Source organism: Aequorivita marisscotiae, from assembly GCF_029814825.1.
Lineage (GTDB): Bacteria > Bacteroidota > Bacteroidia > Flavobacteriales > Flavobacteriaceae > Aequorivita > Aequorivita marisscotiae.
Genome location: NZ_CP122379.1, coordinates 2,422,204 through 2,537,546 on the forward strand (window position 1 = coordinate 2,422,204; position 115,343 = coordinate 2,537,546).

Below are 115,343 nucleotides of genomic sequence, written 5' to 3' on the forward strand. Positions count from 1 at the left end.
ATTAAGTTTTAGAAATAGAATTGCTTTACATTATATGATAGCTACTGCCGTTATTATGGTCGTGGCGTTTATTGCTGTTTATTTTGTAGTGAAGGAAACGGTCTATCAAAATCTCGATGACGATTTGTCTTTTGAAGCTGAAAAGCATACAGGTGAAATTATAATTGTAGGAGATAGCATAAAGGTAAGAAACAAAAGAGAGTGGGAGGAGAGAGAACATCGGGATGTTCAGGTAAATCCAGTCTTTATTCAGATCCTGAATAAGAATGGCAAATTTATGGACAAATCGCCAAACCTTAAGGAAGATGTCCTAACCTTCAACCCACAACAAAACTACGGTGGCCATTTTAATGAAACATTGAACAGTATAGCCATTCGGCAAGTTCAGGTGCCTATTGAGGAAAACGGTAAAATTAAAGGTTTTATACTGGCCGCAATGTCATTGGAATCATCCAAGATGGTATTGCTTAGCCTGCGAAATGTTTTGATTATTTCCTATTTATTTCTTTTGGTGGGATTGTATTTTATGTCTAGATACCTGGCAGGACGGGGCATCATACCTGTAAAGATTATAACCGAAACCACAAAAAGGATTACAAAGAATAATTTGAATGAAAGGGTGGTTTTGCCCCAAAATAAAGACGAACTCTACGAATTGTCCTCCGGAATCAACCAGTTATTACAGCGTATTGAAAGCGCCATTGAGCGCGAGCGGCAATTTACTTCAGACGCTTCCCATGAACTGCGAACCCCTTTGGCCACATTAAAGGGCACACTTGAGGTATTGATCCGAAAACCAAGAGAGCGGTCGGAATATGAGGATAAAATTAAATTCAGTCTTACGGAAATAGACCGAATGACTGACACCTTGGAACAACTTTTACTGCTGGCAAGATTGGATACGAGCTCAAAAACAGTGGACCAATCCTTAGTTCCCTTACCCATGATAATTGACGAAATTCTTTCGAGACATAAAAGGCATATCTCACAAAATAAACTCAAAATAGACTCTCACAATGATCTTGCCTTAGAAATTTTGGTCCCCCAATATTACACCAACCTGATATTGGACAACATTATCGGCAATGCCGTAAAGTATTCCAGGGAGGCTTCCACCATACATATCAGTGTTTTTCTCCAGGATTCAAAAGTTGTTTGTAAGGTTCAAGATGAAGGGATAGGTATTAAAAAAGAGGATTTGAACAACTTGTTTAACCACTTTTTCAGGTCTGATGCCCTAAATCATAAGAGCATCTCTGGAACTGGCTTGGGACTTTCCATAGCCAAAAAGGCTGCTGATGCGATAAATGCAGAAATTCACGTGGAAAGTGAATTTGGTCTGGGAACTACTTTCACGATTAAATTTTAAGCGAATCTTAAGAATTTCCTTAGTACGACTTTATAATACGCTATTACTTTTATATAAGAATTAGCAACACTACACTTGAAAAGGAAAATAGATTCCCCCTGTTGACCATTAGATGTTATGGTTGGTTTTTAATGGTTGATTGGCAAAGGCTCTGAACAATGTTCGGGGCTTTTGTTTTTATGGATTATGGATGCAAATACATTCTTAAGCGAATCTTAAGAAACCTCTTAGATGGCTCTTAGATGCGCCAAATACATTTGTGATATAATTTTTAATAAACCAGCATAAAATGTTAGAACGTATAATCCAATACAGCATCCACCACAAATTAATTGTGCTTCTATTTACAGCGGGTATCGTAGGTTTTGGCCTTTATTCATTAGCCAATATACCAATAGGCGCAGTTCCCGACGTTACCAATAATCAGGTACAGGTGATAACAACCTCCAGAAACTTAGCTACGGAAGACGTAGAAAAGTTTTTGACCTATCCCGTGGAATTGGAAATGGCGAATTTGCCTGGAGTAAAAGAAATCCGTTCGGTATCAAAGTTTGGCCTATCCGTAGTTACCGTTGTTTTCAATGATAATATGGGTACATACTTACCCCGTCAGCTTATCGCGGAGAAAATTAAAAGTGCTGAAGAAAAAATACCGGCAGGCTTTGGCTCACCTTTTATGGGTCCAGTTTCCACAGGTTTGGGTGAAATATATCAATATATAATCGACGTTGATCCAAAATACAAGGAACGGTATTCATTATCCGATGTGCGCACAATTCAGGATTGGGTGGTAAAACGGCAACTTTCTGGCATTCCGGGTGTGGTAGAAGTAAATACTTGGGGAGGTTATCTAAAGACCTATGAAGTGACCATTAATCCTGAACGGCTCCGTGCTATGGACGTTTCCATGTTTGATGTGTTCAATGCATTGGAAAAAAACAATAGCGTTGCTGGCGGCGGTTATATTGAGAAAGCGAATGAGAGTTACTTTATCAGGGGCGAGGGTCTTGTGGGTTCCTTACAGGACATTGAAGATATTGTAGTAACAAATAAAGGAGACGTGCCGGTCTATGTTGGAGACATTGCTTAAGTAGGTTTTGGTCACGCCAACCGTTTTGGTGCGATCACGGGAAATGGTGAAGGAGAAAAAGTATTGGGCCAGGTAATGATGCTCAAAGATGCCAATTCCAATGCTGTTATCGAAGCGATAAAAGAACGCGTGGCCGAAATACAATCCTCATTGCCCCCAGGCATTTCCATTAATCCCTTTCTAGAGCGAAGTGAACTTATCGCGAAAACCACTTTTACAATTGCCGAAAACCTGATACTGGGGAGTTTAATTGTGATATTCGTTGTGGTGGTACTCTTGGGTAACCTGCGTTCTGGCTTGGTCGTTGCCTCCGTCATTCCATTATCGTTGCTATTTGCACTTTCCCTGATGTACCTCTTCGGCGTAGATGCCAACTTGATGAGCTTAGGGGCGATAGACTTCGGGATTATCATCGATGGTGCCGTAATTATTGTTGAATTTATTGCTTTTAAAATAACAAGTCAACGAGCTAAGATATTGGCACTTCCCAAAAACGAAAGACAAGGATTAATAGATAGCATTACTTTTCAAGGTGCTACTAAAATGATGAACTCCGCCGTTTTCGGGCAAATAATCATAATCATCGTATTTATACCAATTTTATCCTTGGTCAATGTAGAAGGTAAAATGTTCCGGCCTATGGCATTGGTATTCACTTTTGCCCTTATTGGCGCTATGGTGCTGTGTTTTACCTATATCCCGGTAATGGCTTCTCTGTTCATCAAACCTACCAATACCGAAAAAAGGACTATCTCATCCAGACTGATCAATTTTTTGGAAAGGAAATACCAACCTACCATCTCCTGGGCGTTGCGTAAAAAGAAATTGGTTCTGGGCATTGCAGTAGGACTATTGGTGTTTACCGGATTTCTATTTACGAGAATGGGAGGGGAATTCGTGCCAACCTTAGATGAAGGAGATTTTGTAATTCAACCTGTATTGAAAACCGGAACTTCATTGAGCAAAACTATCGAAGCAACAACCCGAATGGAAAAAATACTGAAAAAGTTTCCAGAAGTAGAGCAAGTTGTAAGTCGGATCGGTGCTGCCGAAGTACCTACGGATCCAATGTCCATGGAAGAAAGTGATGTTATAATCAAACTAAAACCAAAAGGCGAATGGGTATCTGCCAAGACTAAAAATGAACTGGCAGATAAATTTAAAGAGGCCTTATCGGAGATAGCAGGTGTTGATTTTGAATTTACCCAGCCTATAGAAATGCGATTTAACGAGCTGATTACGGGTGTACGTGCCGATTTGGCCATTAAGGTTTTTGGAGAGGATCTGGACATACTCTACAAAAAAGCTTTGGAAATTGAAAAGGCGATCCAAAACGTGGAAGGAGCTGCCGATATTATTGTAGAGAAAACTGCGGGACTGCCCCAGATGTCCGTGAAGTACGACCGCAGAAAAATTGCAAAATACGGATTGAACATTGAAGACTTGAACAAGGTCGTCACAATGGGTTTTGCAGGAATGACCGCAGGAACAGTTTTCGAAGGTGAAAAGCAATTTGATCTAGTGCTTCGTTATGACCAAGACCAAAGAAAGGATATCGAAAATTTAGAGATGGCTTCGATTGCTCTTCCCAATGGAATGCAGCTGCCATTAAGTGAATTCGCCAAAATAGGTTACACCAAGGGACCGGCAAAAATTTCGCGCGATGATACCAAGCGGCGTATAGTTGTAGGGGTGAACGTCCGTAACCGTGATCTGGAATCGGTAGTAAAAGATGTTCAAGCCATTATTGAAAGAGATATAAAGTTGCCAACTGGCTATTCGATAAGCTATGGAGGGCAATTTGAGAATCTTCGTACGGCAACGGCAAGATTAAAAATCGCCGTACCTATTGCGCTGGTTCTGATTTTCGTCTTACTCTACTTTGCATTCAATTCCGTAAAAGAAGCCTTGATGATTTATAGCGCCATTCCTTTATCTGCCATTGGAGGCGTGATGTTACTGTATATACGGGATCTGCCCTTTAGTATTTCGGCAGGTGTTGGCTTTATTGCTCTTTTTGGAATTGCCGTGCTAAACGGTATTGTATTGATCGAAGAATTTAAGGAACTCAAAGCACACGGGATAACCAATATTAACAAGCGAATTTTAATGGGTACAAAGAATAGGTTACGTCCTGTATTGTTAACAGCATCGGCAGCAGCTTTAGGCTTTTTGCCGATGGCAATTTCAACTTCGGCCGGTGCAGAGGTGCAAAGGCCGTTGGCAACAGTTGTTGTAGGAGGATTGATAACTGCTACTGCACTAACTCTAGTGGTATTGCCAATTTTATATGCAATGTTCGACAGAAAGGGACATCATCCTAAAGTTAAGAAAAAAGTAAATTTTAAAGCTCTTGGAGTTATTGCCTTTTTGTTCTTGCCTGTTTTTGCCATTGCCCAACAAAACCCTATTAATGCCCAACAAGCAGCACTAATAGCCATTGAAAACAATAACGGACTTAAGGCTTCTGCCAAAAGGATAGACCAATCCAAACAGTTGGTAGGAAGTGCCTTCAATTTGGACAAAACTCAGGTATATTATAATTATGACGAAAACAACATTGCCGAAAACGGTCGTCCATTGGATGTTTTCGGGGTGACTCAATCCATACAGTTCCCAACTATTTATGGGGCACAACGAAAGGTAGAAAAACAAAAAGTTGAGTTGTCCACCCAACATTATCTGTTAAATGAAAGAATCTTGACCAAAGAGGTTTATAAAGCCTATTACAATGTGGTTTACTATAATAGTCTTGTGCAACAATACACTTTTTTGGACAGTCTTTATGGGCAATTCTCCAGAGCTGCCAATAAGCGATATGATGTGGGGGAAACCAATTTATTGGAAAAACTAACTGCAGAGACCAAACAAAAAGAAATATCCATTTTGCTTTCACAAACAAAAGAGGACGTAGGAAAGGCATTTACGATGCTACATCAATGGATGCAGACGGATTCGTTGGTTACCATAGAGGAGAACCGTTTGCCCAGACTGGAATTGCAACCACCTAATTTTAGTGAGCATCCCGGGATTCTTTACTATGATTCAGCTCAAAAATTGAGCAAAGCCTCCCTCTCTTTGGAAAGACAAAGATTGCTTCCCGACTTGCATATATCAGTCTTCCAGGGCACTAACAATGGATTGGATGCAAAGCGATATAATGGATTTCAAGCGGGCGTATCGATTCCCTTATGGTTTGGGGCGAACAAAGCGAAAATCAATGCCGCAAAAACAGAAACTATGATAATGATTGATGAATCTGAAAATTACAAGATTCAACTGGAATCAAGGTATCAAGGCCTGTTGTCCGATTTAAACAAATTTCAGGAAGGCGTTGATTATTATGAAACCACAGGTGGCAAACTTGCAAAAGAACTAACTACGAGTGCATCAAAATCATTTCAAAACGGAGAGATAGATTTCCTGCAGTATGTACAGCTATTGGAAAGTGCAAAAAACATTCAAATAAACTATTTACAAAACCTGAACGCGTATAACGCAACGGTTTTAGAATTAAACTATTTAATCAATTAACGATGAAAAATACAGTCAACAATTTCACCAATTTGAAAATCTTAACAAGCATTCTTCTATTGCTAATGTTAACGCTGGCTTCCTGTAATTCAAAAGGAAAAACAGAAGCGGCCAATACAGAAACCACCATAGAGAATACAGACCAAGAAGTAATTACCATAACCGAAAACCAGTTCAGATCCGGCAATATGGAATTGGGCAAAATATCGATGCAGAAGTTTAACACTGTTGTGAAAGCCAACGGCATGTTCGCAGTGCCGCCACAGAACCAAGCAGATGTTAGTGCCTACTTTGCCGGTTACGTAAAGGAAATCAATCTATTGCCGGGGAATGCGGTAAAACAAGGACAGGTATTGTTCACAATTGAAAATCCGGAATATGTCCAGGTACAACAGGATTTCCTGGAAGCCCAAGGACGTTTGAGCTATTTGAAATCGGATTATGAACGCCAGAAAGAGCTGATGACCGATAATGTGACTTCAAAAAAGGTTTTTTTAAAGGCGGAATCGGATTATACCGTGACTATGGCACAATACCAATCCCTTAAAAAGAGGTTGAGCCTTATGAACATTAATCCGAATACCCTAACTGGCGAAAACATTAGGTCGGTAATCAGTGTGACTTCGCCATTATCAGGTTATGCAACTTCGGTAAATGCAAGTAAAGGAATGTACCTAAACCCTTCGGATATTGCCGTAACTGTTACCAATACAGACGACCTCCATATAGAATTGAAGATTTTTGAAAAGGACCTTCCTATTGTAAAAGTAGGTCAGCAAATCAATGTGAGATTGCAAAACGACACGGACAAAGTATATAAGGGTGTAGTCCATTTGGTCAACAAGACAATAAACGCACAGGATAGGACCGTAAATATTCACGGGGATTTGGCGAATGAAGAAGAAGTAAAACTTTTTGCTCCCGGAATGTACATTGAAGCAGAAATCCTGACCACAACTGCAGAACATCCTGCATTGCCATCAGAAGCGGTCGCAAACATTGACAATGACTTTTTCGTGCTTGTGAAAGAAGATAGCACAAATTTCAAAAGGGTATTGGTGAAAATAGGAGCCACGAACAATGGGTTTACCCAAATACTCAATGCAGCTGATTTTGAACCAAATATGGAGTTTTTGACCAAAGGAGCATTTAATTTAATAACAGAGTAAGTCGTGGTCGAAAGAAAAGACCGAAAATCCGATTGTTTTGCCCCGCCCCTAAAGGGTGCCCTCGATTAAAAACAACATTGTTACTATTGACAATCGCAAATCTGAATTAACCTAAAGCCTTTAACATTTTAAATAAAAGAATTATGAACGATGTACATTTTCATTTAGTAGTAACCCATCTTCCCATTGTGGGCGTATTGATTGGGTTTTTGGTTTTACTCACAGGGTATATCACAAAGAGCCCCCAGGTAAAGGCAACGGCACTGGGTATTTTCATTTTTAGTGCCCTAGCGGCTATTGCTGCTTTTTATACAGGGGAAGCTGCGGAGGATATCGTAGAGAATCTACCGGGAGTGAGTGAAACCCTTATCCATACGCACGAAGAACAGGCAGAACTTTTTTATACAATGATGCTGGTTTTAGGGGGTGTTTCCCTAGTGACCATGTTTATTCACTACAAAAAATTCGCTTTTGCTAAATACGGTTTTATCGCAGTACTGTTCCTGTCTATAAGCAGTGTTGTTATGTCCAAATTTGTGGGTACCAGTGGTGGCGAAATTACCCATGTTGAAATCAGAAACGATCCCAACAATTTAATTGAACTTGATTCCCATCACGACCATGATGACGATTAAAAACATTACGGGCAATTGTTCAAACATACTTCATAGCGATAAATGCGTGAGTCTTCCTTTTCACAACTTTGCGCATACGCAAGAGGTAATCGACAATGTCTTTTTGATTTCCAATACCATAGGAATGAAGCCCGAAGATGCAGATCTTATAGCTATTGCGGCCTGCTTTCACGATACCGGCTTCTCGGAAAATTATGAAGGCCACGAGGAAGTGAGCAAAAGACTTGCTGCGCAGTATATGGAAAAAGCAAATTTTACCAAAACAGAAATTGAGAGAGTTCTCTCTTGCATAGAGGCTACAAAAATGCCTCAGAACCCCCATGACATTTATGGGGAGATACTTTGTGATGCCGATTTGTTCCACTTGGGAACACCCAATTTTTTTTATAGGAATATGCTCTTGCGAAAGGAATGGGAACTTTTCCGTGGCATTGCTATGACGGATGACACATGGCTGCTGCACAATATTGCGTTTTTGGAGGAGCACCGATTCAAGACTACTTATGGGAAAGAGGTTTTGGAAAAAGGAAAGCAGGAAAATTTAAAGAAACTAAAACAATTGATACGATGAAAATAACATTTCCAAAACGGTTTACATTGTTAAAAGGCTTTGTCTTGTTATTTCTGATTCTTTCTTTTGTAGCGAGAGTGAGTTTTTTAATTTGGAATTTTTCCGAAGTGGATAAGGGGTTTTTTAAGTTGGGAAATACATTCGTGATTGGTTTTTTATTCGACATTGCCACCCTTTCATTTTTTACCATCCCTTATCTTATCTATCTCCTTCTGATTCCCAAAAAGTTCTACGGCTCCATTTTGGATAGGATAGTGACCTATTTTGGATTTTCCTTGGTTACACTTATAGTTTTCTTTTCCTTTTTCGGGGAGTTCACCTTTTGGGATGAATTCCACAGACGATTCAACTTTATAGCGGTTGATTATTTGATCTATACCTATGAAGTTGTAAAGAACATTAACGAAAGTTATCCCTTGCCACTTCTTATTTCTGGGATGGTATTAATGGTTTTGGGGAGTATCTTTATAGTCTCGAAATTAGGATATTTCAAAAGCACTTTTACTAGCCAAACTTCCTTTTTGTCAAAACTTTACGCAGCCTTGCCCTGGTTCATAATTGCGTTGATAACCGGATTGTTTATAACAAACAGTAAGGCGGACTTTTCAGAAAACAGGTATAATAATGAATTGGCAAAGGCGGGGATTTATTCTTTTTTTGCAGCCTTCAGAAATAACGAATTGCCCTATAGAGATTTTTATAAAACCATCCCTGAGGAGGAGGCTTTTGCTTATTTAAAGTCGGTTTATACCAATGCCGGCGATAGTTTGATCAATCCCCAAGCAAATTCAATTTATAGAAAAATTGTAAACCGCGATAGTATTGATAAACAGATTCGCCCTAATGTAATATTTATTTGTGTTGAAAGCCTAAGTGGCGATTTTCTAAAAACCTTCGGAAACGAAAAGAACATTACTCCCACATTAGATTCTCTCGCAAATAACAGCCTCTTTTTTGAGAATTTATATGCTACGGGAACCCGAACAGTGAGAGGAATGGAGGCCATTACACTTTCCATACCGCCAACTCCGGGAAGAAGCATCGTAAAACGGAAGGATAATCAAGGCTTATTTACCATTGGAGAAGTGTTTAAGGAAAAGGGATATAGTCGCAATTTCTTTTACGGTGGCGATGGTTATTTCGACAATATGAACACTTATTTTGGGGGCAACGGGTTTAATATTATTGATAGAGGACGTGGATTTCTATTGGATGCCAGTATTAACACAACAAGAACCAATATTGATGATGATGAGGTAACATTTGAAAACGCTTGGGGAGTTTGTGATATGGATCTTTACAACAAAGTATTAAAAGAGGCGGATAAAGCGTACGACAGCAAGAAACCGTTTTTTGATTTTGTAATGACCACCTCCAACCACAAGCCTTATACTTATCCCGAAGGCAAGATAGATATCCCATCAGGGACGGGTAGGGATGGAGCCGTAAAATATACAGATTATGCGATTAATGAATTTCTAAAACAGGCGAAAGAAAAACCTTGGTATAAAAACACCGTTTTCGTTATTATGAGTGACCATTGTGCCAGTAGTGCTGGACGTTGGGAGCTGGATATTAAGAATTATCACATTCCTGCATTTATTATAAACTTACCAAATAAATCCCCCTTAAAATTGAACCAGCTTGCATCACAAATCGATTTATTCCCGACCCTCTTCGCACAATTTGGGTGGGATTATAATTCCAATCTCTTCGGCCAGAATATTTTGAAAATGGACCCTGCCGAGCAACGGACGTTTATAGGTAACTACAGGAAGTTGGGACTTTTAAAAGACAATACGGTTATGATCCTGGATGAACTTGGAAAGGCCAATTTCTATTCTTGGAATCCTGTGGACAACGCTCTTTCTCCCGAACCTTTAAACGAAGAGTTTATGAAAAAAACGATTTCTTATTATGAAGTAGCGGATGACCTATATGAAAGTGGAGGTTTAAAACTCAAAAACAAATAGGTTGATCCATATCCATTTCATAATAAATCCAATTTCTGGATCGGGAAAGAACGAACTTTCTGAAGCCTTTTTGGGGAATTATTTTTCTCAGGAGAAATATTCAATCACCACTAAAATTTCAGAATATAAAAGGCATGCCATCACCCTTACAGCAGAATCCATAAGAGAAGAGGCCCAAATTATCGTGGCCTGTGGCGGGGATGGCACCATCAATGAGGTTGCCTCTGCTCTGGTGAATACGGGTATTCCCTTAGGTATTATTCCGATGGGCTCCGGCAATGGATTGGCCTCCAATCTGAAAATTCCGAAACAGTTGGAAAAGGCGATAGGGGTAATTCTAAGAAATAAATATGTTTCTATTGACGTGGGCCGTGTCAATGATTCCTATTTTTTCAGCAACACCGGTTTTGGCTTTGATGCCAGTGTTATCAAGAATTACGAAGAATCCCAACGCCGCTCGCTTTTAACTTATGTTACAGCTTCCCTAAAATCCTTTAAGGAATACCACAGACAGGACGAAATTGTAATTGAAATCAACGGTACCACTCAGATGGTAAATCCGTTTCTTATTTTCGTGTCAAACTCCAATGTGATGGGATACGGAATGAGCCTAACTCCCAAAGCATCTCTTCAAGACGGACTTTTTGACGTTGTGATTGTCCCCAAACTTCCCAAATTGAAAATGTTGGTTTTCGGTTTGCTAATGCTTCTCAAAAGACCCGATTTCCAAAAAGAAGTGAGCTGTTTCCAGGCTAAGGAAATAAAACTTTTCAAAAAGAGTAGGGGTTATTTCCAATCACAAATTGATGGGGAACTTGTGGAAATTCCCAGTTCGTCTGTTGATATCGATATTTTGCAATCTTCACTAATAGTCCTAGCTTAATTTTTTTCGGAAAGGGTAACACTTTAAATTTTCTTAAGAATTAGGTCCTAGTTATATGCAACAATATTAAAACTCTGCCTCAGACTTCGCTCGGAAACCGGATGAAATTAAAATTTGGTTTACAGTGGTCAGTGTTCAGGCCTGAGTGTTTTCTCTTCAGGCACCTACGCTCAGTATGTATTAATGAGTACAATAAACTGCTTGAAATAGTTATAAGCCTTCCAGAAATAATTTTAAATCTTTTAACTCGAATAATTCTTCATCTTGGGGGATTTGGGATTTGATGATAAAGTCTTCTATGTAGTGTTTAAAGCGTTCTTCTCCAAGGGTGTCGTTGAGTATAATCCCCACAATTTCGCGAAGTAAATCAGAATCGTACTTGTTGATTGGAAAATCGAGAATGATTCCCAAGATAAATTGATCGGTGTCGGGGTCAATGAGCAGGGCCAAGAATTTTATATTGGAGGGTTTGAGACAAATTCCATTTAAGCAATATTCCTTTTCGAAGTAGTCTGGATCTTGGTCTGCCAGAGAGGTTATGTAGGCAGTGATGATCCAGTCTTTATTTTTTGGGGCTGATTCCATTAGGTGAAGAATGAGGGCTCCGACTTCGGGATCTCCACAGGTGGAAAAGGCTAGGGTGGGTAGGTCTTGATTTTCGGGAGGAATTATAAATCTATAGCCTATTTTAGGGCTGTAGTATTCGAGATGCTTAGAGAACCAATAGAGTAGTTCTTCTCTTCCTTTGTCTGAAAGGGAGTGGATGTTTCGGAGTGTTTTTTCGTTGGCGGTGAACCAGTGCCAGAAGGGGGTGGTGTTCATTAGTTTATTTTTTGGGGTTTGATGTTGATGAGTTTAGTGGTTAGGAGGTTAAAAGTTTATGAGGTTATGAGTTGAGGCCTTCGATACTTTTTCTCTTGCTCTACTGGCAAGAGAAAACACTCAGGCACCTTAAATTGGACCTTCGATACGTCCCGCAGAAAAATCGGGACACTCAGGTACCTGGAATTGGTTTGGAAACGGTAAAACTTTTTTAGTTTCATTTTCGTTTGTCTTTGGTGGTTTTGTCGAAGCCTATTACGTTTACCATTTCGCGGAGACGGCTGCGTACTCGGTTGCCGTAGCGGTCTTCGATTTCTTCGGCGTTGAGGTTTGTGGTTATGTGAGTTACCCCTCGGCTCCGCTCGGGGACCGGGTTTTTTAGAAATAATTCGTGACGTGAGAGGAGGATTTCTCCCATTACATTACAGTCTTTGCCAAAGTGCTTTCCTTCGGGTTCTACGCCTAGGTCGTCAAAACAGTAGAAATTACTATTACCGTATTGTTCGATTATTGAATAGCCTAGATTATTAAAGCCGAAAACAATATTGCGAGTAGGAATGATCTCATAGGGACGATGATGGGGAACGAGGTGGCGTAATAATTTCATCAGAGTGGTCTTGCCGCAGCCTATGGGACCACTGAGCATTATTCCTTTGGTTGGATCGATATTGAATTTTGCACAACTGATTTCATCTTTTATAAAATAGCTGCAGAGCTGATAAAGAATTTCTTGGTCTTCTTCGTGAATCTTGAATTTTTTCCCGAACAACAATTTTCCTTTGGCATCCAGATAGCGTAGCATCTTTGGGAAATCGTATAGGATTGTGTCTCCTTTCATTGTTCCCAAATGAAATTCTACTCCACCTTCAATGAGGATGTGGGGGGTGGAGGGGTGGAATGTGGTTTCAAGTTTCATGTTGTCTGTTGTCTGTTGTCTGTTGTCTGTTGTGGGTTTAAAGGGGTTCGACTGCCCTTCGACAAGCTCAGGACAAGCTACTCAAGGTGACGAAGAATTTATATTATAAGGGTTCACAATAGTTTTTTGATTTGGTGGTTTTTAGGTTGTCTTTTTTTTGGGACTGGGGGAGTGGGGTTTGTTTTAACTGGAGTTCTTCAACTTTTAGCATCCAACTTTTGGCGGAGGCGTACCAATCCATCATTTTTATTTTTCCGCCAATACGCCATCCTATGGCGCTGTAATGGGCATAGAATTTTTGGGCCTCGATTTTTGGCCAATCATTTTCAGAAAAAAATGAAATTACTATTTCTTCGTTTTGTGGGAGTTCCCGTTTAAATAGGTTTTGATTTTGTTTGTTATTGTTTATATATGGTACTAAGGGTTGTCCTTGATTTGGGACGGGCGAGTTCAAGGGTTGTTTAGAGGTTGTCCCGAAAATGAACAAGCTAACCCTACTGCCTATAAAGGAATTGTGGGAAGGAATGTATCGAATATATTTCCAGCTATCCAATTGTTTTAAACAACGGTGGTATGTTGATTTTGAGCCGATTTTTGACAGCTTCATAATTTCATCGCGGATTATGATAAAGTCTTCTGGAAAGCGGTTGATGTTCCAAATGTTGAATAAGGCCATATAAAGGCTTATGTGGGTTGGGTTAAGACGGGAATCTTTGGCGATAGTCATAAAGAAAGCGTTTAAGTGTGCGATGTAGTTGACATTGGACATTGGTTTGTATTATAATAATATTCGCATACTGATTGAGAGCGATTTAATAGCTTGAAACTTTATTTTCTTCCATTACCCGTTCAATTTCTTTAAGTTCATATAGAATAATTCCTCCAATTTTTGAGTAGGGTAGTGTACCATTTATTCGGAGGTTCTGCAAAGTTCCTGGACTGATGGAGAGCATTTCCATTACCTCAGCAGATTTGAGATATACTTTTGTTTCTGAAGGAGCAGATAGTTGCTCTACTAATTTTTTAATTTCATTGAAGAGTTCGAGTTTAAATTCCATTAAATCTTCCGTTGTAATAATAGTGGCTGGCATAAGAATTAGATTTTAGATGAGAAAAAATCCCCGCTCAAAGGCGGGGATTTTAAAAAGCTACCAAAGGTTATGGCTTTTTTTGATTGGTAACTTTTTCCACGATTTGACCTTCGTGGGACAAAGATTTGAAGATTGAGGGAATAAAATTCACAAGGTGTGCCCAAGGTGGGTGTTTTTTAGAAGTGAGAAGTGAGAAGTGAGAGGTTGTAGTGTGATTCTTATTTATTGATCGGCATCGGCCATTTTTTTCTCTAGATTTTTTTTCATTCGGTCCAGGAATTTGGTTTGGTTGATTTTGCGGGAGCGAATTTCTATGTAGGTGCGGTAGTATTCACCAAGGTCAATATTTAAAACTTGCTGAAATAGGTCTGCCAAGTCTTTTATATCTGTACTGCCGTTGTTGATACTTCCCGTTTCGTGGAGTGCGTAAATTAATTCAATTAAATCTGATTTTGTTCCTGTCCAGTTCATATTTGTTGTTATGGAAGGAGCTTCTACGATAATAGGATTATTTAGATTTTTCAACTCATTATTGAGTCTTTCGATAAGCAACTTATGTGCGAAAATTTTTGCTGCAATAAAATCGTGGGAGGTCGAAAAACCTTCGTCGATACAATAGGATAAAGCATCTGGATGAAACTTTATTATGCCGTTGTAACGAAAAAAATATTCTATATCCCTATCCGTTCTTTTGCGTTCTAGATACTGGTAGAACGCCTTATGTTCCATAAAATAGCTTTGATATAGCATTATGTGGTTTTCTATATGTTTTTTAATCTTTTTATTACTGTTTTGGGGCCGGTTTGTTTGAAAGGTAGCCAGCATGAGATAATATATTAAGTATCCCAGGGGTTTTGGTTTTATGGTCTTAAAGAATAGGCATTCCTCTGCAGGAGATAAAAAACCTTCAGTTGTGATTTTGACACGTAGCTTTCTCAATGTTTTTTTACTGTGAAAGATTCCCAATTCGATTTCCTCAAAGACATTTTTGGATTCGGAATTTATTTTTTGAATTTTCCGTTCCAAATTTGCTACAATTCGGTTACAGTATTTCATGGTAGGTTAGCGGTTGAAGTATTTTTAGTTTTAGATAGATTGGGGAGTTCTATCAAAACTAAGATAGCGGGACAAAAAGAATAAATGCGAAGGTTTTTCCATACAAAAAGTAAGGGGAAACCCTACTTTTCTTTTTATAAAAGTGGATATTATTATTGAACTGGAAAATGACAGTTTTGATAACCATCTTCACAATATCCGACGATTCAAAACTTGGCGATTATATGACGGAATTTTGTTTAAATTCTTCGGATTATAAAATGGTGGGCAAATCAATGGATTTGTGTTTTTCTTTGGCGTCTTTAATGACTTATGATCCAAATATTATACTGCTGGATTTGGATATTTTAGACATTGACTTTCAAGAAGAAAATATTCTGAACAATAGGTTTTTTAAGAGTGCTTGTCTTGTAGGTCTGACTTCTGATTATAAAAGGGCATTTTATGCTCTAAAAAAGGGGTTTACTGATGTTAGAATGAAGCCTTACTCAAGGGAAGCATTATTTGAAGCTTTATCAATCTGCAGAAATCAAATTAGCAAGGAAGACAGGATTCTGACAGTTTCCTCACCGAAGGAGGCGTACTATATTCGTGTATCGGACATTCTTTATTTCAAAGCAGATAACAACAATGTTGATATCCATTTAAAAGATGGGAGGATACTACCTGTTTTTAATTCCCTTAAGCATTTTGAAAATAGACTTTCGGCTCCCTTTGTGCGAATTCAAAAGAGCTATATAATAAATGCATCCCAGATCTTTAGGATTAACCGTTGTAAGCATTTTATAATGCTAAAAAAGAGAAAGGAGCGGATTCCTTTTTCGGAGAAATATTTAAATAATATGGAAGTTTTGGAACGCTTAATAGGAACTCGTTCATTTTAAGTTTTACCATGGAAATTGGAGGTTATACCATGGGGAGGTATGGTTTCACAAGAAACAGGTTAAAACTTACTTATTTAATTAAGTTATCAATTTATTTTCGATGTAAGGAAGTTGCTCTCCTAGCTGGTATTCCCCGACCGGTTTTCCTTGTGCACAAGTGAATATAGATTATCAAAGCGGTGATCTGAACTATCTATTATTTCACTTAAATAATTTTATCATGAAAATTTTATCACTTTTATGTCTGATACTATTATTATCAGGATTATTTGTCTCGTGCACACCTACTGCATTAACTGAAACCAACGAAGTACGAACAGTTGTAAACACAGGAGATGATGACAGTGTAAGGCCCGATAACGATAAGGACTAAAGTATGACTTACAAAGTAGAGCCTTTTCTTAAATGGAAAGGCTTTACTAAATTTGTGTTACCCCAAATATGAATTGTTTTGAAAGCGTATCCTTCTTTTCTTATTCGCGGCATAGCAGTAGTTACTTTAAGCACATTCATTTTAAATTGTAATGAAAGATCTTCTGGAGTTGTGCCAGCTACGACAAAAATAGATTCACTTCTTGTTAAGGCAAAGGATCCAAGATTAATACCTGAAGAAAGATTGAAAAATCTAAGAACTGCCTATCACCAAAATACTTTGGCTAAAGATGATAGTGTTCGAATGGTTTATTATAGCAAAATTTCATATTTGGCTGCTTCCCAAAGTGATACTGCGCTTTTTTTAGATTCCGGTAAAAAGGGACTATTATTGGCCAAAAAGCGGAATGATACCCTCGTCTTAGGAAATGTTCATTGGAATTATGGAATTTATTATTTGGAGAGAAATAAACTTGACAGCAGCTATTTTCATTACCGGAAGGCATACAGGTTTTTTCAAGAAAGCAATGATTATTATGCTGGAAAAATGCTATATAATATGGCTTTTATCAGTGGGCGATTGAAAGAGTACACTGCAAGCGAAAATTTATTATACCTAGCCATTGCTCTTTTTGAAAAAGACAAGAAGTACACTCAATTATATTTATGCTATAACCATTTGGGGGTAGTCCATAAAAATTTAGGGGAATATGATGAGGCACTTCGGAATTATGATACTGCTCTAAATTATTGGCAAAAAACAACACGCAGACCAATTTACTATTTTGACACCCAAAATAATATTGGGATGGTATATCAGAAAACAGGAAATCAAAAAGAAGCCATAGAGGCATTTGATCGCGTTGTTTCCAATAAAGAGATAGGAAGCTTGGACCCTGCATTATATGCCAGGATTTTGGATAATAGGGCTATGAGCTTACTATTATTAGGGGAATTTGGAACCTTGCCTAGTCCGTTTTACAAAGCATTACAGTTACGCGATAGTATTGGAAATAAAGAAGGTCTTGTGATGAGCTACGTCCATCTTTCACAATATTACTTGGTAGTAGGAGATACAGTAAATGCTAGAGCTAATGCTGAAACTGCTTTTGATTTGGCAAATAAAATTGATTTAAAGCGGGACGCTTTGAATGCTCTTTTACTTTTAGCGAAAACGAATACTGAGGAGCGTAACTTTTATTTGAAAAAACATATATCGTTAACTAAAGAATTGAATCAAGATGAAAGGAAGGTTCGAAATAAATTTGCCAGGATACACTATGAAACCGATAGCTATATCCATCGAGCCGAAAGACTGGAACGAACACGATTGTGGATAGTTATTGGCAGTATTTTTTTGATAACAATTTTGATTTTGATTGTAGTGCTTCTTAGGCAACGATCTAAAAATAAGGCATTGGAGTTTGAGGTTAAGCAGCAACAAGCGGATGAACAGATTTATTTACTGACATTAAAGGAAATAGCAAGTATTGAGAAGGGGAAGCTTGAGGAAAGACGCAGAATTTCGGAAGAGCTACACGATGGGATTCTAGCAAGAATTTTAGGGATTAGATTGAATTGGGAGCGTTTAAAGCTAGAAGGGGATAGGGAGGTTTTAGAAGCGCATTGGAAGTTGCTTAATCATTTAGATTTGGTGGAAAGAGAAATTAGAAGAATTAGCCACGACTTACAAAATGAGATTATGCTGAGTGATACACGATTTATTCGATGGATGGAACAGTTGATTAAAGAGAGGGCCGATAGTGGCGGTTTTGAATATGAATATTATGCAGATCCTAGCGTAGATTGGGAGGGTTTTGATGATTATTTTAAAACCAATATTTATAGAATTTTGGAGGAGGCGTTACAAAATTGCATAAAACATTCGGAAGCCAAACTAGTTTGTGTTTCCCTTAGAAAAGAAGGTGATTTTGTTGTATTGAAAATAAGTGATACTGGAAAAGGTTTCACGAGTTCCATACGCACAAATGGGATTGGTTTGCGCAATATGAAATCCCGGACAAAAAAGTTAAAAGGGATATTTAATATTTCCAGTGAAGTAGGAAAGGGGACGGATATCACCGTAACAATTCCAAATAATGATAAATTATGAACCCAAAAAATTTAAATACTATAATTATAGATGACCATCCATTGCTTATTGAAGCTTATAGAAATTCTTTAATGGATATTGAGGCAGCTAATGATGCATTGAACTTTACTATTTCGGAAGCAAATAGTTGCGATTCGGCGTTGGAACTTCTTGACAGGATACAGTCTACAGGACAGCATATCGATTTGGTATTTTTGGACATAAAAATTCCAGAGTCGAAAGATGGGACTCATTTATCTGGAGAAGATATTGGTTTAGAGATTAGAGCGCGTTTTCCAAATTCAAAGATAATTATAGCCACTACGTTTAACAATAATTACAGAATACACACCATTTTTAAAAGCATTAATCCAGATGGTTTTTTAATCAAGGGGGATATTAGTACGGGCATTTTATTACCAGCAATTCTAGATGTTTTGAGTGATCCTCCTTTCTACAGTAAAAGTGTACTGAAATCCTTGCGGAAATCTGTAAGTCATGATTTTTTACTTGATAAATGGGATAGGATGTTATTGTATGAACTTTCGCAAGGCATAAAAATGAAAGAGCTACCTGAAATCTTACCCTTTTCTATTGCGGCCATCGAAAAAAGGAAACGGCATATAAAATTACTTTTCGATATAGAAGAAGCTGATGATCGACAACTTTTATTAAAGGCCCGGGAGCTTGGGTTTATTTGAATTGTTCTATCGCAAATTTTTAAGGTTTAATTATATTTAGAATTGTGAATGTAGGACCTTTAGACATAAGATATAAGACTTCAAAAATTATTTAAGACTCCTTACTTTTTCGTTATCTCAATTTTACTTTTGGCGGAAATTCCTTACAAACTGAAAGGTTAAACCCTCTATATAGTAAGGCAGAAACAACCTATGTTCGTTCTCTAGTTGGTTAATTTTGTGAATGTTAAGTAAAGCATAGACTTAAATTCAAAAAATGACCTTTGTAAAATCCATATTGATATTTCTGAAAAAGCACTTCGTAGGTGGAGTATCTTATTTATTTGTCTTGTTGTTTGTTTATGCTGCAGTAAGTAAAGCTTTGGATTTTGAGACTTTTACGGTGCAATTGGCGCAGTCGCCGCTCCTCAGTGCTTACGCTGCCATTGTAGCTTGGGCAGTTCCAGGTCTGGAAATACTTATTGCTGTTTTACTAAACATTCCAAAATATAGAATCCCAGCCCTTTATGCCTCCTTTACCTTAATGATTATGTTTACGGCCTATATCTATATCATTCTTAATTTCTCCGAATTTATTCCCTGCTCCTGTGGCGGGGTACTCGAAAAACTTAGCTGGACACAACACCTTATTTTTAATATTGTTTTTATAATCCTGGCGGGAGTGGCGATCTTTTTTACTGCGCAAAGGAATATCAAAAAGACCTTGCTTTTGCATGCCACCCTTGCCATTTTTGGTGTTGCTGCCGTCACGCTGTTGTTTGCGTTTTCGGAGAAGAAGATGCATCGGAACAATGCGTTTCAGCGGAGGTATCCGCATCATCCCGCCAATGAAATCCATAAATTGGACTTGGAATTCAACTCCTATTATTTTGGAGGGTTTAATCAGGACAGCCTATATCTGGGAAATGCTTCCGCTCCAATGCATTTATTGGCCCTTGATCGAGACCGGCTTGATACAATACATCGGGTCCTTACAATTTCAAATCCCAATCTTGCCTTTCGCTATCTGCAAACCCATGTAGATTCTAGTACCGTCTATAGTATGGATGGCACTGTTCCTGTAATTTTTCAAGGAGACCTAGCAAATTTAAATGGTATGCAGCAACCTTTTAAAATCCCACAATTTATAAATGCTGTACCCATTAAGGGAAAAGCCTTTGTTTTCCGGGCCTTTGATGCCCAAACAGGGGGAAATATTATTGGTCAGTTTAGTTTGGATGCCGAAACAAAAATCGAATACTATCCAAATATCCTGCAGGCCAAGGGAGATGTCTTCTTTGATACAGATGGTATATTGCTATACAACAAGCTACTTCAAAAGGCACTTTATGTGTATTTCTACAGAAATGAATATGATGTAGCCAACCGCGATTTTTCGTTGGATTACCGAGGCCGAACCATAGACACCATATCAGTGGCACAACTGGATGTAAGAACAATTGAAACAAAGAATGAAAAGAAGCTAGGGAAAAATCCTATTAGAGTAAATCTTCAAGCGGCCACGCACGGAAAATATCTTTTTATACAGAGTGATCGGTTAGGTAAATATGAATCTGAAAAGATGCTAAAGGGTGCTTCTATTATAGATGTTTATAATCTGCAATCAAAAACTTATGACTTCAGTTTTTATCTATACCATCCTGGATTAGAAAAGCTCAAGGAGTTTAGGGTTGATGGTTTAACCCTCTATGCGCTGGTGGATCATTACCTCATTGAATACCATTTGGATAACACGTTATTTAAAATGGATTCAAAAATTTAAAAAATACTACGTAGTGACAGGGATGAGACTGAAAACCTGTAGAAGAGAGTAGGTCGATAATTAATTTAAATTTATATATAATGAAACAGATGAGAAAAAAATGGTTATTGCCAATTTTGGCTTTTGCCATAGCTATTGGTGGCGCTTTTGCGACCAATATCGAATCGACGGAAAGTGCAGTGCCAATCGGCTATGCTACTTTACAGAAACCTTGTGATACGCAAGTATCTTGTTCGACCATTCCAAATCCAGTATGTCGGGCACCAGGAGGACAGCAAGCGTGGGGTAAGAATAACCCTACTGATGGACATTGTCCAAACTTACTTTTTATGCCCTAATGAAATGGGTAGAAAAGGCCGGCGTATCGCCGGCCTTTTTTAATGCGTTTCCGTAATCCAAGCGGGAGGAGGTAAATCCTTTAAATAGAAATCGAACCATTGATTTATTTTTTCCGTTAAATCCAGCGCATTTTTTTGGTTAGCCATTACATGTCCTTCATTCCTATATAACAACATAATATGTTCTTTATTCAGTTTTCGCAGGGCGAGAAAAAATGCTACTGTCTGTTCCCAATTTGCATTGGTGTCCTGCTCCCCGGTCCAACTTAAAAAAGGAGTTTTAATGTTTTCCGTAAAATTAATGGGAGAATTTGATTCATAGGCATTGGGTTCATCAAAATAACCTTTGCCAAACCGGATGCTAAACTTTTCAAAGCGCCAAGATTGTGGCACGTCCCACAACCATGCCATTGAGAAATAAAAACTTCGCAAATCGCTAAATCCTGCTCCGGCCACAGCTGTAGCAAACATATCTGTTTGGGTTATCAGGAACATGGTTTCATAACCACCCCACGAATGCCCATAGGCGCCCATTTTTTTTGAATCTATAAATGGGAGCTCCAACACTTTATCGACCCCCGCCGTAATACATTCAACCATAGACATTCCCGGATTACCGATTTCATACACAATATCGGGACTGAAAACAAAATAATCCTGAGAGGTATAATTTGCAATATTAAACCCATACTCGACCTCATTGGATGGGAATATGAAATTGTTTAATTTATGGGACCATTCCTCATAATAATGAACAATCATAGGGTACTTTTTTTTAGGGTCAAAATTGGAAGGATAATACAAAACACCCTTTAAACTATCCTTTTCGGTTTGAAAGGAAACTAATTCTGATTTTCCCCAATTATATTCAAAGCGCTGTGAATTGGACTGAAATAAAATAGAGGGCTCCTTCGAACTCAAGTTTTTATAAATCAACCGTGGCGGCAAGTCATACCGTTCCTCAGTATAAACAACGGTCGTACCATTGTCGGCAAGCCGCAAGTTGGAGAAAAGGCTATTTCCAAAAATTATTTCCCTTAATCCCTCATTGCTATTAAAGGTAAAATACCCAGTTCGCTCATCACCCAGATTTCTGGCGTTGAAAACGACCCCTTCCTTTAGATCGAAAGTTGGGGCATGGGAACGCAAGCCTTCAATGTTTCGATACGGACTTGCCAAGAGGGTGTAAAATCTATATACGGTTTTCTCTTTTCTTCCATTAGTTATCCTTTCCGCCTTTTGATTATATAGATCTATTGCCCAAACGTCAAATTCATCATACAGGAATACTTGTGTTCCATCAAGGGACCAACCGGGCAAACCGTAGGAAGGAGCGGGGAAGGTTCGTGCATTTTTATTAGTGAAATCTATAAAAATATCTTTTGTTAGGTTGGTATGCTGTTGCGTTTTAGCATTGTAGCACCACCAATTACCTTCCTTGAAATACACCATAAAATCGCCATAAGGGGAAACGTGGAACTCCAAATCATGGGGCTTTCCCATTACCCTTTTTTCCTTTTTTGATTCCAAATTATAGATTAAAATATCGGAAGCAATTGCTTGATCATTTGCTGGAATAAAGGCATTTTTATTGGTAGTGGCATAGGCGAATTTTGCATCTTTTCCTAAAATTGTTTTGCTATGCAGGCTATCGCCCAAAAACTGCCAAAATCCAGAATTGGGATTCCAAGAAACCAATACATCCGGATTTTCAAGATTTTTTTTAATTTTCTTATAAGCAGGATATAAAAATTCATCCTTGGTATTCCAGATTTCCACTGTTGCCGGATCATTGTCTTTAGCTGTTTCGGCAGACGTGGTTTTGCCTTGGGAGCCATAAAAGAATACTGTCTTTAAGTCTGGCGAAATATATAGGGTTTCCGAAGTAATTTCAGAAATTTTTAGACCTACTTTTTTGGGGTCAAACTTTTTGATAATTGTCGGGTTATTTAAATCCGCTATCCAATGGAGGATGGTATTATCTGAAAACCTTTCATAAAATGCAAGTCCATTCCCCGTAGTTGCCCAAGTAATATTATCATAGTCATTTTTACTGCGGGCGAGAAGGATGTCCCTTTTGTGAGCTAAGTTCCTCACAATTAGTTGGCTTTCTTCTTTGTCTTTTACCACGTATGCAAGACGACTTCCGCTTTTATTAAATATAAAATCGGTAACATTTTCCATTGGTAGGGAAGCGCCTTTATCCAGTTGCTTTAGAAATAATGTTTTTCCTTTAGCGGCTTCCGTGTCTTCCAAATAGGCAAGATATTTGGAATCGTCCGTAATTTTATAGGTGGATACATTAGGGGTATAGCTATGGTTTTCAGCCTTAAGGTCAATGGAGTTTAGCCTCTTTTTGGAATCAATTGCAAAGAACCATTTTGAATCATTTGAAAATCGGTGGTAAACGCCATTGGGGATTTCAAATTTCTTTCTTGTCTGTGTATTCAAAAGGAAAAGTGTATCGGCTTGTTTTGGGTAATAAAGTGAATAGGAAGTCCATTTTCCATCGGCCGCTATTTGCTGGGGCACCATGGTGTGCCATCTAGGGTCATTAATGGGCGACTGTCCAGATTTACTATCCACCTGCCCCCAGAAGGAGCAGGCCGATAGGAAAAAAATGAAAAAAATTACTTTTCTGCTAATCCAAAGTAATCTATTGGGGAGAAGGAGTTTCATATCAATAGCCATCATTTTGGGGCTGTAGGTTAGGATTTACCAATAATTCCTTTTCGGGCAATGGCAATACTCTATCTGTTGAATTCCACCCAGGTTTTACGCCATTTAGGATTTCATCCAATAATCCCCACCTTTTTAAATCGAAAAAGCGATGGCCAAATTCCGTAAAGAATTCCACTTGCCGTTCCTGCCTAATGGCATTCAAAAGCTCAGCTTCGGAAAATGCGGAAGTAGCTACCAATCCCGCCCGGTTCCTTATTTTATTAATGTCAGCCTGTGCTCCGGCAAGATCGCCCAGCATTGTTCTTGCTTCCGCCCGAATTAAATATTGTTCCGCCATCCTAAAGACTATGGAATATTCCTGTGAGGTGCCGGCACCCAATCCAATTTTATACTTATAGGGAAAAAACCAGGTAGTGGTACCATCGCTTATTTCGCCCACCCAATGTACTCTTCGGAGGTCTTCGGCCTCAAATGCATCCACCACACGATTGCTTAATGCCCTTTCCGAAGGCGGTGCCGATAGGATTATAAAGGTGTTTGCCTCAAGGGTATTGCCATCCTCTTCATTGGGGCTAAACTGCCATAGTGTGGAACTACTGGTGTTCAGAAATACGTTTTCAATATTCTCTTCCCAGCCGTTATTATCAATTACCACACTTGAATATTGATTGGCGAGTTCCCAATTGTTGGTATAGAGGTGCACCCTTGCCAAGAGTGCGAGGGCGGTATATTTATTGGGCCTTAGATGTTGGGCAGTGACATCCATCTCGGGAAGCAGTTCCTGTGCCGCCATCAGATCCTCGACAATTGCTGAATAGACTTCCTGCTCCGGCATTCTGGAGACAATTTTATTTTCCAGGTAATTGGTAGTGGTTATGTAGGGAATATCCCCATATAGGTTCACCAGATAAAAGTGTATCAAAGCTCTCACGAAAAAGGATTCTCCCGTGAATTGGTTTTGTTCCTCAACTGTAAAAAAGCGGGAATCCCTTACCCCTTCCACAATTGCGTTGGCTTGGTATATTTGGTTATACGCCCCGTTCCATAATTCGGCAATGGAAGGTTCCGCTGCCGTTAAGGAATTCTTATTGAAAGGTTCCTCCGCCAGCCGTATAGGACTGTAGTAGTCAAGTTCATCGGCATAGTTCCCCATAAGCGTCGATATTCCTTGTGGGGTGCCCGTGAGCAGCCCGGAATCCCTTAAATTTGCATAGATGGCTACCATGGCTGCCTCAACGGTCTTGGCATCGGTATATACATTCTCACCACTCAGCAAATGGCTAGGTGTTTCCACTTCAATGCTGTCGCAACCGAGCAGCAAAATCAATATGCAGGCGGCCAGGGGTAGGGCGGTGTTTCTAATTTTTGTTTCTATTTTTTTCATAATGCGTTGTTTTAAAAATTAAAGTCAATACCAGCGGTTATAAGTTTAAGAGGGGGCAGGTTATTGAACACCTGCGTTTCCGGATCCGGACCCTTGTATTTGGTGAAGGTGAGTAGGTTCTGTGCCCTAAGATGCACCCTACAGCCTATATTGCGGTTTTGGGGAGCGGGAATGGTGTAGGAAAGTGATATGTTTTTTAAGCGAATAAAGGAGGCATCACTTACGCTGGCGGTACTTGCGGCATTATTTACATAGGCCAAGGTGGCCTCTTGGTTAATGCCCGTAGTAAAAAGTTGAATGGACGCATCATCCCCGGGTTGTTGCCAATTGTCCAAAACTTCCACGGGTTGGTTTGTCATTGATCCGGGCAGTGTTCCACCGGCAAAAAAATTCCTGCCCTGTTGTTTTACGAACTGGAACAGAAAATCCAATGAAAAGTTGGCGTATTGTAGCGAGTTGCCAAAACCTCCAAAATAATTTGGAGCCATATTGGCGATTGTTTTGGCGTCGTTGGGTTTGGTAATGCTGCCATCGCCATCCACATCCTCAAAAGTATACATGCCGGTCTGTGGGTCAACCCCTGTGGCGTTATAGAGCAACAGTATGTCCAGCGGTTCTCCAATAACATATTGATTGGCATAGGTAGAACCCTCAAGGTTTGGAAAGGCAATAAGTTCATTTCGGGGCAACGAAAGGTTTATAAACGTCTTCCATGAAAAACTGTCGTTCTGAAAATTGGTGGTGGTAAGTTCAAACTCCCAGCCGGTATTTTCAACCGTAGCGGGAAGGTTTGCCAGTATGGAGGTAAATCCAGTTGTGCCAGGTAATGGAATGCCTACCAATTGGTTGGAGGAGCGATTTCTATAATAGGAGGCGCTCATATTGAGCTTATCGTTAAATAACCCCAGTTCGAGTGCAGCTTCCAGTTTTTTATTTGTTTCCCATCCATAATCTGGATTGAACAATTGGGTAGGGGATAAGCCCTGCATCCCTTGATAGGAAAGCCCTCCAAAAGTATAGGTGTCCAGAAAACCATAATTTCCTATTTGGTCGTTTCCGGTGGTACCATAACTGCCGCGGAGTTTTCCGAAGCTTAAAAAGGCGATATTATTTTTTATAAGTGGCTCTTCGCTGAAGACCCAAGCCGCTCCTACGGCTCCAAAATTGGAGTATTGCTTGCCAGGACCAAAGCGGCTTGAACCATCCCGCCTTCCCGTTAGGTTCAGAATGTATTTATGGTCCCAATTGAAATTTAGCCTGCCAAAAAGGGCGCGGTATTTATAAATTTCTTCAGTATCGTTTAGGATGGAAATGTTGGAGGCTGCCGCAACGTTATATATTAAATTGTTACTGGCAAAGCCGCTCGCAAATTGCACCGCTTTGGTAGCCAGTTCGTGTTGTACCGTACCCCCGGCGAGCACGTCCACCCGTCCCTTGCCAATTTTAAAGTTGTATGCCAATTGGGGCTCCACAATATAGGAACGTCTGTTACCATTGTTCAGAAATATGGAGGAATAGCTGCTGTCCAGCCCAAAGTCGGGGTTATAGATGGTATGCGGGGACGTCTTATCCTCTTCCAGTTCATTCTTTGTATAGCCAAGATTGGCTTTTAATTCCAAGCCTTTAAAGGGACGATAGGCAATAACGGCATTTCCAATTAGGGTAGTGGTTTTGGATTGGTAATCCCCATTCAATTGCGCCAAAGGATTGGTAAACGTTCCTTCTTCCCAATTCAGGTCGCCATTTTCAAGAAACAATGAAGGCGCGTTTGGAGCAAGGGAATAGGCATCATACACCAAGTTGGTTGGGGGCAGTTTATTTTTATCAGTGACGAAGTTTGCGCTCAATTGCATGCTGAATTTGTCATTCTTGGCAGTATGGTTGAGGTTAACCAAGGCACCCCCTTTTTGGTATTTGAAATCACCGGGGAAAACGGTGGTTTGTTCCTCATAATTTCCACGGACCAGAAATTGGGTCTCCTCACTGCCTCCCTGAACGGAGGTACTGGCAGTGGTATAATAGGCCGTTTCCCCCAGTAGTTCCTCCTGCCAATCGGTATATCGATTTTGATCCCAAGTACCGTTTATATCATAAGCATATACCGGATATTCGGTGATGCCATCGTTGGCAAAGGCTTGCCGACGCATATTTAAATATTGTTCTGTATTGAGCAATTGCATCCGCCGTGTGATGCTCCCGACACCGGTAGTGGTACTGACCTGAAATCTTGTGGTGCCGGCTTTTCCTTTTTTGGTGGTAATCAAGACTACGCCATTTGCACCCCGGGACCCATAAATGGCAGTGGCATCGGCATCCTTAAGCACTGCTATACTTTCAATGTCGTCTGGATTGATACCGTTCAAGGGATTTTGTACCCCGCCCAGCACGGTTGAAATATTTATATTTCCGAGCGACAAGGATGAATACGGCACCCCATCCACAATATAAAGCGGTTCGCTGCCATCTGCACGGATGCTGTTGCGGCCACGGATGCGGACGGAAAACCCCCCGCCCGGCACGCCTGTGTTCTGCACAATATTCACCCCCGCCATCCTCCCCTGCATCGCGGCAAGGGGATTGGAGACTGGTTGGTTCTCGATTTCGGCAGCGGTAACGCGAACAATACTACTAGTCTTCTCCCTATCGGTAACCTTGTAATATCCCGCATTAATAACCACCGCATCCAAAGCCTGGGCATCCACCTCCATAACAACATTTAAAATAGGGGCAGTGCCAACCGCGACTTCCTGTGTTTTATAGCCCACATACGTAAATACCAGTGTATCGTTTGCGGAGGTGCTAACGGAATACCGCCCCTCCAGATCGCTGATGCTCCCCCGGGCGCTGTTCTTTACTAGGACGTTAACCCCAATAAGAGGGTCCGCGCCATCGGTAATAATGCCACTAATTGTTTTTTGTGGCTGGTTCTGTGAAAAAGTAGGGGAGTTGTAGGTTAGGAAAAGGGCAAAAGATAGTGCATAGGCATAGCTTCGCCGGTAGTAATTTTTCATACTTTTGTAATGTTAAATTAGACAACTGATTTAATGTTGGCCTATCACACGTTGCGCAACAGGGTGTGAGGGCCTTTTTTTGTTCGTGAGTCGTGAAGCGTGAAGCGTGAGACGGAATACATCCCCCTAGCCCCCTTCAAAGGGGGGACTGGTTTATCGCTTCAATTCACGATCCTTATTTTTCATAAGCGATTTTTTTGGTTACAAATTAATTGCGAAGCTTCTGGGTGGAAGAAACAGTTGCCTTGAAAGAAAGTTGAGAAGAAAAAACCGACCAAGCCCCATACAAAAGGGCGCGGAACTCAACTTAAAAGGTCTAAGGTACTGGTATACCGTCACACAAATAAGAGAGTACGCACGCCCGGGTCGTGAGCACCTTGCTTATTCTCTCGTGTGAAATAAAAATTACCAGTTTTTAGACCGAGATTCAAAGCGAATGCTTCTAATATTTTGCTCTTAGAAGAGTCGCAAATTTAATTTTTCTGAGGCTAATATAAAAAAGAATTAATTGTAATCCAAGTGGCTATTTCGGAGTGATGGTGCCACCTGTTTCGGTCAAACCGTGCCACTTTAAAAGATACTGCAATTATATAAAAATTAAATGTTATTCGTTCTTTAAAGCTCCTTTTCTTAACGATTCGCCTTTGAGGTCGATCCTATGGGATGAGTTTACTATCCTGTCCAGTATGGCATCGGCAATTGTGCCTTCCCCAATAATATCATACCAGGCCGATACTGGGATCTGGGATAGGATTATGGTGGAGGATCTGTTGTAGCGATCATCGATTATGTCCATAAGTGACTCTCTTGCGTGGTTATCAAAACCTTGTAGGCCAAAGTCATCCAAGATAAGCAGATCAGCCTTTAGGAGCTTTGCCAGTTCTTTTAGATAAGTTCCATCTGCCTTGCTGAGCTTTAATCTCTTTAACAAGCGAGCTGTGTTGGCGTAGATGGTACGATATTCCATCATACACGCTTGATGTCCCAAGGCCTGTGCCAGATAACTTTTTCCGACCCCCGAGGCACCGGTCATTATGATGTTCTCTTTTCGCTTTATAAAATCAAGACAGCCCAAGCGAAGAAACATATTCTTGTCAAGGTTGCGCTGTTGGCCGTAGTCCACTTCCGCCAGATCGGCCTGTCCACGGAAGGTTGCCTGCTTGAGGAGCCTTTGGATCTTTCGATTTTTATAGTCTTCCCATTGGTGGTCGGCCAACAGGGCCAAGTATTCATCGGCCGTAAGATCCGTTATGCGGTTCTCCTTGATATGCTGGTAGTGCAGGTCCGCCATGGCGCTCAGCCGCATTTGTTTCAATTTTTCAACAGTTTGATTTTTGTTCATTATTATAGGGTTTATTGATTAAATATTTATTGATAGGACGAAGCTCCCCTGATGTTCCCGTGCACGGGGATATGGGATTTATCTTCCTCTAGATTTTGGTAGAACAGGGAGGACTGGTCCAAGTTGTTTTTCAGTATATTCTTGATGCGCTGGTATGCGACGGCATCTGCCTGTATGGCCCTTTTACATGCGTTGTCCAATCGTTGGGAGCCATAGGCCTTGTGCAACTGGATAAGCCCCATGGCACGTTTGTAGCCGATCTCGGGATAATCCCCGGAGACGATGATCTTTTCTATACAGGCCGCTACGTTCTTCCCGTGGAGGGAGGCTTTCTTTTTAAAAAATTCGGGGCTCCAGTCCGCATAATATTTATGGGTACTGCTCAAGTGATCGCGATTGGTGCTGTAGCTTCCCTTTCTGGGATTGCGCCGGTGCAGGGCTATCCGTTGATGGTTATAATACACTTCCACAGTTGTGGATGTATAATGGATCTGGGTATGCTTGCCGATGTAACGGTAGGGCACACTATAATAGCTCTTGTCCGGTGAGAAGTACACATATCCCATCTTCTGCACCTTGGCGCGACGATAGTCCTTGAGCTGATAGGCACTTGTGGGGAGCGGTTTTAAGTGGCTCTTTTCTATGGACTGGAAGAGCTCCAGGCGGCTGGCCTGTTTCCTTTTGAACATTAAATTATTGTAGGCAACCAACAACTTGCGGATCTCCTTGTTGAGCTCCTCCAGGGAGAAGAAGGTCATATTGCGCAAGGGATAATAGATACGCTGGTAGGCAAGATGGACCGCATTCTCCACTAGGGCCTTGTCCTGTGGGGAATAGCCACGGGTGGGGTTTATAACACAGTTGTAATGTCTGGCAAAATCCTTAAAACTGCGGTTGATGTCCGCCTCATAACGACTGGCGCGGGTTACGGCCGACTTTAGATTATCGGATACAATGGCCTTGGGAACTCCGCCATAATACTCCAAGGCATGACCGCAGCAGGTAATAAAATCCGCTCTCTTTTGGCTATGGCAGGCTTCCACATAGGTATACTGGCTGTTGGGAAGGATGGCCACGAAAACTTCCACCGCGATGATCTCCCCGGTGGACCGATCCACAATATGCAGTTTCTTGCCCGCATAATCGATATACATCTCATTGCCCGGATCGTGCTCCAGTTTCATAGATCCCTTCACCTTTGCGTATTTACGGTTGTAATGCTCCATGAACTGGGTATAGCTATAGGGTTCCTTGGCGTGCTGCACATATTCTTGATAATGGAACAGAAAGGTAAATCCGGGATGGTTCCGCGCTTTATTGATTCCGTCAAAGTACAGCATGAGCTCTTCGTAACGGGGATTGGCTATCGTGGTAGTGGAAGGAAAGAGTGCTTCCAGGGCAGCATTGTCAGAGGCCAACAGTTCCTTAAGGGAACGGTTGCTGGCCTTGAACAGCCGCATATAATTGTTTACCGTATTGCGCGATATTCCCAGGGTAGCGCCTATTTTACGGTTGCTGAACCCGTCGAGGTGCAGGGAAATGATTTGTTTTAAGTCCATTGGATCAAGTGTATTGGCCATATCGCATAATTTTAGGCGACAAGGTAATTATTACTTGATCTTTCAAAGTGGCACAAATCGAACCGTTATAGGCTTTTAGGGCGCAGGCGAACTGGCACAGTTTGAACCGAAATGCCTGGCACTATGAAACCGAAATCACTGGCACAAATCGAACCGAATTATCCACCAATGAACTAATGGCCGAAATCCATAACAACAAAAAAAGAATGCCCATCATATTGAAAAAAGAAAATAGAAATGATTGGTTAAAGGGAGAGGCATTGGAAAAATTTCAGTTTCCCTATGAATTGGATTTAAAGGCACTTGCTGTATAATAATTAAAGAATATTTCATTTCTCCCCAGTAAATTAAACCCAAACACATTTAATGTGTTTGGGTTTTCTCTTTTTAAAAAAAATAAAAATCCTGAAATTATTAAGATTGGAAATATTCCAATAATATGGAAATAATCCATAGTTTTGTATTGATGAAAAAATCAATACTACATCTCGATTTGGATACATTTTTTGTTTCCGTAGAGCGTTTGCTAAATAGCGAGTTGCTCAAAAAACCAGTATTGGTAGGAGGTACGGGGAGTCGGGGAGTGGTCGCTGCCTGTAGCTATGAAACGCGGAAGTACGGTGTCCGTTCGGGAATGTCTATGAAGATTGCAAAACAGCTTTGTCCCCAAGCAATTGTAATTCGAGGCAACGCAGGCACCTATATGAAATACTCAAATCTAATCACAGATGTTATCCGTGATTCCGTCCCACTTTTTGAAAAAACCAGTGTGGATGAATTTTATGTAGACCTAACAGGCATGGATCGCTTTTTTGGTAATTACAAGTTTGCAACGGAACTTAGAAAACGTATTATTAAAGAATCGGGATTACCCATCTCATTCGGTCTTTCCCAAAATAAAATAGTTAGCAAAGTAGCAACAGGTGAAGCAAAACCCAATAACCAACTTAAAATTGATTATGGGTTTGAAAAGGCTTTTTTGGCACCACTACCAATTCGAAAAATACCTATGATCGGTAAGGCATCTGCCCAAACCTTAATTCATTTGGGAATTGACCGGGTAAAACTAATCCAGGAAATGCCAGTGCAAATGCTAACTTCAGTAATGGGCAAAAACGGACAGACTATTTGGAACCGTGCCAATGGCATTGACAATACGCCCGTAATACCCTATTGTGAACGCAAATCCATTTCCAACGAACGCACTTTTAATATGGATACCATAGATGTGCAAAAACTCCGTGACACCCTTACCGCTATGGCAGATACACTTTGTTATCAACTTAGACTGGGCAATAAAATGACAGGCTGTGTTTCCGTTAAAATTAGATATTCCGATTTTCAAACATATAACAAGCAGCTCCGTATTCCCTATACAAGTGCAGACCATATTTTGGTTCCTGCCGTTATGGAACTTTTCAATAAACTTTATGAACGAAGAATATTGGTAAGGTTAATAGGGGTAAAGTTTTCCCATTTGGTTGGAGGGCATTACCAAATTAATCTTTTTGATGACAATGAAAAAACATTAAACCTTTATAAGTCCTTAGATCATATCCGAAATCGTTTCGGCGCGGCTAGTGTTATGAAGGCATCAACGCTTGATGTGCGCTCCGTTATTTCTGGACGTAACCCCTTTGATGGCGAACCACCCATTTTATTGGCCCATAGAAATCAATAATGTATAGCAATTGCCACACATATTACTCGTTACGGTACGGGGTGCTCTCAGTACCCCAATTGTTGAGCTTGGCTAAGCAAAATTCAGTGCAACTATTGGCGATTACAGATATAAATAGTACTTCGGCCTGTTTGGAATTTTGTAGGGAAGCACCTAAAGAGCATATTACACCTGTAGTGGGGGCCGATATTCGTAACGGCAACAACAGATGCTATGTTTGTTTGGCTAAAAACAACAAGGGGTTTTTGGAAATCAACCAATTCTTGACCAAATACATACATGCTAAAAAGGAATTCCCTGAAATCCCGCCCTCTTTTTCTGATGTTTTTATCATTATCCCATTTGAAAAAGTACTTGAATATGAGCTGGAAACCTTTGCTCCAGATTGGTACATCGGAATTTCGGTAGCAGACCTAAACAAACTAAAGTTCTCCCACTTAAAAGAATATACTGATAAATTGGTGCTGCTTCAACCAGTAACCTTCAGCAATCAGACCCATATAAACATGCATCGTTTGTTGCGCTGTATAGACCTCAATATTGTTTTGAGCAAATTGCCCGAATCGGAACAAGGCAGTAGAAAAGATAAAATGTATTCCATTACGGAACTTGAAACTGTATTTCAGGATTTTGAACACATACTATCAAACACCCAAGGGCTTTTAAATTCCTGTACCATTGATTTTAAATTTGATGATACCCGCGAGAATCAAAATCAAACAACCTATCTAAAAAATACCCAAGAGGATTATGATTATTTGGTTTCCTTGGTAAATCAAAAAATAACGTCCCGTTATAAAACTGTTACTTCCAAAATAACGGAACGTATTGAAAAGGAGCTTAATGCCATTCGGCAAATGGATTTTGTGTCTTACTTTCTAATCAATTACGACATTGTTCAGTATGCCAGAAAAAATGATTACCCTTATATCGGGCGGGGTAGTGGGGCGAATAGTGTTGTAGCATATATTTTGGGAATTACCAATGTTGACCCCATTGAATTGGATCTTTATTTCGAACGGTTTATAAATTTTTACAGATCTTCTCCCCCCGATTTTGATATTGATTTTTCTTGGAAGGACAGGGACGATGTTACCCGTTATATATTTGAGCGTTTCCCAAATACGGCACTAATGGGTACCTATGTAACCTTTCAATTTCGTGCTGTTGTTCGTGAACTTGCCAAGGTATTCGGACTTCCCAAAGCCGAAATAGACGATTTTATAAAAGGCAATCGGGAGAATAAAAAAAACGACCATTATTTCAAATTGGTAACAAAATATGGAAAACTAATCCATGGGTTTCCGAATTACCTCAGTGTCCATTCCGGAGGTATCGTAATTACAAAAAACCCGGTTCAAAGTTATTGCGCCACCTTTATGCCCCCCAAAGGTTTTCAAACCTTGCAAATTGATATGCACATTGCGGAAGCTGTAGGTATTTTTAAATTTGATATTCTTGCCCAACGCGGACTTTCAAAGATCAAGGATGCCATTGCACTGATAAGGGAGAACCAGCCCGATGCCGAAATTAAGGATATAGATAATACCCTTCCGTTTAAGGATGATCCAGCAATAAATGAACTGCTGAAAGTAGGGGACTGTATGGGAGTGTTCTATGTGGAATCTCCTGCCATGCGTACCCTTATGACCCGCCTTCAAACACAGGATTATTTGGGCTTGGTGGCTGCCAGTTCCATTATACGTCCTGGCGTCACCAATGGAGGCATGAAAAATGCCTATATAGAACGCCATCGTTTTCCAGAAAAGCGGACAGAGGCGCATCCCGTACTTTTGGAAATAATGCCAGATACCTATGGGGTGATGGTCTATCAGGAAGATGTTCTTAAAGTAGCCCATTACTTTGCAGGCTTGAGTTTGGCGGAAGCAGATGTTTTGCGAAGGGGTATGAGCGGCAAGGGCAGGAGCAAGGAACAATTTGATTCGCTTGAAAAAAAATTCTATGAAAACTGTAAAGAAAAAGGCTACACCCCAAAAGTGATAGAAGAAGTATGGGATCAAATTAAAGCCTTTGCGGGTTATGCTTTTGCTAAGGGGCATTCTGCATCCTATGCGGTAGAAAGCTACCAAAGCCTTTACCTTAAAAAATACTTCCCTTTGGAGTTTATGACTGCTGTACTAAACAATGGTGGTGGCTTTTACAATCTAGATACCTATATCAATGAAATCTTTAGGTGTGGAGGCATTGTAGAAAATCCTTGTATAAACAATAGTGACCACGCAAATTGTATAAAGGGCAAAACTGTCTATTTGGGTTTGGGTATGATAAAGGATTTAGATTATCGGAGCATACAGAAAATACTAAATGAAAGGCAATTGTTTGGCCTATACAAAAGCTTCAATGACTTTTTGGATAGGTGTAAAATCGGGCTGGAACAGCTTTTATTATTAATTCGCTTAAATGCTTTTAGAACATTGGAACCTAATAAACATAGGCTCATGTGGTTTGCACATCTCAACTCCCAAACAATCAAAAACCTGAACAACCAGCCACAATTATTTAAAGCCAAACGAGTCAATTATAGTTTGCCACAATTAAAAAGCGAACAGATCATTGATGCCTATGACAATCTGGAGCTCTTGGGGTTTACACTACACAATGATTTCAATTTCATTAAACCAGGCAAATATCCCACCACCAAGTCAAGCGATTTAAAGAATTTTGAAGGTAGGGAAATTACAATTCTTGGAAAACTGGTCACATCCAAAACTACAAAAACCTCAAAAAGTGATTATATGGCTTTCTCCACATTTCTAGATACGGAAGGAAGTTGTTTTGATTCAGTTCAATTTCCCAAAGTAATGGCTAAATATCCCATTACAGGTATTGGAATCTACTGGATAAAAGGAATGGTAACCGAAGACCTGGGCTATTTTGCAATAACCACCGAAATGCTTTTAAAAGTCCCAAGGCTCCCAGACTCACGATTTACTGAGGAACAGAAAACGCATAAATCACTCATCTAAATGCTGTTTATTTCGATGGTGGATGGTTGTCTCCACCTACGCTATACACCTACGCTATACACCTACGCTAAAGCTTCGGTGCACATAGAGCTTAAACCTACGCCAAGGCTTCGGTTTACAAAGTCGGTGGACGAGTGTTGTGGGTTTTATGTTGTGCACTTCGACTGCGCTCAGTGTGACAGTTGTGCACTTTGACTTTCTTTCGGTACTTCGGCAGGCTCAGTACATTGCTTCGCTCAGGTCAGGCTGCTTAGTGTGACAGTTGTGGGTTGTCTGTTCTCAGTTTTGGGGTGGTTGGATGGTTGGATTGGTAAATTGTGGAAGCGTTTAATCGTTTAATTGTTGGACTCTAGCATACAGCTTACGGCCTATAGCAAAAATCATTTTTGGTATTCTCCATGGTTTTAATGAACAATGAGCAATTAGCATGAACAATTATCAATGAACAATTGGAAATTGGATTGTTAGATTTTAGCTTAAGGTGTATTGCGTATTTAGTTGTAAAGATTATTCTATTTAGTATTCTCTCAAATTAAAAATACTATCTTTTATATTATCTGTAAAAACTCTTTTTCAATAGCTTTACTAACTCTTTTTGGTATATCCAAATTTGTGGTAATATCTTTCCAATCAACTATTATAGCTTGAACCTCATTGATAATGCCTTTGGGGTTTTTTATGGCATGTGTTTCAACAATGGTCATTATATCTGCTAAGGCAATGTTGTTTCGTTTATTGTTTATAGACAATGCTCTGGCAATATTTGTGTAATTGAGATTGATGTTTAAAGGATATGTTAGGTCATAAGCCGGAGCCAAATTCCAGGAATCTGTATTTTTATTATATATAAAACTGTGGTTTTTTAAGTGATCGTCAATATTCGCAAATACGATATTGAACACCATTCTTTTAAACAGTTCTTGAATGTCCTTATAGGGCACTTGAAGATCCAACGCCAGTTTGAAGATGTTTTCGTAACTAGCATTTTCAGGTTTTTTAAAATCCCATCCCGTTAGGCCGGAAGCCGTTAAAACGTGTTGTTTCTCTCCATATTGTCTATCATAACGCAGGGTTGCGAAATGCTTGTTTTCTATCAATTTTGAAGGCATCATTTGGATTCCAGCCTTTTGTGCCATCAAATAGTAGGCGTATTCTATTTTTTCTTTATTGTACTCTTTTTCGTCTTCCCCATTGAGACAGAGTTTTACCAAATAATGATTGTAATCATTGCTATATTCCATATCGCCAGGAATAATAGCTCCAGTTTTTTTATTTTCTGAAATTAGGATTTTAGGTCTGGCTCCTCCGGCAGAGGTACCGATTTTAAAAATATTCAACAGGGCAAGATCACTCAATTCTTTTCCTGCAGTTTCATTTTTTAAATCCAACACTTTATTTAATATTTGAACTATTTCGGTTATATCTATGGTTGTTGATTTTGGTATTTCAGCCACCGGGCGATATTCTAAAGCTCCCATTCCTCTATTAGAAACATAGGTTAATTGTTCCAAGGGAGTGATTTTTTGAAACTCCTTATTCTTAGCTTCAAACCATTCCTTGAAAATAATATTACCAAACATATCAGGTAGGGAATCTGCAATCATAGGAGGGAGGCCTCGAAACGTTTCGCCTTCAAAATTTGTGAACAGCTGAACCGGTTTTATACGTTTGAAGATATATGGAAAAATATTTGTGTATTGATTGGACTCCAAGAAGTCTGGATTGTACTGAAAATAGGAAGTCCGTTTGTCTACATCATAGCCCATTTTGCCTATTTCCAGCCCGAACAAAATGACTTCTATGAGATTATTTTTAGCCATTCTTAATATAATGAGTTTATATCATTAGTGTTTTCCAAGTCTTTTAATGCTTGATATAATTTTTCTAACAAATTGAAATGATTGGCAATTTTAAGCACTGTATCTAGGGTTGCATTTTTACCATTTTCAAATTTCTGAATGGTATAGCGCGAGAGGCCTAGTTCTTGTGCAAGGTCTTCCTGGGATATTTTGTATCTCTGTCTTTGCTGTTTACAAAGCTCACCGAGCTGTACTTTTACTTCCCGAATTGTAACTGCGTCAATCATTATATGGTTTATTATAATACACAAATATAATAAAAAACTAATAAATGTTTATTATAATAAACACTTTACTTTATTGTTAATATATTAAGGTTTGGCAAAAAATGAAATATTTGCCAAATATTAATAGCATTGGGGTGCAAAAGTTGGCAGATACTATTTTATAAACAATTTTAACTTATCCTGTTTTATTTTTAGATAATTCTTGTTTTTGTAGTACACTCCTGAGATTACCTATATCGTCGCTAATTCTCTTTTCAAGAACCCTAGCATAAACCTGTGTAGTGGATAACTTAGAGTGGCCTAAAAGTTTTGAGACGGTTTCGATAGGCACGCCATTGCTTAGTGTAACCGTGGTGGCAAAGGTATGCCGGGCACAATGAAAAGAAAGGCTTTTGTTTATTTTTAATTGTACCATAATCTCTTTTAAATAGGAATTAAGTTTTTGATTTGAAAATACTGGTAAGAGTCTATCTTGTAATTTCATTTCATTTTTATACTTTTTAATAATCTGTCCCGCTATACTTAGGATAGGAATTTTCACTGTTTGGTCGGTTTTTTGGCGAGAGGTGTAGATCCAATCATTTCCGTCAATACCTTTCACGATATTGGCTTTCTTTAGGTTTTTTACATCTATGTAAGATAGGCCAGTGTAACAAGCAAAGATGAATATATCCCTGGTTTTGTTTAAATGATTTTTTTGTGAATGGAATTTTAAAATTTTCTCTATTTCAGGCTGAGTTAAGAAATGGCGCTCCGTTTTGATTAATTTTAGGGAGAATTTTGCGAATGGGTCGCGCTCAATCCATTCTAATCTTAACGCTAGATTAAGGAGTTTTTTTAGTCTTTCCAGATGCTTCATTACACCGTTATTGGTCAAGGGTCTTGATTGTAATTGAGCTACATTTTTTCTAAGGAAATTTTCAAAATCAATGATAAAGGCATAGTTGAGGTGTTCCAGATAAATGTCTTCGGTTTTACGTTCGATCTGGAGGAATCTCTTTATGTATGTTTCGGTAGTGAAATAGTTTTTTAAAGTCCCATGTTTTAATACGGATTTCATATTTAAGTTATGATACGCGCTCAACTGGAGTAAGGTTTTATTAATATCATCTTCGCCTAGATAACGAGCTTTAACCGATAGGGGTGTGATTAGTTTTTTTTCTTTTAGAAGCTCACGATAGGCTTCATTGATATCAACATAAACTTGGTCTAAGTACTTATTGATTTGGAAAGCTTCAATACTTGAGCCTTTTAATCTTGATTTTGTTTCATCCCACAGGGTAGTGGTAAATTTTCGTTTTAGGCTGAAGAGGGTTCTTTTGCCATTTGTAGTTATTCGAACGTACAAAGGTGATTTTCCTTTGGATTCTTTTTCGAATCTTGGTAAGAACATTACCGAAAAGGTAACCGAATTTCTCATGATATTTCCGTTTTCAAGTTGAACAAATGTTTGAAAACGAAGGTCAAATCAGGGCTTCCGCATTTTTAGGTTTTAAAAAAAGGGTAACCGATTAGGTATCATTTATAATGATTTTATATCAAAATTAAGCATTTTCTCTTATGGCCTAAAAAAGATAAAACCCTGTAAATCATAGGATTTACAGGGTTTTGGTGTCAATTGGTTTTGACTTGGTCGGGATGACAAGATTTGAACTTGCGACCCCACGCCCCCCAGACGTGTACGCTACCAGGCTGCGCTACATCCCGATTAAAATTGTGAAATCCATTTATTCAAAAGTAGTGAATGGAAATTTGAACGGCAAAAATAATCAAATTATAGGTTTGGGCAAGAGCAATTTTAAAGAATGCTCCAATATTTTTAGCAGATATATTTTTTTGATGTTACTATAGTAATCACACCGCAACCATACGTTTAGCATTATGGAACAATGAATTTAAAGAAATTAATTTGCCAATTATAAAACTTCATAACTTTTAGAATGACATTCCTTTTAAAGTTGTTATTTTTGCAATTCGAAAAACTATTGAAGATTATATCATGAGTGAAACTATTGAAAGAATAAAATGCCTTATCATTGGCTCAGGTCCAGCAGGATACACCGCCGCAATTTATGCTGCTAGGGCAGATTTAAAACCTGTTGTGTACACGGGAATGGAACCTGGTGGACAATTAACAACTACTACCGAAGTTGATAATTTTCCTGGATATCCCAACGGAATTGATGGTCCAACCATGATGATAGAGCTGCAACAACAAGCCGAACGTTTTGGAACGCAAGTTCGTATAGGTATGGTAACAAACGTTGAATTTAGTGAAGTAGTGGGTGGTATTCATAAAGTTACCGTAGATAATACCACAAAATTGGAAGCCGAGACCATCATTATTTCAACTGGCGCCACTGCTAAATATTTAGGTATTCCCAGTGAGCAAAAATTACGGGGGGGCGGGGTTTCTGCCTGTGCAGTTTGTGACGGTTTTTTCTATAAGGGACAAGATGTGGCAATTGTTGGAGCAGGGGATACTGCTGCTGAAGAAGCTACCTATCTTTCAAATATTTGTAATAAAGTTACCATGCTTGTTCGCAAAGATTATATGCGCGCTTCAAAAGCGATGCAACATCGCGTAAACAATACACCTAATTTAGAGGTTCTTTACAATACTGAAGTTGATGAGGTTCTAGGCGATATGGTGGTTGAAGGCCTTAGAATGGTGAACAATCAAACTGGAGAAAAAAAGGAAATAGCCATAACCGGCCTATTTATTGCCATTGGCCATAAACCCAATACCGAAATTTTTAAAGGACAATTGGAAATGGACGATACTGGTTATATTATTACCAAGGGTAAATCTACCAAAACAAATAAGCCTGGCGTGTTCGCCAGCGGTGATGTTCAGGATAAAGAATATCGCCAAGCGGTAACCGCTGCAGGTACAGGATGTATGGCAGCCCTAGATGCTGAACGCTATCTAGCTACAATAGAGTCTGAAGTTACTGCCTAACAAGTTTTAAACAATAAAATAGCCGCTTTAATAGCGGCTATTTTGTTTTATATGCGTCTTAGATTACAATTTTGTAAAGGTTAATAATTCTATTTCGCCGTCGCCACCACTTATATCGGAAAGCTCTACTTTTATATTACTTACCGAAATAATATCCCAATCGTCGTTAATTTCATCAAATGGGGTGGTTTGGCCAAATTGAAGTACTAACTCCTCACTACTGCTGGAAGAATTATCATACACCCAAGTTCCATTTTCGGTAAAAAGATCGTTTTTTGCAACTACTGTTCCATCTTCATTAAATGTGAATTTAAAGCTTTCGAAGGCCATTGTGTTGTCTTCTTCACCGTCAATTAATTTGCTTATCATCCATTCCCCTTGAGGTAATGTTGTTTTAATTTCTTCAAATTCAGTTGAAATTGCATTCCCCGAATCATCATCAGAACTGCAGGATGCAAAAACCACTAATGCTAATAATACTACTAATTTTTTCATAATAATTTTTTATTTTTTTTGTCTGCCTTAAAGTTGAAATATTAAAAAAGAAAACCTCTTAAAATTTTTGTAAATAACATAAGGCCTAACAGAGTTTTAGCAAACTGTTAAGCCTTTTTAGCATTTCGGGAAGTATTTTCAATACATAGAAGTGTCGATAGCTTTACATTTTATTCACACTCCCCGAGCTGCTTTTATTTGAATTTACAGATATTGGATTGCCAAAATAATTTATTTCGCCACCGCTGCTTGCACTGGTTTCCAATTTTTCTTGCACATTAACTGTTACTTCCGCACCACTTGAAGCTTCGGCAATACAGTTTACTACCAACAGTTTTTTTGCATTCAGTTCGCTTCCGCTCGATGCGTCTGCATTTAAGGATGTAGCTTTTCCCGAAACTTCTAAGTCTGAACCACTACTGGTTTTAATCATTAAGTTCTGGGTAAAAACCTCAGCATTTAACGAGGCCCCGCTACTGCTCCTAAGGGTTAAATTCTGACTTTTTACAACGGAATTCGCCTTTACTTCGGCGCCGCTACTAGCTTCAATATTGTTTAGTTCTGTATAGGTTACATGTATTTTCTTCGACTTTGAACGGCCAATATTCTCAGAAGTTTTAACGTGTAGTTTTCCATCATTAATTTCGGTTTCAATTAGTGGTAATAGATTTTCGTCTGCTTCTACCACAATTTTGTTTTCACTCCCTTGGGTAAGGTAAACTTCTAAACCGGCGCTTCCGCGAACTTCGGTAAAATCTGCCGTTACCTGGCGCTCTTCGGTAACTACCGTTCCGTTGCCATTTTCTCCAATAGTAAAATTACAGGCGCTCAGTAAAAGTGCTGCGCCCATTGCCGTTATAAAACTGATAGTTTTCATAAATTTTGGTTTTTGGTTATTTATTTCTTTTTAAATTTCCGAAGGGTCAAAATTCAAATGTTTATTTTTAAAAATCTGCATTTACTTCATCTTCCCATGTATTTTCCTTAATGGTTACGATGCTATCTGTAACTATGGAATCGGTACTAATTTCAACAGAGTCTATTTTTTCTGTCGCTTCTCTTAATTGTTCACAATCCAAACATTCCACTTTGTTTTTTAAAATTCTAAAGTAATGCGCCTGATTGTCCCAATTGCTCAATTCTTTAAAATTTGAATTGTAATTGTAATACGAAGTGGTGTTTTCTTCAGAATAAATTACAGTTCCAACAGGTACATATACCGTTATTTTTATTTGCTGATCGCGATATTTATTTGAAGTATCTGTAACAAAAAACCCGTCGAGCATTAAATTATTATTCTCGTAGGAATAGTTATGTTGTATTGCTTCAGCACGTTTTTTAGCATCTAAATTGGTATTGCCCTCGGCAACCTTTTCAATAACAATCTTGCCGATGGAATCTTTGGTAGATTTTACTGAAAGTGAAATATCTGTTGAGTAAATAACTCGTTTGTCTTGAGTGGTGTATTTTAACTCCAAACCGCTTTCTCGGTGTACGTTATAGCTAAATTGCTTATCTGCCCGCATATTTATGTGCAAGGTATCTCCGGTGCGAATAGAAAGAGACTGCTCTTGAATAAAATTACCGTCATAGGCTTGTTCTGTAGCCTGCTTTACACCCAAAACAGCTAATCCAATAACCGATAATGCCCAAACCACGATGAGCAATATTTTTACGGTGGAACTCATTGATTTTAAATTGCTGATTAAAAGTTTTAATCCTAAAATGAACAATACAAAAAATGGAATGCCAATTGCAAACAATGAAAGCAGCGCTATTAACCACATTGGTACGTTAGTTGTATCTACCAAGGCGATGTATTCCGTCAATTCTGAGTTTCCCCAAAAATCAATTGAGCCAAAGGTGAAAAAACCAACCACCAAGCCAATAATTGTAAAGAGAGAAACGATAATTATTAACACGCCAATAAACTTTACGAATATTTTAAAGAGCGTCATTATTACGTTTCCCAAACCGTCAAAAAAACCCGAAGCACCGGTTTTTATACTATTGCCATATTTGTCGTAATCTACATTTTTTACACGGTCTGCAACATTATCAAATCCTTCTTTGAATTTTCTTTCTATGTTTGAAATATTAACAGGTTGCCCCGTCATTTTTAGTTTCTCTGAAGTTGTAAGTGCTGGGGGCACCAGTATCCAGAGCAGTATATACACTACGATTGGAGAGCCCATTCCGGCAACAACTAAGAGCACCCACAAGAGTCTAATCCAAATTGCGTCTACACCTATGTAGTGTCCGATTCCCGATGAAACTCCGGAGATATATTTATTGTCCAAATCGCGGAAGAGTTGTTTGTGCGATGCGTTGGCCCGCGATTTTGCATGGGTCTGCGATGCAGGAGGAATGTCTTCAAAAATTTCATTGTCTACTTCGTAATCTTCGGGTTGGCCCATTACTGCAATTATTTCATCGAGCATTTTCAGTGAAACAACTTGCGTTGGACTTTCAATTTTTTCGGAAAACAACTCGCCTATACGGGCTTCAATGTCCTGCATTATTTCTTCGCTTCCGTCAGCGCCTTTAAGCGATTTTCGGATTGCGTCTAAATAGCGGGAAAGTTTTCCAAAGGCATCTTCATCTATATGAAAGAAAGTGCCTGCCAAATTTATGTTTACTGTCTTGTTCATTTTGTATTTTTTTCGCTGGTTACAATGGTTACGGCCTGTTGCAATTCGTTCCAGGTGTCGTTTAATTCGGTTAAAAATAATTTGCCTTTTTCAGTGAGGTCATAATACTTGCGTGGTGGTCCGCCGGTAGATTCTTCCCAACGGTAAGATAGCAAGCCCGCGTTTTTCAGCCTTGTGAGCAGCGGGTAGATCGTGCCTTCCACTACAAGCATTTTTGCGTCTTTTAGGGTTTCAAGAATGTCTGAAGTGTAAGCCTCGCCGTCCTTTAAAACGGAAAGAATACAGAACTCCAAAACCCCTTTTCGCATTTGCGCTTTTGTGTTTTCGATTTTCATTTGTTTCTAATTAATTTTTGTGACTTAAGTTCGTTATTGATGATAAATGAATAAGGAAGTACGCTCGCGGTTGTTTCGCATTGTTGATGAGTCATTGCGCTTACAGTTTCCTGTTCCGTGGGCATGCTAGCACCTATAAATTGTAAAATGGCAGCCAATAAGTAACTAATTAATGTGCTCATTTTTAAATTGTGTTTTTATGGTTGGTTTTAATAAAAGGTATGCAAAGTGGGTATTGATACAACTGTCCGCGCGATGCGAAAATAGATGCAGTAATTACCGCGTAAAGCTCAAATACAAACAGAGCAAAAAACAGCAAAATGGCAATTCCGAACAGCAGAAGATAACCGCTTATGTTTTTAATATTGTTAATTGTAAACTCACCTCCATTGCGATCTATATTTTCAATAAGCATAATAATGTCAGTTGCGAATATGATAACGAACGGCAAACATATTAATGCTATAAGTAAGGTATATACCATTGTGCTGAGCTGAAAGTTGATAGCCTGTTTGCCGTGTTCATCAACAAATACTTTGTCCTTGTTAAAAGTCCAAATAAGTAAAGGAGCGATATAATTCGCAAAAGGGAAAAAGTATTTTAAAAAGGTTGACAAGTGAATAAATGCACCTGTATTTTTCTGATTTTCTGTTATTGTAGTTTCCATTGCTTAATATATTCTTATGCAAATATATGTCTAAAAGACAGTAGTATGTTACGCATAGTACTATAATTAACATAAATTTAACAAATAGGAAGATAGCTATTAATTGAATATCTTCGTAGCATACTACGTATCTATGAAACTGAGTCCAAGGAAAATCAATACATTTCTACTGTTTAAATTGCCGTCTGCATACCTTACCGGCGTGCGGGTAAAAACTATTTCGGAAACGGAATGCATAAGCACCGTAAAACACCGATGGATTAATCAAAATCCGTTTAATTCTATGTTTTGGGCGGTACAGGGAATGGCTGCCGAACTGAGTACTGGAGCTCTGGTAATGGCTAAAATTAAAGAAAGCAACACAAGTATTTCTATGCTTGTTGCGAACAATAACGCAAGCTTTTTGAAAAAAGCTCGTGGAAGAATAGAATTTAAATGTTCGGATGGAATGTTGTTAGATAAAGCAATTAAAAAAACAATCGCTACCGGAGAAGGACAAACTATTTGGATGGAGTCTGAAGGGGTAGATTCATCCGGTGATGTAGTTTCTAGATTTAAATTTGAATGGACTTTAAAAAAGCGATAATTTTAAAGCTATTATACATAAGGGGTTACGGCAAAATATCCTTAATTAACAAACTTTTAACACCTCCGATAGGCTGTTAAAACGTGTTTAATTCGCTAATATTGGTTATATTTAAATCGTATTAAACTAAAAATCTTCGCCTATTGTAAAAAGCTACTTCACCTTTAACTAATTAAATCTTAAATAGCTATGGCAAGAGCAATGTTTGATTACACCAAAGCTGTACTTGCAAAAGTAAGTTTTGATGTTAATCTATTCTGCAAAGAATTAAAAAAAGCATTAACCAGATTGCTTCCCTATGAAATAGAAGAACTTAAACTCTGGGTAGATTCTCTTATTAAACAGAATCCACAATTAAATCAATGTCTAATATTATTAAACACATAAAGAAAGCCCTCTGAGAAATCAGAGGGTTTTTTTAGTTAAGATGTTATTACAATTCCTAATTATTTACTTTTTGTAGGGCTTATTATCTTTACATCCTGAAATGCAATTGCACCTCGAATAATACCTGATATGGAATCGTAAAGCGCATTTATTATCTGCATTTTTAATTCGCTTTTACTGTAAATCAAGCTTACTTCACGTGCGGGGGAGGGGTCTTTAAAATACTTAAGATTTTTTCTATATGCGGCATCAACGTCCAACGTGTGTAAATACGGAAGTAGTGTCATTCCCAAGCCTTCATTGGCCAACTTTACCAAAGTTTCAAAACTTCCGCTTTCCAGTTGAAATTTTTCGTTAGTAATATTTTTGGACGCCTTACATAGGTTTATTATTCCATCGCGAAAGCAGTGACCATCTTCCAATAACAAAATATCGTCAATATCTAAATCGTCCATTTCCAATTTGTCTTTGGCTGCCAAACGATGCGTTTCTGGAATGTAACCTACAAATGGCTCGTAATACAAAGGTCTTTCTTTAATTTTTTCCTGTTCAAGCGGAGTTGCCGCAATGGCGGCATCTAGATAACCTTCGTTAATTTTTACAATTATTTCGTCTGTATTTAATTCTTCAATTTTCAGTTGTACTTTGGGGTAACGATCTGCAAAATTTTTTAAAAACATGGGCAGTAGTGTAGGCATTACTGTGGGTATTATACCTAATTTAAAAGTACCACCGATAAATCCTTTTTCTTGATCTACCACGTCCTGCATCCGTTCAGACTCATTGACTATATTACGTGCTTGCTCCACAATTTTTTCACCAACACTTGTAAGTTCAATGGGCTTTTTACTCCGATCGAATATTAGTATTTCCAATTCCTCTTCCAGCTTTTGAATTTGCATGCTTAGCGTGGGCTGCGTCACAAAGGTTTTTTCGGCTGCCTTCGTAAAATTTTGATGCTCGGCAACAGCCAAAACATATTTAAGTTGGGTAATCGTCATTGTAAATTATATTTATGCAAAAATAGTCAAATAATCAATATAATCTATAGGGTGATTTAAAGTAACCCCCTCGCTTTTATTTCTAAATACTTATTGATAGTATTAACCGTAAGATCTTCCGGTGCCGTTAAAATTGTTTGAATACCACGCTTTTGCAGTTCGCGGACCATAACTTTTTTGTCAAATTCAAACTGTTGGGCGATTGTTTGGTCTACAATTTCTGAAATGTTTTTGGCTTCTGAATTACTTAAACTTTTTAACTCGGTGTTTTCAAAAAACACAACTACCAAAACATGCTTTTGTGCAATGGCTAACAAATAGGGTAGTTGTCTTTGAAGTGCTGATATATGCTCAAAATTTGTATAAAGCATCAGCAAACTTCTATGTGTAATTCTTCGCTTTACCAATGCTTGCAAAACGCCATAATCTGCATCTAAATACTTTGTGTCTATATTGTATAATGCTTCCAGAATACTGTTTAAGTAAGTTTTTTTTGCCTGTGCTGGCAAAAAGTGGCCTGCTGTATTCGAAAAACTTGCCAGTCCAACTTTGTCGTTTTTCTTTAATGCGATGTTCGAAAAAGCAAGGGAACTGTTTAATGCGTAATCTAATAATTTTAGTCCGTTAAAAGGCATTTTCATAACACGGCTCGTGTCTATAATTGAATAAATTGGCTGCATTTTTTCGTCCTGATATTGGTTTACCATCAGTTGTGCACGTTTTCCTGTTGCTTTCCAATTAACGGTACGTACGTCGTCTCCTGCTACATATTCCTTAATTTGCTCAAATTCCATGGTATGTCCAATCCGCCTAATTTTCTTTAAACCAATGTGCGAAAGTCGATTATCGATAGCCAGAAAGTCGAATTTTTTCATTTGAATAAACGAAGGATACACTTTTACCATTTGTTCTTTATTAAACGTATATCGTTTCCGCACCAAACCAATTGAGGAGGACACAAAGCAATTTAAATTTCCGAAGGTGTATTCACCGCGTTCAACGGGACGAACGTAGTATTGAAATGTATTTTTGCTTTTGCCGTTGATGGAAATAATTTTGAAAAAATCTCTTTTTTGGAATTGTACGGGCAATTCGTCAACAATTCCCACGGTTATTTTAAATGGATACTGATTAGTTAAAAGTACAGATACAACATTGGTGTCGCTATTTGAAAATTTCTCGGGTAAAATACGTTGGCCTTCCAATTTACTTTTGGTGAAAACCATTATAATTTCCAATAAAATAAAAATTAAAAAAAATAGAACTAAAATCCATACAACGCCAAATAACCACTGCCACCAATACGAAAATAGAAACAGCACAGCTAGCGCAGCCATTGTATAAAAAAAGCGCGGCGTTAAATAAACCGATTTTAGAAATGCGACCACTTACCTTGGTATTTCAATAGATTGGCTAATAATATCTATCACCGTTTCGGGCGTCATTCCTTCCATTTCTCGCTCGGGAGATAGAATTAATCTATGCCGAAGTACAGGCGCTAACGTCTTTTTTACATCATCTGGTGTTACAAAATCGCGACCATTAATAGCTGCGTATGCCTTTGATGCATTCATAATAGCAAGTGAAGCTCGCGGTGATCCTCCCAAAAATAGGTGCGGATGATTTCTGGTTTTATCTACCAGTTGGGCGATGTATGTAAATATTTTTTCTTCAATTATAACTTCTTGTACCTGGGCACGGAAAGTTCGTAATGTTTCGGGTGTTAAAACTCCTTCAATTGAATTTTCGGCGTTTATTTGTTTCCGCTCGTGATGGGTTTTTAAAATAGTTATTTCATCTTCCAAAGTAGGGTAGCCCACTTTTATTTTAAATAGAAATCGGTCTAATTGCGCTTCCGGTAAAGCGTACGTACCTTCCTGTTCTACGGGGTTTTGAGTTGCCAATACAATAAACGGGTATGCCATTGTGTGTTGCGTGCCGTCCATAGTTATTTGTCGTTCTTCCATAACCTCAAACAACGCGGCTTGTGTTTTGGCGGGCGCTCTGTTTATTTCATCAATTAGAATAACGTTCGAAAATATCGGACCTTTTTTAAATTCAAATTCCGAAGTTTTCATATTTAAAATTGAAGTTCCCAATACATCACTTGGCATTAAATCTGGCGTAAATTGAATTCGGCTAAAATCTGTTTTCAGTGTTTTTGCGAATAATTTGGCGGTAATAGTTTTAGCAATGCCCGGGACTCCTTCAATTAGTACATGGCCATTTGCCAACAAGCTTACAATTAATAGTTCAATAAAGTCTTCCTGCCCGATAATAATTTTGGAAAGTTGTGCTTTAATATTGGCTACGGCATCCTTAAGCCCGTCTAAGGGAATGCGATTATTAAAATGTAAATCGTTATTGTCTTTTTCAGGGTTTTCCATCGGTTTTCTTTTTAAATTCCTTAATTTCTTGGTAGAGCTTTAGCAATTCCTCTTGGGTAGTAAAACGTTTATTTTGTAAATGTTCAATAAAAGTAAACAGGTTTAATGTTTCCTGTTGGGTATTGCCACTTCGTTCGGCAACAGCTTTATAAAAGCGGTCGTTAAGCGTTTCTGTAGGTACGCGTAAACGGGTCCGGATATATTCCAAAAATAGGGCTATTTGCTTTTCTGCAACTAATTTATATTCTTTCTTATCTAAATACATGCCTGCAATAGTACGAGTATATTGGTACGTTTTATTTGCTAACGGCTGCACAATTGGAATGCTTCGTTGTTTTCTTTTTCCTTCAAAAATCACAAATAACAACACGCCAAGTAACGCAAAATAATACGCCCATTTAAAATATTTGTTATTTAATAAAACCCCCAGCGGCGAAATATCAACACGTTTACCCGTTTTATAATAATTATCCCAATTAATTTTATTGGTACTATTTAAATATGAAAAAACCTGAGCGGTATGGACTGCATTTTCTTCTGAAAGAATAAAGAAATTTGAAAAAATTTCGGGTTGTAAATGAAGAAAAATTTCACCTTTACCAATGGGAGCTTTTATGAAATTAACACGCGGCTCCTGCATTTTAACCGAATCGATAAAACTTGCGGAAACTCCCAAAACCGTTTGTGAAAGGGTATCTATTTCAGAAAAATAGTTAATAGCAAAATCTTTTTTAAGATGAAATGGTTTTTGTGTAGCGAACTTTTTGTTAACCAATTTTACCAATGGCTGGGTAGCTATTTTCTGGATATTTACCGCGGTTTCAGTTTTTAAATGAAGGGTGTCCAATAAATTTTCACCCAAATAATTTGCCGAAATAAACGCTGTGTTTCCAATTTTTACCCACGCAAGTAGCGAATCGAGTTCAACCTGGTCAAAAGTTAGCCTGTTATTTATAAAAAGGTAAGTGCCTTTTAAATTATGCTCCTGAAAAACCTCAAATGGCGGAGCGTTTTTTTCAACAAAATTTTTGCCGTAGGTTTCTTGCAATAAATCGTGTAAAACATAGGTGCCAAGCGGAATTTTATCTTCTTTACTATAACTTGGAAACCAATTTACAGGATGTTTTTTTGTAGCTTCCATATACACCAGCCCTGCCAGTACGAACAGAAAAGCCAAAAGAAATATTTTTTGAAGTTTAGTCAATGCTTTCTGGTATTTGGTTTTCTAATGAAACAAAGGTTTTTTGAGCTTTCAGGTAATTTTCTTCGGTTACTGCAAAATTTCCGTACCAAATATAATCGTATAGGAGGGTGGCTTTTTTAAATCCAAAGTTTATTTCTTCCGAAGTTATTTCGGCAAAATACTCGCTATTGGTTTTATCGAATTCATAATTTATAAGCTCGGCTTCGGTGAGTTTCTTCAAAATTAGGAGATAATAATAGCGCACGGCCAACCTGTAATTTTTATCTGCTAATGCTTTTTCAATAAGTTGTTTTATGTTTTTACTCTTTATTATTTTTTCTTCTTCTGAAAGAAAAACATCTGGTTTTTCTTTAGATTTAAAAAAGGAAGCGCCGGGATTTAGTTTATAAAACAACCAAATAACAAAAACTACGATGGCAAAAATAATTAGATAGGGGAGCATATGTACTAAAAACGAAACAAAACCGCCAGCTTCAAAATCGCCAACCAACCACTTCCAAAATTTTAACCATAATTGCCAAATCCAGCTTTTAAACTGCGTCCACCAGTTTTCCGAGGCTATTTGTTCAGTATAGTCAAACGTGCTTTCGCTTTTGTACTTTTCAATAATTTCACTACTAAAAATTGGCGGTTTTAAGTTTTCAGTAGTGTCGTAATGTATTTCCTTCTCAATTTTCTGGGAAACACTGTCCTGCACAATTGGCGCAGCTTGACTAAAAATAGCAAACAGCAAACAGAGAAAGATGAATACCGGTTTATACATATTTATTGATTGTTCGCCCCGAGTGAATCAATAGCTTCTATTGTGCCGGTAAAGTTCTTTTTTTCATTTAAATTGAAATAAATAAATGCCGAGCAAATTACAATTATTGTGTAAAGCAAATATTGAAAAACCATACCAACGGTGGAAAGTGAAAGATAGACCCAATCAAACATTACTGATGGATCGGCAGAAATTTCTTGGCTACCGGTAAAGGCTTTTATAAAAAAATAAATGTATTGCGGCACCTGAAAAATTATGTTTATAAAATAATATAGAAGTCCTGTAACAAACAGTGTGGCAAACGTGGCCCACCATTCGCCCTTTACCAAATCAAAACAGTAGCTAATGGTGTCTATTACCGATCGGTTTTCAAAAACTACAACGGCATACGCGATTGACAGGACGATGCCTAGATATATTCCCGGAATTACACAGAACATTGCGCCCACAAAAATAATGATGGCCACTAGGAAGCTGGTTCCGATTAAACTCCAAAAATCGTCTTTTACGCCTTGTATAACTTCCGCTTTATTCACTATCCCGCCGTTTTTTATATACGATTTTATAAAGTGAAGCACCACTCCGTTAAGCAAGGCATAATATACCAGACCGGCCACGATTACTACCAATAATGACAAGATTACGTTTGTTGAAAAATTATCAATGGCGTCCACAGTTTCAATTATTCCGAATCCGCCTACAAAAGATTGTAGATAGAAAATAAAACCGATAAGCAAGATAAGTAGTGCAGGGCCTGCAATTTTGAGAATTAATTCAAAAAGCAATTTCCAATTTAAACGAATAAATTTGAAAATATCTGTTAGAATGCTTCCCAGCTCGCGTTGTTTTTTAAAATTTATTGAATTGTTCATGTTCATTATTCGGCCTTAATATGTTGTAAAGTATATTTTTTCAAATTTTTTTAAATGAAGGGGTCGTGGTCTTTTTTAAATCTTTTTGCAGTTTTAAAGGGTATATTATGTAGTAATAAATAATTAAAAATAAGGAACTACCAATTATAAAAATGGCCAACCAATCTGGCATTTCGGTATGGCGGGTTACAAAACCTTCCAAAAATCCGGCAATTATAAAAAATGGCACGGTGCTCAATAATATTTTAAGTCCGTCCTTCGCCCCGCGAACAAATGATTGTATGCGCGTATATGTACCGGGAAACAGAATGCTATTGCCCAAAACCAGTCCTGCACAGGCTGCAATTATTATTACTGAAATTTCAATAGTACCGTGGATCCAGATGGTTCTTGCCGACTCCCAAAGCAATCCTTTTTCAAAAAAGAAATATTGAAATGAGCCAAGCATAATGGCGTTGCGCATAATAATGTAAATAGTTCCAAGGCTTAAAAACATCCCGAAAACGAAGGCATATAGCGCTACTTTAATATTATTGATTGTAATACCGAGAAACATATTTAAGGCGCCCATTTGCTTATAGACGGCCATGGGGTCGCCTTTATCAATATTTGCCAAGGTCATATTAACATAACCATCGCCTAAAATTAGCCGTACAAAGTTTCCGTCTGTCGCAGCCGAATAGGCGCCAATAACTGTAAAAAGAACAAAAACAATACTCGCAATAAGTAGCTGTTTGTGGTATTGCGAAAAGAAAAGCGGAAATTCCCGTGTATAAAAAGTAATAAAACGAGTTCGAGACTCGCGTTTGGTTTTATATATTTTTTGATGCGCTAAAATGGAAAGCCCATTTAGGTATTTTAACGTATTGCTATTTGGGTAGAAAGTCTGGGCATAACTAAGGTGATCAGTAACTTCTATGTAAAGTGAACTCAAATCATCCGGGTTCATTTGAACATTATTCCTCAGAACATTTTCAAACTTTAACCATTTATCCTTATTTTGCTTCGCAAAAGCAGCTTCGCGCATATTGTGCAGTACTTTTGTTCAAAGAAACATATTTAATGGATAATTTTCAAATAGAAACTGCCCAAAATGTAAACATTCTTCAAAATGTTGCGGGCGTTGGAGATCGTATTTTGGCGTATTTACTGGACAGTTTAATCATGGGTTTTTATGTTTTTGTAATTATCTTACTTTTTTCCAGTGTACACTTAACCGATGATTATTTTATGGTCGTTGGGCTCACAATCGGGCTTCCGTTATTTTTGTATCATTTATTATGGGAAATGCTCTGGAACGGGCAAAGTCCCGGAAAAGCTGTAATGAATTTACGCGTGGTAAAAACCGATGGTTCCAAACCGGCCTTTTCTAATTATTTATTGCGATGGTTATTGCGAGTTATTGATATAACCGCTACCAGCGGTGGGCTTGCTCTTGTTACAATTCTTTTAAATGGAAAGGGACAACGCTTGGGCGATATGGCTGCGCTTACAACGGTTATTACAGAAAAACCGATAGTTAATTTTTCACAAACTATTGTAACCGATATTCCAGAAAATTATCAGCCAACCTATCCCCAAGTCACTGTGTTTAGCGATGCTGAAATGCAAAAAATAAAAAATATTTTTATGGAAGCTCGGCAACACGGAAACCACCACGTAATTTTAAAATTGGCAGATAAAGTATCTAGCGTAATGACAGTGAAATTAGAAGATACGCCCTTAAAATTTCTAGATACGGTAATAAAAGATTATAACCATTTTACACAAAACATGTGAAGCTAATATTACTAATAGATATTTTAGGAACTATTGCGTTCGCCATTTCAGGAGTGCTTACTGCAATTAATAAACGATTGGATCCTTTTGGCATACTGATAATCGCTTTTGTGGCGGCAATAGGTGGCGGGACCTTGCGCGATATTTTAATAGGCGCAAATGTGGCGTGGATGCGTGATTTAACGTATGTGTACGTTATTTTTGGTTCTACAATTTTTACGGTCGTTTTCAGAAAAAGATTGGAGTACATTCGTCGGTCATTATTATTATTTGACACGATTGGGATAACATTCTATACCATTGTTGGTGTAGAGAAGGGGATTGCTGCGGGTTTTGAACCAATTATTTGTATTGCTTTGGGAACAATAACCGCTTGCTTTGGGGGTGTAATTCGTGATATACTTTGTAATGAAATCCCGATCATCTTTAGAAAGGAAATTTATGCAACGGCTTGTATTTTAGGTGCATCGGCGTATTTTTTACTTTTGAACACTACTATACCGCTCGATTTTATCGTTATAATATCTGGCTCTGTAATCTTTATAGTTCGTCTGCTGGCTGTTTATTTTAATCTTTCCTTACCAACTATTTACAGGAAGGATGAGTTGGAATAAAGTCGATAGATTTAGAAGTCATTATAATAATTGTACATCAAAGTTTATTGACTGAAATTCATACTACTACTACTAATCCAAATTTATAGATATTGGATTGTGATACTATAAAACTAACAAACCTATATATCAGCGTGCCCGAAGGTTTTAAATATTTATAAAACGTCTTCGGGCTGGATGTTCGACCCCGTTGGGGTCGTATTTTCCTGTTGTTGATTTTGTTATAAATATGAAATCCCTTCGGGATTTGGACAAAATGGGTTATTTTTAAATAGATAAATTTAAAACGATGAGCGTCGGCACATTTTCTCAAATTTATATTCAAGTTGTTTTTGCGGTTAAAGGTAGGAATAGCCTCATTCTGCCAGCTTGGGAGGACGAACTTTATAAATACATTACGGGCACGGTTCAAAACAAAAACCAAAAAATGCTGGCGATAAATGGAGTTCACGATCATATACATTTTTTAATTGGAATGAAACCCTCCTGTTGCTTGTCAGATTTGGTTCGAGAGGTAAAAAAATCTTCAAATAAATTTATAAATGAAAAAAAGTTTATGAACTATAAATTTGAATGGCAGGTAGGATTTGGTGCTTTCTCATATAGTCATTCTGTATTAGATAATGTAATTGGTTATATTCAAAATCAAAAGGAACACCACAAAAAGCAATCGTTTAAAGAAGAATATACTTTGTTTTTGAAAAAGTTTAATGTTGAATTCAAAGAAGATTATCTTTTTGAATGGATTGAATAACTAACCCGAAGGGTTTAAATATTTATAAAACTTCTTCGGGATGGATGTTCGACCCCATTGGGGTCGTATTTTCCTGTTGTTGATTTTACTATAAATATGAAATCCTTTCGGGATTATTCCAAAACCTTTGCACTAATATAAATATTGTTCAACGGCCAATCACCATCGTCAGCTTTTACTTTTGAAATTTCCTCCACCACGTCCATTCCTTTGATTACCTTGCCGAAGATTGTATATTTTCCGTTTAAATGTGTAGTCGAGGATTTTGGACCGAGGAAGATAAAAAACTCATAAGGAGCCGTTCTATGGTCAGGGTTTTCACGATATTCTTTAGCGCCGGAAACCGTACCGTATTCGTGCACACGCCCGGGGATTATTTCTGCAGGAAGCAGATATTCCTTGCCAAGTTCTGCGCGCTTTTTTTGTGTAGATGAGAGATCGCTATTTCCTGCCTGTATTATAAAGTTTGGAACGACCCTATGGAAAAATGTTTCGTTAAAATACTGCTGCTTCACTAAATATATAAAGTTGGCGCGGTGCAACGGCGTGTCTTTAAAGAGTTCAATTTCTATGTCGCCAAAACGGGTAGAAATTAAAACTTTGGTTTCCGGATTGTTTTTTCCGTATTCGGTTAAAAATGAAACTACATTTTCATTGGTGATTTTCGGAAATTCTGATACTTCATCTTTTTCAGCTTCTGCTTTTGGCTCGATTTCGTTTTCTATTTCAGTTTCGTTTTCTATTTCGTCGTTTATTTCGGAAGCCTTTTTCTTATCTTCACAGCTTCCAAAGAACAATACAATTCCGAAACAATAAATAAATAATTTTCTCATAAATGGATTTTCGCGATTTTGAAAAACGGATTGTAAAAGTAACAAAATTGGAACTTCCGGGCGAATTGGTTCAATTTAAAATGGCGCCCATGGAGCGTTTGCAAGAAATGAAACGAGTTGCGAAAAATAGTGATTCCGCAAAGCGCGCCGGGGTAATGTCGCTTTTTTATCCTTCCGAAAATTTAGAAACAAGGCTCATTTTAATTCTTCGTAAAACATACAAAGGTGTACATTCTGCGCAGGTTGGATTTCCAGGGGGAAAGTTAGAAAAGGAGGATAAAAGTATTCAGGATGCCGCTTTGCGCGAAACGGAAGAGGAGGTAGGAGTGTCTAGAAACACTATTGCCGTATTAAAACAACTTACCGAAATTTACATTCCGCCCAGCAACTATTTTGTTCAGCCATTTTTAGGGATAACCACCGAGCAACCAAGGTTTGTGCCCCAAGAAGAAGAGGTTGAAGCATTAATTGAAGTAAGCTTACAAGATTTTATGGACGATTTTAATGTAACCACCCAAACCATATCTACTTCATATGCAGTAAATCTTGAAGTTCCCGCTTTTAAATTAAACGGATATGTAGTTTGGGGGGCTACAGCAATGATGCTCAACGAAGTGCGCGAATTGCTTAAAAAAGTTCTGTAATAGCTTATTTTAGTATATTTGTGGACGAATAAATTTGAAATTTTAAGTTTGAGAGGAACAATTAAAAACGGTATCTTTAATAATTTCAAACAAATTTCTACCTACCGAAAACTGACCATTGAATATTGAAAACTGACCACTAAAGAATGAGTCTCTTTAAGAAAAACACATTTGGGCATTCCCTATTTTTAAAACTCTGGTTAATACGGATTGCTGGTTTATTAACCCACAGAAGGTTTAAAGGGTTTAACGACTTGCAAATACACGGAAGTGAAATTATAAAAACGCTTCCCGAAAAAAATGTGCTTTTTGTAAGTAATCACCAAACTTATTTTGCAGATGTAGCCGCCATGCTTCACGTTTTTAACGCTAGCTTAAGTGGGCGGGAAGACAGTATAAAAAATGTTGGTTATTTGTGGAAACCAAAATTAAACATCTATTTTGTTGCGGCCAAAGAAACTATGAAAGCTGGGCTCTTACCTAAAATTTTGGCTTATGCTGGTTCTATAAGTATAGAGCGTACTTGGCGCGAAAAAGGAAAAGAAGTAAACAAGCAGGTGAAAATGAGTGATGTGAGCAACATTACAAAGGCTTTAAATGATGGATGGGTTATCACTTTCCCGCAAGGAACTACGAAACCTTGGAAACCCATTAGACGCGGAACAGCACATATTATTAAAAAGAATAAACCATTGGTTGTTCCCATTGTAATTGATGGTTTTAGAAGGTCGTTTGATAAAAAGGGGCTACGCATAAAAAAGCGCGGCATCTTGCAGACTATGGAAATAAAACCTCCATTAGAGATTGATTATGAAAACGATTCTATGGAAAAAATCGTTGAGCAATTAGAATATGCTATTGAGCAACATCCGTCTTTTTTAAAAGTAATTCCTTCTTCTGTTTTAAAAAGCGAAGAAGAACTCAATAAAGAACGACAGTGGCGTTATTAATAATCCGTTTAGTTTTATAATGTCGTTTGAGCAAAATCTTGATTAATCATTGTACTGCAATAAGTTAGGGTTTTTTTACAGTTCTATTTTCTCTAATTCCTTATAATTTTTATGAAGTCTTCGTAGTAAGATACCATAAACTATTCGGTAAAATAATAGCACCAATACAACCATTACGATTCCGAAGAGTATTTGGATAGCAAAAAACATACTCATAAATTTTTCCTGTGAAATTTGAGCTACGCCAAAATCCTCCCCCATATACCTAAAAACTAAATCTTGGTTTAAATAATAATAAAAGTTTATACCTATTATTAAAACTATGCTGGCGGTTACATTGTAAACCACAAAATATTTTACAGTTTTCCGAACTCGCAAAATATTCTGCATTAAATCTTTTACTGAATCTGTAGTTGAAATTTTGCGATAGTTTCTATAAAAGAGAAAAATGAATACCACAAAAACAGAATAATTAATAATATTAACGATAATTAAAACATCGTGTAGCCCAATATCGTCTGTAAATTTTGAACTCGATTCGGGTACCAATAGCGCTAAACAGGTCCAAAATATTATTTCGGCAATACTGATATAAAATATCCATTTAACAATTGAGGAAGACTTCTTCAGCAGCATACTGTAGATGTCTTTATAGGTTAGCTTCGGTAACTCTTGCTCCGTGCTCTGCCATTGTTTTTTTAGTAATTCTAATTGATCCATAGTGGGTTACGGATTTAAAATAGTTCGTAATTTTTCCTTTATTCTGTTCATTTTTACACGTGCATTTACTTCGGTTATACCTAAAGTTTCAGAAATTTCTCTATAATTTTTGTCTTCCAAATAAAGAAAAACCAAGGCTTTGTCAATGTCATTTAAATTTTTAACTGCGCGGTACATTAATTTAAGTTGTTGTTCTGTAGTATCGTCGTAGGGTATAGCAGAAATTTTAAAACTAACTCCTTCAAAATCCTGTGTTTTAATTGTGCGTTTCGATTTTCGGTATAGGGTAATCGCGGTATTCAGTGCCACACGGTACATCCAAGTACTAAACTTAGCATCGCCTCTAAATTTGGGGTATGCGCGCCATAATTGTATGGTTATTTCTTGAAACAGGTCGTTATGTGCGTCCTGATCATTTGTGTATAACCTACAGATTTTATGTACAATGTTTTGGTTCTCCTCCAATTGGGTTACAAAACTATGTTCAAGTTCTTTGTTCAATGGTTTTTTTGTTGCTATTTAATTAGTGCTTATTTACAGAAGTTTGTTACAAAAATCCTAAAAAATACCCTAACTTCACTCAGGATGAGTAACTTTATAGAAATTTAAATAGCATGAATATTCCCGAAACTAACCTACCGCGAATAGTAGTGATAGGGGGCGGATTTGCTGGCATTTCTTTTATAAAAAAGCTTCGCAAGGCAAAGGTTCAAATTGTACTTTTTGACCGACATAATTACCACACTTTCCAACCTTTACTTTATCAGGTCTCTACTGCGGGGCTCGAGCCCGATTCAATAGCCTATCCGCTTCGTAAGATTTTTAGAAATAACTTCGATTTTCACTTTCGAATGGCGGAAGTTGAAAATATTAATTCAGAAACCAATATCATTTCTACTTCTATTGGTAGCCTGCATTTTGATTATTTAGTAATTGCAACAGGAACGCGTACAAATTTCTTTGGCAATGAAAATATTGCCCAAAACAGTATGCCAATGAAAACAGTGCCACAAGCGCTTAATATTCGAAGTTTAATGCTTCAAAATATAGAGAAAGCAGATATCACCGCCGATGAAAGAGAAAGAAAACGGCTTTTAAATTTTGTTATTGCTGGGGCTGGTCCAACTGGCGTAGAATTAGCTGGAGCTTTGGCCGAATTTAGAAAAGGAATTCTAGAACATGATTATCCCGAACTGGATGAGGACGAAATGTTCGTGCACCTTATTGAAGGTCAAGACAGAGTACTACCCCCCATGAGCGAAGAGGTTTCTGCAAAGGCGCACAAATTTCTCGAAAAACTCGGCGTGCAAATTCATCTAAAAACTTTTATAAGCGATTATGACGGCCAAACCGTTACAACTAAAGATGGCAACAAGCTCGAAACGGCTACATTTATCTGGGCAGCTGGTGTTACTGGAGCACCCGTTCAGGGTATAAAAGGCGAAGCATTTGTAGAAAGAGCCAATCGTTATCGCGTAGACGAATTCAACAAAATAATGGGATATAAAAATATCTTCGCTTTGGGAGATATAGCTCTAATGGAAACCGAGGAATATCCAAAAGGCCATCCGCAGGTTGCGCAGCCCGCGATACAGCAGGGAAAACATTTAGGTAAAAACTTTAATAAAATGCTCAAAGACAATAAAATGGAACCCTTTAAATATTTTGATAAAGGAACCATGGCTACCGTTGGTAGAAATAAAGCGGTGGTAGATATTGGAAAATTGCATTTTGGCGGAGCGATTGCCTGGTTTTTATGGATGTTTGTACACCTTTGGTTTTTAGTGGGATTTAGAAATAGAGTGGTAACATTTTTTAATTGGACTTACAGTTACATAAATTACGATCGAGCAGCACGATTAATAATCAGACCTTTTAAACAAAACAATACATAACTTCAATTTGAAAAAAGTATAGATAACCACTATTTACAGGGTAAAAAAAATTTATTGCATCTTTACCGAAATTGGCCCGCCGTGAGAAACCCAACCGCCGCCAATTTCATCAATGTTTACATCCAGCTTATCGGAAGTTTCGATTTTGGTTAAATTAACTTTTAGCGATTCATAGGCGTCTATTTTTTTTAAGTTTACATTTAATCCGTCACTGGTGTTTATGTCAACCAGCCGAACGTCCATTACATTGCTTGCCGGTAGCGCCACTGTTTTTTCCTTTGAATTGGCATAAGCCGACGGAAAAACATTAAAATCTTTTGCAACATTTATAGTTAAACAAATGGCAATAATGGTTAAAACTGTTTTGGTGTAATTGTCTGTTTTCATATTGTGAGAATTTAAAAATTACTTAAGTGAAATTTAGAAACGAGCACAAAAGTTAGTTATTTTTTTAAGTAGGTAACCAATTCAATTTCTTCGCTTTTGCCCCGTAGTTTTTCTTTTCCCAGCTCTTTTTTCACCACGCCTTTGGGTAGTTTGTAGGCAATATCTGCAAACTGTTTTGAAGCTAATATTTCAACATCCAGTTCGTTACACATTGTCTGAATGCGCGATGTAGTGTTTAAAACATCGCCCGAAAAAGCAATGTCGCGTTTTATCTGTCCTATTTCTCCAACCATTACGGTTCCGTAATGTAGGCCAACCTTAAACTCAGGAATTATGCCGTATCGTTTTAAGTATTTAGGTGTTTTATAGGCAATTATCTTTTTCATACTATAGAAGCATTGCACGGCATTTCCGTGTTTAAGACCCCATTTCATTTTCCAAGACACAACTACTTCGTCCCCGACATATTGATAAACTTCACCTCGGGTTTGTACAATTGCGGGCGCTATATGTCTAAAAAAATCCTTCAAAAAATTAAAATATTTTTCTTCGCCCAAACTTTCGGCAATACCCGTGGCATTTTTAATATCTGCAAACATAAAAATTCGGCGTTCGTGCTTGGGTCTAAAATACTTTCCCAAGAGATAATCAGGAAAAACCCCTGGGCCATATTTATCGTTGACCATTAAAACAATTAAGGTTACCAAAACGATAAAAAGCCAAATAACGTAATTTTTTATAAACAACCAGGAACCGAAGAAAAAGAGTGTTTCCTGAAGTACTTGAAACGTATAAAAAGGAACGCCTAAATCGCTGCTTTTAATGTATAATGCGCCAAGAGAGCCCACAAGAAAGGCGGTTATTGTATACGCAATTATTAAATAGAGTAGGGCTTTCCAAAAAACCAAACGCCGAAGCCAGCGTTCCATCAGGTTTACCGTTACTATGCCCCCAATGAGACCTGCGGAAACAGCAACTATTAAATTGGCCATTACTGCCGAATATAAATCGTAGCTAGAACTTAGTACACCGTTACTTTTTAGCGTGATGAATTCATAAAAAAACATCACATTCGAGATTAGGACCCAAGTTAGTAAAATCCAAAAAGCGCGGCGGGTATAAAACCAAAGCTGACGCTTTGTGTACCTTGCAAAATGCGGTTTAATAGCCATTAACAGTTTTTGTATTTATCGTGAAGCCCAACCCCTTTTTTAATCATGGGAATACTTTTTTGTAATCTACTTTGTTGCGTTGCTTCACGTTTTGCCTCAGCTATATATTGCGAATACTCACGTTGTTTGCCGGGCGTAAGTTTTTGAAAATTTGCTTTCAAGGTAGCATCATTTTCAAAAGCGTTTTTTAGAATTTCAGGAATTACAACACTTTTTCCACGCACTGGCTTTACTTCCTTGCCAGCTTTTGAATTGGCAATGGCTTCTTCTACATATTCCAAAACAATTTTGGAATCTATCGTGTCGTCCGGTTCAATGCGCCATTGCCGAAGGGCTTTGGTTACGCCTTCTTGCGCATTAATTAATTTATGGTGTGGATCTTTCAAAAACACCCCTTGATGAAACCACAGTGCTATGTGGTTTTTAAATTCGGCCATACCAACTATCAATTTGCCGTTAAGCGTATATGTTGGTTTGCCCCACTTTAGCTTTTCTTTAAGTTCCGTTTTTAACATAATTTCACGAAGCTGTTGCAGTTTTTCTTTCCATTGGGATTGCTTTTTAAAGAAGGCATCAACTTTTTCTAAATTGGTCATTTGGTGTTTATTTTTTCCGAAGATACAATTTACTGCTTTCTTTTATTAATAGTGAAATCTTAAAATTTAGTACAGTTGGGCATTAAAATTTTACAGTTCGGTTTCTTTTTTGCTGAAAATTTAAGCCGAAACTCAATCTTTGACCTGAAAATATAAATCAACCTATTTTATGAAAATTTCAATTATCACTTTTATATTTCTTGCTTTTCCCAGTATATTTTTTGGACAAAGTCTTATTTCGGGAACCGTTTTAGATTCAAAAGGAACGCCAATTTTTGGTGCGAACGTTTATTTGGAAGGTGCGTACGATGGCAACACTACTGACGAGCATGGTAAATTTATCTTTGAAACTTTCGAAACGGGCGTACAAACCTTGGCTGTTTCATATATATCATTTGAAGCTTCAAAAACAATAAGCGACGTTTCAAAAATGCAGGATCTTAAAATAATACTCCGCGAGGACGTTAATTCTTTAGAAACCGTAACTATTTCGGCAGGCTCCTTTTCGGCGGGGGATAACAGCAAAATTTCGGTTTTAAAACCTTTAGACATTGTAACTACGGCAAATGCCTTGGGCGATTTTGTAGGAGCATTGCAAACGCTGCCCGGAACTACGACCGTTGCAGAAGATGGCCGACTCTTTGTTCGTGGGGGCGATGCAGACGAAACTCAAATTTTTATTGACGAAATTCGCGTTTTTACACCCTATTCGCCAACCACAAACAACGTTCCTACACGCGGTCGCTACAGTCCTTTTTTGTTTGATGGTATCTCCTTTTCTACCGGTGGGTATTCTGCTGAATACGGGCAGGCACTTTCCTCGGTTTTACTTTTAAATACCATTGACGAACCTGCGCAAGAAAAAACAGATATTTCTATTATGACTGTGGGTGGTGGATTGGGCCATACCGAAAAGTGGAAGAATAGTTCGTTAAGCCTGAATGCCACATATATAAATATGGCGCCTTATATGGCAGTCTTTCCCGATAGAAATGATTGGACCAAACCTTTTAAAACCACTGCAGGTGAAGCCGTTTTTCGGCAGCGAATAGGCGATGGGCTTTTAAAAGTATACGGCGCTTTTGATGCTTCCAATTTTGAACTTACACAAGAAGATATCAATAACCCAATGGGCACACGATTTAAACTGAACAATAAAAACTTTTATACGAATGCCAGTTATTCTAAAATGTTAAACAATAATTGGACAATTTTTGGCGGAGGAAGTTATACCCTCGGAAATACTAAACTTGGCATTGATGAAACTGCCATTAAAGATGTTGAAAACTCAGCCCACATAAAATTGAAATTAAAAAAACGCTTCAACAACCGCTTTATCTTGAATTTTGGTGCCGAACAACTTACGACCGATTTTAACGAAAACTATAAGGTGACAGATTTTGATACAAAAGTAGGTTTTAACAATACTATTTGGGCGGCTTTTACCGAAGCCGATATTATTTTTTCGCGAAAGCTTGCATTAAAACTGGGACTTCGAGGGGAATATAGCAATTTGTTCAAAGAATATACCGTATCGCCACGTGCATCTTTTGCCTTTAAAACCGGTAAAAACAGCCAGCTTTCCTTGGCCTACGGCGATTTCTTTCAGCAACCTGAGAGCGAGGTGTTAAAATTCGATCATTCACTAAAAGCGCAGCATACCCAGCACTATATTTTGAATTATCAATACGCCGCAAAAAACAGAATCTTCCGAGCAGAAATTTATAGGAAACAATACGATAAGCTTGTAACCTACAATGACGAATTTCCTGATAACAATAGCACTTTTAAAAGTGATGGGAATGGGTATGCGCAAGGGCTGGACTTATTTTGGCGCGATAATGAAAGTTTAAACAATATAGATTATTGGGTGAGCTATTCATATTTAGATACCCAGCGTAAATATAAAAATTACCCCGTTAAAGCTACGCCCAACTTCGCAAATACCCATAACCTTTCGGTCGTGGCAAAATACTGGATTGACAATTGGAAAAGTCAAATAGGTTTTAGTTATCAATACGGTAGTGGTCGGTCATACACAGATTTAAACACATCTGGTTTTCTTCAAAATAAGACTAAGAGTTATAACAGTCTAAGTTTAAACTGGGCGTATTTAATATCGCAGCAACAAATACTTTACGTGTCGGTAAACAATGTTTTGGCCACTAAGAATGTAAATGGCTACCAATATGCAAATACCCCGGATGCCAACGGAACTTTTGCAAGGAGGGAATTACTGCCAGCGGCAGACCAATTCTTTTTTGTTGGTTTTTTCTGGACCATTAGTGATGACGGAAAAGACAATCAGTTAGATAATTTATAATTGGTACAATTCAGCCGTGAAATATGACAGTTCGGTTTTTCAATTTTTGAAAACTAACAATTCTAAAGGAAATTTGAACTCAATAGTAACAATTAAAACCAAAGTCATGTTAGGAATTCTTTTAAAAAAACGAAATAGAGGAAAGACTTTAAAAGTCTTGCTTTTAACAAGTGTTCTTCTTTTAATAGGAGGGATAATTATGCTTCTATTTTAAAACTAAACTAAAAGTCAACAAATTAAATCTAGAAATTATGCAAAATGTAGTTACTTATTTACTTATCTTTTTTACGACCTTGATTGTGCAAGGACAAACAGATGTTGCAGTTAATCAAGCTGTTTCACCAACCAAATACCAGCAAGGTATGCGAAAAGCTTTTCAGCTTTGGCAGGAAAACAATTCGTGGGAAGCGGCCAACGTGTTTGAACGCATTGCAGTGGCAGAGCCCGACAACTGGTTGCCGCCTTATTATGTGGCGCAAATAAATGTAATAAACAGCTTTACTGAAAAAGATGGAACCAAACTAAAAGCTCAATTAGATAAGGCACAAAATTTTATAAATGATGCTACCGCAATTTCTAAAGACAATCCGGATTTACTGGTTTTACAAGCGCAGTTATACACAGCTTGGATTGTTTTTGACGGACAAAAATACGGCATGAAATATTCGGCAAAAGCTTCCGAATTATACGGTAAAGCATTAGCACTGGCGCCCGATAACCCGCGTATTATATTGGCAAAGGCCGAATGGGATATGGGCGGCGCAAGGTATTTTGGCCAATCGTTAGAACCATATTGTAAAGACATTCAACGGGCGATAGATCTTTTTGCTACCTTTAAACCTGCGGGCGAATTCTACCCTTCGTACGGGGCCGAACGGGCTAAGCAAGTTAAAGCTGAAAGTTGTAACTAACACTGTATACTACAAATACACGAATACTTTTACCACCTATTCGTGTATTTGCAGTTAATAAAAGAAAAATTATAATGCGAATTTTAAAAGACCTGGGTAAAGCATTTTCCGTTGGATCGTTAGTATTTATTATACTTGGCGTAATTCAATACATAAATGGCTACGAGTTTACGAGCACTGCAGAATTAATAAAATTATTTCTTTACAATCAATTGTACGCTGTGGTGTTATATCTGGCGAATGCGCGCTATTTTGGATTTTTACTGAAAAAGTTTCCAGGTGAAGTATTTAAAGCAAAGAATCTTTTAAAGGGAATTTTCGGTGGAATTATTGTTACCCTATTGGGCATCTTTTTTATTCGCATATTAACGGAAGTAATTCTGGAGGGACGCAACTTTTCAGCATTTATTGCTGCAGAAAAAATGCAGTACTATTATATATCATTTATTATTTCGGTAGTAGTTACGGCGTTGTTTTACACCTTTTATTATTACAGAAACAAACAACAAACCATTGTTACCCAACAAAAGATTATCGCTGGAACGGCTTCGGCCAAATTTGATGCGCTTAAAAATCAATTAGATCCACATTTTCTTTTTAACAGTTTAAATGTACTAACCAGTTTAATTGAAGAAAATCCGGAGGCTGCAACGCGGTTTACTACTTCGCTATCAAAGGTGTATCGTTATGTTTTGGAGCAAAAAAGTAAGGAACTGGTAACCCTGGAGGAAGAATTGAATTTTGCTAAACTTTATATGTCGCTTTTAGCTGTTCGGTTTGAAGACAGCATTGTTTTTTCTGTGCCCGAACGGTTAGATAATCCACAGGCTAAAGTAGTGCCGTTGTCGCTTCAGCTTTTGTTGGAAAACGCGGTAAAGCACAATCAGGTTATGCCTTCAAAAAAACTATTTATTACCATTACCGAAGAAAACGGTAGTTTAATTGTAGCTAATAACAGCCAGCCGAAACAGGTTTTAAAAGAAAGCACTGGCGTTGGTTTGCGAAACATTCGCGATAGATATTCGCTCTTAACCGAGCGTCCGGTTACAATAAATACAGACCATAAGGAATTTCGTATTTCAATCCCTATTTTGGGAGAAAACATTAAAATTATGAACTCATCAGATACTTTTATTTCAGAAAAAAAATACAGGCTTGCCAAAAAGCAGGTTGAAAAATTGAAAGGTTTTTATTTGCACTTAACAATTTACCTACTCTTCGTTCCAGTTTTTATATACTTAAATTATATATCGAGAGCTGGATTTCCGTGGGCGTTGTTCCCTATTTGTGGTTGGGGGTTCGGAATCTTGGGCCATGCATCCGAAACCTTTAATTACAATCCATTTTTCGGAAGAAATTGGGAAGAACGAAAGATTCGCGAATTAATGGATAAAGATGAATAAATTACAATTCGTCCTGCAAATCTGACGGTTGGGTGGCTATCTTTTTTTTCACCTTTTAATCTTACGTATTTTTACATTGTATTTTAAAAACACTAATTATGGATTTCGAAAATAACGACAACAAATATTACAGAGCAAAAAAGCGGGTGGCGGAAATAAAAAAGTTTTACACCAGCCTTATGTTTTATATTGTTTTTATCTGCGCCTTGGCAGGTTTAAATTATTACGTAAACGAACTGCGCAATCCTTGGTTTTTGTGGGCAGCATTTGGATGGGGAATCGGTATTTTCTTTCAAGCTGTAAAAGCATTTAAATGGACTCCCTTTATAGGTAAAAATTGGGAAGAGCGAAAGCTAAAACAATTTTTGGAGGAAGAAGAAAACAGCAACAAAAACAATTGGACGTAAAATGAAAAAACCTGTTGATTTAAAAATTAAAAATGCTCGAAATAGAGTAGAAGCACTTAAAGTTTTTTACAACCACATAATTTTATATTGCATTGTAAATATAGTTTTGTTTTTAGTTCGCGGAGAAGTTTTACAGTTTTTTCAAGACCAGAATGGCAACAAAAATTTTATAGATTGGGTAGACTGGAATATTTTAGTCGTACCTATTTTTTGGGGAATTGGCTTACTGTTTCACGCCGCAAAAGTATATCGATACAAATTAAAGTTTATAAAAAACTGGGAAGAAAAACAATTGAAAAAATACTTAAAGGAAGAATAAATTAAACCACAGCGATGGAAACTCAAAAAAGTCTTGCCTATTTAAGAGCAAAGAAAAAGGTAGAAACATTAAAAGAATTTTACAGCCATTTGTTGGTGTATATTTTAATTAATACCGGAATTATTCTTGTTTCGGCAAATGTTTTTAATGCACATGAAATAGATTTTAAAGATTGGAGCAACTATATAACGGCGATTTTTTGGGGCATTGGTTTGCTATTTCACGCGGTGTACGTTTGGTACATTCTCAAGTTTAATAACAATTTCTTAAAACGCTGGGAAGAAAAAAAAATGAAACAATTTCTGGATGATGATCTTTAGAAATTGAGTTTGAACACTGGATTGAAATTTAAATATACAAACCAAAACGAGAAACCAATTAAATGAACGTACTCATTATTGAAGACGAAAAACCTTCCGCACGTTACTTGCAACGCATGTTAATGAAGCAGGAAGTACATATTAGCCAAATGCTCCACAGCGTTGAGGAAGCTATAGATTGGTTTTTGAATAACAAGCACCCGGATCTTATTTTTTTGGATATACAATTAAGCGATGGACTTTCCTTCGAAATTTTTGATGCAGTTGAAGTAAATAGTGCCATTATTTTTACCACTGCCTTTGACGAATATGCGCTTCAGGCCTTTAAGTTAAACAGCATAGATTATTTATTGAAACCTATTGATGAAGAGGAATTGCAAACTGCCGTTGAAAAGTACAAAACTTTTAAACCCAGTGCCAAAAACGTGCAACTTAACTTTGAGGATATTAAAAAATTGCTTGTAAATCCTGTAGAACGCGAATACAAAAAGCGATTTACCACTAAAATAGGGCAACACATTAAAATGATTTCGGTAGATGAAATTGAGTGTTTTTATTCTGAAAACAAAGGAACTTACGCTCATACCGTAGATGGCCGCGATTATTTATTAGAAACTACTTTAGAACAGTTAGAAGAGGAACTTTCTCCTGAAACGTTCTTCCGAATTAGCAGAAAATTTTATGTAAACATCAATTCAATTAAGGATATAATTTCATACACAAACTCGCGCTTGCAATTGAAATTGAACAGTTATAAAGAGCAAGAAGTTGTGGTGGCGCGCGAACGGGTAAAAAATTTTAAACTTTGGTTAGAATAGATTAATCTTCAGCTTTAAATCTGTCTATTCTATTTTCTTGAAAGGACGAAGGTAAAAGCTTTGGAATAAACTTTACCAAAAGTGGCAAAAGCACTGTTCCGCCCGGAAGCAAAAAAATTGTTAGTGAAGGAATTGTTTTGCACACATCGAGCAATTGTTCCCGCACCTTCGATTTTTCTTCCGTAGATAAATCGCGGATAGTAGATTGTCCCAATAGCACAACTAATTCGCCACTTTCCTCCAGTTCGCGTGTTAATCTATCTTTATTTCGAATAATTAACAATTTTACGGTAGCCGCAGATTGTTTGTAAAATTGTTTCACCGGGTGCGAATATTCAAAAAGTAATATTTTTTCGGTATAGGTGTGCGAAAATGAATTTAACGCCACTAGGCTTTTTTGTAGTTCTGTCTCCGAAAAATTGAGCGTCACTAATAATTGCTGCAAAAATTGGTGTTCTACTTCGTCCATTTTTAAATCTTCCCAAACGGTGAGGGAGCACAGATCTAATAAATAATTTTTTTCTAGGGAATCTTCGCTGCTTTTTAAATAGTTTAAACTATCTAAAAATGTGGCTACCCCACCATCTGTTGTATCGATAATATATTCTGATGAAGTTTCAAAAAGTTCAATTAGCAGCTTGTCGTATTTTGTTTTACTACTCTTCGATTTTAACGTATAAAAACAGCCAGTTAACACTGCGGTTTCCAGTTGCTTATAATAATTTTTTGTTGAAATTGGGTCTATAAGCCACTGCTTATATGCCAAAACATCTAAGTACAGCAACGAAAATGTTAAAAGTGATACCGTATTCTTTTTCAGCAAAGTATTGGCTTCCTGCAATCTAGCCGAAAGAATATGTTCTAACGTGATTGATGCACTTTGTGTAAGTGAAAATTTCTTAAAAAAACCAGCTTTTCTTTTTTCGAGGTGTTCGTAAAAAGATAATATGCTATTTATGGCCTCTTTATTAGTTGCAGTTTTATTTTTTTCGTAAAATTGATAATATAACGCGTGAAAAAGATTTATTTTGGTGAGTTCCTCCTTGGTAAGTTTTAACTTACCTAGCGATTTCTTTGGCAATGCGGAAACCGATACGCCATATATAAAACCTGTTTGCTTTAAGGCAATATAAAATGAAGCATCGTTTTGATAAGGCGCCAATAAATCATTCTTATCAAAAAGATTTAGAAATTTTAAGATCCAATCGGGTGCAGACGGGTTCATCGTTTTAAATATTCACTATTTTAGAGCGGTCAAAGCTAGTGTTTTTAGCATTAACAAAAGATTAACGCAACTTAAGAAACCATGAACTTACATTTAAACGTAAGTATAAGCGAACAAGTAAAAATAAATAATATAAACCAACAAAAAAGATGAAAAAATCAAAACTTTTAGCAGTAATCGGTGGATTGGGCGTAGCCGCACTATCGATATTTTTAATATCCGCAGATCATATTGATGCGCCTGCAGTGGCGGGTACCACCGCAGATATTACCGACTTTTATGCCTTTGAAGGGGAGAGTTCAAATAACTTTGTTTTTGTAGCAAACGTTCAAGGACTACTACCTCCTGGCCAACCTACCGATCAAGCTGAATTTGACGAAACGGTACTTTTAGAATTTAATATAGACGTGGATAACGACTTAAAGGAAGACTTGGTGATACAAGCCATTAAGCGAGGCGATTCTATGTATTTCTTTGGGCCCTCTGCACCAGCAATGCAAGGTTTAGAAAGCACCATTGCAACTTCAACTCGAAGAAGTGTAAAAATTTCTACAAAAGACGATGTGCAAATTACGGAAGAGAACGGGATGAAGTTTTTTGCTGGACCTCGTGAAGATCCTTTTTTCTTCGACTTTAATAAATACAACGAAGTGTTAGCAGGTACAGCTAGCAGTTTTGACGATCCAGGTACAGATACTTTTGCTGGTACTAATGTGTTAAGCGTGGTTGTGGAATTTCCAAAATCTATGCTACCTGCGGGAACTACTGGTGTTAATCCTTTTGCGCCATCTACACCTATGTATAATGTGTGGGTTGAAGCCAAAAGAAAACAATAAAAATTGCTAACCATAAAAAATATAAAAAAATGAAAACTTATAAATATATAACTCTATTTGCCTTATTTACCGCTTCACTATTGTTTGTACAATGTTCTGATGACGACGATAATGTTATAATGCAAGAAACGTGTAATGACGGAGTTTTAAACGGCGATGAAACAGAAATTGATTGCGGGGGAACTACTTGCGAACCCTGTGGCGTGGTGCTAGATTTTAGCGGAACCTACAAACAGGAAGATCAAATGGGGCGTCCGGGTATAAACACCGTTTTTGGAACCGAAGGTTTTAAAGATGCATTTAATGTAACGGTGCCTTCAGAAATGCAGGTGGCATTCCAAAATAAATTTGAAGCTAGACTATTGGCATTAAATCCTGGATACACAAGCAATGCACTTGGTTTAAATGCTGAAGTATTTACAACTGTATTATCTAATGATGTACTTTGGTTAGCGCAATCCGGAATAACCACTTACTTTAACGGAACCGAAGTTTTAACGGGTAGAGCTTTGAGTGATGATGTAATAGATATATCCTTATTGCTCATATTTGGGGGCGCAGACGGAACCGAAAATCCTGGTTTAACCAGCGATGGCGTGCCAACAAACGATGTAGCTTTCGCTACTAGCTTTCCATATTTGGCCGGTCCTTTTTAATAAAAATAACCTACTATCACAAAAGAGAGCCGTTTAGGTTCTCTTTTTTGGTTTAGCGTAAATATTAACTAGCCTAAAACACTGTATTTTATTATGAAAAAAATAATCACATTATTCGTTGCGATCTTATTTTTTGCTTGTCAGGACAAACCAAAGAAAATTACTAACAGTAAAGATTACAATGCATATTTAATCACCAGTAATACACCCTCTTTGGATGCTATTAAAGCAGATTTAGAGTTTTGGCAGAATCGCTTTAAAGATGATTCTACACATTTAATGGAAATGACCCGGTTGTCTGGAATTCATGGCGCCCTTTTTGGAAATACGGGCGATATTTCAGAATTAAAAATTTCTGAAAAGCTAATTGAAAAGTCATTGCGCACTTCGGCCAGAAATAAAGATGTTTATTTGCGAAGTTTGGCACACAATTATATTTCGCAACACAGGTTTCGGGAAGCTCAGGAATTGTTAGACAGTGCGTATAAATACCCGGACAATAGAAAAGAAACTGAAATGATGCTTTTTGATGTTGCAATGGAACTGGGTAATTATCAAAGCGCCGATACATTATTGGGAAATATTAAAGATCCAAAAGATTTTAATTACCTTATTCGTTTGGCTAAATGGAGCGATCATAACGGCAATCTGGACGCCGCTATAAAATATCTGGAACAAGCGCAACAAATTGCAGAGCAACGAAACAACAAAGCATTAAAATTGTGGATTTATAGTAATATAGGCGATTTCTACGGCCACGCGGGCCGCCTAAAAGATTCGTACAGCAGTTATTTAAAAACGTTAGAATTGGAACCCGATAATGCCTATGCGAAAAAGCAAATAGCTTGGATGGTATATTCTTTTGAAAAAAATCCTAAAGAAGCAAATCGTATTTTAGATTCTATTATGGTGAATCATAAAGCGCCGGATTATCATTTGTTAAAAGCTGAAATCGCTGCATTTGAAGGAAATGCTTCGGAAGTAAATAGGCAAAACCAATTGTTTTTAAAAGCCACCGAGAATACAAATTATGGCGAAATGTACAATGCTTATTTAATTGAGCTTTACGCCGAAACTGCACCAGAAACGGCCCTGCGGTTAGCTGAAACAGAGGTGAATAATCGCGCTACTCCAGAAACCTACCAATTATTGGCGTATGCACAATTAAAAGCGGGGCAGAAGGAAGCTGCTTTAAAAACCATTGAAGAACAGGTAGCGGGCAAAACGTCAGAACCCAAGGCACTTTTTAACGCTGCATTAGTTTATAAAGCCAACGGAATGGACAAAAAAGTAGCCTCTTTTAAAGAGGAACTATTGGGTGCAGGTTATGAATTGGGCCCGGTAACTGCAAAGGCAATTTCGAAACTTTAGTATAAAAAAACCAAGTTGCGGTTTAATTCGTATATAAAGTAGAGGTTGGTTATCTACCATTAGATTGGTAGATGTAACAAAACTGGAAATACCAGTTTTAGCGTTTTTTTGTTAGTTAAAGCGTCGGCAATTAGCCGACGCTTTTTCTTTTATAATTGTAAAATATGGCGAAAGCGAGCCTTGTTATTTCTTCAATTAAAAAATGCTTTATATTTTTTAAATAGTTATCATTCCTAAAGTATATAGTTGCGATAGCGTTGGTGTTTCACTACCCCCTTCAGGCTCCAGCGTTATACCAAATGCCTCAGGATCTGGAAAATTTACAAACTTGTAAATTCCCTCGCCTATCTTGCTTTCCGCAGAAATTAAACCTACACTGCTTGGTGTTAGAGGCTCCATTTTTAGCGACCATACTTGATATACTTTACCGCGAGGAGGCGCAGGCAAGCCTTTTATATCTATATAAGCTACATTTTCTTTTTTGTTTAAAAATACTTTTGCGAAAGCTTCGGGAGCAACGGCTTGGTTCCCAGGTAGGGTATAGGCTTGGTAATCTTTAGATCGTAATACCTCGAGCACTTCGGTATTTTCGGCTAATTGATTTTCAGCTTTAAGTTTTTCTTCACGTAAAATTGTATTTTCAACAGTTGTTACATTCAATGAGTTGTTTAATTCGCTAGATTGTTTAAGCATCCACATAATTCCACCCATAAATAAAATCGCGGCTGCCCAGCCGGTTATTGCTGGCCAATTGAGCGGTTTAACTTTAGTGTCTCCGGAATGAGTATTTCCTCTAATTTTTTCCAAAATATACGACCAGGTCATGGCTTGTACTGGTGGCGAAACAGTTTCGGCTAAATGTATTAACGATTTCTCAATTAGTTCAACTTCACGTCTTACTTCGGGAAATTCCTTAATGGCTTTTTCTACCGCTACAGCTTCGTCTTCGGGTAAAGCGCCACAGACGTACATTTCTAAATTGCCGGATGCTATAATTTCTTCGGGGTTCATAATTTTTTATCCTAAGACCATTACCCGTAAATCATTTATACAGGTTCGGTTTCTTGTTTTTATTGTTCCTAAAGGTATTTCGAGTGTTTTTGAAGCTTCTGCTTGTGTGTATCCTTTAAAATACAAAAGATCTATAATCTTTATACAAGCAGGTTTTAGGGCATCAACAAACTTTTTTATACCTATGGAATTGGTTAATTTGTTTAAACTATCAGCAGATGATAATATATCTACGAAGTTTGTTGTACTTAGGTTTTTTCTTGCATTTTTATATGCTTTGGAACGTGTTTCATCAATGGCTGTATTACGGGCAATATTTAAAAGCCAGGTAAAAAAGCGTCCTTTTTTTACGTTATAAGATGCAGCATTGTTCCATACTTTAATAAAGACATCCTGTAAAAGCTCTTCTGCTGTTTCTTCGTCTAAAACAATACTGTAAATAATGCCATAGATGGCTTCACTGTACATTGTGTATAATCGGGAAAACGCTTTTTCGTTTCCGTTTTGCATCTCAATAATGAGATCATTGGGTTGTTCCATAAAACCGCATTTTTTTTTGTAAATGTACCGAAATTATTAATTAAACTATGAAGTGGGTGAAAATTCATTTTTTTAAGCACATGTGTGTTAAATGTTATCTGAATCTTAATAAAATGTTGTGGAAAAATTAATTTTTAATAGCTTTACCATTCTTAAAATTTTAAGATATATATTAATCTAAACGACACAGACAGATGAAAAAAATTACCTGGAGTATTTTCCTGGCAATGACGCTCGTATTTTCGGGCACTATGGTTGCACAAAATTTTACTGAAGCAATCAACAATCAACTAAGTCATTTTTTGGAACAAAATGAATTATTGCCTCAAGATGCGCAGTGGCAAGTTACGAGTGAAAGTCTAAGTAAAACAAGTGGAATTCAGCATGTGTATTACAGACAGTTATTTAATGGAATTGAAATTTACGGTACTGAATCCAGCATTCATATTACTTCCAATGGTAGTGTAATTGCCCAAGACAGTAAATTCATAAAAAACACTTCAGAAAAATTAATAGGTTCAAACACACCCGCGCTTACGGCTATTCAGGCGGTACAGGCTGCGGCGGGAACATTAAATTACACTATTTCTGAATCGCTTTCAGTTTTAAACGGAGCTAAGGGCATTAATAGGGAAACACTGCTGAGTACTGGCGGTATTTCTTTGAGTGCTATACCTGCAAAGTTAATGTATGCCATAACCGATAATAATGAGTTGGTTTTAACTTGGGATATTTCAATTCAAGAAAAAAGCCAGCAAGATTGGTGGAGTTTAAGGATTAATGCCAATACCGGAGCTATTGTAAACAAAGCGAATTGGATGGTTAGTTGTGCAATGCACCATGATCATAGCAATGACGTAAAGGAATTGAATTTTAATGCCAACCTTTTCGATATTCCAAATTACAAAGCTGTTGTTGAAGAGTCTACAGCGGCTTGTACAGAATGCTACGAAGTGTTTGCACTGCCGCTAGAGAGTCCGTATTACGGAGCTCGAACCATTGAGGTTGCGCCGGCAAATGCTACTGCTTCTCCTTTTGGGTGGCATGATACTGATGGTGTTGCTGGTGCCGAATATACCACAACTCGTGGAAATAACGCGAATGCATATGAAGACGGTAACAACCCAGGTTACCAGCCTGATGCGGGTGCAGGTTTAGAGTTTACGGGCTATCCTTTTAGCCAGATTTATACCAATGCAAACCAATATGAAGATGCGGCAATCACAAATCTTTTTTATATGAATAACATTATTCACGATGTAATGTATCAATATGGTTTTGATGAAGCTGGCGGTAACTTTCAAGAAAATAACTACGGAAATGGAGGCCAGGGCAGTGATTCGGTAAATGCTGAAGCACAAGACGGTTCTGGTACGTGTAATGCAAATTTTGGTACGCCACCAGATGGCGGAAATCCAACTATGCAGATGTATATCTGCGGCGATAAAGACGGCGATTATGACAACCTTGTAATTATTCACGAATATGGCCATGGTATCTCAAACCGTTTAACGGGAGGACCAGGAGCTTCAGGTTGTTTGCAGAATGCAGAACAAATGGGTGAAGGCTGGAGTGATTTCTTTGGAGTATTGATGACGATTGAACCTGGTGATTTAGGAACAGACTCCAGAGCAGTAGGAACATATCTCTTTGGTCAAGGCCAAGGAGGTGGTGGTATTCGCGATTATCCCTACAGTACAGATATGGGTGTAAACCCTCAGACTTACGACTTTATTAAAACGGCCGCTGTGCCCCACGGTGTAGGGTCTGTATGGGCACAAATGTTATGGGAAGTTACATGGGCATTGATAGATGAACACGGCTTTGATGCAGACATTTATAACTTTACTGGAGATGTAAACCAAGATGCTGGAAATATTCAAGCTTTGGCATTAGTTATTGAAGGGATGAAATTACAGCCTTGTAGCCCCGGTTTTGTAGATGGTCGCGATGCAATTTTAGCAGCAGACCAAGCGCTATACGGTGGCGCAAACGTTTGTCTTTTATGGGATGCATTTGCAAAAAGAGGCTTAGGATATAGTGCAAGTCAAGGTTCATCTGGAAGTAGAAGCGACGGAACACAAGCTTTTGACACGCCTTCCCAAACTGCAACATTATCGGTTCTTGAAGAAGTTTGTGCATCGTCTGAAGTTCTTACTGATTTAGGTGGTGGCGCTCCAAATGGCGGTACTTATAGTGGCCCAGGAGTTACCGATAACGGTAACGGAAGTACTTTTACCTTTGATCCAAGCGCTGCTGGCGTTGGCGTTCATACCATTACGTATAACGTTCCTTCGGGGCCATGCTCCGTAGCTTCGTCTGCTACCGATACAATTGAAGTTCTAGCCGTACCCGCTGGTCCAACTACTACAGGAGTTCTAGATTTCTGTGTTGGCGATCCAGTAACCGTAACAGCTACCCCAAATGATCCTGGTAACGTAATAAGATGGTTTGATGCGCCAACTGGAGGTAACTTTCTTTTTGAAGGCGAATCGTACACTTTTACACCAACGGGAAGCATTAATGTATATGCACAGGAAAGCGCTCCCGGACCATTATCGCAATTAGTTATATCTGAAATTAGTTTGGAAACCCCAGACAGATTAGAAATACAAAATGTAGGTATTGCCACAGACTATTCTGGTTATAAAGTTGCTGTAAGCGAACAGCCTTATAATAATATTAATGCAATGAATTCAGTGGTTAAAACGCTGAGTAATATGAGTGCAAACTCCGTAGTGGACTTTAATGACGATGGTGGTTCTGGCTATTGGGGAAATAATATCTGGTGGGATAATGACGGAACCGGTTGGATTATTATAATTGACGGAAATGGTAACGTTGTGGATTCTGTTTTCTGGAATTTCAGTGCCGCTCAGATCGCCGGTTTAAATATTACGATTAGCGGTCACAATATTACGGCTGCCGATCTAGATTGGACTGGTGTTGGCGCTTCGTTGGTATCAGATTGTGGTTCAGATTCCTTTAGAAGAGTTGGCGATACAAATACCGCTGCAGATTGGTCTGGTACTTGTGAACCTGCCGATTTTGGAACTCCCAATAGCGATATAAACCTCGGTACACCAGGTTGTTCAGCCGAACGCACTATTGCTGAGGTAATTGCTGAAACCGAAAATCCAGTTATTACCTGTCCAGCAGATCTTGTAGTTGAAATACCTCAAGGAACTCAATTTACATTGCCGGATTATACGGGCGACGCAACGGCAACCGATAATTGCCCAGATCCTGCAATTACCCAAAACCCAGCTCCGGGAACTATGCTAAATCCAGGCGTTACTACAATCACAATGACGGCAACAGACGGTGCCGGCAATACGGACGATTGTACTTTTACAGTTACGGTGGATGAGATTTTGGGAATTGGTGACAATGAATTTTATAATAACATTTTACTGTATCCTAACCCAACAACTGGCGAGCTAACCTTGCTCAATAAAACTACTACACAGCTAAATAATGCCATTATTACTGATGTAAAAGGTAGGGTTATTATGACCGTTAACTTAACAGAGACTGGAATAGAAACCAATTTCTCTGTTGAAAATCTTGCAACAGGAATGTATTTTATTAAAATAAATGCAGCAGATACAAGTATTGTAAAACGTATTGTAAAACAATAATTTCAAATATTTATAATACTCAAAAACCCGTGTCAATATATTTGACACGGGTTTTTTCATACCATCCTTTTCAATAACTTTGACAGATGAAAAAAATAGTATTCTTCGCAGGGAGTAATTACAGCAAATCCCTCAACCATAAATTGGTTAGTTATGCCTACTCAAAATTGGCGGGCCATACAACCGAATTAATAAAATTAACAGATTATCAGTTGCCGCTCTACAGCGAAGATTTAGAGCGCGAACGGGGCTATCCGGCAGATTTAAAAATTCTATACAACAAAATAAAGGAAACCGATGCTTTAGTAATTTCTGTAAATGAACACAACGGAATGGTTTCGGCCTTTTTTAAAAATTTTATAGATTGGCTCTCGCGATTGGATCGAAAATTTTTGAGCGAAAAGAAAATCTTGTTAATGAGTACTTCAAATGGAAAACGTGGAGGCGCTTCAGCTTTAGAATACACTAAAAACGTATTGCCGAGATTTGGAGGTACCGTTGTTGAAAGTTTTAGTATTCCTTCATTCTCTGAGAATTTTTCGGAAGATTCACAAGAAATTTCAAACGAAGTGTTGCTACTCGGTTTTAATGATGTGATTCAAAATTTTGCACATCAAATTCAACAATAATGCGAACGCTGAAGAATTTTTCTTTTTCGTTGACGGAAGCTAGTAAAGAACGCCTTTTATATTGGGCGCAGCAGTTTGATGAGGTTGTTTGGTTAGATAGTAACCACTATGTTCAAAAACATCAAACCCATCAAGCTATTTTGGCCGTAGATGCTTTTACCGCACTTAAAACAGATTTTCACAACGCTTTCGATAATTTAAAAGAATACCAGAACACAACCGCAGATTGGATTTTTGGATATCTTACTTACGATTTAAAAAACGATGTGGAAAAGCTATATTCTAATAATTTTGATGGGCTTGGCTTTCCCGACTTGTATTTTTTTCAACCAAAAAAGCTATTTCTTTTTTCTGAGAACAGTGTTGAGGTTCACTATTTAAATATGGTTGCCGATGAGATTGAAGAAGACTGGGCATCCATTCTTAAAACTGTAGCAGTACCCGATGAAAATGAAGATTTAGAACCGGTTAAAATTACAATGCGCACATCAAAAGATAGCTATATCCAGAAAGTAGAAAAAACGCTTGCACATATTAAACGCGGCGATATTTATGAAGCAAATATTTGTCAAGAGTTTTTTGACAGTAACGCTAAAATACACCCGCTAAAAACCTTTCTTCAACTTAATAAAATTTCAAAACCGCCTTTTTCGGTTTTTCTAAAACTGAATAATTTTTATGCACTTTCAGCCTCTCCCGAACGCTATCTTAAAAAAAGAGGAAACAGCGTAATTTCACAACCAATTAAAGGCACTGCAAAACGGTTAAAAAACAAAGCTGATGATTTACAAATGGCGCAACAATTAGCCAAAGACCCAAAAGAACGCAGCGAAAATATAATGATTACAGATTTGGTGCGTAACGATCTGTCGCGCATTGCCGAAAAGGGAAGTGTTACCGTAGATGAACTTTGCGCAATTTATACTTTTGAACAAGTGCATCAAATGATTTCAACAGTACGTTGTAGCGTTCCAACTGATTTTTCGAGCGTTGAGATTTTAAGAAATACCTACCCGATGGGCAGTATGACGGGCGCACCAAAAATTTCTGCAATGCAAATTATTGAAGAAATTGAAGACGCCAAACGCGGCTTATACAGTGGTGCAATTGGCTATTTTTCTCCAGTGGGAGATTTTGATTTTAATGTAGTAATTAGAAGCATACTCTACAATGCAACTAAAAAATACATCAGTTTTTCGGTGGGTAGTGCAATTACCGGTAATTCGATACCCGAAAAGGAATATGAAGAGTGCTTGCTTAAAGCAAAAGCAATGCGGGAAGTATTAAAATGTTCAGAATAACTGTTTTCTACTTAAATTAAACTATATTAGTAATTAAGCTAATAAATACGCTTTATTAGTCTTTAAACTTATAAATATACTTTATTAGTAAAAAAGCTAATAAATTCATATATTTGAATAAATTTAGTTCAAAATGAATTATTCAGTAATATCTGGAGATATAGTTTCATCTACCAGTTTAAGCAACGCCGACAACCAGTTTGTTGCAGAAAATTTAAAACGATTGCTAAGCGAATTAACGCGTGAATTTAATATTTACGGTCGCCTTATTAAAGGAGATTATTTAGAATGTGTAGTTCCAAATGCGGCAGACGGCCTACAAGTAGCGCTCGCCATTAAAAGTTTTGTAAAGGCAATACCCATTGATGCTAAAAATTATAAGGAGCACGACAACCGCGTAAAACAATTTAAAATCCATGGAATTAGGTTAGCCATAGGATATGGCGAACTAAGCCGATTTAATCCCGAAGAAGGGATAATTGATGGCGAAGCAATTTATTTATCGGGTCGTGAAATTAGTGGCGAAACTACCTATAATAAGGAGCGGATAGTTATAAAAAACACATTGTTTTTTGCTTCGAAAAACGAAGATTTAAATAAAAACTTTCAACCTTTACTTGCCCTGTTAGATGTTTTATTCAGTAAAGCTACTGCCAGACAATGCGAGGTTTTATATTTAAAATTGATGAAAAACCAAGAAGACGAAATAGCCAAACAATTAGGTATTGGACAATCTGCCGTCAATCAACATTCCACTAGTGTTGGCTGGAACGCTATTGATGAAGCAGTAAACTATTTTAAGATGGTAATTTCAAAATAGAAACTATGGTGTTAGAAAAATTATTACTGCTTCAATTTATTGCACATCTGTGTTTAGACTACTTTTTTCAAACAGACAAACTTGCGCAACAAAAAAATACTATAGGATTTAAAAGTTCTTTTCTTTACTGGCACGCACTGGCTTGTTTTGCATTAGCTTGGCTTTTTTCGTTACAAGTAGATTTTGCTTTTGCTGCTGCAATCATCGCATTTACACACTTTTTATTAGACGGTTTTAAGCGTTATCTAAACAATAGCAGCTATTTTGGCCGTTATGCATATTTTATAGATCAAGCCATTCATTTGATTATAATTGCGTTGGTTGTAGTTTTATTCCATAAATGGCGCGGTATAAATCCAGCGGTAGAAATATCAATTAATTTTAAATATTTATTGATAATTACCGGATATCTTGTGTGTTTAAAACCCGCAAATATTTTTATTAAAGAAGTCTTTAAAGCCACAGATGTGCAGGTGAGTAGCGATAACGAAATGCCCAATGCAGGCAAGGTAATCGGGGTTTTGGAACGAATTTTAACCCTGACATTTATCATCGTTTCGCAGTACTCGGCGGTTGGATTTTTAATTGCTGCCAAATCTATTTTGCGCTACGGCAACAACGAAACGCTAAAGACCGAATACGTACTCATTGGAACGATGCTCAGCTTCGGAATTGCCGTTATTGCCGGTATTGTTATTAATCTCTTTTAAACCTTTAAAACTTTGTTTGTTCGCTTCGAAAAAAGTATAAAAAATAAGTTTCCATTTTTAATAGGAAAAAAATTGCTCATTGCCTGCAGCGGTGGGTTAGATAGTGTTGTTTTAACCCATTTAACAAAAAAAGTAAATCTAGAAATTGCTCTGGCGCATTGCAATTTTTCGCTCCGTGGTAAGGAAAGCGATAGCGATGAAATGTTTGTAATTGGGTTGGCAAATAAATTGGAAATTCCAGTTTTTGCAGAAACTTTTGATACTATTAAATTTGCTGAAGAACATCAAGTATCTACACAAATGGCGGCCCGCAACCTTCGGTACACTTGGTTTGCAGAAATTTTAAATAACTTTAAATACGACTATTTATTGACTGCCCATCACTTAGATGACGATTTGGAAACATTTTTCATCAATCTTTCTCGAGGCACAGGTATTAACGGATTAACCGGAATTCCAAGAATAAATAATAAAATTATACGCCCGCTACTGGATTTTTCGAGGGAGGAAATTCTAAATTATGCAAAGAAGAACAGTCTACAGTGGCGCGAAGACAGTAGCAATAAAAAAACAGATTATCTACGGAATAGACTTCGTTTAGAGGTCTTGCCACAATTCAAAAAAACGAGTGGTTCGTTATTGAAAAATTTTCAGAAAACACAACAAAACCTGCAAACTTCGCGTAATTTAATTGAAGATTATATGGCGCTAATCTATAATTTGGTAGTTACCGAAACAAATAATTCGTATAAAATAAACATTCAGAAATTAAAGGATTTGCCACATACCGAAGCACTACTTTATGAGCTATTAAACAGCTTTGGCTTTACTGAATGGGACGATGTTTCAGATCTGCTCGATGCACAAACAGGGAAGCAAGTTTTTTCAAAAACCCATAGGCTGCTTAAAAATAGAGAAGAATTGGTATTGACTGAAATTCCAGCTAATGTTCCCTCTACAGAATTTTTGGTTTCGAAATCGGGTATTGATTCGCCAATTAAATTAAAAATTGAATCTTCAAAATACATTGGTGAAACTGAAAAAAATTTAATTTACGTGGCTGCCGATACACTAAAATTTCCCTTAAAAATTAGAAAGTGGAGGAGTGGAGATAACTTTCAACCCTTTGGAATGAAAGGTAAAAAAAAGCTGAGTAAATTTTTTAAAGATGAAAAAGTCGCTATTACAGATAAGGAAAATATATGGTTACTCGTAAGCGGAGGGCGTATTGTTTGGATAATTGGGTATAGAATGGACGACCGTTTTAAGATAACCGAAGACACCAAAGATATTTTGAAAATTTCGCTAATTAACTAATTATAAAACAAGAATCCCAACCAAAACGGCTGGGATTCTTTAACAAACCTAACTTAGTAAACTTTAAGTGCACCAAGAATATTTTCTATCCCCACAAAAAATATTGCTTCGTGCATTATCCACTAATTCTATGGTTCAAATATAAGTTAGCCTTGCGTTTTATACTATACGTACTAACACGTATTTTTGGTGATTAATATCATTTATAATTTCAAACAATAATAGTAACTTTCACTTTATGAAAAAACCAACTAAAATTGCAGTTTTAACCAGTGGTGGCGATGCACCTGGAATGAATGCCGCAATCCGAGCTGTGGTTAGGTCCTGTGCGTATCACAAATTAAGCTGTATTGGTGTTTATCGGGGTTTTCAAGGTTTAATAGAAGGCGATTTTAAAGAACTTGGGCCACGTACGGTTAAGAACATTATAAACCGTGGAGGTACTTTTTTAAAATCTGCACGTTCTAAGGATTTTAGAACTGAAGAAGGTAGAAAAAAAGCGTATAGCAACTTAAAAAATGAGCGCATTGAAGCTTTGGTAGTAATTGGTGGCGACGGTACCTTTGCGGGAGCTTCGGCCTTTATGCGCGAATTCAATTTTCCTGTTGTTGGCATTCCAGGCACTATTGATAACGACATTAATGGAACAGATTTTACCATTGGTTACGATACGGCTTTAAATACCGTGGTAGAAGCTATTGATAAAATAAGAGATACTGCAAATTCGCACAACCGACTATTTCTAGTAGAAGTAATGGGGCGCGATGCTGGCGATATAGCTTTAAATGCAGGTATAGGAGCAGGAGCGGAAGAAATTTTAATCCCGGAACAAAATATGGGGCGTGGGCGATTGTTGGAATCGTTAAGCCGAAGTAAGAAATCTGGCAAAACTTCGAGTATAGTTGTTGTTTCTGAAGGGGATGAAGCCGGAAAAAATATTTTTGGACTCGCAAAATACATAGAAGAAAATTTAACCGAATACGAGGTAAGAGTTACGGTGCTAGGCCACATCCAACGTGGTGGTTCACCCAGCTGTTACGATCGGGTACTGGCGAGCAGGTTGGGCGTTGGAGCAGTTGATGCCCTCTTACGGGGAGAAACGAATGTTATGATTGGTATTGTTCACAATAGCGTAGTTTCGGTACCTTTTTCGGAAGCCATAAAAGGAAGTAATGCCATTGATGAAGAATTAATTCGCGTTGCCGACATTATTTCAATCTAACTAAGTGCTATAAATTAAAAGCACTTATAAATTCAATAATAAAAATTTTAAAACATATATGATAAAAATAGCAATTAATGGCTTTGGCCGAGTAGGGCGCTTAGTCTTTAGAGTAGCAGCCACAAGGGAGGATATAGAAATAGTAGCCATAAACGATTTACTGGATGTAGAACATCTGGCTTATTTATTAAAATACGACTCCGTACACGGAAAATTCCCTGGAACAGTAGCGGTAAAGAATAAAGAACTATGGGTTAACGGAAATAAAATTCGCGTAACTTCACAAGAACGCCCCGAAAACCTAAAATGGGACGAAGTTAATGCTACAATTGTAATAGATTGCACCGGTATTTTTAAGGAAGTAGATTCTGCTGCGGCACATTTAAAAGCAGGAGCAAAAAAGGTAATAATTTCTGCACCTTCAAAAACAGCTCCTATGTTCGTTATGGGCGTTAATCACAAAAATGTAAAACCAACTGATACAATAATTTCAAATGCTTCTTGTACTACAAATTGTCTTGCGCCATTAACCAAAATAATAAATGATGAATACGGTATAGTTGAAGGCTTAATGACTACTGTACACGCCGTAACAGCCTCTCAGGCTACCGTAGATCAGCCTTCAAAGAAAAATTACAGGATCGGAAGAAATGCACTCAGCAATATAATTCCTACAAGTACGGGTGCCGCAATTGCCGTAACCAAAGTTATTCCGGAGCTAGAAGGTAAACTAACGGGTATGGCATTCCGGGTGCCAACTACAAATGTATCTGTAGTAGATTTAACTGTCCGTACCAAACAACCAACAACCTACGATGCAATAAAGACCCTTTTTAAGAATGCAGCTGACAATGAATATAACGGAATTGTAAATTATACTGAAGATCCCGTAGTATCGCAAGATTTTATTTCGGACCCCTATATTTGTACTTTCGATGCAAATGCAGGTATAGCGCTTAATGATAATTTCTTTAAGTTAGTGGCCTGGTACGACAACGAATATGGCTACTCCGCAAAACTTGTAGATTTGGCAGCACATATTGCAACTATATAGATTATGATTTTAATAACCGACGGTGGCTCTACCAAATGCGATTGGGTCTTACTAGATAAGTCTGGCAACGTGCTCTTAAAAACAGCAACTTTAGGATTAAATCCTACGGTGGTTCCCAAAGACGAATTACTGCTTCGCATTGCTTCAAATACAGATCTAAAAAATGTTTTTGAGCAAATTGAAATCCTGAATTTTTATGGCGCGGGATGCGGAACCATTTCTCCGCGAACTATTTTACTAGAAGTATTACAAACACTTTTTCCGAAAGCAAAAGTAAGCGTTGCCGAAGATTTGGCAGCTGCGGTTTACGCTGCCACTACTAAACCTGGAATTGTATGTATTTTAGGTACAGGCAGCAATAGTTGTTACTTTGATGGTACCGAAATTCACGCGCCAATTGCATCATTGGGCTATATTTTAATGGATGAAGCTAGCGGAAATTATTTCGGAAAGCGATTAATCCGCGATTACTTTTACCGCCGCATGCCAGATGAAATTGCTTTGGAATTTGAAAAATGCTTCAATTTAAATGCAGATGAAATTAAAATGAATTTGTACAAAAAACTAAATCCAAATGCATATTTGGCTTCTTTTGCGCAATTTATTTTTGCACAGCCCGAGCACCTACTTAATTTTGACACATCCAAAACCGGTGCAAAGAAAATAAACCCATATTTTTACGAGTTAATTAAAGAAGGCATTACACAATTTATTGAATGTAGGGTGCTGTGTTTCGAAAATGCGCGCGAGGTGCCCATTCATTTTATAGGCTCAATAGCTCATTTTTCAAAAGATATAATTAAGGATTGTTTTAATGAATACAATCTTGAACTCGGAAACATTGTGCAGCGTCCCATAGATGGACTCATTGAATATTATAAGGATAGCATTTTAAAATCACAGATCTAAACCCGCAAATTAAAGATGTCATTACCCGCCGTAAATCCTACTAAAACTGAAGCTTGGAAAGCGCTTGAAAATCACTACCAAAATATAAAGGAACATCAAATGCAGCAGGTGTTTTCTGAAGATGGCAAAAGGGCCAATCGCTTTAAAATTGAATGGCAAGATTTTTATTTCGATTTTTCCAAAAATAGAATAACCGATGAAACCATATCACTCTTGTTAAAATTGGCCGAAGAGGTAAAGTTGAAAGAAGCCATAGACTTACAGTTTTCGGGAGCAAAAATTAACAAAACCGAAGATCGAGCAGTATTGCACACCGCCTTGCGCAATTTTGATAGTTTGAAACCCGAGGTAAAGGATACGCTGCAAAAAATGCAATACTTTTCAGAAAAAATTATTGGTGGCGCGCATAAAGGTTTTTCAGGAAAATCTATTACCGATGTTGTTAATGTAGGTATTGGCGGCAGTCATTTGGGGCCGGAAATGGTTACCGAAGCTCTCAAGTGTTATAAAAACCATTTAAACGTTCATTTTATCGCAAACATAGATGGCGATGAAGTTGCTGAAAAACTAAACAGGTTAAACCCTGAAACTACACTTTTTATAATTGTTTCAAAAAGTTTTACAACACAGGAAACGTTGGTGAACGCTTCGGTAATTAGGAATTGGTTTTTAGAAAATACATCTAAAGACGATATTCAAAAACATTTTGTCGCTGTTTCGGCAAATGTTGATAAAGCAATGGATTTTGGTATTTCGGCAGACAATGTTTTTCCCATGCCGGATTGGGTTGGTGGTAGGTTTTCGCTTTGGAGTGCAGTGGGACTATCTATTTCCTGTGCCGTTGGTTTTAAAAATTTTGAAGCCATGCTTTTTGGTGCTTTTGAGGCCGATAAACATTTTAAAAGCCAACCCTTTAAAAAAAATATACCTGTAATAATGGCGCTGCTCTCGGTATGGTACAATAATTTTTTTGGAGCCGAAAGCGAAGCAGTGGTTCCGTATTCGCATTATTTACATAAACTTGTTCCGTATTTACAACAGGCCGTGATGGAGAGTAACGGTAAAAGTGTTGATAGAAATGGCGAAAATGTAAATTATCAAACCGGCACTATTGTTTGGGGCAGTGTGGGTACCAATGCGCAGCACGCTTTTTTTCAATTGCTACATCAAGGTACAAAATTAATTCCAACAGATTTTATTGGTTTTAGTGAACCCTTGCACGGCAATCTTGAAAATAACAATATTTTAATGGCGAATTTGTTTGCGCAAACTGAAGCGTTGTGGGAAGGCACCCAGTTAAAGACCGTTGAAAGCACTTTTAAACATTTTGAAGGAAATAAACCTTCCAATACAATTTTAATAAAGAAATTAACGCCCAAGAATTTCGGAAGTTTAATTGCTTTATACGAGCATAAACTTTTTGTACAAGGAATTATTTGGAATATTTTTAGTTACGATCAATGGGGAGTGGAGTTAGGAAAAACAGTTGCAAAAACTACATTAAAAGCTATTGAAAATCAACAATTATCGCTGTTGGAAAACGCTTCTACAAAAAATCTTGTTTCAAAAATAGTTGAGAAATAGCACGGTATTTTAGACTGCTTTTCATTTGCAATTTCCTTTTGTCCATTTTTTAATTCCTGCACGTTCCGCTTCACAACTATTGCTGTAGTTTTTATTATTGCAGCCGCAAACTGGATCGTATAAATCTGGGCAGGCTATTTTGTATGTTTTGGTAATTTCTTCGTAACAATCCTTATCTAAGTCTTTTAATGGAATGGAATCCGGAGCTTTTGGTTGCTCATAACCTTCTGGCGGTTCTGGGGTTTGTGGAGTTTCTACGGTTACGGTATTTTGTTTTCCGTCGTTGCATCCCGAAAAGCTAAATAGAAATACACTCACGGTACACAGTACGAAACAGATGAATATTTTTTGCTTAGTTTTCATATTATCGTATTTATAAAAGAACTATCAAGTTACAAAAATTAGCTTTTGCCAGGTAGTAACTTGATAGTTTTTAGATGATTATTAAATTGAAACAATAATTAATCTATGTCGTTTTTATTTTTCGGATTTGAAATTCGCGATCCTTTTAAAGACGTTTTCTTAATCATTCTCTGTGCTTGTGGCGATTCCTCAGCCGCGGCAATTGCCTCTGGCGGATTGTTTAGAGCAGAAACAATCCCAATGTAATCGAAGGTAATGCTGGGGCTTTCTTTTACCTTTGGCAACATTATATCTACCTGAAAGAAATATGCCGGTTGAATGTAATTTTTTCCGCCATCGTAATATGCCAAATACATATCCTTTATTTTAAATTTAGCTTCTTTTCCGTAGTCCTTCATAAGTTGGCGTTGCATTTCCATTTCGGCTTGTTTTGCATTTTTTAATGACGACTTGCCAACAGCTTTACTTGAAGTTTTTTCCACTTCTTTCCATCTAGATTTTACACCTACAATTTCACCTTTATTGCCTACGTGTACGATAATTTTTGAACCCGCGCCATATACAGGCACTCCATTTAACATTCTACCATAGGTAATTGTACGCAGCACAACCATTACTTCTTCAGAACCAGCAGCAGAGGCGCGTAAACCACCAGAATGCATCATTTTCAGTTCTTTTAAATTGGCAGGTGCAAGTCCGGTTTCTTTAAGAAAAGAAAGCGAAATATCTTTTGCTTTTTCTGGATCCGGTAACCGGATACTGGCTTTTTCGTAATAGCCATCCATTCCTTTACTGAAAGACAAAGTACCGCTTTTTAGATCTTGCTCGTAAAACGCAGAAGGGTCTTTTTCGCTAAAGGTTAAAACTTCCTTTATAGAAGATGGTACCATTCCTTTGGCGGCTATACTTTTTGCAGCAACTTGCTGAAATTTTTTCATCTTCTCTGGCTTAACTGCCGATGTAGAATATACATACATATCGCCCTCTTGATAGGTAATTAGGTTTTTATATGCAGTAGGCGCAACAGTAAGGTTTTTAATAGGGGTTGTTTTTTTATTTACAAATGAAGACATTGTAAATATTGAAATCACGATGGTTCCAATTGTAAATAACGATGTTTTATATGATTTTTTCATTGTGTAGTTTTTTTAATTTATTATTAATATTGCCAGTAAGTGTACATTCCTCCGGTTCCTGGCGCGGGATCGCTAGCATAGGAACCCAGTCTGTCATTGGTGCAACCTCTGCCTACAATTACACTTGCCAATCCCGGATACGGATAATTGCTCCCGTATTGTGGGTCGTAATATGAAGGATTAAAAATCCAGAAGCGTTCTTCGTCAACAGCATCAAACCATGATTGCCAAACAGCCCCATTATTTTTAAGCTTACCGGCGTAGTTGTTAGGTATTCCATTGTCGGAATGGCTTAGTGTATGGAAACCAACCAATTGGTGCATGCCACCAAACATTGCATTATAATCGCTCCACCAATTAGATTTTTCGGGTCGCGAAGATACCGTGTAACACGATTCAATTATCATAAATTCTAAATCGTCTCCCGAGTTTCCGTATTGGGGTACTGTTTTTAGGTTTACTCCCAAGCCCAAACTTTGATTGGTTTGGATGTAATGATAATTACCGTGGCCAGCTACATAGGCTAAATCCATAGCATCTACATAATTTTGGTGCGAAGTGGTAAATTCATATGGTTCGGCCCAATAATACTGTTCGTATTGCCAACTGTGGGAACCAATGTTTTTCGGGCTTTGGAAATTTTTTATAAAATTCCATACATTTCTAACAAACCGGCTTTCAGCCTGATCTACGTAACCGCCAATTTTGCGGCTTCCTGAAAAGGAAATTGTGCTAAATATCAAAACGAAACTAACAGCTAGAATCAATTTTGAATTTTTTGAAATTTGGTTGAACATAATGTGTTTGTATTTAAGTTGTTAATATTAATTTGAAACTTTTCACGTTTCAATCTCGGCAAATATAAAAAAGAATCTTTCGGACAATAGAAGTTAAAACACTGTTTATCAATAGGTTAAATCCTATTTTTTAAATAGGTAATTCCCTGAAAGAAAGTCAGGAAAATTCCTATTTCTTCGTTGTAAATAATGGGTAAATGCGGTTTTAAAATAGTAATTCGCAAAAAATTAGTACCTTACTTTCAATAATCTCCCCTTCAAGTCAAAAATTAAATTACTATGCTTACAAAAGTATACGGAAGCGCAGTCTTTGGCGTTGAAGCCACAACAATTACGGTTGAAGTAAATGTAGATATTGGCGTAGGCTATCATTTGGTTGGTTTGCCGGACAATGCCATTCGCGAAAGCAATTTTCGGATTGCAGCAGCATTACAAAACAACGGCTACAAAATTCCCGGAAAAAAACTTATATTAAATATGTCGCCCGCAGATCTTCGGAAGGAGGGCTCGGCCTACGACTTAACTTTGGCAATGGGCGTATTAGTGGCAACGGGACAAATTGCCGAGCTAAATCCACTTTCGGAATATATTATTATGGGCGAATTGTCTTTAGATGGAAACTTACAACCCATCCGGGGTGCATTGCCAATATCCTTAAAAGCAAAAGAAGAAGGGTTTAGAGGCTTTATTCTTCCGAAGCAAAATGCAAAAGAAGCTGCTATCGTAGAAGGAATTGACGTTTTTGGTATTGATAATATTAAAGAAGTAATTGATTTTTTTAATAAAAACATTCCGTTGACCAAAATTGAAGTGGATATGGAAGCCGAATTCTACAATCATTTGGAACATCCCGAATTCGATTTTGCAGATGTAAAAGGACAAGAGTCTATAAAGCGTTGTATGGAAATTGCTGCTGCAGGTGGGCATAATATAATTTTAATCGGACCGCCTGGTTCAGGTAAAACGATGCTTGCTAAAAGACTGCCGAGTATTTTACCACCGATGACGTTGCAGGAAAGTTTGGAAACAACAAAAATTCACAGCGTTGCTGGACGTACAACGGAAAAAGGAGGCATTATGACTTCGCGACCCTTCCGCAGTCCACATCATACCATAAGCGACGTGGCCTTGGTTGGAGGAGGGCAATATCCACAACCTGGAGAAATTAGTTTGGCACATAATGGCGTGTTATTTTTAGATGAATTACCCGAATTTAAACGTGGGGTTTTGGAGGTAATGCGGCAGCCATTAGAAGATCGCGATGTAACCATTTCGCGGGCTAAGTTTACAGTAACCTATCCTTCCAGTTTTATGTTAGTGGCTAGTATGAATCCAAGTCCGGGAGGATATTTTAACGATCCCGATGCGCCTGTAATGTCATCGCCAGCAGAAATGCAGCGGTATTTAAGTAAAATTTCGGGCCCACTTTTAGATAGAATTGATATACATATTGAAGTAACACCAGTGCCTTTTGAAAAACTGAGTGATGCACGTCGCGGTGAAGCCAGTATAGTTATTCGGGAGCGGGTTTCCAACGCCCGAAAAATTCAGTCAGAACGTTTTATGGATTCTGAAAATGTTCACTACAATGCCCAAATGGGCGTAAAGCAAATTCGAAAATTTTGCAAGCTCGATGAGGCTTCACTTCAACTTTTAAAGACTGCGATGGAACGATTGAATCTTTCAGCCCGTGCCTATGATAGAATTTTAAAAGTGGCTCGCACCATTGCAGATTTGGAAGCTTCCGAAGAAATTAACGGCAATCATATTTCTGAAGCTATTCAATACAGAAGTTTGGATCGGGATGGATGGTTTGGGTAAATTACTTATTACATCTTTTTAAAGTAGGTTTTAACTTATTTTTAAGATTGAAGCCAACTTCCCGCACTATCTTTAAAACTTTCTTAAAAAACCAATTTATTATGTTTAAAATTTCCATTAAAACCAGTGCCGTGGTATTAGCCTTAACTGCACTAGTTGTTTTCTCCTGTAAAACAAAACAAGAGGTTAGCGGTGATGATAACGCCAAACTTTCCGTAGAATTTGAAAAATACGAGCTGGAAAACGGTCTAGACGTAATTCTTCATCAAGACAGTAGCGATCCAATTGTATCGTTGGCAATTCAATACGGAGTAGGTTCAAATCGCGAAAAAACGGGGCGTACCGGTTTTGCACACTTGTTTGAGCATATGCTTTTCCAAGAATCTGAAAATGTGCCACAGGATCAATTCTTTAAAACAATTCAAGATGCTGGAGGAACATTAAATGGTGGCACTTGGAAGGATGGAACTATTTATTATGAAGTTGTGCCGAAAAACGCAATGGAAACAGTAATGTGGCTTGAAAGCGACCGAATGGGCTTTTTAATCAACACCGTAACTGAAGCTGCTTTTGAGAACCAACAAGAGGTAGTACAAAATGAAAAACGACAACGCGTGGATAATAATCCGTACGGGCACACAAGCTACGTTATAGATAAGAATATTTATCCGGAAGGCCATCCATATAACTGGCAAGTAATTGGCGAATTAGAAGATTTGCAAAATGCAACCGTGGAAGACGTAAAGGAATTTTACGATCAGTTTTACGGACCAAATAATGCAACCTTGGTCTTAGCTGGAGATTTTAATACGGCGGAAGCTAAACAAATGATTGAAAAATATTTTGGTGAAATAAAGCGCCGCCAGGAGGTGGAGCCACTAAAACCACAACCTGTTACACTATCTGAAACTAAAAGACTTTATCACGAAGATAATTTTGCCACCACGCCACAATTAAATATGGTTTGGCCAACGTTAGAACAATACACCGAAGATGCGTACGCATTAGATTTTTTGGGCGAAATACTTTCCCAAGGTAAAAAGGCGCCATTATATAAAGTTTTGGTTAAGGAAAAGGATTTAACTTCACGTACAACCGCCTATAACAATTCAAGTGAATTGGCTGGAAGTTTCCGTATTTCTATTACGGCAAATAATGGTGTAGATTTAGATGCTATAGTAAACGGTATTAATGAAGCTTTTGCTCTTTTTGAAAAAGAAGGGGTTACAGATCGCGATATAGAGAGAATTAAAGCTGGATTAGAAACGCAATTTTACAATGGAATTAGTAGTGTGTTAGGAAAATCATTTCAGCTTGCCCGTTACAATGTATTTACAAACGATCCCGGTTTTATTACTAAAGACATCGAAAATATTAAAAAAGTTACCAAAGAAGATGTTATACGTGTTTACAATAAATACATAAAGGATAAGCCGTATGTTATGACGAGTTTTGTTCCAAAAGGACAAGTTGAGCTTATTGCCGAAAATTCTACAAAAGCAAATGTAGTAGAAGAAGAAATAACGGAAAATGTAACCAAAACAGTTGAAGAAACAACCTCTGAGGTGGCAAAGACTCCATCAAATTTTGATCGTTCAGTGGCACCAACCCAAGGACCATCGCCAGAGCTTTCAATTCCTAAAATATGGGACACAACATTAGAAAATGGCCTCCAAGTTTCTGGAATCGAGCAAAACGAAATACCAACCGTAAACTTTAGTTTGGTGATTGAAGGTGGTCATTTGTTAGACAATATGAAAAAGAACGGTGTCGCAAATTTAATGAGCGACATAATGATGGAAGGTACTGCAAATAAAACGCCTGAACAACTGGAAGAGGAGATTGATCTATTGGGTGCTAGCATTAGAATGTACACCACCAATGAAGCTATCGTTATCCGCGGAAATACGTTAACCCGAAATTTTGAAAAAACAATAGATTTAGTAACCGAAATTCTTTTGGAACCACGCTGGGACGAAGAAGAACTTGCGCGTATAAAAACTAAAACCATAAATCAGATAGAGCGTTCTGATGCAAACCCAAATGTAGTAGCTAATCGAGTTTACAGTAAGATTTTGTACGGGGATGATCATATTTTCAGCTACCCAACCATTGGCACTGTAGAGTCAGTAGAAGCTATTACAATGAACGATTTAAAAGAATTTTATACCACAAATTTTTCACCTTCCATTAGCACATTTCAGGTTGTTGGTAAGATAGATAAAGAGTCTGTTTTAAAGGATTTACAAGGGCTGGAAGAGCGTTGGACGGCCAAGGATGTTACCATTCCAGACTATCCCGTAGCCAACAATCGCGACAAGGCTTCACTTTATTTTGTAGATATTCCGAATGCGAAACAATCTGTAATTAATATTGGATACATCGCTTTGCCAAGAACAGATTCAGATTTTTATCCAGCCGAAGTAATGAACTATAAATTAGGGGGATCTTTTTCTGGAAATGTAAATTTAATTTTACGCGAAGAAAAAGGATATACCTATGGTGCGCGTACAGGTTTTAGTGGAAGCAAAATTCCAGGAACATTTACCGCTTCATCAAGTGTTAGAACAAACACCACAGGAGAATCTGTTGCCATTTTTAGAGATCAAATTTCGGCATATAAAGACGGCATTTCACCGGAGGATTTAGAATTTACAAAAAATGCACTTATAAAATCGAATGCGCGCCGCTTCGAAACACAGGGTTCACTATTAGGGATGTTGCAGGAAATAAACGAATACGATCTTCCAGTAGATTATATTGAAAAAGAAGAAACAACAGTGCGCAACATGACTTTGAAACAGCACCAAGCTTTGGCGAACAAATATTTAGATGCTTCAAAAATGGCTTATTTGGTTGTGGGCGATGCAGCTACACAATTTGAACAGTTTAAAGATATGGGCTTTGACGAAGTAAAACTTCTCGACAAAAATGGAGAAGAAGTTAAACTTGAAGATGTGAAATTGTAATAATTTTATTGAAGTTAGATTACCACGAATACACTAATTTGCATATACATATTAGCGCATTCGTGGTTTTTTTAATTAGTATCTTTATGCAAATTCAATATTTTAATGAAAAAGTACTACTTTCTTCTTCTATCAGTCTTGCTTTTTTTTGGCTGTAAAAACGATGCAAGCAATACAATTAACACGGACGAATCTTTAGAAACTTCTATAAAGAAGTTTCCAGAACCCAGATTTACAGTAGCTGAAGCCAACAAGCTAATTGAACTCCCACTGCATTGTGTGGGTAACGCTTATCCCTACAAACCTAGCCACACCTTAGCAAGTAAAGCTAATCTGGTTGAACCCAAGTCTGTGCATCCAATATTTTATGGCTGTTTTGACTGGCATAGCGCGGTACACGGCTATTGGTCTATGGTTAGTTTATTAAAACAATTTCCAGAAATTGATAAAGCTAGTGAAGTTCGCGATTTACTAACAAAAAATATAACGCCCGAAAATGTAGCAACCGAAGTAGCTTTCTTTGAAAAACCAATTAATAAATCATTTGAACGAACCTATGGCTGGGCGTGGCTTTTAAAACTTTCTGAAGCATTACATACTTGGGATGATCCCATGGCCGAACAATTGTCAAAAAACCTAAAGCCTTTAGCTGATGTAATTGTAATTCGGTATAAAGAATTTTTACCAAAACTAAATTACCCCATTCGCGTTGGTGAACATACCAATACTGCTTTCGGGCTCGCGTTTGCTTATGATTATGCCGTAACTTTTGGTGATGGAGATTTAAAACAGCTAATAATAAATCGTGCCCGAGATTTCTATATAAATGATAAAAACTGCCCTATAAATTGGGAACCCAGTGGATACGATTTTTTATCACCTTGTTTGGAAGAAATAGATATAATGCGTCGCATTCTTTCCCACAAAGAATTTACACATTGGATTGATACATTTTTACCAAAGCTCGCTCAAGAAAATTATCAATTAAAAGTAGGGGAGGTGAGCGACAGATCTGATGGTAAACTTGTGCATTTAGATGGCTTAAATTTTAGCCGAGCTTGGGTGTTTTATGGTTTGGCTAAGCAATTTCCAAAATACAACCACCTTAAAAATATCGCAAACGAACACCTAGCATATTCATACCCCAATCTCGTGGACGATAGTTATGAAGGAGGTCATTGGTTGGGGAGCTTTGCTATCTATGCGTTAAATACGCTACACGAGAAGTAGACTAATGCGTGCGATTTTCCTTTAAAAATTCTCGGCGAATTCCTTGTAATAAAAGCGAATAGGTTAAAGTTTTGCTTTTATCGTGCAACACTTTTAAAGCACAAAACTGAATAATATTTAAAATATTGGAACCTGTTAATTCGTATTTTTTTGAAATTTCTTCCCAACGAATGTCCTCTGAAATAATTAGCTTTTTCGGAAGATTCGTTTTCCAAATTTCTTCTCGTTGTTTTGGTCCCGGCATTTCAAATGAAATTAAAGACTGAAATCTGCGGGTAAAAGCCTCATCTATGTTATCTCTAAAATTTGAAGCTAATATTATTAAACCTGGATGTGACTCCACGCGTTGAAGCAAATACGAAACTTCCTGATTGGCGTATTTATCGTGAGCATCGCGAACATTTGTACGTTTCCCAAAAATGGCATCGGCTTCATCAAAAAATAAAATCCAATTTTTATGTTTTGCTTTGTTAAATAAATTTGAAAGATTTTTTTCTGTTTCTCCAATATATTTTGAAACCACGGTTGAAAGATCAATTCTATAAACAGGCTTTTTTGTGTATTTACCCAAAAGACTTGCCGTTAAAGTTTTTCCTGTACCCGGAGGCCCGTGAAAAAGTACGCGATATCCCGCTTTTAAACGTGTATTCATTCCCCAATCGTTAAACAATCGTTCGTTTTGCTGCAACCATATTTCCAATTCTTTAATTTGCTGAAGTGTTTTATCACTTAAAATTAGATCATTCCAGTTTAATTGGGTTTCTAGTTTTTCAGCTGGAAATTGTGTGCTTAGCTTGGGCGCGGGAATTTCGCCCGTAGTAATTTGATATAAAAACTCTGTATCAACTATGAGTTTACCGCTCGTTAGAGGCTCTCCGTATGTAGCATTTTCTATGTAGAAAATATTTCTTTTAGCGAACAAATGATCTTCGGAAAAAAGGTGCAAACATTGCAATCTGTGTGAAAAATTGGTTCCGCCTATAATAAATTGAACTGTTTCACCCGTAGGCAATATCCCACGATGATTATGACCCTTTACTCCGCCAAATTGTATAAAATCGGTTCCGTTTGGAAATTCTTTTGAAATAGTATCATGTAAAAATGAAGGAGAAAATGAAGGTACCACTGCCAAAAGCAGCGCGACCGTTTCGGTTTTTGATAGTTTTTCTTCTTTTAAAAACCTTCCTAAATTAGACTTCCCTAGTTTCTTTAATTCAAGAATTGGCGATTGCGTATCAAAATCTGCCGTATTATTTCTTATTCGCCATACTATTATGGTTTCTAAAAAATTAAAGATTTTCTTTAATTCTACTTCTTTTGTATTTGCCATTAATTAAATTAAATATTTCGTAATTCTATATTTTGTTATTAGAACGGATAGATTTTAATATATTAAAATTCTCTTGGTGCACTAAAGGAATGCAAATGGTTAATGTAATTTTCAATTGTGGTGGGGGGGAAATAACTTATAAAATTGACAACCCCATCAGTAAGGCCTAAAAATACTGCTATTCCATTCTCTGGGTATATCCAGGCTTTATCTTCCATATATATTACGTCGTAGTAGTAATTAAGTTTAGTATTTGATTTGGGCAACTGTTGAAGTTTTTTCACAACTTTTTCTGTGTTAGAAAACGTTTTAATAAGGTCTATCTTAATTATTTTGTTATTTGCTGTCCATATTTTAATAGCATTAAGCTTTTTAACACCAAATTCTATATCATAATACGCCACTTCTTCATTTTCTTTACCCAGATAGGTTTCAACGGCGTTTGATTGTGATTTTCTAAAATGCTTTAAAACGGGTAAAAGTTCGCAATTCTCCATTGAAACTGGAACCGTAAAATTATCTACTGTTTTAGTTGTAATATTCTTTATACATTCGATGTTAGTCATAAGTTTTACTTATTTATTTTTTTAGCAATTTAAGGTTACTCTTATTATTGAATTAAATTTATTTTTCCCTTAAAAAAATACCCCATTACATTACTGGTGCCCACAATTCCAGCAATTTTTTCAGCATTTATTCCTTCAGAATAATAATGATTTGTGTAAATATCACTTTTAGTGGAATCATAGAAAGGACCTTCAACACTTTTTCTTAAAGTGTGATCGGAAAGGTTTAGATTATTCCAAACTATTTTGCTGAAATATTCGGGCATGCCTTCTCTTAATACTTTTCCGCCCTCTTTGTCTTTCAGGCTTTCTCGATAATTAATTGCGTCTTTATGTTCTAATGTATGTATGTATTCGTGGATAATAGTGGCAAAATTTCCCCACATATACTTTCTGTTGTCATCATTGTTGGAGCTTTTGTGACGTTGAAGAAAGACTTTTCCATCGTCTGCATATCCGGGCCAACCCAGGTGGGTTAGGACCAATTCTTTTTTATATGTTATGGACAGCTCCTTTATTATTTCTTTTACCACCGTAGCTTCTGGCTCTCTTTTTTGAATGGCGTTGTATTTTTTGTTTATTGGTTCAACTCTGGCGCTTTCAATAATTTTCTGTACCCGCCAATTTGCCCAGGCTTCTTTTATGGCATCCTTTTCTTTGGGGGATTTCCCCTTTAATTTTGCTTTTTTATTCTCCCACCCATCGAAAAGGTTCGTTCCAAAAACAAACTCTTTTCCTTTTTTTAAGTTACCATAAACTTTGTCTGTTTCGTTCTTCGAAACTTTTGCTAAAGCTTCTACATCATTTTTGTCGTGTAAATTTTTTTTGTTTCCTCTTAATGCTTCTTTACCTTTTCCTAAGTGATTGTATTGTGCGATTACATATTTTTCGGTAAGCGCTTTAAGTTCAGTTTTATAAGCTGCTGTTTTGGCTTTATCAAATATAGGATCCTTTCCGGTTTTAGGGTCTTTTTTTACCTCGGTATTCATCGCTTCTTTTACAGCAGCTTTTTCATCCGTTGTAATTGTTCGCGTTTGTGCATCCAAAGTGGCATCATCTATTCCCGAAAACTTTGTATGTTCAATTTTATGTCCTGTGAATTCTTGGTCAAACTCGCTCATAGTTATTGGGCCAACAACTCCATCTTGCTCCTTTTTGGGTAATTTTCGAGCTTTTTGAAATTCAATTACCTGCGCTTTCGTTTCACTTCCAAAATCGCCATCAATTCCATAGTGCTTTAAAATAAATCCAGCATCGGTCAATGCTTGTTGTATAATTCTAACATGAGCGCCTTTACTGTTCTTTTTAGTACTTACCAGTTGGTTTCCATCCAAAACATCTTCCAAAAGTGCGTCACCACCAAAGCGGGGAGAGGCCAAATCCTTTTTTTGAATTTTCTGAAATCTACCATTCTGTTGCTGCAAAGTATGGGTTAACTCATGTGCTAAGAGATGTTTACCGGCCGAAGTAGCTGGTGCATATTTTCCAGTATTAAAATAAATATCTTTTCCAGAAGTAAATGCTTGGGCTCCCAATGCTTTGCTCATTGAAACTGCATTAGTGTCTGTGTGGATCTTTACATCGCTAAAATCTGCCCCAATTCCTGTTTCCATTTCTTGTTTAGCTTTACCCTTTAAAGGCGTGCCGTGGCCTTTGGTACTTTTTATTTTTTGTTCAAAATTCTCGGGTGCGATTTTTTGAAATTTAGAAGACTTCATTTGTAGCACTTCCTCACTAACTTCACTATTCTTTCTCTGAACCGGGGTAGCAGGAAAAAAGGTATTGGGTTTTTGGGAATCTTTCTGCGAACCGGATACCACTTTATCAGCAACCGAATCTGCTTCTTTTTCGAAATTATCATTGGCTTTTCCAACCGAAAACTTGGCTTGAATAAATAATGGATTTGTTCCAGAATTTGAATGAATACGGGAGTTTCCCGTAGTTTTTGGATTATGTGTACTTTTAGTTAGCTTAAACATAACTACTTTGTTTTATTCGTTTTCCAATTTCTTTAAATTTTAATCTTTACTTAGTTTAATTACCTGCTTACCATTCCACAAAAAGTATTTTTTCTATCCAAGGAAGCTTCACTAAATGTAAGTTCCACGGTAGTTTGTCTAACAATAAATCTTGGGTCTTTCGCTGAATGTAGAGATTTCGCTTTTCTTTAGAAATAGTGAGCTTTCCGTCTCGTTGCAGAAATTCATTTTGAAGTATTTCTACCGAATTGCTTTTTAAGGCAGTCCAATGATTTAGCACAGCTTCCAATAAAATACGGCTCGCTTGCATTTGATCTTGCGTAAGATATATATGGCGATTTACAGGATAATTAATTGGTACATTGCAGAGAAATTTTTCAATAATTAATTGGTGTTCAAAGGGCTGTATTTGGCCGGTAGCTAGATAGTGAAGCGTGTGGATGGCTTCATCTATTTTATCGGGCTTTATATGTTTTTCTGATAGAAATTCCATTTTTTCGAAAAACATTTTTAAAAATGGATGAAGCAAAATTAATCCAGCATTTTTTATTAAAATCCCGTCGCTAATTATATTGTTTATTTCCGAATTAATTTCAGGAACAATATCTTTTTCAGAATCTGCTTTCAATACCTCAGCCCCCTCTATTTGGTCGTTAATTGTTGCCGCTGGGTCATTATCCTTTTTACTTGTAGGTTGCATTTTTTGAAAACTTTCCCTGTCAATTGAAATATTGGAGTCTAAAATTTCATTAAAAGTATTTACCAGTTTTTCAGCAACTGAAAATGGGATGCTATTAAAAAGTACAACAATATTTTTATCATTGCGAAAGGCGGAATAATGTAGCACTGATTCCCAAAAAACACGTCTGTATTTTTGAAGTATTTTCGTGCTTAAAGTTTTTAATACTTCACTATGGTTACTTTCAAAAATGAGGTGCGTTAGCTGTTTATCATTAAATTGATAAATTAAACGTTTTCGGATTTCGGGATTGGTGAGAAGTAACTCTAATTTTTTTCTGAATGATTTTTTGCGCTTTATATTTTCAAAGAAGTCGTTATCAAACGCTAATTCATCTTCAGACCACCAAGGCAGAATTCCGTATTTTAAATAATAAAAAAATGCCGAACGCATACTCTTTTCCGCAGTGGTATTCTGAATGTTTTCAGATTTGACATCTACAGTATTTTTGTCGGATATTTTTTCTTTTAATTTATTGATAATTAATTGCTTTAATACAATTAATGAATCTTCTTCTTTAATGTTTATTTCAATGGAAATCTTGTTGTATCTGCTAACATTTACTTTATTATTTTGAATTGAATTGAAGTAATTATCTAATTCGGGAAAAATTTCGTTCTTAAAATAATCGGTTAGATTGTCCTTTAATTGCATACCATGGGCAAGTGAAGGGGTGTTTACTCCAATTTGCACTTTTTTTATGATATTTTTTGGCGCAACCATTTGTTATTTAATATTTAAGACTTATATTTACTATTCGATTCAGAGATGAATTACTGGGTTGTTTGCAGTTAGTGCTACGTTCTTTATAGTTTGTACTTTAGTTCTTACGTTAGTTTTTTCTATCGTTCCTTTTGTCATTCTTACGTTCTTAGTTCTTTTCTTGTTAGACCCATAAGGGTATCATTCGGATTGTACAATTTTACCGACTGATACCCTTCTTTTTTGTGCTAATTTCAGCTATATTTTTCATAAACTTATTGCGTTTTCTCCGGTTGGTTTTCCGAAATAAAAATCGGCTTTGGTCTTATATTTTGCAATTACCTCATCCAAATTTTTAGCGTATTTGAGGTTGGTAATATATACTGAAAGTTTTGTAACTCCAGTTTCGTTATGGAGGTACTTTCGTAAATTCACAAACAGCACTATATCGTCGTGGGTATTTTTTCTGTTTCTTCTATGATGATCTAACATAAATTTATTAACCCAAATTCCATTTACCCAGTTGCCATCTAATTCAAAATTGAGGTTCCTTTCTTCTTGTGTGGCTTGGAAATCTCTCTTAATATTTGAAACTAACGTTTTAATTTCTTTCGGCAACATTTGTTTTGAAGTAATCATACGGATTAATCCGGCTTCCTCTAGTACGGGGTTGCTAATTAATCGTTCGGTTAATTTACTCCATTTAGCCCACTTTTCGTCATATTTACCGTAGTCGTCGTCTTTATTTACCGGAGCAATCTGTGCGTGTAATTTTTGATAAAATGATTCGCGATAACTTCGCAGGTCTCTACATCGCATAGCATCGGGCCTAAAAACTAAATTATTCCGGAACATACCGTTATTGCTATAGGTATAAATTGCGTTATTATTCGCCATTGAAATTTCGCGTAAACGAATGGTGAAAGTATCTTCCTTAGCACGTGTAATTACAAGTCTTTTTTGGTTCTCATTAAAGTCAAATACTACACCTTTGTCAAATTTATTATTTAAGGCTTCGGTAACGGCGTGGATTCTTCTTAAAAATATTTCTTTAAGTGGAATAGTAATGGTCGTGGTTCTATTAATTAAAGGTTCTCCATTAATTTTGTATTCAATAACCTGCAACACATAATTTTGCGGCATTGGTTTGTTTCTACTTTGCTGTCCTTTTAAGCTTCGCGAAAGATTATTCATATATTTTAATGAACTAATCCAAGGGTATGTACATTCCATTAAGGAACAACACCCGCCGTCAGTAGTATTATTTACTTTAGTTGTAAGACAAAAATCTGCCACAATCTGTTCGTTTTCTGAAACTAGAATAAAGGTGCCGCCTTTGGAAACTCCTGCTTTGTGTGCAATTGAAGGATTTTCACGAATAAACGAAGTAAATGCTTGAGCATCTCTTTGAAGATCAAAAAGTACACAATCAAAATCTAAGGCATGGGAGTTTTTTAAATTGTTTATGGCGTTGCGACTGTCTTGCGCAGGATGGCCTACATGACCTTCAATTCTATAAAAATTATTACAATCCGTTTCAAAATTTAAAGGGTTTTTTACCCAGCTGTTGGGTGCCAGATTTTCTCTGTGGTAGCCAATGTTGTACTCTTGTTTGTAATTTTCCGTTTTATTGAAATCCCAAGCATTTAACAACGCTGCATCTGTTTCATAATAGATGGGAATAGCCTTTAGGCCTAAATTGCCACAAGTTTTGGAAGGTGTAATATCAACTTGGTTTTCTTCAGACAGATTAAAATTTTTCAAAAGTAAAATTAAACGTTGCAGCAGGCTTTTCGCTATTTTTAAATACTTTGCATATTCATTATTTGCGGGCGAATGGTAAAATTCGTGTCGCAATTCTGGATATTTCACTTCCGAAAAAAGCAGTCCAAGTAAAATGTGTTTTGGAAATGCACTAATACTCGGGCAACATTCGGTTTTTAATTTTAATAAAATTTCAATTAGCTCATTATATGTATCGCTAATGTCGCGAACTAAATCATATCTATATTGAATTTTTTCATTTGAATTAAAATCATCCAGATTATCAATATTGGACAAAATGGTATTTGAGGTGCTCTCACTAATCTCCAATACATCAGAAAACCCTTGAAATAGCTCAGTAAATGCGGTTTTCAATATTTCTTTGGAAGAATTAATTGCCGATTTATACGTAGCTGCAATTTTTGAATACGAGTTAGCATTACTGTCGTTTAAAATAACTTTGGGAATTGCTGTTGGTGGTAGATTGCTTAATGCTTCATAAACGTTGTGCTTTGAAAATATACCATCTTTAGGGTTTACTATATTTTCAACATCCTCACTGCTTATTAATAATACACGTAGATTCTGAATATTTGGCTGTCCTTGGTTATCGCAATTTGTGGTTGTACAGATATCTGGGGCTTTTGGATAACATTCTAAATATAGTACCGCAACTTTATTTTTTAACAAATCTTGATTGATAGGAAGATGACCGGCTTCGAGATCTATTTTTTCCTGTGGGATTAATTCCCATAAATCAATGGTATTGTTTTCGTTTTTAAAGTGTTTGTATTTCGCTTTATCATCCTCAAAATCTGTAAAGTGAGAATATGTGATACTTTCAATATCAATAGAAGTATCGGACGAATTTTTTATATTCTGTTGTAATTTTAAAAGGTCGCCATCGGTAGTAACACCGCAACCCTGGGTAATTGTTATAAGCGTTTTTGCATTGTTTACCGAAATTTTAAAGCCACAGGCCAGTCCAACACCCACAAGGCATACGCGTGTAAGACGGTCTTGGTCTTCAAAATATTCAATAAATTCATTTAGCTGCCCGGAGGTAAGTACTTGATCGTCCACGAAGGAACGGTACTGTGGAGTTATTTCCAATAATTTTGTGCTCATAACTTTGGTATTTTAAAGTTTCCCCAGGTTGGTCCTACCTAGGATAATATCTTGTTGTTCTTCATCGTCATCGCAATCGTGAAGTTTGCCCTGAGTATAAATTGTATGCAGGGTACTCATGATTTTAATTAAACGTTTCAGTTTTGTATTGGGTTGTTTTTGCCCCATATCGGTCTTGGCAAATAGCCATTCTTTGTAGGCTTCTTCCAGCACCATCATTTCATTTTCCTCGCCTTTGGTATCGAAACTTTTCGGATATCCAATCCAACATATTTTGGCCATTATATGGGCGGGCAATTCCTTTTGAATTAAATTCTCCAAGAACCGTCTAAAATCTACGTTGCTATACCGTTCCGTCCAACCGGGCAATACTATTGATACTCGGAAAGAATAAGGATCTATGCCTTCGCAACCCTCACAGTTTGCAGTGCAAATTGGTAAAAATGTATTTTCTGGAGCCGTATTTTTTGTTACATCTGGCCGAAGTAAAATATGCTCAATTACATACATTCCTTCGTTAAAATCTAACGTATTTATAAATTCAACTGTTTTTTCAATGGCAGTTTCTGCGGCCGATTTTGTAGTGAAACTCGAAATTTTTCGCACTATTACATGATCTTCATCGTTTTGATCGGGAACATTCGGATTGGTTAGATTAAAATAGAATTTTCCGGCTTTATTTACTTTTATCTCATAGTTTTCTGAAAAACGTCCGTAGTTTTTTACGTCTAAAATTTCTTTGAATAGCGAAGCTAAATTGTGGTAATGCTTGCTCGAAGATGACAGTATAGTTTTGTTTTTACTGCGAAAACGGAAGCGGTACTCAATTATTCCGTCTGTGTCAATTTCTTCATAGATTTCTAAAGGATCATCGGAGAAATTTCTTCTGGACACGTTTGGATTACCACTTAAAAGGGCAATTCGTTTTTGAAATGCCGAAACATTTTCAGTATTCCACAAATCTTCATTTTCCTGCTCGTAATAGTTAAAACTCAACGGACGTTCACAGCCAATTTTACCATACTGTTGTAAAAACCGCTCCTTGGTTTTAATAACTGCGGCATCTGTATTGTTGCCGTACAGCTGTTTCATCAAAAAAGCATATTCGCTAAAATTTTCGGCAAAGCGCGCAAGTAAGTGATCTAAAATCTGATTACGGCGTTCTACTTTATTGTCGAGGTCTGAAAATAAAATATCGGTTATATTTTCATCGGTTGAATAATTTGCCGAGACCAATTCCGAAAGATCTTTGACGTTTTCAACAACTTGTGTGAAATAGCTTTTATCAATTTCGCCATTTATAGACAAAAGATCTTTTACATTTTTTAGATGTGCGAAATAGCTCGCGAAGATTTGATCGAAGAAGAGCAGATACGCTTTTAATTGTTTTGCCTTGGCGCGATCTTCTGTAGTAGCGGTACTTTTTACTCCTAATTCGCCCACACCGTACACTTCGGGAAAATCATTTTGAATACTACTGTATTTTTCTACACCATTGTACTTTCCATTAGGCAAATCCAACGATTTTTTTTGTGAAGCAATATTGAGAATATTGGACGTGATTTTGTCGTAAATGGCCTGTAGGTGATTTTCAACAATTTCTTCATTTATATTTAATGGCAGAAAACCTTTGTAATAGCTAAATGAGCTTTTGTCGCAACGTTTTGGTTTTTTGCCTGCAGGAACACACAAATTCCATATTTTTTTAGTTTCGGTTTTACCATCACAATTATTTATTGTTATATCGCGAATAACCTCAACGCCATCTATTTTTTGAATTAAATCTATTAAATCCGTTATTCGAACCTCTTTTCGAAGTTCTGTGTTTTTTAATTCAGTTAAATCTATAAATCCGTTATTTAGTAGCGGCCCGTTAAAAATATCGTCGGTTTTATAGCCTTTTTCCAACATTTCCTTTAGCGAGTAGAAGCGGAGGGAGGGCGATAAATATTCGTCTATTGTATATAAAATTTCGGCATGTACTTTTTCCTCATCAGCTTCTGGTTTTAAGGCCACGATTGCGCATACTGCTACGGGGTGTTCTGTTACCTCTTCAACATTTACGATGTCTTCGCAAATATTTCTGTGCGCGTGGTAGGTAGTTCGCACTTTTTCTTTAAGTCGTTTTATTTCTTTTTTCTGCTTTGCTTGCGTATTGAATATTTCGGCATTTAGTTCATCCAATTCAATTAGAACATCGTATAAACCGTTAAGTACAAACTCTTTTTTATATTTTTCATCAATTGTATCGGGTTTATAGGAAAGCTTATTTTCTTTGCAATTGGCAAAAACGGTTTTTTCGTGCTTTTTTAACCAAGCATTTTTTACCCCCTCTATGTCTATAAATAATTTTCGGTAGTCCAAGGCTGTTACAGGCTTGATGGGCAATGCATTTTCGGCTGTAAGAAATTGTTCATTTAAAAACTTGGGATTGTCTTCTTCCGCCAGGATATCGGCCAAAGGCAGAGAAAGCCTAGCGCCCAAATCGGTTATGGCGTAGCATAACACTTCTAAAGTAGTAATTCCTGGATCGTGAGCGTTGTAGTCTGTCCACATTGCACTACCCAATGCCTCAATATATTCAATTCCTTTTTTTCGAAGAAAATCAAAATCTAGATCGTCCAAGCTGGAAGTGTCCTTCGTTATTGTATTATATGTTTTTACGGAAGACATACCGTTGGGTTTTTAGGGGTTTGTACCTTGCAATTTGATTGCATAGCGGTAACGAAATGTTTTTTTGCCGACACCAAAATTGCTTTTGGGTTAGAAGGTATAATATTTGATTTTTCGGTATATACAGCAGTTTCCGACGTTCTGTGCTTTACAATTACATGGGCTAAATAATCTATGTAAGATTGATTTTCTAAAAATGATATAAGTTTATTTTTATGAAAGACAACGCCAAAGTTTAATACAGAGGTTTCGGAATATGCCCAAGGAGACAGGTATTTTTTAATATCCTCCTCTAATTGTTTCGTGTAAAAGTTTTCATCAAAACCAACATTAAATTTTACGCTGAGGGTAACCTCAACTTCTTCATAATTTGGATTAATTATTTCTGCTGAAATGAAAAACGAATTAAGTTCATTTATATAATCTCGAATTTCATTGCGTTTTGCAGTGCTTAATCGTGGTTGAAATACATCGAATGCGTTGCTGTTTTGAATATCCGGAATAACCACGATGGTAACGTTTCCGGGATCGTGATAATCTGTGTCTTTTGTATGGTTTAGACACTTTACCTTATAAACTTCGGGAAATTTTTCGAGAATTAAATGTTCGTAATCCCACAAGGAAATGGCGCGATCGCGATGGCGAATTCGCTCACTAACGCGTCTATAATAACTATCGTCGCTTTCTTCGGGCTGCCCCCCGAACGAATTGTACGGTTGTGTTACTTTTTTGATTGCTGAATTGCGCTCAGTAAGTTTGCTAATGGTGGTTGCAGGCAACCCGTTTTTTAAATGATTTAACTCGTTATCGTGATCTTCAAAAGTGGCGGTAATAACTTGTGCATGAATGTTTATAAACTTGCAAACCGCATCAAAAGGCTTGGTGCTTTTAGCGCGTAACCAAACCAATCCTGACGGTAACAACGTATTGTTATCTGTGGCTTCTCTTGGAATAGTAATAGAAACAATGCCGGTTTTTAGAAAATTATCTGTTGTATTTCCAACTAAAAACTCACTCGAAAGCTCCATCCACGAATTATTGGAAAGTACTGCCCAAACTATTTTTTCATTAGCTGCGAAACTTTCAGTTAATGGGTTTTCGGTACCTTCCAATAATTGGAACAACAACTGCACTTGTTGCAGTGCTTGAGTATTTGCGAGACCAATATAGAGTTCGCCACCAGCACAATAAGTTGGTACTAAAGTGTTGGTAGTTGCTGCTTGCCCAAATGGATGTTCCTGATATAGCTGAATCTTTTCGAGGTTGGTAGTTTCGGAAACGACAAATGTAATTTCTTGCGATGCAGTGTATGATAATTCAATTTTTTCAATAATTGGGGTGTAAGGTTCATTTGGTAATACTGTGTCTTCTTCGGTGGTAAGCGCTAGTGCATAAACTTTGGGGAATAATGCGTGTAAAAACGGTTGGTTTAACGACATTTTTATAGGTCCGTTTTTTCCAGTAGTATAATTTGTGTTGTTGAGCGATAAATTGGCTTCAAAAATATTTCCGTTTTTGTTGAATAGGGAGAAGGCAGAATTCACATTTATAAAATCTTCGTTGTTCTCTACAGCGATTTTTGCCTTAAAATAATCATTGCCCGTTACGTAAAGATTAGAAGTGTTTGCGGTAGGGGTATAGGTTAGTCCTGCTGGCTTTGCATATATTTTGGTCCCTACATTAAAATTGTAATACAAGGTTTTAAAATACAGATTTGGCGAAAGATTAAAATTATTTTCGTCTCTTCGGTAGGCTATGTAGTGTTCCTTAAAGTCGTTGGGAGTATTTAACCACGTAGCATTAATTGTAATATTATCCCACTTTTTGGCAAAAACTTCGGGATAGTCTATATAAAAAGCAGAACGCTCCATAGGTTGTGTTCCAAAGGGATAAAAAGGCTTATTGGCAACTAAATTGCCGAAATCGTTTTTAAGCAACAGTTTTTCGGCTTCGGAAACAGATACTTTTACGGTTGCTTTATTTACTTTTTTTTGAAGTAATTCGGTGTATAATAAATATCCTGCACTAAATTCTGGTTGCTTCGTTTTTATTAAAAACCGAAATACAGGTTGGTCGGTTTGAAAATTTTCTTGATGAATTTCTTTATTGTAAGGAACGATGGGTTCTTCGGTTTTATCAATTTTTACACATAATTGAACTACTTTATTTCCTATAGCAGAGGTGAAACCATTTTCCGATTCAAAAACCTTAAAAGGGCCCAGCCAACCTTTTTCGCCAGTGGCGTACACGTCAATGCAATTTATAATCTGTTGAACATTAAAAACTTGAATGGACTTTTCGAGATTAAAAATAGATTGTACTATCCGCACGCCTTCTGCCAAATTAAGGGTAGGAGCTGCAATTGCAAAACCCAGCTTAGGTGTTGCTAAAGGTGTTTCGGGTTTAAAAAATGATGGATAACCAAACGGGAACCAGCTGGGATCATCTTTAAAGGGTTCGCCAGTGCCATCTGCCGAATTTGTTACTGGGGCGGAAAATAGCCCAATAATTTCATTCGGATTAATTGTTTTTCTGTGGTGATATACACTTTTTATTGAACCAACTTTTGTATTATTGATAACAACTTCTTTGTTAGTAGCATATTGAAGACGCTTGCCAGTACCGTCTTTGCCAGCTTCCAGTAGCGTGTGTTCATCTACTTTAGAATTTGTGAAATTCTTGGCCAATTCAAAAATTAGATGAACACTGTCGGCGACTGGATTCCTTTTCTTTATTTGTAATATTTCGTTGTAATAAAAATCGAGGTGTCTTTTTGTAAGCGCATTAAATCGAGTTTTAGAAATTTTCATCAATTTCAAAAAACACATAAAAAGGGCAAGGTGGGGGGAGAGTTGGTTAGTAGTTTCGGCTTCGGCCAGAAAAGCTGATATTTTTTCCTTTTCAACAAAAAATGACTCCCAATTTCCTGTAGGTACAGTTGCGTTTTCTGTTGAAAAATAATTCACTTCCTTTGCAAAATTATATGCAAACGTCATCCATTCTTCTTCTGAAAAATCGTTTAAATTGAAATTTTCAGGAAGTATATCGTTTAATGACCTCTGGGTTTGTTCTGTACCCATATGGTTTATTAAGAATTTATTTTCGCAATCTTTTGCCATAATTTTTTAAGCTTCTGTACCTTCATTTTTATAAAATGGAAATACCATATTAGCTCGCGAATTTGTGATGCGAACTAAATATTCAATTTTTATTAAAATTTCACCATTCAATTCATTTGTGGTATCAAGGGTTATTTTTTGGGTATCAATTCTAGGTTCGAAATACAGAATTGCAGTTTCAATTAATTCGGTTATATATGTTTTTAGAGTAACATCCAAGGGTTGAAACAATAGCTCTTCTAAATTACAACCGAAATTGGGCAACATGATACGCTCGCCCAATCGCGTAGATAAAAGAATTTCCAAACTTTTATTAATGTCGGCTATACCGGCAGTGGTAACAACTTGGTTTGTTTTTTTATCAAAATGTGGCGGAAAACTCCAGCCTTCTCCTAAAAATGTTTCGGTATTCATATTCTTAAATCATAATTGTTAATCTCAATTTCATCCTCCAATCAAAACGGTAAATTCTCCCAATACAATACTACCCCCATGGGCGGTGCTATCGCCCATACGCGCTGCCGGCTTGCCTCCAATAAATACCGTTGACGAACCTGAAATTATTGAGTCTGGCGGTCCGGCACAGGTAGCCATATCGCCAACTATTGCCGCTGGTTGTCCACCTATTAGTACCGTGGGTTCGCCAGGTGGCATAATTGGCCCGCCAACGTGTGGACTGCCATTTGGGTTTGTCATTGGGCATATGTGCATATCGTTTATTCTGGCTGCTGCTGGCATTGTGCTTGTTTTTAGATATATTTTTTAATTTATAATTTTAGTGTCTTTAGTATATCACCCATTGTAAAATACTTTAGATCTGATTATTGTGGTTTAGACCTTTAATTTATCTGTACCAACGATCCTTTTAATACGGCTACGGCATTGGTTGAAATTTCGGCACCGGCGCTACCTTCGGCTTTAAATTGAGCGTTTGCTTTTAAATTAATATTGGTTGCATCTATATTACAATCGCCGGTTGCTTTTATATTTAAATCGCTACCACTTTCTATTGCAATTCCGCCGTCATCCATTATAATAGTATTTCTATTGTCGTCTTCTATTTTAATTACTCCGGCATCTTCATCTATTTGAATTTTTTTTCCTCCGGGTGTCTCAAGAATGATGGATTTATTTTTATCGTTAAAAATTAATTTTATTTCACTACGGGTAACAAATCCCTTCTCGTGATTGTTATCGGAAGCTGTAATGGGTGCGGGTTTTGCACTGCTATGAAGCATTCCAAGAATTACGGCGTGGTTTGGATCGTCGTTTATAAACCCTACAATAACTTCATCGCCAATTTCGGGCAGAAAGAAGGATCCGCGTTTGTCTCCGGCGTCTAATGTTGCAATTCGCGCCCAAATGCCTTGTTGGTCTTTATTTATGATAGGTATTTTTACTAAAACTCTATCCTCTCCATCGGGATCTGATTCTAATTGCGAAACAACCCCAATTTGCAAACCACTTACGGCGGGTATTATTCCGGAGGCTGGTAATTCTGTAATATCATAGGTTTCACTAAACCAATTGGGGTTAACGCCAAATTCTGCATCTACAGTCCAATTACCATCGGCTATTTCGTGGCGAACGGCGCTTATAAAAATTTTGCCATTAAACCTGTCGCCTACTCCTTCCAGTTTGAGCATGGTTCCTGGTTTGGCACCAGAAATTCCTTGAAATTTTACCCTGCCACGCGTTTTTGAAAGTTGCTGAAATACGTTTTTTGCATCGCTCCACTGTTGAAGTTGCGTTGAATTATAATTCCCTCCATGTTTCAATTCAAGATCTTCGAGGTTTATGACACTGGCTAAATCTGAAACTGAAATATTTCCATTTAAAGCGAAGGTTGGGTCTATGGCTTCGGTTGAAACAATTTCCTGATCTGATGGGTTCCATCCAAAAGCAGTTATAGAACTAAACTGATTTCTGGCATCCATTTCAGCATCAAAATCCAGCAATGTAGCACCAAAAGCAACGGTTTCAATTGCATCTGCTGAAAGATCTGGCTTGGCAATAAAAATCTCGCCATCGTCCACCCTACAAACCTGACCATTTAATTGGGCACGTGTTATTATAAAATCCCAGTCTGAAGTTCGGTATTGTACTATTTCTTTATTAGTAAAGGTTGTAGCTTCCACATCACTCTGCAAGTTGTGTTTGCCAATAATTTCTTCAATAATATCGCTGTCCTTGCTTTCGTAATAATAATTGCTTTTTCTACCTATGGTCATTTTAACGGCTTCATCTCTACATTCTACAATTAAGACCGACGAGTTTTCACGAATTTTTATACTGTGTTTAATAATGATTCCTTTAAAAATAGTTTCATTGTCGTGATGATAACCTGCCTTAATTTCAATTTCTTTTCCTGGAATAAGTAAATCTTCATTACTTAGCCCAAAATTTTGGGAAGCCGCATCTCCATCAAAAAACACCAATTGTGCAAAAGGGATTCGGTTAATTTCTTTCTCTACTGAAATATTTTTTATTTGATAAACAGCGGAAAGCTCGGCACCTTCAATTAATATGTTGAAGCTTACTAAATCTGCGCTACGAGCGGTGTCTATGGTTCTGCTATTATTCATTTATGAAACTTTTTCTATTGGTGGAAATATTATTTCTTGCCCTGGTTGCAGTCTTCGGAAGTTAATTAGATTATTTGCAGCGGCCACCTGCAAGTAATATTTTGAATCGCCGTAAATTCTAAAAGTCATTAACGGCAAGGAATCGCCTTGCTTTACCATGCGTATGTGCGTTAAATCTGGTGAGTTATTATTTTCGCGAGCAACACGCAAACTATCTTCCACAAGTCCTTTAAAACTAGCTGTTACCACAGCTCGTAGGGGTACGCCTTCGGGCGAGAAGAGTTTGTATTCAATAGACATTTCGGCGAGGACTCCCTTAAATAATAATGTTCCCCAACCAATCATTAAATAATTGGGTTTGTGTTCATCGCCGTTATAATCAAAAACTATTCGTTTAAATTTTTCAATGTCTTCAATTATACCATCGCCTAACTTATTACTCTGACCGTTAATAACGCCTGTACGATCAAAAAGAAATTGTAAATCTAAATCCTCAGGTACCGAGCGTAAATATTTGGGTTGTGTGGCGCTCGTGCCTTGGCCTTGCGCTTCGGTATATTCTACTTTATATTTAAACGTGTATTTCTCGGGGTTCAATAGAGAAGTAAATTCGCCATCGCCCACGGGTTCTGTGAACTTATCATCTTTAAAACCTATTATCTTCAGTTTTTTTAATTCGCCCTTCATTATCGTTCTTTTTTTCTAGATTCAATTCGCATTACTTCTTCAACACAAGATTTTATAATAGCTTCGGCTTTGGCTCGGGATTTATTGGGAGTAGCATTGGATTGTTCAGAGCCGTTCACATTAATTTTTATATGTAATTCTTTAATTTCTATGGGCATTTTAAACGAGTGTAAAATAGTTATACGCTAATTCTATGGTTTCAATCATTACCTTGCTCTCTTCGGCATTAAGTTCGGCTACATCCCATTTAACCGGATATGCATGTACAACATTCCACGTTATAATAGGCTCGTGTTTTTCGTTTAGTAATTTTACCGTAAGGTCTACAGGTTCAAACTGAAAACTTTCAATAGCGTTTCGGCACCATTTTATTAATTCGGAATCTGTTACCATACCACGTTTTAAAACGAGGTTGGGAAATTTAGATCTAACCGGAAACTTGTGTTTAAATCTATTTTCGCCCCCTTCGGCAAATTCTTCGGTTTCAATATCTACAGATAAACCCATCACAGATTGAAACTGAGCGTCTTTGTTCTGTGAGGAAATTCCATTGAATTCCACCAAAAAATGAAAACTAACGGGTGGGTAATCTGTGCCCATTAATCACCGTTTTGAATAGAAAGTCCTTCGTGTGCAATCTCAAGGGTTTCAATGGCCACTTCGTTACCATCGCCTTTTAAATCTGTGGATTGCACTTTAACGGGAAAAGCATTTTTTACTTTCCAAACCAAAACCGGTGCGTGTTCTTCATTCAGCAATGAAATAGTTATATCGCGACGTTCAATAGTGTTTAAACTAACGGTGTTCCACCATTGGTAAAACTCATTGTCGTTCGCAAATGAACCCCGTTTTAAGGTAATGTTGCCATACTTTTGCATCCCAGGCATTTTTATTTTACTGAATTCTGGACTGGCACCATTGCGGTATTCTATCAATTCGGTTTCTACATCTAGTCCGCTTACTTCGGTGAAACCTATATTTGTTCCTCCCCATTCTACTGAGAAATGAAATTTTACTAATGGATATGTATTGGCCATCTTGTTATGATTTAAGTGAGTTTCCAAATTCCCTAAAAATGGGCTTTTTGAATCTCTGGTTATTGTTTATACTGGTTGTTACTAATTTATTTTAAGCCTCTTGCATTTTGTGTGAAAACTTGAGTACAATAAACTCGGCTGGACGGACTGCTGCCATGCCTATTTCAATATTCATGATTCCGTTTAGGATGTCGTCTGCAGTCATTGTTTGTCCCAGCCCAATACGTACATAAAATGCTTGTTCGGGCTTGGCTCCTGCCAGTGCTCCCGCACGCCATTGCAGCGTCAGGAAATTTTCAATCATAGCACGCACTTTAACCCACGTATTTGCATCGTTTGGTTCAAACACAAATTGTGCAGATGCTTTTTCTACAGATTCTTCAACCATATTAAAGAAACGACGCACGGGAACGTATTTCCACTCATTGTCGTTGCCGGCAAGTGTACGCGCACCCCAAACCAAAATACCTTTTCCGGTAAACGAACGGATTGCATTAATAGATTTTCCGGAGGTATGTATATTTAAATCTTGTTGTGCTTCGTGCGTAATTTTTATAGTAGGCTCTACGGCTCCACTTATAGATACATTGGCAGGTGCTTTCCAGACCCCACGGTTGCTGTCAACCCTTGCATAGATTCCGGCCATGGCACTACTCGGGGGTAGCGTTACGTATTGCTTTTCTAATTCGGTTTTAATTTTATTGTACAAAATTAAGTTGAAATCCG

General features: G+C 37.4%; 100 protein-coding genes, 1 tRNA gene and 1 pseudogene (2 of these 102 only partly in view). 48 read left to right on the top strand and 54 right to left on the bottom strand.

The features are described from left to right. From QCQ61_RS10945 to QCQ61_RS10975, 7 genes and pseudogenes are all read left to right on the top strand, one after another. Positions 1 to 1,369, top strand: the 3' portion of a protein-coding gene (locus QCQ61_RS10945) for a sensor histidine kinase (protein ID WP_279447688.1). Its footprint begins 5 nt before the window's first position; the window shows 1,369 of its 1,374 coding nt (coding positions 6-1,374); its start codon lies off the left edge, out of view; the stop codon is at positions 1,367 to 1,369. 289 nt (positions 1,370 to 1,658) lie between these two features. After that, a pseudogene (locus QCQ61_RS10950) lies at positions 1,659 to 5,993 on the top strand (CusA/CzcA family heavy metal efflux RND transporter). Between the two features lie 2 nt (positions 5,994 to 5,995). Further along, positions 5,996 to 7,162: an efflux RND transporter periplasmic adaptor subunit gene (locus QCQ61_RS10955; protein WP_279447689.1), complete on the top strand. Its 1,167-nt coding sequence runs from the start codon at positions 5,996 to 5,998 to the stop codon at positions 7,160 to 7,162. A 143-nt stretch (positions 7,163 to 7,305) separates the two neighbouring features. Beyond that, positions 7,306 to 7,797: a hypothetical protein gene (locus tag QCQ61_RS10960; RefSeq protein WP_279447690.1), complete on the top strand. Its 492-nt coding sequence runs from the start codon at positions 7,306 to 7,308 to the stop codon at positions 7,795 to 7,797. Continuing rightward, entirely contained in the window at positions 7,760 to 8,368 is a 609-nt protein-coding gene (locus QCQ61_RS10965) for an HD domain-containing protein (RefSeq protein WP_279447691.1), read from the top strand. The genes QCQ61_RS10960 and QCQ61_RS10965 overlap by 38 nt, the downstream gene beginning before the upstream one ends. Continuing rightward, complete coding sequence (locus QCQ61_RS10970; RefSeq protein WP_279447692.1) at positions 8,365 to 10,341, top strand: LTA synthase family protein; 1,977 nt, start codon at positions 8,365 to 8,367, stop codon at positions 10,339 to 10,341. The genes QCQ61_RS10965 and QCQ61_RS10970 overlap by 4 nt, the downstream gene beginning before the upstream one ends. 1 nt (position 10,342) lies before the next feature. Further along, positions 10,343 to 11,224, top strand: coding sequence for a diacylglycerol/lipid kinase family protein (locus QCQ61_RS10975; RefSeq protein WP_279447693.1), 882 nt, complete (start codon positions 10,343 to 10,345; stop codon positions 11,222 to 11,224). Between the two features lie 210 nt (positions 11,225 to 11,434). Here the strand turns inward: QCQ61_RS10975 and QCQ61_RS10980 are convergent, their stop codons facing one another. The 5 genes from QCQ61_RS10980 to QCQ61_RS11000 form a co-directional block, all read right to left on the bottom strand. Next, positions 11,435 to 12,046, bottom strand: a complete 612-nt coding sequence (locus QCQ61_RS10980) for a hypothetical protein (protein ID WP_279447694.1) — start codon at positions 12,044 to 12,046, stop codon at positions 11,435 to 11,437. Positions 12,047 to 12,263: 217 nt separating this feature from the next. Next, positions 12,264 to 12,962 carry a P-loop NTPase family protein gene (locus QCQ61_RS10985; protein WP_279447695.1) on the bottom strand — a complete coding sequence of 233 codons (699 nt, stop codon included), beginning with the start codon at positions 12,960 to 12,962 and terminating at the stop codon, positions 12,264 to 12,266. 103 nt (positions 12,963 to 13,065) lie between these two features. Further along, on the bottom strand, positions 13,066 to 13,689 hold the full coding sequence (locus tag QCQ61_RS10990; protein ID WP_279447696.1) for a hypothetical protein: 624 nt from the start codon (positions 13,687 to 13,689) through the stop codon (positions 13,066 to 13,068). Between the two features lie 85 nt (positions 13,690 to 13,774). Further along, positions 13,775 to 14,053 (bottom strand): helix-turn-helix domain-containing protein, encoded by a 279-nt coding sequence (locus tag QCQ61_RS10995; protein ID WP_237602541.1) that lies wholly within the window; start codon positions 14,051 to 14,053, stop codon positions 13,775 to 13,777. A 222-nt stretch (positions 14,054 to 14,275) separates the two neighbouring features. Further along, positions 14,276 to 15,109 carry an RteC domain-containing protein gene (locus QCQ61_RS11000; RefSeq protein ID WP_262913907.1) on the bottom strand — a complete coding sequence of 278 codons (834 nt, stop codon included), beginning with the start codon at positions 15,107 to 15,109 and terminating at the stop codon, positions 14,276 to 14,278. Positions 15,110 to 15,276: 167 nt separating this feature from the next. On the opposite strand from QCQ61_RS11000, the gene QCQ61_RS11005 reads away from it, so the two are divergent. The 6 genes from QCQ61_RS11005 (at position 15,277) to QCQ61_RS11030 (ending at position 21,258) form a co-directional block, all read left to right on the top strand. Continuing rightward, a complete protein-coding gene (locus QCQ61_RS11005) occupies positions 15,277 to 15,993 on the top strand; it encodes a LytR/AlgR family response regulator transcription factor (RefSeq protein WP_279447697.1) in 717 nt (238 codons plus the stop codon). Between the two features lie 220 nt (positions 15,994 to 16,213). Next, positions 16,214 to 16,366, top strand: a complete 153-nt coding sequence (locus tag QCQ61_RS11010) for a hypothetical protein (RefSeq protein ID WP_279447698.1) — start codon at positions 16,214 to 16,216, stop codon at positions 16,364 to 16,366. A gap of 78 nt (positions 16,367 to 16,444) precedes the next feature. Further along, on the top strand, positions 16,445 to 18,478 hold the full coding sequence (locus QCQ61_RS11015; RefSeq protein ID WP_237602538.1) for an ATP-binding protein: 2,034 nt from the start codon (positions 16,445 to 16,447) through the stop codon (positions 18,476 to 18,478). Further along, positions 18,475 to 19,158 carry a response regulator gene (locus QCQ61_RS11020; protein WP_279447700.1) on the top strand — a complete coding sequence of 228 codons (684 nt, stop codon included), beginning with the start codon at positions 18,475 to 18,477 and terminating at the stop codon, positions 19,156 to 19,158. Before QCQ61_RS11015 ends, QCQ61_RS11020 begins: the two co-directional genes overlap by 4 nt. A gap of 256 nt (positions 19,159 to 19,414) precedes the next feature. Then, positions 19,415 to 20,920: a MauE/DoxX family redox-associated membrane protein gene (locus QCQ61_RS11025; protein ID WP_237602536.1), complete on the top strand. Its 1,506-nt coding sequence runs from the start codon at positions 19,415 to 19,417 to the stop codon at positions 20,918 to 20,920. A gap of 80 nt (positions 20,921 to 21,000) precedes the next feature. Further along, entirely contained in the window at positions 21,001 to 21,258 is a 258-nt protein-coding gene (locus tag QCQ61_RS11030) for a DUF6520 family protein (protein WP_237602535.1), read from the top strand. A gap of 39 nt (positions 21,259 to 21,297) precedes the next feature. On the opposite strand, the gene QCQ61_RS11035 is transcribed toward QCQ61_RS11030, so the two are convergent. The 5 genes from QCQ61_RS11035 to istA form a co-directional block, all read right to left on the bottom strand. After that, a complete protein-coding gene (locus QCQ61_RS11035) occupies positions 21,298 to 23,937 on the bottom strand; it encodes a S9 family peptidase (RefSeq protein ID WP_279447701.1) in 2,640 nt (879 codons plus the stop codon). A gap of 1 nt (position 23,938) precedes the next feature. Further along, positions 23,939 to 25,324: a RagB/SusD family nutrient uptake outer membrane protein gene (locus QCQ61_RS11040; RefSeq protein ID WP_279447702.1), complete on the bottom strand. Its 1,386-nt coding sequence runs from the start codon at positions 25,322 to 25,324 to the stop codon at positions 23,939 to 23,941. A gap of 11 nt (positions 25,325 to 25,335) precedes the next feature. Further along, positions 25,336 to 28,335, bottom strand: coding sequence for a SusC/RagA family TonB-linked outer membrane protein (locus QCQ61_RS11045; RefSeq protein WP_279447703.1), 3,000 nt, complete (start codon positions 28,333 to 28,335; stop codon positions 25,336 to 25,338). A gap of 604 nt (positions 28,336 to 28,939) precedes the next feature. Further along, the gene (gene istB / locus QCQ61_RS11050) at positions 28,940 to 29,677 is read right to left on the bottom strand and encodes an IS21-like element helper ATPase IstB (RefSeq protein ID WP_279447704.1); all 738 of its coding nucleotides are present in this window, start codon (positions 29,675 to 29,677) and stop codon (positions 28,940 to 28,942) included. A gap of 26 nt (positions 29,678 to 29,703) precedes the next feature. Further along, positions 29,704 to 31,257 (bottom strand): IS21 family transposase, encoded by a 1,554-nt coding sequence (gene istA / locus QCQ61_RS11055; protein WP_279447705.1) that lies wholly within the window; start codon positions 31,255 to 31,257, stop codon positions 29,704 to 29,706. Between the two features lie 101 nt (positions 31,258 to 31,358). Here istA and QCQ61_RS11060 point away from each other — a divergent pair, with 101 nt between their 5' ends. From QCQ61_RS11060 to dnaE, 3 genes are all read left to right on the top strand, one after another. Continuing rightward, a complete protein-coding gene (locus tag QCQ61_RS11060; RefSeq protein WP_279447706.1) occupies positions 31,359 to 31,571 on the top strand; it encodes a hypothetical protein in 213 nt (70 codons plus the stop codon). Between the two features lie 152 nt (positions 31,572 to 31,723). After that, a complete protein-coding gene (dinB, locus tag QCQ61_RS11065) occupies positions 31,724 to 32,938 on the top strand; it encodes a DNA polymerase IV (RefSeq protein WP_279447707.1) in 1,215 nt (404 codons plus the stop codon). Next, complete coding sequence (gene dnaE, locus QCQ61_RS11070; RefSeq protein ID WP_279447708.1) at positions 32,938 to 35,925, top strand: DNA polymerase III subunit alpha; 2,988 nt, start codon at positions 32,938 to 32,940, stop codon at positions 35,923 to 35,925. The genes dinB and dnaE overlap by 1 nt, the downstream gene beginning before the upstream one ends. A 548-nt stretch (positions 35,926 to 36,473) precedes the next feature. Here the strand turns inward: dnaE and QCQ61_RS11075 are convergent. From QCQ61_RS11075 to QCQ61_RS11090, 4 genes are all read right to left on the bottom strand, one after another. Next, complete coding sequence (locus tag QCQ61_RS11075) at positions 36,474 to 37,745, bottom strand: type II toxin-antitoxin system HipA family toxin (RefSeq protein WP_279447709.1); 1,272 nt, start codon at positions 37,743 to 37,745, stop codon at positions 36,474 to 36,476. Positions 37,746 to 37,747: 2 nt separating this feature from the next. Next, the gene (locus QCQ61_RS11080; RefSeq protein ID WP_237602090.1) at positions 37,748 to 38,011 is read right to left on the bottom strand and encodes a helix-turn-helix domain-containing protein; all 264 of its coding nucleotides are present in this window, start codon (positions 38,009 to 38,011) and stop codon (positions 37,748 to 37,750) included. Positions 38,012 to 38,186: 175 nt separating this feature from the next. Further along, the gene (locus QCQ61_RS11085; RefSeq protein ID WP_279447710.1) at positions 38,187 to 39,431 is read right to left on the bottom strand and encodes a site-specific integrase; all 1,245 of its coding nucleotides are present in this window, start codon (positions 39,429 to 39,431) and stop codon (positions 38,187 to 38,189) included. A gap of 210 nt (positions 39,432 to 39,641) precedes the next feature. Beyond that, positions 39,642 to 39,718 (bottom strand) — tRNA-Pro (locus tag QCQ61_RS11090). A 292-nt stretch (positions 39,719 to 40,010) separates the two neighbouring features. Here QCQ61_RS11090 and trxB point away from each other — a divergent pair. After that, positions 40,011 to 40,973, top strand: a complete 963-nt coding sequence (trxB, locus tag QCQ61_RS11095; protein ID WP_279447711.1) for a thioredoxin-disulfide reductase — start codon at positions 40,011 to 40,013, stop codon at positions 40,971 to 40,973. 63 nt (positions 40,974 to 41,036) lie between these two features. On the opposite strand, the gene QCQ61_RS11100 is transcribed toward trxB, so the two are convergent. The 6 genes from QCQ61_RS11100 to QCQ61_RS11125 all read right to left on the bottom strand — a co-directional run bounded on the left by QCQ61_RS11100 (position 41,037) and on the right by QCQ61_RS11125 (position 45,121). Then, positions 41,037 to 41,468, bottom strand: a complete 432-nt coding sequence (locus QCQ61_RS11100; protein ID WP_279447712.1) for a hypothetical protein — start codon at positions 41,466 to 41,468, stop codon at positions 41,037 to 41,039. 163 nt (positions 41,469 to 41,631) lie between these two features. Then, complete coding sequence (locus tag QCQ61_RS11105; protein ID WP_279447714.1) at positions 41,632 to 42,345, bottom strand: head GIN domain-containing protein; 714 nt, start codon at positions 42,343 to 42,345, stop codon at positions 41,632 to 41,634. Between the two features lie 67 nt (positions 42,346 to 42,412). Next, positions 42,413 to 44,119 carry a PspC domain-containing protein gene (locus QCQ61_RS11110; protein ID WP_279447715.1) on the bottom strand — a complete coding sequence of 569 codons (1,707 nt, stop codon included), beginning with the start codon at positions 44,117 to 44,119 and terminating at the stop codon, positions 42,413 to 42,415. Next, on the bottom strand, positions 44,116 to 44,454 hold the full coding sequence (locus tag QCQ61_RS11115) for a PadR family transcriptional regulator (RefSeq protein WP_279447717.1): 339 nt from the start codon (positions 44,452 to 44,454) through the stop codon (positions 44,116 to 44,118). The genes QCQ61_RS11110 and QCQ61_RS11115 overlap by 4 nt, the downstream gene beginning before the upstream one ends. Further along, positions 44,451 to 44,636, bottom strand: coding sequence for a hypothetical protein (locus tag QCQ61_RS11120; RefSeq protein ID WP_279447718.1), 186 nt, complete (start codon positions 44,634 to 44,636; stop codon positions 44,451 to 44,453). Before QCQ61_RS11120 ends, QCQ61_RS11115 begins: the two co-directional genes overlap by 4 nt. 2 nt (positions 44,637 to 44,638) lie before the next feature. Then, positions 44,639 to 45,121 carry a DUF4870 domain-containing protein gene (locus QCQ61_RS11125; protein ID WP_279447719.1) on the bottom strand — a complete coding sequence of 161 codons (483 nt, stop codon included), beginning with the start codon at positions 45,119 to 45,121 and terminating at the stop codon, positions 44,639 to 44,641. Between the two features lie 133 nt (positions 45,122 to 45,254). On the opposite strand from QCQ61_RS11125, the gene QCQ61_RS11130 reads away from it, so the two are divergent. Beyond that, positions 45,255 to 45,707, top strand: coding sequence for a DUF4442 domain-containing protein (locus tag QCQ61_RS11130; RefSeq protein WP_279447720.1), 453 nt, complete (start codon positions 45,255 to 45,257; stop codon positions 45,705 to 45,707). A gap of 189 nt (positions 45,708 to 45,896) precedes the next feature. Beyond that, positions 45,897 to 46,094: a hypothetical protein gene (locus tag QCQ61_RS11135; RefSeq protein ID WP_237602101.1), complete on the top strand. Its 198-nt coding sequence runs from the start codon at positions 45,897 to 45,899 to the stop codon at positions 46,092 to 46,094. A gap of 59 nt (positions 46,095 to 46,153) precedes the next feature. Here QCQ61_RS11135 and QCQ61_RS11140 read toward each other — a convergent pair whose 3' ends face one another. Genes QCQ61_RS11140 through QCQ61_RS11170 form a run of 7 tightly spaced genes read right to left on the bottom strand, consistent with a single transcriptional unit; the run spans position 46,154 to position 53,348 of the window. Then, positions 46,154 to 47,095 (bottom strand): LysR family transcriptional regulator, encoded by a 942-nt coding sequence (locus QCQ61_RS11140; RefSeq protein WP_279447721.1) that lies wholly within the window; start codon positions 47,093 to 47,095, stop codon positions 46,154 to 46,156. 56 nt (positions 47,096 to 47,151) lie between these two features. Then, positions 47,152 to 48,432, bottom strand: a complete 1,281-nt coding sequence (locus QCQ61_RS11145; protein ID WP_342689741.1) for a DUF58 domain-containing protein — start codon at positions 48,430 to 48,432, stop codon at positions 47,152 to 47,154. Positions 48,433 to 48,483: 51 nt separating this feature from the next. Further along, complete coding sequence (locus QCQ61_RS11150) at positions 48,484 to 49,482, bottom strand: AAA family ATPase (RefSeq protein ID WP_279447723.1); 999 nt, start codon at positions 49,480 to 49,482, stop codon at positions 48,484 to 48,486. After that, positions 49,469 to 50,659, bottom strand: a complete 1,191-nt coding sequence (locus tag QCQ61_RS11155; RefSeq protein WP_279447724.1) for a DUF4350 domain-containing protein — start codon at positions 50,657 to 50,659, stop codon at positions 49,469 to 49,471. Before QCQ61_RS11155 ends, QCQ61_RS11150 begins: the two co-directional genes overlap by 14 nt. A gap of 19 nt (positions 50,660 to 50,678) precedes the next feature. Continuing rightward, entirely contained in the window at positions 50,679 to 51,449 is a 771-nt protein-coding gene (locus QCQ61_RS11160; protein WP_279447725.1) for a DUF4129 domain-containing protein, read from the bottom strand. 2 nt (positions 51,450 to 51,451) lie between these two features. Beyond that, the gene (locus tag QCQ61_RS11165) at positions 51,452 to 52,321 is read right to left on the bottom strand and encodes a YciC family protein (RefSeq protein WP_279447726.1); all 870 of its coding nucleotides are present in this window, start codon (positions 52,319 to 52,321) and stop codon (positions 51,452 to 51,454) included. A gap of 40 nt (positions 52,322 to 52,361) precedes the next feature. Beyond that, positions 52,362 to 53,348, bottom strand: a complete 987-nt coding sequence (locus tag QCQ61_RS11170; RefSeq protein WP_279447727.1) for a stage II sporulation protein M — start codon at positions 53,346 to 53,348, stop codon at positions 52,362 to 52,364. Between the two features lie 35 nt (positions 53,349 to 53,383). On the opposite strand from QCQ61_RS11170, the gene QCQ61_RS11175 reads away from it, so the two are divergent. The 3 genes from QCQ61_RS11175 (at position 53,384) to tnpA (ending at position 55,468) form a co-directional block, all read left to right on the top strand. Then, entirely contained in the window at positions 53,384 to 54,100 is a 717-nt protein-coding gene (locus QCQ61_RS11175) for an RDD family protein (protein ID WP_279447728.1), read from the top strand. Next, on the top strand, positions 54,097 to 54,714 hold the full coding sequence (locus tag QCQ61_RS11180) for a trimeric intracellular cation channel family protein (protein WP_279447729.1): 618 nt from the start codon (positions 54,097 to 54,099) through the stop codon (positions 54,712 to 54,714). The genes QCQ61_RS11175 and QCQ61_RS11180 overlap by 4 nt, the downstream gene beginning before the upstream one ends. A 289-nt stretch (positions 54,715 to 55,003) precedes the next feature. Continuing rightward, a complete protein-coding gene (gene tnpA, locus QCQ61_RS11185) occupies positions 55,004 to 55,468 on the top strand; it encodes an IS200/IS605 family transposase (protein WP_279447730.1) in 465 nt (154 codons plus the stop codon). 113 nt (positions 55,469 to 55,581) lie between these two features. Here tnpA and QCQ61_RS11190 read toward each other — a convergent pair whose 3' ends face one another. Further along, complete coding sequence (locus tag QCQ61_RS11190) at positions 55,582 to 56,301, bottom strand: peptidylprolyl isomerase (RefSeq protein WP_279447731.1); 720 nt, start codon at positions 56,299 to 56,301, stop codon at positions 55,582 to 55,584. Between the two features lie 2 nt (positions 56,302 to 56,303). On the opposite strand from QCQ61_RS11190, the gene QCQ61_RS11195 reads away from it, so the two are divergent. Both QCQ61_RS11195 and QCQ61_RS11200 read left to right on the top strand, forming a co-directional pair. Continuing rightward, the gene (locus QCQ61_RS11195; protein WP_279447732.1) at positions 56,304 to 56,945 is read left to right on the top strand and encodes an NUDIX hydrolase; all 642 of its coding nucleotides are present in this window, start codon (positions 56,304 to 56,306) and stop codon (positions 56,943 to 56,945) included. A gap of 146 nt (positions 56,946 to 57,091) precedes the next feature. Further along, on the top strand, positions 57,092 to 57,895 hold the full coding sequence (locus QCQ61_RS11200; RefSeq protein ID WP_279447733.1) for a lysophospholipid acyltransferase family protein: 804 nt from the start codon (positions 57,092 to 57,094) through the stop codon (positions 57,893 to 57,895). Between the two features lie 75 nt (positions 57,896 to 57,970). On the opposite strand, the gene QCQ61_RS11205 is transcribed toward QCQ61_RS11200, so the two are convergent. Both QCQ61_RS11205 and QCQ61_RS11210 read right to left on the bottom strand, forming a co-directional pair. Next, the gene (locus QCQ61_RS11205) at positions 57,971 to 58,615 is read right to left on the bottom strand and encodes a DUF8845 family protein (RefSeq protein ID WP_279447734.1); all 645 of its coding nucleotides are present in this window, start codon (positions 58,613 to 58,615) and stop codon (positions 57,971 to 57,973) included. Positions 58,616 to 58,621: 6 nt separating this feature from the next. Then, entirely contained in the window at positions 58,622 to 59,116 is a 495-nt protein-coding gene (locus tag QCQ61_RS11210; protein WP_279447735.1) for an RNA polymerase sigma factor, read from the bottom strand. A 113-nt stretch (positions 59,117 to 59,229) separates the two neighbouring features. Here QCQ61_RS11210 and QCQ61_RS11215 point away from each other — a divergent pair, with 113 nt between their 5' ends. Then, positions 59,230 to 60,510 carry an NAD(P)/FAD-dependent oxidoreductase gene (locus tag QCQ61_RS11215; protein WP_279447736.1) on the top strand — a complete coding sequence of 427 codons (1,281 nt, stop codon included), beginning with the start codon at positions 59,230 to 59,232 and terminating at the stop codon, positions 60,508 to 60,510. Positions 60,511 to 60,561: 51 nt separating this feature from the next. On the opposite strand, the gene QCQ61_RS11220 is transcribed toward QCQ61_RS11215, so the two are convergent. The 3 genes from QCQ61_RS11220 to QCQ61_RS11230 form a co-directional block, all read right to left on the bottom strand. Beyond that, positions 60,562 to 60,897 carry a hypothetical protein gene (locus tag QCQ61_RS11220; RefSeq protein ID WP_279447737.1) on the bottom strand — a complete coding sequence of 112 codons (336 nt, stop codon included), beginning with the start codon at positions 60,895 to 60,897 and terminating at the stop codon, positions 60,562 to 60,564. Positions 60,898 to 60,953: 56 nt separating this feature from the next. Beyond that, entirely contained in the window at positions 60,954 to 61,964 is a 1,011-nt protein-coding gene (locus QCQ61_RS11225; RefSeq protein WP_279447738.1) for an adenylate/guanylate cyclase domain-containing protein, read from the bottom strand. Positions 61,965 to 62,068: 104 nt separating this feature from the next. Further along, entirely contained in the window at positions 62,069 to 62,665 is a 597-nt protein-coding gene (locus QCQ61_RS11230) for a YdeI/OmpD-associated family protein (protein WP_279447739.1), read from the bottom strand. Positions 62,666 to 62,834: 169 nt separating this feature from the next. Between QCQ61_RS11230 and QCQ61_RS11235 the strand changes: the two genes are divergently transcribed. From QCQ61_RS11235 to QCQ61_RS11265, 7 genes are all read left to right on the top strand, one after another. After that, on the top strand, positions 62,835 to 64,988 hold the full coding sequence (locus QCQ61_RS11235; protein WP_279447740.1) for a TonB-dependent receptor: 2,154 nt from the start codon (positions 62,835 to 62,837) through the stop codon (positions 64,986 to 64,988). Between the two features lie 251 nt (positions 64,989 to 65,239). Continuing rightward, positions 65,240 to 65,899, top strand: a complete 660-nt coding sequence (locus QCQ61_RS11240; protein ID WP_279447741.1) for a tetratricopeptide repeat protein — start codon at positions 65,240 to 65,242, stop codon at positions 65,897 to 65,899. Positions 65,900 to 65,973: 74 nt separating this feature from the next. Next, on the top strand, positions 65,974 to 67,302 hold the full coding sequence (locus QCQ61_RS11245; protein ID WP_347814819.1) for a 2TM domain-containing protein: 1,329 nt from the start codon (positions 65,974 to 65,976) through the stop codon (positions 67,300 to 67,302). Positions 67,303 to 67,400: 98 nt separating this feature from the next. Next, positions 67,401 to 67,709, top strand: coding sequence for a 2TM domain-containing protein (locus QCQ61_RS11250; protein ID WP_279447742.1), 309 nt, complete (start codon positions 67,401 to 67,403; stop codon positions 67,707 to 67,709). A gap of 1 nt (position 67,710) precedes the next feature. Next, positions 67,711 to 68,028 (top strand): 2TM domain-containing protein, encoded by a 318-nt coding sequence (locus tag QCQ61_RS11255; RefSeq protein WP_279447743.1) that lies wholly within the window; start codon positions 67,711 to 67,713, stop codon positions 68,026 to 68,028. 14 nt (positions 68,029 to 68,042) lie between these two features. After that, entirely contained in the window at positions 68,043 to 68,348 is a 306-nt protein-coding gene (locus tag QCQ61_RS11260) for a 2TM domain-containing protein (protein ID WP_279447744.1), read from the top strand. 62 nt (positions 68,349 to 68,410) lie between these two features. Beyond that, positions 68,411 to 69,166: a LytR/AlgR family response regulator transcription factor gene (locus QCQ61_RS11265; protein WP_279447745.1), complete on the top strand. Its 756-nt coding sequence runs from the start codon at positions 68,411 to 68,413 to the stop codon at positions 69,164 to 69,166. Between the two features lies 1 nt (position 69,167). Here the strand turns inward: QCQ61_RS11265 and QCQ61_RS11270 are convergent, their stop codons facing one another. Beyond that, on the bottom strand, positions 69,168 to 70,391 hold the full coding sequence (locus tag QCQ61_RS11270) for an LETM1-related biofilm-associated protein (protein WP_279447746.1): 1,224 nt from the start codon (positions 70,389 to 70,391) through the stop codon (positions 69,168 to 69,170). Between the two features lie 149 nt (positions 70,392 to 70,540). Here QCQ61_RS11270 and QCQ61_RS11275 point away from each other — a divergent pair, with 149 nt between their 5' ends. The 3 genes from QCQ61_RS11275 to QCQ61_RS11285 all read left to right on the top strand — a co-directional run bounded on the left by QCQ61_RS11275 (position 70,541) and on the right by QCQ61_RS11285 (position 73,254). Then, a complete protein-coding gene (locus QCQ61_RS11275; RefSeq protein ID WP_279447747.1) occupies positions 70,541 to 71,227 on the top strand; it encodes a DUF4331 family protein in 687 nt (228 codons plus the stop codon). A 29-nt stretch (positions 71,228 to 71,256) separates the two neighbouring features. After that, complete coding sequence (locus tag QCQ61_RS11280) at positions 71,257 to 71,883, top strand: DUF4331 family protein (RefSeq protein ID WP_279447748.1); 627 nt, start codon at positions 71,257 to 71,259, stop codon at positions 71,881 to 71,883. 93 nt (positions 71,884 to 71,976) lie between these two features. Then, positions 71,977 to 73,254, top strand: coding sequence for a tetratricopeptide repeat protein (locus QCQ61_RS11285; protein WP_279447749.1), 1,278 nt, complete (start codon positions 71,977 to 71,979; stop codon positions 73,252 to 73,254). Between the two features lie 216 nt (positions 73,255 to 73,470). Here QCQ61_RS11285 and QCQ61_RS11290 read toward each other — a convergent pair whose 3' ends face one another. Together QCQ61_RS11290 and QCQ61_RS11295 are read right to left on the bottom strand one after the other, a co-directional pair. Continuing rightward, the gene (locus QCQ61_RS11290; protein ID WP_279447750.1) at positions 73,471 to 74,265 is read right to left on the bottom strand and encodes an anti-sigma factor; all 795 of its coding nucleotides are present in this window, start codon (positions 74,263 to 74,265) and stop codon (positions 73,471 to 73,473) included. Between the two features lie 6 nt (positions 74,266 to 74,271). After that, positions 74,272 to 74,805 carry an RNA polymerase sigma factor gene (locus tag QCQ61_RS11295; protein ID WP_279447751.1) on the bottom strand — a complete coding sequence of 178 codons (534 nt, stop codon included), beginning with the start codon at positions 74,803 to 74,805 and terminating at the stop codon, positions 74,272 to 74,274. Positions 74,806 to 74,999: 194 nt separating this feature from the next. On the opposite strand from QCQ61_RS11295, the gene QCQ61_RS11300 reads away from it, so the two are divergent. The 10 genes from QCQ61_RS11300 (at position 75,000) to pgi (ending at position 87,992) form a co-directional block, all read left to right on the top strand. Continuing rightward, the gene (locus tag QCQ61_RS11300) at positions 75,000 to 78,446 is read left to right on the top strand and encodes a M36 family metallopeptidase (protein ID WP_279447752.1); all 3,447 of its coding nucleotides are present in this window, start codon (positions 75,000 to 75,002) and stop codon (positions 78,444 to 78,446) included. A gap of 86 nt (positions 78,447 to 78,532) precedes the next feature. Next, on the top strand, positions 78,533 to 79,075 hold the full coding sequence (locus tag QCQ61_RS11305; protein WP_279447753.1) for an NADPH-dependent FMN reductase: 543 nt from the start codon (positions 78,533 to 78,535) through the stop codon (positions 79,073 to 79,075). Beyond that, complete coding sequence (locus tag QCQ61_RS11310; RefSeq protein ID WP_279447754.1) at positions 79,075 to 80,376, top strand: anthranilate synthase component I family protein; 1,302 nt, start codon at positions 79,075 to 79,077, stop codon at positions 80,374 to 80,376. The genes QCQ61_RS11305 and QCQ61_RS11310 overlap by 1 nt, the downstream gene beginning before the upstream one ends. Positions 80,377 to 80,509: 133 nt before the next feature. Continuing rightward, positions 80,510 to 81,196 carry a fumarate hydratase gene (locus QCQ61_RS11315; protein ID WP_279447755.1) on the top strand — a complete coding sequence of 229 codons (687 nt, stop codon included), beginning with the start codon at positions 80,510 to 80,512 and terminating at the stop codon, positions 81,194 to 81,196. Between the two features lie 5 nt (positions 81,197 to 81,201). Next, positions 81,202 to 81,906, top strand: a complete 705-nt coding sequence (locus tag QCQ61_RS11320) for a DUF3307 domain-containing protein (RefSeq protein WP_279447756.1) — start codon at positions 81,202 to 81,204, stop codon at positions 81,904 to 81,906. Between the two features lie 12 nt (positions 81,907 to 81,918). After that, positions 81,919 to 83,223 (top strand): tRNA lysidine(34) synthetase TilS, encoded by a 1,305-nt coding sequence (gene tilS, locus QCQ61_RS11325; protein WP_279447757.1) that lies wholly within the window; start codon positions 81,919 to 81,921, stop codon positions 83,221 to 83,223. A gap of 238 nt (positions 83,224 to 83,461) precedes the next feature. Further along, on the top strand, positions 83,462 to 84,445 hold the full coding sequence (gene pfkA, locus QCQ61_RS11330) for a 6-phosphofructokinase (protein WP_279447758.1): 984 nt from the start codon (positions 83,462 to 83,464) through the stop codon (positions 84,443 to 84,445). Between the two features lie 58 nt (positions 84,446 to 84,503). Continuing rightward, entirely contained in the window at positions 84,504 to 85,499 is a 996-nt protein-coding gene (gene gap, locus QCQ61_RS11335; RefSeq protein WP_279447759.1) for a type I glyceraldehyde-3-phosphate dehydrogenase, read from the top strand. A gap of 3 nt (positions 85,500 to 85,502) precedes the next feature. Next, positions 85,503 to 86,408: an N-acetylglucosamine kinase gene (locus tag QCQ61_RS11340; protein ID WP_279447760.1), complete on the top strand. Its 906-nt coding sequence runs from the start codon at positions 85,503 to 85,505 to the stop codon at positions 86,406 to 86,408. Positions 86,409 to 86,423: 15 nt separating this feature from the next. Then, positions 86,424 to 87,992, top strand: coding sequence for a glucose-6-phosphate isomerase (gene pgi / locus QCQ61_RS11345; protein ID WP_279447761.1), 1,569 nt, complete (start codon positions 86,424 to 86,426; stop codon positions 87,990 to 87,992). 21 nt (positions 87,993 to 88,013) lie between these two features. On the opposite strand, the gene QCQ61_RS11350 is transcribed toward pgi, so the two are convergent. The 3 genes from QCQ61_RS11350 to QCQ61_RS11360 form a co-directional block, all read right to left on the bottom strand. Continuing rightward, entirely contained in the window at positions 88,014 to 88,355 is a 342-nt protein-coding gene (locus tag QCQ61_RS11350) for a Kazal-type serine protease inhibitor family protein (protein ID WP_279447762.1), read from the bottom strand. Between the two features lie 98 nt (positions 88,356 to 88,453). Beyond that, positions 88,454 to 89,491 (bottom strand): hypothetical protein, encoded by a 1,038-nt coding sequence (locus tag QCQ61_RS11355; protein WP_279447763.1) that lies wholly within the window; start codon positions 89,489 to 89,491, stop codon positions 88,454 to 88,456. 23 nt (positions 89,492 to 89,514) lie between these two features. Further along, complete coding sequence (locus QCQ61_RS11360; protein WP_279447764.1) at positions 89,515 to 90,258, bottom strand: DUF6345 domain-containing protein; 744 nt, start codon at positions 90,256 to 90,258, stop codon at positions 89,515 to 89,517. 309 nt (positions 90,259 to 90,567) lie between these two features. Between QCQ61_RS11360 and QCQ61_RS11365 the strand changes: the two genes are divergently transcribed. The 3 genes from QCQ61_RS11365 to QCQ61_RS11375 all read left to right on the top strand — a co-directional run bounded on the left by QCQ61_RS11365 (position 90,568) and on the right by QCQ61_RS11375 (position 96,308). Next, entirely contained in the window at positions 90,568 to 92,109 is a 1,542-nt protein-coding gene (locus tag QCQ61_RS11365) for a YifB family Mg chelatase-like AAA ATPase (RefSeq protein WP_279447765.1), read from the top strand. Between the two features lie 101 nt (positions 92,110 to 92,210). Next, positions 92,211 to 95,078, top strand: a complete 2,868-nt coding sequence (locus tag QCQ61_RS11370) for a M16 family metallopeptidase (protein ID WP_279447766.1) — start codon at positions 92,211 to 92,213, stop codon at positions 95,076 to 95,078. A 105-nt stretch (positions 95,079 to 95,183) separates the two neighbouring features. Continuing rightward, entirely contained in the window at positions 95,184 to 96,308 is a 1,125-nt protein-coding gene (locus tag QCQ61_RS11375; protein ID WP_279447767.1) for a DUF2891 domain-containing protein, read from the top strand. A 1-nt stretch (position 96,309) separates the two neighbouring features. On the opposite strand, the gene QCQ61_RS11380 is transcribed toward QCQ61_RS11375, so the two are convergent. The 15 genes from QCQ61_RS11380 to QCQ61_RS11450 form a co-directional block, all read right to left on the bottom strand. Beyond that, positions 96,310 to 97,638: an ATP-binding protein gene (locus tag QCQ61_RS11380; protein WP_279447768.1), complete on the bottom strand. Its 1,329-nt coding sequence runs from the start codon at positions 97,636 to 97,638 to the stop codon at positions 96,310 to 96,312. Positions 97,639 to 97,700: 62 nt separating this feature from the next. Further along, a complete protein-coding gene (locus QCQ61_RS11385; protein ID WP_279447769.1) occupies positions 97,701 to 98,204 on the bottom strand; it encodes a hypothetical protein in 504 nt (167 codons plus the stop codon). Positions 98,205 to 98,248: 44 nt separating this feature from the next. Then, a complete protein-coding gene (locus QCQ61_RS11390; protein WP_279447770.1) occupies positions 98,249 to 100,183 on the bottom strand; it encodes an eCIS core domain-containing protein in 1,935 nt (644 codons plus the stop codon). 67 nt (positions 100,184 to 100,250) lie between these two features. Next, the gene (locus QCQ61_RS11395) at positions 100,251 to 101,645 is read right to left on the bottom strand and encodes a contractile injection system tape measure protein (RefSeq protein ID WP_279447771.1); all 1,395 of its coding nucleotides are present in this window, start codon (positions 101,643 to 101,645) and stop codon (positions 100,251 to 100,253) included. 246 nt (positions 101,646 to 101,891) lie between these two features. Beyond that, complete coding sequence (locus QCQ61_RS11400) at positions 101,892 to 104,516, bottom strand: hypothetical protein (RefSeq protein ID WP_279447772.1); 2,625 nt, start codon at positions 104,514 to 104,516, stop codon at positions 101,892 to 101,894. A gap of 12 nt (positions 104,517 to 104,528) precedes the next feature. Continuing rightward, positions 104,529 to 107,189, bottom strand: coding sequence for a YegP family protein (locus QCQ61_RS11405; protein WP_279447773.1), 2,661 nt, complete (start codon positions 107,187 to 107,189; stop codon positions 104,529 to 104,531). Further along, positions 107,177 to 110,308, bottom strand: coding sequence for a baseplate J/gp47 family protein (locus tag QCQ61_RS11410; protein ID WP_279447774.1), 3,132 nt, complete (start codon positions 110,306 to 110,308; stop codon positions 107,177 to 107,179). The genes QCQ61_RS11405 and QCQ61_RS11410 overlap by 13 nt, the downstream gene beginning before the upstream one ends. 6 nt (positions 110,309 to 110,314) lie before the next feature. After that, positions 110,315 to 110,722, bottom strand: coding sequence for a GPW/gp25 family protein (locus tag QCQ61_RS11415; protein ID WP_279447775.1), 408 nt, complete (start codon positions 110,720 to 110,722; stop codon positions 110,315 to 110,317). Positions 110,723 to 110,752: 30 nt separating this feature from the next. Continuing rightward, complete coding sequence (locus QCQ61_RS11420) at positions 110,753 to 111,046, bottom strand: PAAR domain-containing protein (protein WP_279447776.1); 294 nt, start codon at positions 111,044 to 111,046, stop codon at positions 110,753 to 110,755. Positions 111,047 to 111,147: 101 nt separating this feature from the next. Beyond that, complete coding sequence (gene vgrG, locus QCQ61_RS11425; protein WP_279447777.1) at positions 111,148 to 112,893, bottom strand: type VI secretion system tip protein VgrG; 1,746 nt, start codon at positions 112,891 to 112,893, stop codon at positions 111,148 to 111,150. Continuing rightward, positions 112,894 to 113,580 (bottom strand): CIS tube protein, encoded by a 687-nt coding sequence (locus tag QCQ61_RS11430; RefSeq protein WP_279447778.1) that lies wholly within the window; start codon positions 113,578 to 113,580, stop codon positions 112,894 to 112,896. After that, a complete protein-coding gene (locus QCQ61_RS11435) occupies positions 113,580 to 113,738 on the bottom strand; it encodes a DUF5908 family protein (RefSeq protein ID WP_279447779.1) in 159 nt (52 codons plus the stop codon). The genes QCQ61_RS11430 and QCQ61_RS11435 overlap by 1 nt, the downstream gene beginning before the upstream one ends. Position 113,739: 1 nt before the next feature. Further along, the gene (locus QCQ61_RS11440; protein WP_279447780.1) at positions 113,740 to 114,180 is read right to left on the bottom strand and encodes a phage tail protein; all 441 of its coding nucleotides are present in this window, start codon (positions 114,178 to 114,180) and stop codon (positions 113,740 to 113,742) included. Then, the gene (locus QCQ61_RS11445) at positions 114,180 to 114,617 is read right to left on the bottom strand and encodes a phage tail protein (RefSeq protein ID WP_279447781.1); all 438 of its coding nucleotides are present in this window, start codon (positions 114,615 to 114,617) and stop codon (positions 114,180 to 114,182) included. The genes QCQ61_RS11440 and QCQ61_RS11445 overlap by 1 nt, the downstream gene beginning before the upstream one ends. A gap of 91 nt (positions 114,618 to 114,708) precedes the next feature. Next, on the bottom strand, positions 114,709 to 115,343 hold the end of the coding sequence (locus QCQ61_RS11450) for a phage tail sheath family protein (RefSeq protein WP_279447782.1). Its footprint extends 790 nt past the window's final position; 635 of the gene's 1,425 nt are visible here — the last part of the coding sequence; the start codon falls outside the window, past its right edge — the gene reads right to left on this strand; its stop codon occupies positions 114,709 to 114,711.

Bases quoted from the DNA above. Each gene is read 5' to 3' on its own strand.
- QCQ61_RS10955 (WP_279447689.1), top strand. From the start codon at position 5,996: ATGAAAAATACAGTCAACAATTTCACCAATTTGAAAATCTTAACAAGC.
- QCQ61_RS10960 (WP_279447690.1), top strand. From the start codon at position 7,306: ATGAACGATGTACATTTTCATTTAGTAGTAACCCATCTTCCCATTGTG.
- QCQ61_RS10970 (WP_279447692.1), top strand. From the start codon at position 8,365: ATGAAAATAACATTTCCAAAACGGTTTACATTGTTAAAAGGCTTTGTC.
- QCQ61_RS10980 (WP_279447694.1), bottom strand. From the start codon at position 12,046: ATGAACACCACCCCCTTCTGGCACTGGTTCACCGCCAACGAAAAAACA.
- QCQ61_RS10985 (WP_279447695.1), bottom strand. From the start codon at position 12,962: ATGAAACTTGAAACCACATTCCACCCCTCCACCCCCCACATCCTCATT.
- QCQ61_RS10990 (WP_279447696.1), bottom strand. From the start codon at position 13,689: ATGACTATCGCCAAAGATTCCCGTCTTAACCCAACCCACATAAGCCTT.
- QCQ61_RS10995 (WP_237602541.1), bottom strand. From the start codon at position 14,053: ATGCCAGCCACTATTATTACAACGGAAGATTTAATGGAATTTAAACTC.
- QCQ61_RS11000 (WP_262913907.1), bottom strand. From the start codon at position 15,109: ATGAAATACTGTAACCGAATTGTAGCAAATTTGGAACGGAAAATTCAA.
- QCQ61_RS11005 (WP_279447697.1), top strand. From the start codon at position 15,277: ATGACAGTTTTGATAACCATCTTCACAATATCCGACGATTCAAAACTT.
- QCQ61_RS11010 (WP_279447698.1), top strand. From the start codon at position 16,214: ATGAAAATTTTATCACTTTTATGTCTGATACTATTATTATCAGGATTA.
- QCQ61_RS11020 (WP_279447700.1), top strand. From the start codon at position 18,475: ATGAACCCAAAAAATTTAAATACTATAATTATAGATGACCATCCATTG.
- QCQ61_RS11025 (WP_237602536.1), top strand. From the start codon at position 19,415: ATGACCTTTGTAAAATCCATATTGATATTTCTGAAAAAGCACTTCGTA.
- QCQ61_RS11030 (WP_237602535.1), top strand. From the start codon at position 21,001: ATGAAACAGATGAGAAAAAAATGGTTATTGCCAATTTTGGCTTTTGCC.
- QCQ61_RS11035 (WP_279447701.1), bottom strand. From the start codon at position 23,937: ATGAAACTCCTTCTCCCCAATAGATTACTTTGGATTAGCAGAAAAGTA.
- QCQ61_RS11040 (WP_279447702.1), bottom strand. From the start codon at position 25,324: ATGAAAAAAATAGAAACAAAAATTAGAAACACCGCCCTACCCCTGGCC.
- QCQ61_RS11045 (WP_279447703.1), bottom strand. From the start codon at position 28,335: ATGAAAAATTACTACCGGCGAAGCTATGCCTATGCACTATCTTTTGCC.
- istB (WP_279447704.1), bottom strand. From the start codon at position 29,677: ATGAACAAAAATCAAACTGTTGAAAAATTGAAACAAATGCGGCTGAGC.
- istA (WP_279447705.1), bottom strand. From the start codon at position 31,257: ATGGCCAATACACTTGATCCAATGGACTTAAAACAAATCATTTCCCTG.
- dinB (WP_279447707.1), top strand. From the start codon at position 31,724: ATGAAAAAATCAATACTACATCTCGATTTGGATACATTTTTTGTTTCC.
- dnaE (WP_279447708.1), top strand. From the start codon at position 32,938: ATGTATAGCAATTGCCACACATATTACTCGTTACGGTACGGGGTGCTC.
- QCQ61_RS11075 (WP_279447709.1), bottom strand. From the start codon at position 37,745: ATGGCTAAAAATAATCTCATAGAAGTCATTTTGTTCGGGCTGGAAATA.
- QCQ61_RS11080 (WP_237602090.1), bottom strand. From the start codon at position 38,011: ATGATTGACGCAGTTACAATTCGGGAAGTAAAAGTACAGCTCGGTGAG.
- QCQ61_RS11085 (WP_279447710.1), bottom strand. From the start codon at position 39,431: ATGAGAAATTCGGTTACCTTTTCGGTAATGTTCTTACCAAGATTCGAA.
- trxB (WP_279447711.1), top strand. From the start codon at position 40,011: ATGAGTGAAACTATTGAAAGAATAAAATGCCTTATCATTGGCTCAGGT.
- QCQ61_RS11100 (WP_279447712.1), bottom strand. From the start codon at position 41,468: ATGAAAAAATTAGTAGTATTATTAGCATTAGTGGTTTTTGCATCCTGC.
- QCQ61_RS11105 (WP_279447714.1), bottom strand. From the start codon at position 42,345: ATGAAAACTATCAGTTTTATAACGGCAATGGGCGCAGCACTTTTACTG.
- QCQ61_RS11110 (WP_279447715.1), bottom strand. From the start codon at position 44,119: ATGAACAAGACAGTAAACATAAATTTGGCAGGCACTTTCTTTCATATA.
- QCQ61_RS11115 (WP_279447717.1), bottom strand. From the start codon at position 44,454: ATGAAAATCGAAAACACAAAAGCGCAAATGCGAAAAGGGGTTTTGGAG.
- QCQ61_RS11120 (WP_279447718.1), bottom strand. From the start codon at position 44,636: ATGAGCACATTAATTAGTTACTTATTGGCTGCCATTTTACAATTTATA.
- QCQ61_RS11125 (WP_279447719.1), bottom strand. From the start codon at position 45,121: ATGGAAACTACAATAACAGAAAATCAGAAAAATACAGGTGCATTTATT.
- QCQ61_RS11130 (WP_279447720.1), top strand. From the start codon at position 45,255: ATGAAACTGAGTCCAAGGAAAATCAATACATTTCTACTGTTTAAATTG.
- QCQ61_RS11135 (WP_237602101.1), top strand. From the start codon at position 45,897: ATGGCAAGAGCAATGTTTGATTACACCAAAGCTGTACTTGCAAAAGTA.
- QCQ61_RS11140 (WP_279447721.1), bottom strand. From the start codon at position 47,095: ATGACGATTACCCAACTTAAATATGTTTTGGCTGTTGCCGAGCATCAA.
- QCQ61_RS11145 (WP_342689741.1), bottom strand. From the start codon at position 48,432: ATGGCTGCGCTAGCTGTGCTGTTTCTATTTTCGTATTGGTGGCAGTGG.
- QCQ61_RS11150 (WP_279447723.1), bottom strand. From the start codon at position 49,482: ATGGAAAACCCTGAAAAAGACAATAACGATTTACATTTTAATAATCGC.
- QCQ61_RS11160 (WP_279447725.1), bottom strand. From the start codon at position 51,449: ATGTATAAACCGGTATTCATCTTTCTCTGTTTGCTGTTTGCTATTTTT.
- QCQ61_RS11165 (WP_279447726.1), bottom strand. From the start codon at position 52,321: ATGAACAATTCAATAAATTTTAAAAAACAACGCGAGCTGGGAAGCATT.
- QCQ61_RS11170 (WP_279447727.1), bottom strand. From the start codon at position 53,348: ATGCGCGAAGCTGCTTTTGCGAAGCAAAATAAGGATAAATGGTTAAAG.
- QCQ61_RS11175 (WP_279447728.1), top strand. From the start codon at position 53,384: ATGGATAATTTTCAAATAGAAACTGCCCAAAATGTAAACATTCTTCAA.
- tnpA (WP_279447730.1), top strand. From the start codon at position 55,004: ATGAGCGTCGGCACATTTTCTCAAATTTATATTCAAGTTGTTTTTGCG.
- QCQ61_RS11190 (WP_279447731.1), bottom strand. From the start codon at position 56,301: ATGAGAAAATTATTTATTTATTGTTTCGGAATTGTATTGTTCTTTGGA.
- QCQ61_RS11195 (WP_279447732.1), top strand. From the start codon at position 56,304: ATGGATTTTCGCGATTTTGAAAAACGGATTGTAAAAGTAACAAAATTG.
- QCQ61_RS11200 (WP_279447733.1), top strand. From the start codon at position 57,092: ATGAGTCTCTTTAAGAAAAACACATTTGGGCATTCCCTATTTTTAAAA.
- QCQ61_RS11205 (WP_279447734.1), bottom strand. From the start codon at position 58,615: ATGGATCAATTAGAATTACTAAAAAAACAATGGCAGAGCACGGAGCAA.
- QCQ61_RS11215 (WP_279447736.1), top strand. From the start codon at position 59,230: ATGAATATTCCCGAAACTAACCTACCGCGAATAGTAGTGATAGGGGGC.
- QCQ61_RS11220 (WP_279447737.1), bottom strand. From the start codon at position 60,897: ATGAAAACAGACAATTACACCAAAACAGTTTTAACCATTATTGCCATT.
- QCQ61_RS11225 (WP_279447738.1), bottom strand. From the start codon at position 61,964: ATGTTTTTTTATGAATTCATCACGCTAAAAAGTAACGGTGTACTAAGT.
- QCQ61_RS11230 (WP_279447739.1), bottom strand. From the start codon at position 62,665: ATGACCAATTTAGAAAAAGTTGATGCCTTCTTTAAAAAGCAATCCCAA.
- QCQ61_RS11235 (WP_279447740.1), top strand. From the start codon at position 62,835: ATGAAAATTTCAATTATCACTTTTATATTTCTTGCTTTTCCCAGTATA.
- QCQ61_RS11240 (WP_279447741.1), top strand. From the start codon at position 65,240: ATGCAAAATGTAGTTACTTATTTACTTATCTTTTTTACGACCTTGATT.
- QCQ61_RS11245 (WP_347814819.1), top strand. From the start codon at position 65,974: ATGCGAATTTTAAAAGACCTGGGTAAAGCATTTTCCGTTGGATCGTTA.
- QCQ61_RS11250 (WP_279447742.1), top strand. From the start codon at position 67,401: ATGGATTTCGAAAATAACGACAACAAATATTACAGAGCAAAAAAGCGG.
- QCQ61_RS11255 (WP_279447743.1), top strand. From the start codon at position 67,711: ATGAAAAAACCTGTTGATTTAAAAATTAAAAATGCTCGAAATAGAGTA.
- QCQ61_RS11260 (WP_279447744.1), top strand. From the start codon at position 68,043: ATGGAAACTCAAAAAAGTCTTGCCTATTTAAGAGCAAAGAAAAAGGTA.
- QCQ61_RS11265 (WP_279447745.1), top strand. From the start codon at position 68,411: ATGAACGTACTCATTATTGAAGACGAAAAACCTTCCGCACGTTACTTG.
- QCQ61_RS11270 (WP_279447746.1), bottom strand. From the start codon at position 70,391: ATGAACCCGTCTGCACCCGATTGGATCTTAAAATTTCTAAATCTTTTT.
- QCQ61_RS11275 (WP_279447747.1), top strand. From the start codon at position 70,541: ATGAAAAAATCAAAACTTTTAGCAGTAATCGGTGGATTGGGCGTAGCC.
- QCQ61_RS11280 (WP_279447748.1), top strand. From the start codon at position 71,257: ATGAAAACTTATAAATATATAACTCTATTTGCCTTATTTACCGCTTCA.
- QCQ61_RS11285 (WP_279447749.1), top strand. From the start codon at position 71,977: ATGAAAAAAATAATCACATTATTCGTTGCGATCTTATTTTTTGCTTGT.
- QCQ61_RS11290 (WP_279447750.1), bottom strand. From the start codon at position 74,265: ATGAACCCCGAAGAAATTATAGCATCCGGCAATTTAGAAATGTACGTC.
- QCQ61_RS11295 (WP_279447751.1), bottom strand. From the start codon at position 74,805: ATGGAACAACCCAATGATCTCATTATTGAGATGCAAAACGGAAACGAA.
- QCQ61_RS11300 (WP_279447752.1), top strand. From the start codon at position 75,000: ATGAAAAAAATTACCTGGAGTATTTTCCTGGCAATGACGCTCGTATTT.
- QCQ61_RS11305 (WP_279447753.1), top strand. From the start codon at position 78,533: ATGAAAAAAATAGTATTCTTCGCAGGGAGTAATTACAGCAAATCCCTC.
- QCQ61_RS11310 (WP_279447754.1), top strand. From the start codon at position 79,075: ATGCGAACGCTGAAGAATTTTTCTTTTTCGTTGACGGAAGCTAGTAAA.
- QCQ61_RS11315 (WP_279447755.1), top strand. From the start codon at position 80,510: ATGAATTATTCAGTAATATCTGGAGATATAGTTTCATCTACCAGTTTA.
- QCQ61_RS11320 (WP_279447756.1), top strand. From the start codon at position 81,202: ATGGTGTTAGAAAAATTATTACTGCTTCAATTTATTGCACATCTGTGT.
- pfkA (WP_279447758.1), top strand. From the start codon at position 83,462: ATGAAAAAACCAACTAAAATTGCAGTTTTAACCAGTGGTGGCGATGCA.
- gap (WP_279447759.1), top strand. From the start codon at position 84,504: ATGATAAAAATAGCAATTAATGGCTTTGGCCGAGTAGGGCGCTTAGTC.
- QCQ61_RS11340 (WP_279447760.1), top strand. From the start codon at position 85,503: ATGATTTTAATAACCGACGGTGGCTCTACCAAATGCGATTGGGTCTTA.
- pgi (WP_279447761.1), top strand. From the start codon at position 86,424: ATGTCATTACCCGCCGTAAATCCTACTAAAACTGAAGCTTGGAAAGCG.
- QCQ61_RS11350 (WP_279447762.1), bottom strand. From the start codon at position 88,355: ATGAAAACTAAGCAAAAAATATTCATCTGTTTCGTACTGTGTACCGTG.
- QCQ61_RS11355 (WP_279447763.1), bottom strand. From the start codon at position 89,491: ATGAAAAAATCATATAAAACATCGTTATTTACAATTGGAACCATCGTG.
- QCQ61_RS11365 (WP_279447765.1), top strand. From the start codon at position 90,568: ATGCTTACAAAAGTATACGGAAGCGCAGTCTTTGGCGTTGAAGCCACA.
- QCQ61_RS11370 (WP_279447766.1), top strand. From the start codon at position 92,211: ATGTTTAAAATTTCCATTAAAACCAGTGCCGTGGTATTAGCCTTAACT.
- QCQ61_RS11375 (WP_279447767.1), top strand. From the start codon at position 95,184: ATGAAAAAGTACTACTTTCTTCTTCTATCAGTCTTGCTTTTTTTTGGC.
- QCQ61_RS11380 (WP_279447768.1), bottom strand. From the start codon at position 97,638: ATGGCAAATACAAAAGAAGTAGAATTAAAGAAAATCTTTAATTTTTTA.
- QCQ61_RS11385 (WP_279447769.1), bottom strand. From the start codon at position 98,204: ATGACTAACATCGAATGTATAAAGAATATTACAACTAAAACAGTAGAT.
- QCQ61_RS11390 (WP_279447770.1), bottom strand. From the start codon at position 100,183: ATGTTTAAGCTAACTAAAAGTACACATAATCCAAAAACTACGGGAAAC.
- QCQ61_RS11395 (WP_279447771.1), bottom strand. From the start codon at position 101,645: ATGGTTGCGCCAAAAAATATCATAAAAAAAGTGCAAATTGGAGTAAAC.
- QCQ61_RS11400 (WP_279447772.1), bottom strand. From the start codon at position 104,516: ATGAGCACAAAATTATTGGAAATAACTCCACAGTACCGTTCCTTCGTG.
- QCQ61_RS11405 (WP_279447773.1), bottom strand. From the start codon at position 107,189: ATGTCTTCCGTAAAAACATATAATACAATAACGAAGGACACTTCCAGC.
- QCQ61_RS11410 (WP_279447774.1), bottom strand. From the start codon at position 110,308: ATGGCAAAAGATTGCGAAAATAAATTCTTAATAAACCATATGGGTACA.
- QCQ61_RS11415 (WP_279447775.1), bottom strand. From the start codon at position 110,722: ATGAATACCGAAACATTTTTAGGAGAAGGCTGGAGTTTTCCGCCACAT.
- QCQ61_RS11420 (WP_279447776.1), bottom strand. From the start codon at position 111,046: ATGCCAGCAGCAGCCAGAATAAACGATATGCACATATGCCCAATGACA.
- vgrG (WP_279447777.1), bottom strand. From the start codon at position 112,893: ATGAATAATAGCAGAACCATAGACACCGCTCGTAGCGCAGATTTAGTA.
- QCQ61_RS11430 (WP_279447778.1), bottom strand. From the start codon at position 113,580: ATGAAGGGCGAATTAAAAAAACTGAAGATAATAGGTTTTAAAGATGAT.
- QCQ61_RS11435 (WP_279447779.1), bottom strand. From the start codon at position 113,738: ATGCCCATAGAAATTAAAGAATTACATATAAAAATTAATGTGAACGGC.
- QCQ61_RS11440 (WP_279447780.1), bottom strand. From the start codon at position 114,180: ATGGGCACAGATTACCCACCCGTTAGTTTTCATTTTTTGGTGGAATTC.
- QCQ61_RS11445 (WP_279447781.1), bottom strand. From the start codon at position 114,617: ATGGCCAATACATATCCATTAGTAAAATTTCATTTCTCAGTAGAATGG.